The organism is Marinobacterium arenosum (assembly GCF_019795155.1).
Taxonomy (GTDB): Bacteria; Pseudomonadota; Gammaproteobacteria; order Pseudomonadales; family Balneatricaceae; genus Marinobacterium_C; species Marinobacterium_C arenosum.
In genome coordinates, this window is sequence record NZ_JAILYN010000017.1 from 1 (window position 1) to 88947 (window position 88947).

At 60.0% G+C, this 88947-nt stretch carries 97 protein-coding genes, 5 tRNA genes and 1 other RNA gene; 19 read left to right on the forward strand and 84 right to left on the reverse strand.

The features are described from left to right. From K6T12_RS09465 to hypF, 3 genes are all read right to left on the reverse strand, one after another. Positions 1-369, reverse strand: a 369-nt coding sequence (locus K6T12_RS09465; protein WP_222221805.1) for a transposase, incomplete at its 3' end; no start/stop codon positions are given. A gap of 479 nt (positions 370-848) precedes the next feature. Then, entirely contained in the window at positions 849-1832 is a 984-nt protein-coding gene (locus K6T12_RS09470; protein WP_222221807.1) for an MBL fold metallo-hydrolase, read from the reverse strand. Between the two features lie 67 nt (positions 1833-1899). Beyond that, positions 1900-4245, reverse strand: coding sequence for a carbamoyltransferase HypF (gene hypF, locus K6T12_RS09475; protein WP_222221813.1), 2346 nt, complete (start codon positions 4243-4245; stop codon positions 1900-1902). A 72-nt stretch (positions 4246-4317) separates the two neighbouring features. Between hypF and K6T12_RS09480 the strand changes: the two genes are divergently transcribed. Next, positions 4318-4671 carry a hypothetical protein gene (locus tag K6T12_RS09480; protein ID WP_222221815.1) on the forward strand — a complete coding sequence of 118 codons (354 nt, stop codon included), beginning with the start codon at positions 4318-4320 and terminating at the stop codon, positions 4669-4671. A gap of 12 nt (positions 4672-4683) precedes the next feature. Here the strand turns inward: K6T12_RS09480 and K6T12_RS09485 are convergent, their stop codons facing one another. Continuing rightward, complete coding sequence (locus K6T12_RS09485; RefSeq protein ID WP_222221817.1) at positions 4684-6237, reverse strand: sensor domain-containing diguanylate cyclase; 1554 nt, start codon at positions 6235-6237, stop codon at positions 4684-4686. Between the two features lie 407 nt (positions 6238-6644). Here K6T12_RS09485 and pncA point away from each other — a divergent pair, with 407 nt between their 5' ends. Next, entirely contained in the window at positions 6645-7250 is a 606-nt protein-coding gene (pncA, locus tag K6T12_RS09490; protein ID WP_222221820.1) for a bifunctional nicotinamidase/pyrazinamidase, read from the forward strand. Next, positions 7237-8583, forward strand: coding sequence for a nicotinate phosphoribosyltransferase (locus K6T12_RS09495; RefSeq protein WP_222221822.1), 1347 nt, complete (start codon positions 7237-7239; stop codon positions 8581-8583). Before pncA ends, K6T12_RS09495 begins: the two co-directional genes overlap by 14 nt. A 97-nt stretch (positions 8584-8680) precedes the next feature. Here the strand turns inward: K6T12_RS09495 and K6T12_RS09500 are convergent, their stop codons facing one another. The 7 genes from K6T12_RS09500 to moaA form a co-directional block, all read right to left on the reverse strand. Further along, on the reverse strand, positions 8681-9418 hold the full coding sequence (locus tag K6T12_RS09500) for a lysophospholipid acyltransferase family protein (RefSeq protein ID WP_222221824.1): 738 nt from the start codon (positions 9416-9418) through the stop codon (positions 8681-8683). 2 nt (positions 9419-9420) lie between these two features. Continuing rightward, on the reverse strand, positions 9421-9675 hold the full coding sequence (gene moaD, locus K6T12_RS09505) for a molybdopterin converting factor subunit 1 (protein WP_222221826.1): 255 nt from the start codon (positions 9673-9675) through the stop codon (positions 9421-9423). After that, positions 9675-10157 carry a cyclic pyranopterin monophosphate synthase MoaC gene (moaC, locus tag K6T12_RS09510; RefSeq protein WP_222221828.1) on the reverse strand — a complete coding sequence of 161 codons (483 nt, stop codon included), beginning with the start codon at positions 10155-10157 and terminating at the stop codon, positions 9675-9677. Before moaC ends, moaD begins: the two co-directional genes overlap by 1 nt. Further along, positions 10154-11266, reverse strand: coding sequence for a 1-acyl-sn-glycerol-3-phosphate acyltransferase (locus tag K6T12_RS09515; RefSeq protein ID WP_222221830.1), 1113 nt, complete (start codon positions 11264-11266; stop codon positions 10154-10156). The genes moaC and K6T12_RS09515 overlap by 4 nt, the downstream gene beginning before the upstream one ends. A gap of 72 nt (positions 11267-11338) precedes the next feature. Further along, the gene (locus K6T12_RS09520; protein WP_222221832.1) at positions 11339-12556 is read right to left on the reverse strand and encodes a molybdopterin molybdotransferase MoeA; all 1218 of its coding nucleotides are present in this window, start codon (positions 12554-12556) and stop codon (positions 11339-11341) included. 1 nt (position 12557) lies between these two features. After that, positions 12558-13094 carry a molybdenum cofactor biosynthesis protein B gene (gene moaB, locus K6T12_RS09525; protein WP_222221834.1) on the reverse strand — a complete coding sequence of 179 codons (537 nt, stop codon included), beginning with the start codon at positions 13092-13094 and terminating at the stop codon, positions 12558-12560. 57 nt (positions 13095-13151) lie between these two features. Beyond that, entirely contained in the window at positions 13152-14159 is a 1008-nt protein-coding gene (gene moaA, locus K6T12_RS09530) for a GTP 3',8-cyclase MoaA (protein ID WP_222221836.1), read from the reverse strand. A 155-nt stretch (positions 14160-14314) separates the two neighbouring features. Between moaA and K6T12_RS09535 the strand changes: the two genes are divergently transcribed. Next, complete coding sequence (locus K6T12_RS09535; RefSeq protein ID WP_222221838.1) at positions 14315-14701, forward strand: SirB2 family protein; 387 nt, start codon at positions 14315-14317, stop codon at positions 14699-14701. A gap of 36 nt (positions 14702-14737) precedes the next feature. Here the strand turns inward: K6T12_RS09535 and rfbD are convergent, their stop codons facing one another. Further along, the gene (rfbD, locus tag K6T12_RS09540; protein ID WP_222221840.1) at positions 14738-15655 is read right to left on the reverse strand and encodes a dTDP-4-dehydrorhamnose reductase; all 918 of its coding nucleotides are present in this window, start codon (positions 15653-15655) and stop codon (positions 14738-14740) included. 3 nt (positions 15656-15658) lie between these two features. Continuing rightward, positions 15659-16210 (reverse strand): single-stranded DNA-binding protein, encoded by a 552-nt coding sequence (ssb, locus tag K6T12_RS09545; RefSeq protein ID WP_222221842.1) that lies wholly within the window; start codon positions 16208-16210, stop codon positions 15659-15661. A gap of 187 nt (positions 16211-16397) precedes the next feature. Between ssb and uvrA the strand changes: the two genes are divergently transcribed. Beyond that, positions 16398-19220, forward strand: a complete 2823-nt coding sequence (uvrA, locus tag K6T12_RS09550; RefSeq protein WP_222221844.1) for an excinuclease ABC subunit UvrA — start codon at positions 16398-16400, stop codon at positions 19218-19220. A 277-nt stretch (positions 19221-19497) separates the two neighbouring features. Here uvrA and rplQ read toward each other — a convergent pair whose 3' ends face one another. The 53 genes from rplQ to K6T12_RS09815 form a co-directional block, all read right to left on the reverse strand. After that, complete coding sequence (rplQ, locus tag K6T12_RS09555) at positions 19498-19890, reverse strand: 50S ribosomal protein L17 (protein ID WP_222221846.1); 393 nt, start codon at positions 19888-19890, stop codon at positions 19498-19500. Positions 19891-19926: 36 nt separating this feature from the next. Further along, complete coding sequence (locus tag K6T12_RS09560; protein WP_222221848.1) at positions 19927-20931, reverse strand: DNA-directed RNA polymerase subunit alpha; 1005 nt, start codon at positions 20929-20931, stop codon at positions 19927-19929. 27 nt (positions 20932-20958) lie between these two features. After that, the gene (gene rpsD, locus K6T12_RS09565; protein WP_222221850.1) at positions 20959-21579 is read right to left on the reverse strand and encodes a 30S ribosomal protein S4; all 621 of its coding nucleotides are present in this window, start codon (positions 21577-21579) and stop codon (positions 20959-20961) included. 15 nt (positions 21580-21594) lie between these two features. Beyond that, positions 21595-21984 carry a 30S ribosomal protein S11 gene (rpsK, locus tag K6T12_RS09570; RefSeq protein ID WP_222221853.1) on the reverse strand — a complete coding sequence of 130 codons (390 nt, stop codon included), beginning with the start codon at positions 21982-21984 and terminating at the stop codon, positions 21595-21597. Between the two features lie 26 nt (positions 21985-22010). Beyond that, positions 22011-22367, reverse strand: coding sequence for a 30S ribosomal protein S13 (rpsM, locus tag K6T12_RS09575; RefSeq protein ID WP_222221855.1), 357 nt, complete (start codon positions 22365-22367; stop codon positions 22011-22013). 137 nt (positions 22368-22504) lie between these two features. Further along, entirely contained in the window at positions 22505-22621 is a 117-nt protein-coding gene (gene rpmJ / locus K6T12_RS09580) for a 50S ribosomal protein L36 (RefSeq protein WP_007021200.1), read from the reverse strand. A gap of 17 nt (positions 22622-22638) precedes the next feature. After that, the gene (secY, locus tag K6T12_RS09585; protein ID WP_222221857.1) at positions 22639-23967 is read right to left on the reverse strand and encodes a preprotein translocase subunit SecY; all 1329 of its coding nucleotides are present in this window, start codon (positions 23965-23967) and stop codon (positions 22639-22641) included. After that, positions 23968-24402 carry a 50S ribosomal protein L15 gene (gene rplO, locus K6T12_RS09590; RefSeq protein ID WP_222221859.1) on the reverse strand — a complete coding sequence of 145 codons (435 nt, stop codon included), beginning with the start codon at positions 24400-24402 and terminating at the stop codon, positions 23968-23970. 13 nt (positions 24403-24415) lie between these two features. Then, positions 24416-24598, reverse strand: coding sequence for a 50S ribosomal protein L30 (gene rpmD, locus K6T12_RS09595; RefSeq protein ID WP_222221861.1), 183 nt, complete (start codon positions 24596-24598; stop codon positions 24416-24418). A gap of 6 nt (positions 24599-24604) precedes the next feature. Continuing rightward, positions 24605-25105 carry a 30S ribosomal protein S5 gene (rpsE, locus tag K6T12_RS09600; RefSeq protein WP_222221863.1) on the reverse strand — a complete coding sequence of 167 codons (501 nt, stop codon included), beginning with the start codon at positions 25103-25105 and terminating at the stop codon, positions 24605-24607. Between the two features lie 11 nt (positions 25106-25116). Beyond that, complete coding sequence (gene rplR, locus K6T12_RS09605) at positions 25117-25467, reverse strand: 50S ribosomal protein L18 (protein WP_222221865.1); 351 nt, start codon at positions 25465-25467, stop codon at positions 25117-25119. 9 nt (positions 25468-25476) lie between these two features. Continuing rightward, positions 25477-26010 carry a 50S ribosomal protein L6 gene (gene rplF, locus K6T12_RS09610; RefSeq protein ID WP_222221867.1) on the reverse strand — a complete coding sequence of 178 codons (534 nt, stop codon included), beginning with the start codon at positions 26008-26010 and terminating at the stop codon, positions 25477-25479. Between the two features lie 11 nt (positions 26011-26021). Beyond that, entirely contained in the window at positions 26022-26414 is a 393-nt protein-coding gene (gene rpsH / locus K6T12_RS09615; RefSeq protein ID WP_222221869.1) for a 30S ribosomal protein S8, read from the reverse strand. Between the two features lie 84 nt (positions 26415-26498). After that, entirely contained in the window at positions 26499-26804 is a 306-nt protein-coding gene (gene rpsN, locus K6T12_RS09620) for a 30S ribosomal protein S14 (protein ID WP_222221871.1), read from the reverse strand. 14 nt (positions 26805-26818) lie between these two features. Continuing rightward, positions 26819-27358 carry a 50S ribosomal protein L5 gene (gene rplE, locus K6T12_RS09625; RefSeq protein WP_222221873.1) on the reverse strand — a complete coding sequence of 180 codons (540 nt, stop codon included), beginning with the start codon at positions 27356-27358 and terminating at the stop codon, positions 26819-26821. 14 nt (positions 27359-27372) lie between these two features. After that, positions 27373-27690 (reverse strand): 50S ribosomal protein L24, encoded by a 318-nt coding sequence (gene rplX, locus K6T12_RS09630; RefSeq protein WP_222221875.1) that lies wholly within the window; start codon positions 27688-27690, stop codon positions 27373-27375. Positions 27691-27789: 99 nt separating this feature from the next. Beyond that, complete coding sequence (gene rplN, locus K6T12_RS09635; RefSeq protein WP_222221877.1) at positions 27790-28158, reverse strand: 50S ribosomal protein L14; 369 nt, start codon at positions 28156-28158, stop codon at positions 27790-27792. 75 nt (positions 28159-28233) lie between these two features. Further along, positions 28234-28497, reverse strand: a complete 264-nt coding sequence (gene rpsQ / locus K6T12_RS09640) for a 30S ribosomal protein S17 (protein ID WP_222221879.1) — start codon at positions 28495-28497, stop codon at positions 28234-28236. A gap of 2 nt (positions 28498-28499) precedes the next feature. Continuing rightward, positions 28500-28691 carry a 50S ribosomal protein L29 gene (rpmC, locus tag K6T12_RS09645; RefSeq protein WP_222221881.1) on the reverse strand — a complete coding sequence of 64 codons (192 nt, stop codon included), beginning with the start codon at positions 28689-28691 and terminating at the stop codon, positions 28500-28502. Further along, on the reverse strand, positions 28691-29104 hold the full coding sequence (rplP, locus tag K6T12_RS09650; RefSeq protein WP_222221883.1) for a 50S ribosomal protein L16: 414 nt from the start codon (positions 29102-29104) through the stop codon (positions 28691-28693). The genes rpmC and rplP overlap by 1 nt, the downstream gene beginning before the upstream one ends. 11 nt (positions 29105-29115) lie before the next feature. Then, entirely contained in the window at positions 29116-29799 is a 684-nt protein-coding gene (gene rpsC / locus K6T12_RS09655) for a 30S ribosomal protein S3 (RefSeq protein WP_222221885.1), read from the reverse strand. A gap of 23 nt (positions 29800-29822) precedes the next feature. Then, positions 29823-30155 carry a 50S ribosomal protein L22 gene (gene rplV, locus K6T12_RS09660; RefSeq protein ID WP_449288530.1) on the reverse strand — a complete coding sequence of 111 codons (333 nt, stop codon included), beginning with the start codon at positions 30153-30155 and terminating at the stop codon, positions 29823-29825. An 8-nt stretch (positions 30156-30163) separates the two neighbouring features. Further along, positions 30164-30442, reverse strand: coding sequence for a 30S ribosomal protein S19 (gene rpsS / locus K6T12_RS09665; RefSeq protein ID WP_222221887.1), 279 nt, complete (start codon positions 30440-30442; stop codon positions 30164-30166). A gap of 19 nt (positions 30443-30461) precedes the next feature. Continuing rightward, the gene (gene rplB / locus K6T12_RS09670) at positions 30462-31289 is read right to left on the reverse strand and encodes a 50S ribosomal protein L2 (RefSeq protein ID WP_222221889.1); all 828 of its coding nucleotides are present in this window, start codon (positions 31287-31289) and stop codon (positions 30462-30464) included. 14 nt (positions 31290-31303) lie between these two features. Next, positions 31304-31600: a 50S ribosomal protein L23 gene (gene rplW / locus K6T12_RS09675; RefSeq protein WP_222221891.1), complete on the reverse strand. Its 297-nt coding sequence runs from the start codon at positions 31598-31600 to the stop codon at positions 31304-31306. Further along, positions 31597-32202: a 50S ribosomal protein L4 gene (gene rplD, locus K6T12_RS09680; RefSeq protein WP_222221893.1), complete on the reverse strand. Its 606-nt coding sequence runs from the start codon at positions 32200-32202 to the stop codon at positions 31597-31599. Before rplD ends, rplW begins: the two co-directional genes overlap by 4 nt. Before the next feature lie 11 nt (positions 32203-32213). Beyond that, the gene (gene rplC, locus K6T12_RS09685; protein WP_222221895.1) at positions 32214-32852 is read right to left on the reverse strand and encodes a 50S ribosomal protein L3; all 639 of its coding nucleotides are present in this window, start codon (positions 32850-32852) and stop codon (positions 32214-32216) included. Between the two features lie 111 nt (positions 32853-32963). Further along, complete coding sequence (gene rpsJ, locus K6T12_RS09690; protein WP_209287949.1) at positions 32964-33275, reverse strand: 30S ribosomal protein S10; 312 nt, start codon at positions 33273-33275, stop codon at positions 32964-32966. Between the two features lie 172 nt (positions 33276-33447). Then, positions 33448-34671 carry an elongation factor Tu gene (gene tuf, locus K6T12_RS09695; RefSeq protein ID WP_222221897.1) on the reverse strand — a complete coding sequence of 408 codons (1224 nt, stop codon included), beginning with the start codon at positions 34669-34671 and terminating at the stop codon, positions 33448-33450. 30 nt (positions 34672-34701) lie between these two features. After that, complete coding sequence (gene fusA / locus K6T12_RS09700) at positions 34702-36795, reverse strand: elongation factor G (protein ID WP_222221899.1); 2094 nt, start codon at positions 36793-36795, stop codon at positions 34702-34704. Between the two features lie 18 nt (positions 36796-36813). Beyond that, positions 36814-37284 carry a 30S ribosomal protein S7 gene (gene rpsG / locus K6T12_RS09705; RefSeq protein ID WP_222221901.1) on the reverse strand — a complete coding sequence of 157 codons (471 nt, stop codon included), beginning with the start codon at positions 37282-37284 and terminating at the stop codon, positions 36814-36816. A gap of 150 nt (positions 37285-37434) precedes the next feature. After that, positions 37435-37809, reverse strand: a complete 375-nt coding sequence (gene rpsL / locus K6T12_RS09710; protein WP_222221903.1) for a 30S ribosomal protein S12 — start codon at positions 37807-37809, stop codon at positions 37435-37437. A gap of 120 nt (positions 37810-37929) precedes the next feature. After that, the gene (gene rpoC, locus K6T12_RS09715; RefSeq protein WP_222221905.1) at positions 37930-42153 is read right to left on the reverse strand and encodes a DNA-directed RNA polymerase subunit beta'; all 4224 of its coding nucleotides are present in this window, start codon (positions 42151-42153) and stop codon (positions 37930-37932) included. Between the two features lie 68 nt (positions 42154-42221). Beyond that, complete coding sequence (rpoB, locus tag K6T12_RS09720) at positions 42222-46322, reverse strand: DNA-directed RNA polymerase subunit beta (protein WP_222221907.1); 4101 nt, start codon at positions 46320-46322, stop codon at positions 42222-42224. Between the two features lie 175 nt (positions 46323-46497). Continuing rightward, complete coding sequence (gene rplL, locus K6T12_RS09725) at positions 46498-46869, reverse strand: 50S ribosomal protein L7/L12 (protein ID WP_222221909.1); 372 nt, start codon at positions 46867-46869, stop codon at positions 46498-46500. Between the two features lie 66 nt (positions 46870-46935). Next, complete coding sequence (gene rplJ / locus K6T12_RS09730; RefSeq protein WP_222221911.1) at positions 46936-47430, reverse strand: 50S ribosomal protein L10; 495 nt, start codon at positions 47428-47430, stop codon at positions 46936-46938. Between the two features lie 223 nt (positions 47431-47653). Then, entirely contained in the window at positions 47654-48349 is a 696-nt protein-coding gene (rplA, locus tag K6T12_RS09735; protein ID WP_222221912.1) for a 50S ribosomal protein L1, read from the reverse strand. Continuing rightward, complete coding sequence (rplK, locus tag K6T12_RS09740) at positions 48349-48783, reverse strand: 50S ribosomal protein L11 (protein ID WP_222221914.1); 435 nt, start codon at positions 48781-48783, stop codon at positions 48349-48351. Before rplK ends, rplA begins: the two co-directional genes overlap by 1 nt. 97 nt (positions 48784-48880) lie before the next feature. Further along, positions 48881-49414 (reverse strand): transcription termination/antitermination protein NusG, encoded by a 534-nt coding sequence (gene nusG, locus K6T12_RS09745; RefSeq protein WP_222221916.1) that lies wholly within the window; start codon positions 49412-49414, stop codon positions 48881-48883. 12 nt (positions 49415-49426) lie between these two features. Then, complete coding sequence (secE, locus tag K6T12_RS09750; RefSeq protein WP_222221918.1) at positions 49427-49795, reverse strand: preprotein translocase subunit SecE; 369 nt, start codon at positions 49793-49795, stop codon at positions 49427-49429. Between the two features lie 61 nt (positions 49796-49856). Further along, positions 49857-49932: transfer RNA gene (locus K6T12_RS09755), tRNA-Trp, on the reverse strand. 65 nt (positions 49933-49997) lie between these two features. After that, positions 49998-51221: an elongation factor Tu gene (tuf, locus tag K6T12_RS09760; RefSeq protein ID WP_222221920.1), complete on the reverse strand. Its 1224-nt coding sequence runs from the start codon at positions 51219-51221 to the stop codon at positions 49998-50000. Between the two features lie 96 nt (positions 51222-51317). Next, a tRNA-Thr gene (locus tag K6T12_RS09765) sits at positions 51318-51392 on the reverse strand. Between the two features lie 11 nt (positions 51393-51403). Beyond that, positions 51404-51478: transfer RNA gene (locus tag K6T12_RS09770), tRNA-Gly, on the reverse strand. A gap of 17 nt (positions 51479-51495) precedes the next feature. Next, a tRNA-Tyr gene (locus K6T12_RS09775) sits at positions 51496-51579 on the reverse strand. 23 nt (positions 51580-51602) lie between these two features. Next, positions 51603-51678, reverse strand: a tRNA-Thr gene (locus K6T12_RS09780). Positions 51679-51703: 25 nt separating this feature from the next. Next, the gene (locus K6T12_RS09785) at positions 51704-52396 is read right to left on the reverse strand and encodes a hypothetical protein (RefSeq protein ID WP_222221922.1); all 693 of its coding nucleotides are present in this window, start codon (positions 52394-52396) and stop codon (positions 51704-51706) included. Positions 52397-52399: 3 nt separating this feature from the next. Beyond that, entirely contained in the window at positions 52400-53125 is a 726-nt protein-coding gene (locus tag K6T12_RS09790; protein WP_222221924.1) for a type III pantothenate kinase, read from the reverse strand. Further along, positions 53122-54093 carry a bifunctional biotin--[acetyl-CoA-carboxylase] ligase/biotin operon repressor BirA gene (gene birA / locus K6T12_RS09795; RefSeq protein WP_222221926.1) on the reverse strand — a complete coding sequence of 324 codons (972 nt, stop codon included), beginning with the start codon at positions 54091-54093 and terminating at the stop codon, positions 53122-53124. Before birA ends, K6T12_RS09790 begins: the two co-directional genes overlap by 4 nt. Beyond that, on the reverse strand, positions 54093-54596 hold the full coding sequence (locus tag K6T12_RS09800) for a dihydrofolate reductase (RefSeq protein WP_222221928.1): 504 nt from the start codon (positions 54594-54596) through the stop codon (positions 54093-54095). The genes birA and K6T12_RS09800 overlap by 1 nt, the downstream gene beginning before the upstream one ends. A gap of 13 nt (positions 54597-54609) precedes the next feature. Continuing rightward, positions 54610-55452 carry a thymidylate synthase gene (locus tag K6T12_RS09805; RefSeq protein ID WP_222221930.1) on the reverse strand — a complete coding sequence of 281 codons (843 nt, stop codon included), beginning with the start codon at positions 55450-55452 and terminating at the stop codon, positions 54610-54612. Between the two features lie 31 nt (positions 55453-55483). Continuing rightward, entirely contained in the window at positions 55484-56278 is a 795-nt protein-coding gene (gene lgt / locus K6T12_RS09810; protein WP_222221932.1) for a prolipoprotein diacylglyceryl transferase, read from the reverse strand. Between the two features lie 9 nt (positions 56279-56287). Continuing rightward, on the reverse strand, positions 56288-57088 hold the full coding sequence (locus tag K6T12_RS09815) for a sulfite exporter TauE/SafE family protein (protein ID WP_222221934.1): 801 nt from the start codon (positions 57086-57088) through the stop codon (positions 56288-56290). A 123-nt stretch (positions 57089-57211) separates the two neighbouring features. Between K6T12_RS09815 and K6T12_RS09820 the strand changes: the two genes are divergently transcribed. Next, on the forward strand, positions 57212-57994 hold the full coding sequence (locus tag K6T12_RS09820; protein ID WP_222221935.1) for an NRDE family protein: 783 nt from the start codon (positions 57212-57214) through the stop codon (positions 57992-57994). Here K6T12_RS09820 and ptsP read toward each other — a convergent pair. The 10 genes from ptsP to K6T12_RS09870 form a co-directional block, all read right to left on the reverse strand. Continuing rightward, complete coding sequence (ptsP, locus tag K6T12_RS09825; RefSeq protein WP_222221937.1) at positions 57981-60275, reverse strand: phosphoenolpyruvate--protein phosphotransferase; 2295 nt, start codon at positions 60273-60275, stop codon at positions 57981-57983. The genes K6T12_RS09820 and ptsP overlap by 14 nt on opposite strands. An 18-nt stretch (positions 60276-60293) precedes the next feature. After that, on the reverse strand, positions 60294-60779 hold the full coding sequence (locus K6T12_RS09830) for an RNA pyrophosphohydrolase (RefSeq protein ID WP_222221939.1): 486 nt from the start codon (positions 60777-60779) through the stop codon (positions 60294-60296). A gap of 273 nt (positions 60780-61052) precedes the next feature. Next, a complete protein-coding gene (locus tag K6T12_RS09835; protein WP_222221941.1) occupies positions 61053-61460 on the reverse strand; it encodes a CBS domain-containing protein in 408 nt (135 codons plus the stop codon). A 175-nt stretch (positions 61461-61635) separates the two neighbouring features. Then, positions 61636-62673, reverse strand: a complete 1038-nt coding sequence (locus K6T12_RS09840; protein WP_222221943.1) for an NADP(H)-dependent aldo-keto reductase — start codon at positions 62671-62673, stop codon at positions 61636-61638. A 28-nt stretch (positions 62674-62701) separates the two neighbouring features. After that, positions 62702-63898, reverse strand: a complete 1197-nt coding sequence (locus tag K6T12_RS09845; protein WP_222221945.1) for a class I SAM-dependent rRNA methyltransferase — start codon at positions 63896-63898, stop codon at positions 62702-62704. A 140-nt stretch (positions 63899-64038) separates the two neighbouring features. Beyond that, on the reverse strand, positions 64039-64431 hold the full coding sequence (gene gcvH / locus K6T12_RS09850; protein ID WP_222221947.1) for a glycine cleavage system protein GcvH: 393 nt from the start codon (positions 64429-64431) through the stop codon (positions 64039-64041). A 207-nt stretch (positions 64432-64638) separates the two neighbouring features. After that, the gene (locus K6T12_RS09855) at positions 64639-65904 is read right to left on the reverse strand and encodes an FAD-dependent monooxygenase (RefSeq protein WP_222221949.1); all 1266 of its coding nucleotides are present in this window, start codon (positions 65902-65904) and stop codon (positions 64639-64641) included. Beyond that, entirely contained in the window at positions 65905-67173 is a 1269-nt protein-coding gene (gene ubiH, locus K6T12_RS09860; protein WP_222221951.1) for a 2-octaprenyl-6-methoxyphenyl hydroxylase, read from the reverse strand. It lies immediately after the preceding gene. Further along, on the reverse strand, positions 67173-68501 hold the full coding sequence (gene pepP / locus K6T12_RS09865; RefSeq protein ID WP_222221953.1) for a Xaa-Pro aminopeptidase: 1329 nt from the start codon (positions 68499-68501) through the stop codon (positions 67173-67175). Before pepP ends, ubiH begins: the two co-directional genes overlap by 1 nt. Position 68502: 1 nt before the next feature. Beyond that, a complete protein-coding gene (locus K6T12_RS09870) occupies positions 68503-69099 on the reverse strand; it encodes a UPF0149 family protein (protein WP_222221955.1) in 597 nt (198 codons plus the stop codon). Between the two features lie 147 nt (positions 69100-69246). Here K6T12_RS09870 and K6T12_RS09875 point away from each other — a divergent pair, with 147 nt between their 5' ends. The 4 genes from K6T12_RS09875 to K6T12_RS09890 all read left to right on the forward strand — a co-directional run bounded on the left by K6T12_RS09875 (position 69247) and on the right by K6T12_RS09890 (position 70772). After that, on the forward strand, positions 69247-69456 hold the full coding sequence (locus tag K6T12_RS09875) for a TIGR02449 family protein (RefSeq protein ID WP_222221957.1): 210 nt from the start codon (positions 69247-69249) through the stop codon (positions 69454-69456). Next, entirely contained in the window at positions 69453-69767 is a 315-nt protein-coding gene (locus tag K6T12_RS09880; protein WP_222221959.1) for a cell division protein ZapA, read from the forward strand. Before K6T12_RS09875 ends, K6T12_RS09880 begins: the two co-directional genes overlap by 4 nt. Positions 69768-69903: 136 nt before the next feature. Next, a non-coding RNA gene (gene ssrS / locus K6T12_RS09885) (6S RNA) lies at positions 69904-70082 on the forward strand. 96 nt (positions 70083-70178) lie between these two features. Then, positions 70179-70772, forward strand: coding sequence for a 5-formyltetrahydrofolate cyclo-ligase (locus K6T12_RS09890; protein WP_222221961.1), 594 nt, complete (start codon positions 70179-70181; stop codon positions 70770-70772). Here the strand turns inward: K6T12_RS09890 and K6T12_RS09895 are convergent, their stop codons facing one another. After that, positions 70773-70958 (reverse strand): hypothetical protein, encoded by a 186-nt coding sequence (locus K6T12_RS09895; RefSeq protein WP_222221963.1) that lies wholly within the window; start codon positions 70956-70958, stop codon positions 70773-70775. It abuts the gene before it with no gap. A 295-nt stretch (positions 70959-71253) separates the two neighbouring features. After that, the gene (locus K6T12_RS09900; protein ID WP_222221965.1) at positions 71254-72183 is read right to left on the reverse strand and encodes an AEC family transporter; all 930 of its coding nucleotides are present in this window, start codon (positions 72181-72183) and stop codon (positions 71254-71256) included. Between the two features lie 87 nt (positions 72184-72270). On the opposite strand from K6T12_RS09900, the gene K6T12_RS09905 reads away from it, so the two are divergent. Further along, on the forward strand, positions 72271-72786 hold the full coding sequence (locus K6T12_RS09905; RefSeq protein ID WP_255611651.1) for a glycine cleavage system protein R: 516 nt from the start codon (positions 72271-72273) through the stop codon (positions 72784-72786). 91 nt (positions 72787-72877) lie between these two features. Here the strand turns inward: K6T12_RS09905 and argH are convergent, their stop codons facing one another. After that, entirely contained in the window at positions 72878-74278 is a 1401-nt protein-coding gene (gene argH / locus K6T12_RS09910) for an argininosuccinate lyase (RefSeq protein ID WP_222221967.1), read from the reverse strand. Positions 74279-74441: 163 nt separating this feature from the next. Here argH and hemC point away from each other — a divergent pair, with 163 nt between their 5' ends. The 5 genes from hemC to K6T12_RS09935 all read left to right on the forward strand — a co-directional run bounded on the left by hemC (position 74442) and on the right by K6T12_RS09935 (position 79237). Continuing rightward, positions 74442-75386 carry a hydroxymethylbilane synthase gene (hemC, locus tag K6T12_RS09915; protein WP_222221969.1) on the forward strand — a complete coding sequence of 315 codons (945 nt, stop codon included), beginning with the start codon at positions 74442-74444 and terminating at the stop codon, positions 75384-75386. Then, on the forward strand, positions 75379-76167 hold the full coding sequence (locus tag K6T12_RS09920; RefSeq protein ID WP_222221971.1) for a uroporphyrinogen-III synthase: 789 nt from the start codon (positions 75379-75381) through the stop codon (positions 76165-76167). Before hemC ends, K6T12_RS09920 begins: the two co-directional genes overlap by 8 nt. Continuing rightward, entirely contained in the window at positions 76164-77420 is a 1257-nt protein-coding gene (locus tag K6T12_RS09925) for a uroporphyrinogen-III C-methyltransferase (RefSeq protein ID WP_222221973.1), read from the forward strand. The genes K6T12_RS09920 and K6T12_RS09925 overlap by 4 nt, the downstream gene beginning before the upstream one ends. Before the next feature lies 1 nt (position 77421). Continuing rightward, positions 77422-78666 (forward strand): heme biosynthesis HemY N-terminal domain-containing protein, encoded by a 1245-nt coding sequence (locus K6T12_RS09930; protein WP_222221975.1) that lies wholly within the window; start codon positions 77422-77424, stop codon positions 78664-78666. Positions 78667-79039: 373 nt separating this feature from the next. Beyond that, a complete protein-coding gene (locus K6T12_RS09935) occupies positions 79040-79237 on the forward strand; it encodes a hypothetical protein (protein ID WP_222221977.1) in 198 nt (65 codons plus the stop codon). Between the two features lie 143 nt (positions 79238-79380). Here K6T12_RS09935 and K6T12_RS09940 read toward each other — a convergent pair whose 3' ends face one another. Next, entirely contained in the window at positions 79381-80280 is a 900-nt protein-coding gene (locus K6T12_RS09940; RefSeq protein ID WP_222221979.1) for a LysR family transcriptional regulator, read from the reverse strand. A gap of 130 nt (positions 80281-80410) precedes the next feature. Here K6T12_RS09940 and K6T12_RS09945 point away from each other — a divergent pair, with 130 nt between their 5' ends. Both K6T12_RS09945 and nfsB read left to right on the forward strand, forming a co-directional pair. Next, complete coding sequence (locus K6T12_RS09945; protein ID WP_222221981.1) at positions 80411-81517, forward strand: alkene reductase; 1107 nt, start codon at positions 80411-80413, stop codon at positions 81515-81517. A gap of 45 nt (positions 81518-81562) precedes the next feature. After that, on the forward strand, positions 81563-82216 hold the full coding sequence (gene nfsB / locus K6T12_RS09950; protein WP_222221983.1) for an oxygen-insensitive NAD(P)H nitroreductase: 654 nt from the start codon (positions 81563-81565) through the stop codon (positions 82214-82216). Between the two features lie 146 nt (positions 82217-82362). Here the strand turns inward: nfsB and K6T12_RS09955 are convergent, their stop codons facing one another. From K6T12_RS09955 to trxA, 4 genes are all read right to left on the reverse strand, one after another. Next, on the reverse strand, positions 82363-83388 hold the full coding sequence (locus K6T12_RS09955; RefSeq protein ID WP_222221985.1) for a 2Fe-2S iron-sulfur cluster-binding protein: 1026 nt from the start codon (positions 83386-83388) through the stop codon (positions 82363-82365). After that, positions 83381-84862 carry a 4-hydroxy-3-polyprenylbenzoate decarboxylase gene (gene ubiD, locus K6T12_RS09960; RefSeq protein WP_222221987.1) on the reverse strand — a complete coding sequence of 494 codons (1482 nt, stop codon included), beginning with the start codon at positions 84860-84862 and terminating at the stop codon, positions 83381-83383. Before ubiD ends, K6T12_RS09955 begins: the two co-directional genes overlap by 8 nt. 139 nt (positions 84863-85001) lie before the next feature. After that, on the reverse strand, positions 85002-86261 hold the full coding sequence (gene rho / locus K6T12_RS09965) for a transcription termination factor Rho (protein ID WP_222221989.1): 1260 nt from the start codon (positions 86259-86261) through the stop codon (positions 85002-85004). A 225-nt stretch (positions 86262-86486) separates the two neighbouring features. Next, the gene (gene trxA / locus K6T12_RS09970; protein ID WP_222221991.1) at positions 86487-86813 is read right to left on the reverse strand and encodes a thioredoxin TrxA; all 327 of its coding nucleotides are present in this window, start codon (positions 86811-86813) and stop codon (positions 86487-86489) included. A gap of 284 nt (positions 86814-87097) precedes the next feature. Between trxA and ppx the strand changes: the two genes are divergently transcribed. After that, a complete protein-coding gene (gene ppx / locus K6T12_RS09975; protein ID WP_222221993.1) occupies positions 87098-88612 on the forward strand; it encodes an exopolyphosphatase in 1515 nt (504 codons plus the stop codon). Positions 88613-88947: the final 335 nt, after the last annotated feature.

The following is an 88947-nucleotide window of genomic DNA, read 5'->3' on the forward strand; positions in this document are numbered from 1 at the left end:
CATGATGTGCTCACGAATGCTCTGATAGCTGTTGCCGAGCGCGAACAGGGAGAGGATCTTGCCCTCCATCTCATCAGTCAACCGGGTCTGATACTTCTTGACCGTCTGGGGTTCGAACGAGCCGTTGCGGTCTCTCGGTGTCTCCAGCTCAAATTCGCCGGACGCCGTTTTGACGGTCTTTTTGGAGGTGCCGTTCTTGCGGTTGGTCGAGGCGTCATTGGTCAGATGCTCGTCCAGCTCCGCGCCCAGTGCCGCTTCGGTGATCTGTTTGATCAGCGGTGTGAGCAAGCCATCCTTGCCATTGAGACTCTGACCGGCCTGAAGTGCTTTGGCAAACGCCTGGATATCGATTTCGTACTTATCAGCCATGATGTGTCGCTCCCTTTTTCAGTCAAGTGTAGGAAACGACACAGAACTCTGAACACTACCGGCGCCTGACAGTACGTTATTCCGGCTTATTTTTATTGTTCCAGACGTACATTCGGGATTGTCAGTATCACTATACGACCAGCTTCTTAAACCTCATTGTTATTTTTATTCGAGGCACTGGTAAGCTCTTTGATCCACAGCCTGTTGTTATTTTTATTACTGGCCGAGTCGACAGAGCTGTCTTTTGTTGTTGTTCGCTTTATATAAAGCAGACCGCGTGCCAGAAATCATAACCCATTGTTTTAAAAGAATTTTAAAGTTACAACCTCCGACAAGCACCGCAACTGCGCACCGAAATGCAACAGACTGTTACCCAGTTGCACAGTTCCGGGCCCCACATTTGGGTAGTTAGGTAACACCTACCCAAAGTTACCTTCCGGCCAAGTGTTACCTGCCAGAGCCCGGCAGCCACTCACCGATCAATCCGGCCAACGCAGGTTTTCGCGCAGCAGCTGGCCATCCGGCGTCAGCCGAAAACGGTCGAAATCCCTCGCCAACCAGAGATCACCCCGGTAGCAAGCTCTCGCCTCCAGACTGACCTCGTCGATCGAGCGGTCGTTCGCCTTGACCAAGGCGAATTGATAGCGCGGGCTGAAGTGGGTCAGGATCAGGTGCGCCAGGCCAACCTGCTCGGCAAACTCCGCCACCCGTCGGGCACTGCTGTGCTGCGGCCCGTCACCGATCTGTTGCAGCACCTCGTCGGTGTAGGTGGCTTCATGCACCAGCAGTTCGGCAGCGGCACAGGCCTCGGCCAGCAGTTCCGGCCGATCATTATCACCGCCGATCACCACCGACTGTGGCATGCGGGCCGGTACGGTAAAGTCGGTACTACGCAGCTGTCGGCCATCGGCCAGCCGGACATCCCTGCCTTGCTGGAGTTCGCCGTAGTGCGGGCCGGATTCGACGCCCTCGGCCTGCAGCTTATCCACCAGCAGCCGATTGCCGATATCCGCCTCGAGGAAACGGTAAGCCCAGCTCGGCACCCGGTGACTGAGCGGATGAGCGCTGATTTCGAAGCCGGCCAGCTTAAGGCTGTCCAGCCCGGCCACATCGATAAACTGCAGTGGATAGTCGATACGCAGCGCGGTAAAACGGATCACTGCCTGCAGGTAATCCCAGACCGCCGCCGGCCCCACCAGCGTCAGCGGCGCAGTACGGCCGTTCAGCTGGCAGGAGGCCAGCAACCCCGGCAGGCCGTAACAGTGGTCACCATGAATATGGGTAATCAGCACCCCCGCCAGCTTCTGCGGCGACAGCGGGGTATACAGCAACTGGTGCTGGGTCGCCTCGCCACAATCCACCAGCAACCAGGCGCGACCACGTTCCGACTGCACGGCAGTGGCGCTGACATTACGGCTGCGGCTCGGCGCTCCCGATGAGGTACCCAGAAAGGTGATATACATGGCGTTGTCTTTTTCAGTAATTAACTTTTGACGGTAATTTATTAACAGTCGCTCGCCGAGCGAGCTGCTACGGCAGAGCCAGGGCTTCTCTTGCAGGAGGGGCATCGCCAAGCAACCACGCCGCCGCTACCAGTGCCTGGCCAAAGGCCAGCCCGCCATCATTGGCCGGCACCTTGGCGTGAGCAAGCACTTGCATGCCCATCCCCTGCAAGCCGGTCTCCAGCCCCTGCAGCAGCTGTTGGTTCTGGAAGACACCGCCGGTCAGCACCACGGTACTGAATGGATGCTGGGCAGCCAAGCGGTCCACCAGCGCCAGCAGAGCATCACTGAAGCCGCGATGGAACGCCCGCGCGATCTCCGCCGGCGCTCGCCCCGCCTTTTGGTCATCGAACAGCACCCGCCACATTGGCGCGGGGTCAAGCAGCCAACGCCCCTCTCCCTGCTCAAGCCCAAACGGATAAGCCGCCACCTCATCGCCACAACGCCGGCTCAACGCTTCCAGCTCGATCGCCGCCTGTCCCTCGTAGCTGATCCGCTCGAAGCTACAAGCCAGCGCCGCCGCCACGGCATCAAACAGCCGCCCCGCCGAGCTGGACAAGGGCGCATTCAACCCCTTGTCCAGCATCGCCCGCAGGGTTGGCAAGGGCTTACCTGCAAAGCCGGGCCAGAGTTGCTGCAGCAGCCGCTCATCGAGTTCCGGCAATGACCGCAGCAAGTGAGCGAACAGGTTGCGCCAGGGCTCCCGGATCGCCTGCCCACCACCGGGTAAGGCCACCGGCGCCAGCGAGCCCAGACGCCGGAAATCACGATACTCGGCCAGCAGCAGCTCACCGCCCCAGAGGCTACCGTCCTCGCCGTAGCCGGTACCGTCCAGGCAGAGCGCCAACACCGGCGCCCCCGCCAGCGGATAGCCGTGTTCACCCAGGCAAGCAGCCAGATGAGCATGGTGGTGCTGTACCTGCAGCCTGCCGATCCCCTGCACCTCCTGGCAGTTCGCGGCGTATTTGCTGGACAGGTATTCCGGGTGCAGATCGCTGACCAACCACTGCGGCCGGTGCTGGTACAGCTGCCGGTACAGGCCGATGGTATGCTCGTACTCGGCGTAGGTGCGGGCGTCCTCCAGATCACCCAGGTGCTGAGAGAGGACCGCCTGACCGCGCTGCAGCAGGCAGAGGGTGCTCTTCAGTTCGCCGCCCAGTGCCAGCAGCTCCGGCGCCTGTTCAAAGCCGGCCGGCAGCGGCAACGGCTGCGGTGCATAGCCGCGCGCCCGGCGTAACAACCGCAGGCTGTCCACCTCCTGGCGCACCACCGAATCGTCGACCCGATTGACGATCGCCCGGTCGTGCAGCAGCAGGATATCGGCGATACCGGCCAGCTGCTGGCGGGCTTCGTCGTTGCTGATCGCCGGCGGCTGGCCACTGCGGTTGCCGCTGGTCATCACCAGTGGCGAGTCGAAGGATTCCAGCAGCAGGTGGTGCAACGGGGTATTCGGCAGCATCAGACCAAGCTGGTACTGCCCCGGCGCTACATTCGGCGACAGGGTCAGCTCATTGTCCTGCCGATCCAGCAGCACAATCGGCGCCGCCGAACCGGCAAGCACCTTGTCCGCCGCCGGACTGCGGCGAGCATAACGGCCCTGCACCTCAAGATCGCGTACCATCAGGGCAAACGGCTTGGCCGGCCGCTGCTTGCGCCGGCGTAGCTCTCGAACGGCGGCATCGTTGGTCGCATCGCAGGCCAGGTGGAAACCGCCCAGCCCTTTCAGCGCCAAAACCTTGCCGGCCCGCAGCTGCCCGGCCAGCCAGTGAAACAGCTCACCAGACGGCGCAAGCCGATTGCCGGCGCCATCCTCCAACCAGCACTGCGGGCCGCACTGCGGGCAGGCGTTGGGCTGGGCATGGAAGCGGCGATCGGCGGGATCGTCGTACTCGGCCTGGCAGCGGTCGCACTGCTTGAATGCCTTCATGCTGGTATGAACGCGGTCATAGGGGATCGCTTCGATGATCGACAGCCGCGGCCCGCAATGAGTGCAGTTGATGAACGGATAGCGGTAGCGGCGGTCGCCAGCGTCAAACAGCTCGGCCAGGCAGGCCGGACAGCTGGCCGCATCGGGCACACAACCGGTGGCAACTTCGCCCTGTTCACTGGCCACAATGGAAAAATCTGCCGGTACCGGCGCCTCGAACGGCGTGCTGGTGACCGCCTCTATATGCGCCAGCGGCGGGCAATCCGCTTGCAGCCGCTCGGTAAACCGGTCCAGCTGGCGCTCGTTGCACCAGAGCTCGATCAGCACGCCGGCGCTGTCGTTGCGCACCCGGCCGTGAAGGCCCACCTCGTTCGCCAGCCGCCAGACAAACGGCCGGAAGCCGACCCCCTGTACCAATCCCTTTACCCGAATCCGATATGCGCCCAAGCCGTTGCCCCGCTATCTGTTACTTAGCGCATGTTACACTCAATGAAAGTAGGAAAAAGTGGCGATTCGCCGATGCAGATAATTCTAGAGACACTGGCCGCCCTGCAAGTCCAGGTGCGCCGTTGGCTGGAAGACCCGGAGCGGGTACCCTCGCAGCAGGAGATCGAAGCCCTGCGGCAAGTTATCCATTCGCTGCTGCATTATCCGCTGGCGATCGAAACACCGGACAATCTGGTACGGGTGGCATTGATCGACTACGAACAACAGGGCGAATTGGCGAATTGCTCGCCGGAGGTACTCGCCAAGCTGGGTTCGCTGCGCGACCGGCTGCAGGCGTTCGATCGCGAGCTGGTGCGTTTTGCTGAGAATATCGAGCAGCTGCAAAAAGCGATAAAGCAGGCACAGGACCGAAATGAGCTGAACTGAACGACGCCAATCTCAAGCCTCAGCCGTTTCGTCCACTGCCGGCTCGGCGGTAGGACCGTAAAACTCGAAACCGCCCCGTTCGCCACGCTTGACTCTATACATCGCCTGGTCGGCTTTACTCAGCAGCTGTTCGGCGCTATCTCCCGGGCTGTACAGCGTGATGCCGACACTGATCGACGGCGTCAATGTCAGGCTTTCATTGACCTGGAAACTCTCCGACACCACATCCAGCAGACGCTCGGCGATCCCCTCCGCCCGGTCCTGCCGTTCCACCCCCGGTAGCAGGACCGTGAACTCATCGCCGGCCAGTCGACAAACCTGCAGCCCGGCTCGAGTCAGGCATTGTTGCATCCGTGAGGCGACCTTGCTCAGGTAGAGATCGCCCACCCGGTGACCATACTCGTCATTAACGCCTTTCAGGCGATCGACATCGATAAAGAACACCGCGAAACCACGCTGGCGCCGCTGCGCCAGCTCAATGGTTTCCTCCAGCAACTGGTCGAAGTACATCCGGTTGGGCAAGCCGGTCAGCGAATCGCGGTAGGCCAACGTCTTGATCCGTTCAGACGCCTGCTGGAATCGGCTCAACATCCGGTGGTACTCGTCATGCAACAGCTTCCACTCCGCCTTGAAGCGGAAGCCAGCCGCCTGGCCGGGATGATCCGGTTCAGCCCGCTGCATCACATCATCCACCAGCGCCTGCAGTGGGCGCGCCACATAACGGAACAGCAGCAACAGCAGCACCAGCAGAAATCCAGCGGTTACCAGCAGCAGACCGATCAGACTGAAGCCAATCACCTCCTTGCCCTTGGCGGTGATATCCCGCGGTGTAACGATCTGCACCCGCAGTGCCGGCTCACCATCCAGCCCGGTCAGCGTCTTGGCAGTTACCCGCCGGGTATCATCCTGGTAGCTCCCGCCCTCAGTCTCCGCCAATGGCAATATGCTGATATCGGCCTGTTGCCGCGCGGCCAGCCGGGCGATATAGGCTGGATCGACATGAAGCCCCATCACCATCCAGCCGGCCACATCGACCGGGTTGTTGTGATCGACCACCGGTCCGCTACCGATCAACGCCGCGCCCCGTTCGGTGCGCACCAGGCCGGTTGAATAGACCGGCTGTGCGAGTTGCTGCCAGTGGTTGCCGCCGGCGGATGGCTGGCTGAAAAACGGATCGTTGGCGACCGGCTGGCCAGATTCGGGCTCGACCGTCAGCCCCCAGACCAGCTGTCCCTGGCGGTCATAGATGAACATGAAATCGATATCGATATCGGTGAGCGCCTCTGCCGGCTGCAGGCCCAGATTGTCGACGATGAAACTGTCATTGCGACCTTGCAGATAGCGATAGGTATGATCCCACTCAGCCCAGTCGGTAATGAAATTCCTCAGCCGCCGCTGTTCGACGTTAAACGCCGCCTCGACACGGGCTTCATTCTGCCGCGCATGGTTCAGCTCAAGCTGCTCGAAACCGGGATAGACATAGCTGATCAACACCCAGCCGCTACCGGCCAACCAGGCCAGTGCCAGGCAGACGAGCAAGATCATTATCTTGCGAATCAGCTGCATCGTTGTTGCTGTCTCCTGCTGAAAAAGCGCGCTTCGTCCATGGCCAATTTATCGGCTGCTCCAAACAGCTTGCCGTTTATCTTAAGCCCGCGTTCGCACGACACTGTGACCTACGGCAAGCAAACTGTCCTTAGGTGACGCCCCGGAAAACACCTTTCATAACAGCACCGACACGCTATCCAGGCATACTAAAAAAAGCAACGCTCGGCGTAACGCTGACATCATCACGCGTTGCCGACAACCCGTCAAATCAAACACTCAAAAAGTCATGTCGACCGTTGAACAGGGCAACCAGAGGAGCCGCTGCCATTTTCCGTTGCTGACTCGCCGGTGATATCGACAGCCTCCCAAACCGATGAACTACGCTTTAATTGATGCCCACAGAGATCCCTTCCCGGGAGGCAACAATGCGCGAACAAACAGCGCTGACACCGACTGAAGGCGATGCCCTGATACTGGTCGACCTGCAACGGGATTTTCTGCCTGGCGGCAGCCTGGCGGTAGCGGAGGGCGACCGGGTGATTCCGGTGCTGAACCACTATATCGAACGGTTTCAGGCCCATGACCTGCCGATATTCGCCACCCGTGACTGGCACCCGGCCAATCACTGTTCGTTCCAGGCCCAGGGCGGCCCCTGGCCACCCCACTGCATCCAGCACAGCGAAGGCGCCAGTTGGGCACCGGGGCTGGCACTGCCGGCGGCTGCCAGGATCATCTCCAAGGCCGATAGCCCGGCACAGGACGCCTACTCGGGCTTCCAGCAGACCGACCTGGCCCACCAGCTGCGTCAACGCGGCTGCAAACGACTGCTGATCGGCGGTCTGGCCACCGACTACTGCGTACTCAATACGGTGCTGGATGCGCTAAAGGAGGGCTTCGAGGTGCTGCTGTTAACCGATGGGATCCGCGCGGTGAATGTCCAACCGGACGATGGCGCCAGGGCGATCGAACGGATGCAGACAGCCGGCGCCCGACCGATCGAGCTGACGGACCTGAACAATGCAACCCCATGAGAGCCCGCAGCTGACCGATCTCTATCAGCTGACCATGTTGCAGAGCTATCTCGACCAGGGGATGGATAGGCCGGCGGTGTTCGAGTTCTTCGTCCGTTCGCTGCCGGCCCGGCGCAACTTCCTGGTCAGCGCCGGCCTGGAGCAGTTGCTCGATTTCCTGGCCCAGGCCCGCTTCAGCGACGCGGAGTTGGACTACCTGGCCGGCTGCGGTTACTTCCAGCGCAACCTGATCGACTACCTGGCCCGCTTCCGCTTCAGCGGCGAGGTGTACGCCATCGCCGAAGGCAGCCTATTCTTCGGCAACGAACCGCTATTGCGGGTCTGCGCTCCGCTACCTGAGGCACAACTGATCGAAACCCGGCTGATCAACCTGCTGCAGCTACCCACCCTGGTGGCCACCAAGGCCGCCCGCTGCCGACTGGCCGCCGGGCCTGACAAGCTGCTGGTCGATTTCGGCCTGCGCCGAGCCCACGGCGCCGAAGCCGGCCTGCTGGCGGCCCGCGCCTGCTACATCGGCGGTTTCGACGGCAGCTCCAACGTACTGGCCGGCCAGCAGTACGGCCTACCGATCATGGGCACCATGGCGCACTCCTACATCCAGGCGCATGAACAGGAAGCGGACGCCTTCCGCCACTTCGTCAGCAGCCAACCGGGCAACCTGGTGCTGCTGATCGACACCTACGATACGGCTCGCGGCGCCGCGCGGGCGGCGGCGCTGGCCGACGAACTGCAACCGCGCGGCCTGAAGGTCAAGGCGGTGCGGATCGACAGCGGCGAGCTTGACCAGGAAGCGATGCGGGTACGCGAGATATTGGACAAAGCCGGTCACCCGGAGATCGGCATCTTTGCCAGCAGCAGCATCGACGAGTACCTGATCGAGCAACTCAGCGAACAAGGGGCGCCGATCGACGGTTACGGCATCGGCACCAGCCTGACCACCTCCGAAGACGCCCCCTTCCTGAACTGCGCCTACAAGCTGCAGGAGTATGCCGGCATTCCGCGGCGCAAGCGCTCCAGCGGCAAGGCGACCTGGCCGGGCGTCAAGCAGCTGTACCGTCACTACCGGGCGGACGGCAAGCTGGATTATGACCGGCTCTGTTGCGCCGAAGAGACAGACGACAGCGGCCAGCCGCTGCTGCAGCCGGTGATGCGGGATGGCCGGCGATTGACGCCGGCGGAACCGCTCAGCGCCATCCGCCGGCGGGTCGGCCAGCAGTTGGCCAGCCTGCCCGTTGAGTTGCGCCAACTGAGCGAGCCGGCCAGTTTCAGATTGGAGATATCGGAGCAGCTACAGCAGCTGGCCCGGCAGACGGACCAGCGCTATGCCGGTTAAGTGGCAGGGGGCGAGGAACGTTCGGAAATCCAGCAGCCCAAACAACGTTCTCTACAGATGACAGCTATCAGCTAATAGCTAATAGCTATTAGCTAAATCAAGCGTGATTGAATGCCTTCATTTCGGCCAACATCCACTCGATCGACTGATCATGCACTTCGTCGACGGTACGGCCGTTGGTGTCGATCCGCGGTCCCACCTTGACGGTAACGGTGCCGGGATATTTGACGAAGCTCTTGCCGGGCCAGAACTCGCCGGCGTTATGCACGATCGGCACCACCGGTACATCGCCGGCCACCGCCAGCATTGCTCCGCCCTTGTTGAAGCGACCCAGCTCGCCGACCGGCACCCGGGTGCCCTGCGGGAAGATCAGCACCGGAATTTTATCGGCCAGCCGCTCCTTGCCCTGCTGCAGCAGCTGTTTCAGCGCGCCACGACGCTTGCTACGGTCCAGCGCGATCGGCTTCAGCAGGCCAAGCGCCCAACCGAAGAACGGAATCTTCAACAGCTCCCGCTTCAACACCGTGCACTGCGGCCGCACCAGGGTCTGGAAGAACAGCGTTTCCCATTCGCTCTGATGGTTGGCGATCACCACGTAGGCGCCCGATTCTGGCAAGTGCTCGCGCCCCTGCACCTCCACCTTGACGCCGCAGCAGAGCCGCAGCCAGAAAATATAGAAGTAGTTGATGCTGGTGATCAGCCTGAAACGGGCCCGGAACGGCAGCAGTGGTGCCACCAGCAGGCAGAGCCCCGAGTACAGGATGGTAACCAGGTAGAAGCCGATATAATAAAACGTTGCGCGCGCATAGTGCAGCGCGTTGGCCTTGGCCGCCATGCTCAGCCCCCTGTCACCGGTGGGAAGAAGGCAACCTCGTCACTCTCCCCGAGCGGCTGCTGCGGATCGACCATCTCCTGGTTGACGGCCACCAGCAGGTTCGGTGCCTGCAGCACCTCGGCCCAGCGCGGGCCGCGCTCAGCCACCAGGTGCTCGATCAGCTGGCCGACTGTGGTCACGCCAGCCGGCAGTGGCAACTGCTCGCTGTCCAGCCCCAGCTGTTCGCGGATGCGGGCAAAATAGACCAATGTCAGCATCAGTTGTCCTCCGCTTGCCAGTGACCGCTCTTGCCGCCTTTCTTCTCCAGCAGCTTCACCTCACCGATCACCATCCCCTTATCGACCGCCTTGCACATATCGTAGATGGTCAGCGCTGCCACCGAAGCCGCCGTCAGCGCCTCCATCTCGACACCGGTTTGACCGGCCAGCTTGCAGGTCGCCTCGATCACCACCCGGTGGTTGGCCTCATCCGGGGTCAGCTCGACACTGACCTTGCTGAGCATCAGCGGGTGGCAGAGCGGGATCAGGTCGCTGGTCCGCTTGGCGGCCTGGATGCCGGCGATACGGGCCACCGCCAGCACATCGCCCTTCTTGTGGCCGCCTTCGCAGATCAGTCGCAGGGTTTCCGGCAACATCCGCACCTCGGCACGGGCGGTCGCCTGGCGGGTGGTCACCGCCTTGTCGGACACATCGACCATCGCGGCATGACCGTTGGCGTCCAGGTGGGTCAGTCGGCTCATAGGGATTCCTGTTTATGTTTGTTGATCACCGGGTTGGCGTACATCTGACGCAGGATATCCCGGGCACCATCGGCCACCTGCGCCAGCCGCGCCTCGAAGCCGGCCCGCTGCTGGGCATCGAACTCGCCGTTTTCGCCGGCTGCCAGGTAGTTGGACGGGTGCAGATAGTAGTTGTCGATGATCTGGCGATCGATCTCCTCGGCCAGCGCCTCCGGCGACTCGAACTCGCCGCGGATCGGCGTACCGTAGGCGACATGCACATGGCCCTTGTCACCGACGATCCCCTTGACGATGCTGTCGATATCCTCGTACTGGGCCTTCTCGTAGCGGCCCTCGCTGGCCATCGCCGCCAGCTCCTTGGCCTTCAGGTAGTCGCAGGGGTCGTACTCGTAGGAGATCGACACCGGCACGATATTGAGCCGCTCGATCGCTTCGCTGAAGCTGCGCTGCTTACGGTGCGCCATGTAGAACATCTTCAGGATCGCCGGATCGGTCTGGTCGTTACCATCCTTCGCCCGGCCCTCGCGCTGGGCGATCCAGACAGAATGGCCCGCCTGAATGCTGTGGTCGATATACTGTGACAGCTGGGTCAACGCCGCCATCATCTCGCGCGGCCCCTTGGCCGATCGCTTGACGATAAAGCTCTTGTTGAGCCGCATCAGGTCGGACACGTAGTCCTTGCTGAGCAGGTTGTCACCGATGGCGATGCGCACCGTGTCCATGCCCATCTGGTAGCGGGTCCAGTTGACGAACGCCGGGTCCATCGCGATATCGCGGTGGTTGGAAACGAACAGGTAGGCCTGGTCGGGGTCCAGCTCGTCAATGCCGGAGCAGCTCAGTTTGCTGGTGGAGCGGGCGATCATCTTCTCCATGTAATCGGCCACCATCTGCTGGAAGTCGCGGATACTGCAGACGTCACCGACCTTGCGCGCCAACGCCATGCGGACCAGCGGACGCAGCAGCCAGCCCAGCCAGCCGGCCGCGCTCGGAAACTGGTACTGGGTAACCGCACTGACGAATTCTTCGTTGTACAGCAGACGATTGAGCACCTCCGTCACTTCGTCGTCACGGTAAGGTCGAATCTCCTGGAACGGGTCCTGCTGGCTCATTGCTGCCCTTAACACTTATTTTTGGAAGCGCGTATTTTACAGCGTTGCGCGGCTAATTTCAGCGAACGCGGATCAAACCAGCAGTTCGGAGAACGGAATGAACTCAACCGGCTCACCCTCGACCAGCTGGCTGTTGGCCGGTATCACCGCCAGGCCATTGGCCCAGGCGGCCGACGACAGCATACCGGAACTCTGGTTGCCGTGCGGCTGGACCACCCCATCCTCCAGCCGGGCACGCAGGTACTCCTGGCGGACGATCGGCTTGCTGCGGCTGAAACCAGCCTGTGCCGTCATTCGCAACGGCGGCTCCGGCGCGGCCCCCTGCTGCTTCAGCAGGCAGGGGCGGGTGAACAGCCAGAAGGTGATCAGCGCCGAGGCCGGATTGCCCGGCAGGCCGAAGAACGGCACCCCGCACACCTGGCCGTAGGCCAGCGGCTTGCCCGGCTTGATGGCGATGCGCCACAACTCCAGTGCGCCCAGCCGCTCTACCGCCGCCTTGACGTGATCCTCCTCACCGACCGAAACGCCGCCGGTACTGATAATCAGGTCGGCCTGTTCGGCCGCCTGGCGCAACGCCTGTTCGGTGGCGTCGGCGGTGTCGGCGACCCGGCCCAGATCGACCAGCTGCATGCCCAGCCCGGCCAGCAGTCCGGCCAGCAGGTAGCGGTTGGAGTTGTAGATCTGGCCCGCCGCCAGCGGCTGGCCCGGCTCGACCAGCTCATCGCCGGTGGACAACACCGCCACCTTCAATGGCCGGTAGACCGGCACCCCGGCCAGGCCGACCGAGGCCAGCACACCGAGATCGGCCGGCTGCAGCCGGCGACCGGCGGCCAGCACCGGCCGACCCTGGCGCAGGTCCTGACCGCGCGGGCGGATATTTTGCTGCGCACGCACGCCGGCCGGCAGCCAGACGGCGTTCCCATCGCGGCGCACCTGTTCCTGCATCACCACCGCATCGGCGCCGGGCGGAATCTCGGCGCCGGTGAAGATCCGTGCCGCCGTACCCGGCTGCAGCGGCTGCGGGGCGCAACCGGCGGCAATCCGCTGGCTGACCGGCAAACGGCTCTCGGACGCGTCGCTCAGGTCGGCGCAGCGGACCGCGTAACCATCCATCGCACTGTTATCGGCCGGCGGCACGTCGACCGCCGCCAGCGGCGCCTCGGCCAACACCCGGCCGGCGGCCTGCAACAGCGGTACCGTTTCGACCGTCGCGCTGACCGGGGTGGCCGCCAGCAGTCGCTCAAGTGCCTGATCAACCGGCATCAGGCCGGGTTGGCTACAGGGATCCATCTCAGCCCTCCTGGTTGCCGGCATGGCGTTGCAGTATCTCGACGAAGTTGCAGGGCCGATGGCGGGCATCCAGCTGCTCGGCCAGAATCTTGTCCCAACCGGTGCGGCAGGCGCCGGTCGAACCCGGCAGGCAGAAGATCAGGGTGCCGTTGGCCAGGCCGCCGAGCGCCCGTGACTGGATGGTCGAGGAGCCGATCTCCCGGTAGGAGATCTGCCGGAACAGCTCGCCGAAACCCTCGATCTGCTTGTCGAACAGCGGCGCCATCGCTTCCGGCGTGGAATCACGCTGGTAGAAGCCGGTGCCGCCGGTGCTGATGATCACCTGCACCTGCGGATCGGCGATCCAGGCGGAGACCACCGCCCGCATCTGATAGACATCGTCCTTGACGATCGTCCGGGTGGCCAGTCGATGACCGGCCTGCTGCAACCGCTCGACCAGCGCATCGCCGGAGGTATCGTTGGCTTCGGTTCGGGTATCGGACACGGTCAGTACCGCGATATTCAGCGGCACCAGTTCAGCGGTGGCGGCATGGGCCATGGGTGACTCCTCTATAAGAAACAGGCTACGGGACGGGACTACAGGGTGACGACCGGCTCAACCGCCGGTCATGTTCATAAAGCGGACGATCTGCGGCTCGTCATCCAGGTCGAACCAGTGCCGTTCCGGCTTGAGGTCCATGGCATCGATGATGGTCTGGCGCAGCCGCTCGCTGTCGCCGGGATGACGGCGCATCACTTCGCGCAGGTCCACCGAGTGTTCATTGCCGAGACAGAGCAGCAGGCGCCCTTCGACGGTGACCCGCACCCGGTTGCAGTCGGCGCAGAAATTATGGCTGTGTGGCGAGATAAAACCGATCCGGCTGTCGCTGTCCGCCATCCGGTAGTAACGGGACGGGCCGGCGGTACGCTCGGTGGTCGGCTGCAGCGGGTAGCGCTGCTCGATCAGCGCCCGCACCTCGTCGCTGGAACAGTAGGCCTCGGCGCGGTCATGCTCGGTAATCGCGCCGAGCGGCATCTCCTCGATGAAGCTGATATCGAGGCCGCGGTCGCGAGCGAAGTCGACCAGGTCCAGCACCTCGTCATCATTACGCCCCTTCAGAACCACCGCGTTGAGCTTGAGGCGCTCGAATCCGGCGTCCAGGGCGGCGTCGATACCGCCGAGCACCTGTTCCAGCCGACCGGTGCGGGTCAGCCGCTTAAAGCGTTCCGGATTCAGGCTGTCCAGGCTGATATTGATGCGGGATACCCCGGCCTCACGCAGCGCCGGCGCCATTTTGGACAGCTGCGAGCCGTTGCTGGTGATCACCAGTTCGCAACCGAGCTGACCGATCTGGCGGATCAGCCAGAGTACATCGCGGCGCACCAGCGGCTCACCGCCGGTCAGGCGGATCTTGCGCACGCCGAGCGACACGAAACTGGCGGCCAGCTGATACAACTCCTCAAGCGTCAGCACCTGCGGCTTGGGCAGGAACTGCATATCTTCACTCATGCAGTAGACACAACGGAAGTCGCAGCGGTCGGTTACCGACAGCCGAACATAATCGACGCGACGGCCGAACTTATCGACCAGCGCATCCTCTTTGGGCGCAACGTTATCAGTCATCGAACTGTATTCGTTAATTCTTATTATTACTGGTTATGAAGATAGTGCTTAGACAATTAAAGCAGGGATGAGAAAACACTCATTAGCTAGAACAGTGGCATAATGTTCCGCTTACGACAAGCCATCCACCGATCCCAGGCCCGAATGAGAACCTGATGAGCTATCTGATACTGAAACACCTGCATGTCGGCTCGGTCATCCTGAGCCTTTCTCTGTTCAGCCTAAGGGGCATCTGGATGCTGTGCGACAGCCAGATGCTGCAGCGACGTTGGGCCAGGGTACTGCCCCATATGATCGACACGGTACTGCTGACCAGCGCACTGCTGCTGGCTTGGCAGGTGCAGCAATTGCCGTTTCGTGATCACTGGTTGACTGCCAAGGTGTGCGGCCTGCTGCTCTATATCGTACTGGGATCGATCGCCCTGAAACGGGGCCGCAGCAAAGGGATCCGCGTAGCGGCACTGCTGGCCGCCTGGGCCAGCGCCGGCTATATCGTCAGTGTTGCACTGACCCGCCAGCCGCTACCCTGGCAGTTTTTTTAACATTATGCGGGCGCTTACGGACTGTTCCGGGTCGGCTCAGTCCGCGTGGTAGATCTTGCGCATTACCGCTGAAAGTTCGTTGCGCCAGGGCCGCTGGCGGATGCCGAAGGTGTTCAGCAGCTTGCGGCACTTCAATACCGACGAGGTTGGTCGCTGCGCCTCGGTCGGATAGTCGGCCGAAGCGACCGCCTCCAGCTCGAGCGTCTGGAAGCGTCCGTCGTACTGGCGCGCTTCGGCGATGATCGCCTCGGTGAAACCGTACAGGGTGGTCACCTCAGCGCCGCTGTAATGATAGGTGCCCCAGGCATCGGCACCATTTTGCAGCTGCTTGATGATCGCCAGCAGCACCCGTGCCGCATCGGCCGCCGAGGTCGGGCAACCGACCCGGTCATTCACCGCCTTCAGGCGGCCACCGCTTTCCGCCGCGTTCTTCAAGGTGCTCAGCACATAGTTGGTGCCCGCCTCGCTGAACAGCCAGCTGCAGCGCAGGATCAGGTGGCGGGGCAGCAACCGGCGCAGATGCTCCTCACCGGCCCATTTGCTGGCACCGTAGACACCCAGCGGAGCCGCCTCGTCGTCTTCGGTATAACCGCTGGCATAGTGACCGTCGAACACGTAATCGGTCGACAGGTGCAGCACCGGGATACCCAGATCGCCGCAGGCCAGCGCCAGCCCCTCCAGCGCATCCCGGTTGACCGCGAAACAGCGCTCCGGCTGCTGCTCGGCCAGGTCGACATCGTTGAATCCGGCCGCATTGATCAGGTAATCCGGCAGGTGCTCGTTCAGCTGCGCCCGTACCGCCTTGGCATTGGTCACGTCCAGTTGCAGGCTGCCCAGCGGAATCAGCTCGAAAAAGCCGTCCTCCTCGGCCAACGCCTGCAATGCGCGTCCCACCTGACCATCCGCACCGGTCACCAGCACCTTTACAGGTTGCGCAAAGACTCCGCTGTCCATCGATTAGAACGGAATATCGTCGTCGAAGTCGTCAAAACCCGGCGCCTGCTGCGGCTGCTGCGGCTGTTGGGGCTGCTGCGGAGGTTGCTGGGGCGCCTGTTGCGGGGCCGGCTGATAGTTCTGCTGCGGCGCCTGCTGCTGGTAGTTCTGCTGCGGAGCTTGCTGGCGCGGCGCCTGCTGCTGGCTGTAGTCCGGCTGGCTATAGCCGCCGCTGTCGCCACGACCGTCCAGCATCTGCATTTCGCTGGCGACGATCTCAGTGGTGTAGCGGTCCTGGCCACTCTGGTCCTGCCACTTGCGGGTACGCAGGGAACCCTCGATATACACCTTGGAGCCCTTGCGCAGGTACTCGCCGGCGATCTCCGCCAGCCGGTTGAAGAACACCACCCGGTGCCACTCGGTCCGTTCCTGCTGCTGGCCGGTGTTACGGTCTTTCCAGTTCTCGCTGGTGGCCAGGGTAACATTGGTTACCGCGCCGCCCGACGGCATGTAGCGCACTTCGGGGTCGCCGCCCAGGTTACCGATAAGAATTACTTTGTTGATACCACGCGCCATTGAAATCTCCAGTATTGAACGCCGTTAAAGGGGCGACTTGGGCCGGGCCTGGCGACCCGGCCGAAACAATTTTCTATTGCCGCAAGGATACCACAGCCGGCCGACCAGATTCACCGCCGCGAACGGTCATAGAGCTGTCGGAGCGAACTCTTTATAATGCCTGTTTTTTGCCCAGCCAGGAGAGCGGATGGATAAGATTCTGGTGCGCGGTGCTCGCACCCACAACCTGAAGGATGTGGACCTCGATATTCCGCGCGATAAGCTGATCGTGATCACCGGCCTGTCCGGGTCCGGCAAGTCCTCGCTGGCCTTCGATACCCTTTATGCCGAAGGCCAGCGCCGCTACGTCGAATCGCTGTCGACCTACGCACGCCAGTTCCTGTCGATGATGGAGAAGCCGGACGTCGACCATATCGAGGGCCTTTCGCCGGCGATCTCCATCGAGCAGAAATCCACGTCCCACAACCCCCGCTCCACGGTCGGCACCATCACCGAGATCTACGACTACCTGCGCCTGCTGTTCGCCCGCGCCGGCGAACCACGCTGCCCGGATCACGACCTGCCGCTGGCGGCCCAGACCATCAGCCAGATGGTCGACCAGGTACTGGCACTGCCGGAGGGCAGCAAACTGATGCTGCTGGCGCCGGTGGTACAGGGCCGCAAGGGCGAACACCTGCACACCCTGCATGAACTGAAGGGACAGGGCTTCGTGCGCGCCCGGATCAACGGCATCCTGGTCGACCTGGACAGCGCTCCGGAGCTGGACAAGAACAAGAAGCACGATATCGAGGTGGTGGTCGACCGTTTCAAGGTGCGCAGCGACCTGCAGACCCGGCTGGCCGAATCGTTCGAGACCGCCATCAACCTGACCGACGGCATCGCCAAGGTGGCCTGGATGGAGGGCGATGATGACGACCTGGTGTTCTCCGCCCGTTTCGCCTGCCCGACCTGCGGCCACAGCATCCAGGAGCTGGAACCCCGGCTGTTCTCGTTCAACAACCCGCACGGTGCCTGCCCCAGCTGTGACGGCCTGGGCGTGCGCCAGTACTTCGACCCGCACAAGGTGGTGCACGACAGCAGTCTGACCCTGTCCGAAGGTGCTATCCGCGGCTGGGACCGCCGCAGCCTGTACTACTATCAGCAGCTGAAGGCGGTCGCGGAGCATTACGGCTTCGATATGGATACCCCGTTCCGCGAACTCGACAGCCGCCATCAGAAGGTGGTTCTGCAGGGCTCCGGCAAGGAGGCGGTGCCGTTCCGCTATCTTAACGACCGTGGCGACATCATCAGCAAGCAGCACCCATTCGAGGGGGTACTGAACAACCTGGAGCGCCGCTACCGCGAGACCGAGTCCGACATGGTGCGCGAGGACCTGGCCAAGTACCTGAACATGCAGCCCTGTCCCTCCTGTGACGGTAGCCGGCTGCGTCGCGACGCCCGCCACGTATTCATCCTTGATAATACGCTGCCGGAGATCGTCAGGTTGCCGATCGGCGACTGCCTGGGCTACTTCGACCGCCTGGAACTGGCTGGCAAGCAGGCCGAAATCGCCGACAAGATCCTCAAGGAGATCCGCCAGCGGCTGACCTTCCTGGTCAACGTCGGCCTCGACTACCTGTCGTTGGACCGCAACGCCGACACCCTGTCCGGCGGCGAAGCCCAGCGGATCCGGCTGGCCAGCCAGATCGGCGCCGGCCTGGTTGGGGTAATGTATATCCTCGACGAACCCTCGATCGGCCTGCACCAGCGCGACAACGAGCGCTTGCTGCGCACCCTGGAGCACCTGCGCGACCTAGGTAATACGGTGATCGTGGTGGAACACGACGAAGACGCGATCCGGCTGGCCGACCACGTGATCGACATTGGGCCCGGCGCCGGCGTACACGGCGGCCAGGTGATCGCCCAGGGCTCACCGCAGCAGGTGATGAATACGCGCGACTCGCTGACCGGCCAATACCTGTCCGGCGAGCGCTGCATCGAGGTGCCGACCGCACGCACCCCGGCCGACCCGGCCAAAACGCTGCGGCTGCTTGGCGCCAACGGCAACAACCTGCAGAACGTCGACCTGGAGATCCCGGTCGGCCTGCTGACCTGCATCACCGGGGTATCCGGCTCCGGCAAGTCGACGCTGATCAACAACACCCTCTACCCGGTGGCCGGTACCGAGCTGAACCACGCCACCACGCTGGACCCGGCACCACACCGCAAGATCGAGGGGCTGGACAACTTCGACAAGGTGATCGATATCGACCAGAGCCCGATCGGCCGTACGCCACGCTCCAACCCCGCCACCTACACCGGCATCTTCACGCCGATCCGCGAGCTGTTCGCCGGTACCCAGGAAGCCCGCTCGCGCGGCTACAAGCCGGGCCGCTTCAGCTTTAACGTCAAGGGCGGCCGCTGTGAGGCCTGCCAGGGCGACGGGGTGATCAAGGTGGAGATGCACTTCCTGCCGGATATCTACGTACCCTGCGACGTCTGCAAGGGCAAGCGTTACAACCGGGAAACCCTGGAGGTGAAGTACAAGGGCAAGAGCATCGACGAGGTACTGGAGATGACCGTCGAGGAGGGACGGGTATTCTTCGATGCCATCCCGGCCCTGGCGCGTCGCTTGCAGACATTGATCGACGTCGGCCTGTCCTATATCCGCCTCGGCCAGGCCGCCACCACCCTGTCGGGCGGCGAGGCCCAGCGGGTCAAATTGGCCAAGGAGCTGTCCAAGCGGGATACCGGCAAGACACTCTATATCCTCGACGAACCGACCACCGGCCTGCATTTCTACGATATCCAGCAGCTGCTCAACGTGCTGTACCGGTTACGCGACCACGGCAACACCATCGTGGTGATCGAGCACAACCTGGACGTAATCAAAACTGCCGACTGGATCGTCGACCTGGGCCCGGAAGGCGGCGTCAATGGCGGCCAGATCATCGCCACCGGCACCCCGGAGCAGATTGTCGAACAACCGCAATCGCATACCGGCCGCTTCCTGAAGCCGATGCTGGGCTAAGCTGCAAGCTGCAAGCTGCAAGCTGCAAGCTGCAAGCTGCAAGCTGCAAGCTGCAAGCTGCAAGTCAGCATTATAGAAAAACCGCTGAACCTTCCGGCCAGCGGTTTTTTCGTGCCTGTGTTTCACCCAGTTCGACAGACAGCAGGCGAGCAGCCGGTTAAAAACTGACACCGATCGCGGCACTTAGCCGGCAATGCGGCCAGAGGACTGTCTGGCGCATTAAACAGGCACAAAAAAACCCGGCCGAGGCCGGGTTTTCTAGAAGCACGACTGAAGATTAATCTTCAGCAGATTCTTCCGCTGCAGCGGCAACCGGACGGTCAACCAGCTCAACGTAAGCCATCGGTGCGTTGTCACCAGCGCGGAAACCGCACTTCATGATACGTACGTAGCCACCCGGACGGTTCGCGTAACGCGGGCCCAGTTCGTTGAACAGTTTACCAACCGCAGTCTTGCTGCGAGTGCGAGCAAATGCCAGACGGCGGTTTGCTACAGAGTCTTCTTTAGCCAGAGTGATCAGCGGCTCAGCGTAGCTACGCAGCTCTTTCGCTTTCGGCAGAGTGGTTTTAATCAGCTCATGCTCGAACAGTGAAACGGCCATGTTTTTGAACATCGCTTTGCGGTGCGCGCTGGTGCGGCTAAACTTGCGACCAGATTTACGATGACGCATGTCTAAATCCTTACCAAACTAGTGTTAAATCGCTGCTCAGGAGGCAACTTTATCGTCGTTTTTGAGGCTAGCCGGCGGCCAGTTCTCAAGACGCATGCCCAAAGACAGGCCTTTGGAAGCCAGTACGTCTTTGATCTCCGTCAGCGACTTTTTGCCCAAGTTCGGGGTTTTAAGCAGCTCTACCTCGGTGCGCTGAATCAGGTCACCGATGTAATAGATCTGTTCTGCTTTCAAACAGTTGGCAGAACGAACAGTCAGCTCCAAGTCATCCACCGGACGCAACAGGATCGGATCGATTTCCGGTTCCTGCGGCTCGTCTTTCGCCTGATCGGCGCCGTCTTCGAGATCAACGAAGACAACGAGCTGCTGCTGCAGAATTGTAGCAGCACGACGGATGCACTCTTCCGGATCAATGGTGCCGTTGGACTCGATGTCGATAACCAGCTTGTCCAGGTCCGTACGCTGTTCTACACGGGCGCTTTCGACCACGTAGGACACACGACGGACCGGGCTGTAGGTCGCATCGAGCTGCAGGCGACCAATGGCACGTGTCTCGTCTTCGTCGGAGTTACGTACGTCAGCCGGTACGTAGCCACGACCACGAGTCACGCGCAGTTGCATGTTCAGGCGGGCACCTTCGTTCAGGTGAGCAATCACATGCTCCGGATTGGCGATCTCAACGTCCTGGTTCAGCTGAATGTCACCCGCGGTGATCGGGCCAGCTTCACTTTTGCTCAGTGTCAGCGTGACGTCGTCGCTGTTGTGCAAAGCTACGGCCACGCCTTTCAGGTTCAGCAGGATCTCGATGACATCCTCCTGAACCCCTTCAATGGCGCTGTACTCATGCAGCACGCCTTCGATCTCGACTTCCGTGATTGCACAACCCGGCATGGACGAGAGAAGGATGCGACGCAGAGCATTACCAAGCGTGTGGCCGAAGCCGCGCTCGAGCGGCTCAAGTGTCACTTTCGCACGAGTTTTGCTGATCTCCTGAACGTCAATATGACGGGGACTTAGAAACTCGTTAACGGAACGCTGCATAATTTCACCAATTCAAGAGTTCAAGTGTTACTTAGAGTACAGCTCGACAATCAGGTGTTCGTTGATGTCGGCAGACAGGTCGCTGCGCTCAGGAACGGCCTTGAAAGTACCTTCCATTTTGCTGCTGTCGACTTCTACCCACTCAACCGGTGCACGCTGGCCAGCCAGCTCCAGTGCGTTCTTGATCCGCAGCTGGTTCTTGGCTTTCTCGCGTACAGCAACCACATCGCCGGCCTTGACCTGGTAGGACGCAACGTTCACGACCTGGCCATTGACGGTGATCTGGCGGTGAGAGACGATCTGACGTGCTTCGGAACGGGTAGCGCCGAAGCCCATACGATACACCACATTGTCGAGGCGCCCTTCCAGCAGCTGCAGCAGGTTTTCACCGGTTGCGCCGCTGCGGCGAGCCGCCTCTTTGTAATAACCACGGAACTGACGTTCCAATACGCCGTACATACGACGTACTTTCTGTTTCTCGCGCAGCTGCAGACCGTAGTCGGACAGACGACCACGACGAGCACCGTGCATACCCGGCACTGTTTCAGCTTTGCATTTGCTGTCCAGTGCGCGCACGCCACTCTTCAGGAAGAGGTCTGTACCTTCGCGGCGAGACAGCTTGCACTTAGGTCCAAGATAACGAGCCATATTACCGTCTCCAGATTAAACGCGACGTTTCTTCGGCGGACGACAACCGTTGTGCGGGATTGGCGTCACGTCGGTGATGTTTGCGATTTTGTAGCCGCAAGCGTTCAATGCACGAACGGCGGACTCACGACCCGGGCCCGGGCCCTTCACAAACACGTCGAGGTTTTTCAGACCATACTCCTGGGCAGCTACGCCAGCACGCTCGGCAGCAACCTGAGCGGCGAACGGAGTGCTTTTACGGGAACCACGGAAGCCGGAGCCACCTGCAGTAGCCCAAGACAGAGTATTGCCCTGGCGATCGGTAAGAGTGACGATCGTATTGTTAAAAGAGGCGTGGATGTGGGCGAACCCGTCCGCTACCTGCTTTTTAACTTTTTTACGTGTGCGATTACCTGGCTTTGCCATATTTGGAAATTCCTATCGCTTACCACTTACTTACGGATCGGCTTACGCGGGCCTTTACGAGTGCGCGCGTTAGTCTTGCTACGCTGACCGCGAACCGGCAGGCTGCGACGATGACGCAGACCACGGTAGCAACCCAGATCCATAAGACGCTTGATGTTCATTGAGACTTCGCGGCGAAGATCGCCTTCGACAGTCAGCTTAGCAACTTCACCACGAACGCTATCCAGCTGCTCTTCGGACAGTTCACCGATCTTAGTGGTCGGTTCGATGCCACAAGTCTCGCAGAGTTGTTTAGCAGTCGTGCGGCCCACCCCGAAGATATACGTCAGGGAGATAACCGCATGCTTATTGTCAGGAATATTGACGCCAGCTATACGGGCCATTCAACTTACTCCATATAGTGACCTTATCGGCCTGCGATAAGGTCCAAGATCAATTCGTTTCGTTCGCAGAAGGCGCGCAATAATACACCCTGTTCAAAAATAAAGCAAGGTTGCGCGCTTCTGCTTCCCAGCCAGGATTAACCCTGGCGCTGCTTATGACGCGGCTCTACTTTACAGATCACGCGTACACTACCGTTGCGACGAACGATCTTGCAGTTACGGCAGATCTTTTTAACAGATGCACGTACTTTCATGATCTAGTCCTCCAGTGTCAGCGCAGGATGCCTGCACCGCCACCTTTCAGGTTGGATTTCTTCATCAGGGACTCGTACTGATGAGACATCAGGTGCGCCTGCACCTGCGCCATAAAGTCCATTACCACCACCACTACGATCAGCAGCGAGGTGCCGCCGAAGTAGAACGGCACGTTCCAGGCAACCACCAGGAACTGCGGCATCAGCGATACGGCGGTAATGTAGAGTGCGCCGAACAGGGTCAGGCGGCTCAACACCGTATCGATGTAGCGGGCGGATTGTTCACCAGGGCGAATACCCGGGATGAAGGCACCAGATTTTTTCAAGTTATCCGCCACATCCTTCGGATTGAAAACAATCGCGGTGTAGAAGTAGCAGAAGAACACGATGCAAATTGCAAACAGCAGGATATACAGCGGCTGACCCGGACCCAACGCAAGCGCGATGTCCTGCAGCCATTCCATCCCCTCGGTCTGACCGAACCACTGACCGACCGAAGCCGGGAACAGCAGGATGCTGGATGCAAAGATCGGCGGGATAACACCCGCCATGTTTACCTTCAGCGGAAGGTGACTGGACTGCGCCGCGTACACGCGACGGCCCTGCTGACGCTTGGCGTAGTTGATGGTAATGCGGCGCTGGCCGCGCTCCATGAACACTACGAAACCAACGGTCGCTACCGCCAGGGCAGCGATCGCCAGTAGCGCCAGGATGTTCAGGTCACCCTGCCGGGCGGCTTCGAAGGACTGACCGATTGCGCTAGGCAATCCGGCCACGATACCGGCAAAGATCAGAATAGAGATACCGTTGCCAATGCCGCGCTCGGTCACCTGCTCACCCAGCCACATCAGGAACACGGCACCGGCTACCAGGGTGACTACAGCTACGAAGTAGAAGCTGATATCGGCGCTGAACGCCACGCCCTGATTCGCCAGGCCGACTGCCATACCGAACGACTGGATAGTCGCCAGAATCACAGTGCCATAGCGGGTGTATTGGTTGATTTTGCGTCGACCGGCTTCACCCTCCTTCTTGAGCTGCTCCAGCTGCGGGCTAACCACCGTCATCAACTGCATGATGATGGATGCCGAAATGTACGGCATGATGCCCAGTGCCAGAATACTCATGCGCTCCAGTGCACCACCGGAGAACATATTAAAGAGGCTGAGGATGGTCCCCTGGTTCTGTTCAAACAGCGCGGCAAGGCGATCCGGGTTGATACCGGGCACCGGGATATGTGCCCCGATGCGGTACACCACGATCGCCAGCAGAACGAATCTCAGTCGAGCCCAAAGCTCTCCGAGTCCGCTCTGCATGCCTGCCGGTACGGGTCCTTGCTTAGCCATTTACGCCTCGACTTTACCGCCTGCAGCTTCGATTGCAGCCTGTGCGCCCTTGGTCACTTTCAGACCCTTGACGGTCACTGCCTTGTTGATTTCACCGGACAGGATCACACGAGCACGCTTGGCCTCGTTCTTGATGATGTCGGCTTCTTTCAGTGCTGCCAGATCGATGACTTCAGCAGTTACTTTCGCCAGTTCGTTCAGGCGGATCTCCGCCACATAGCGAGCCTGACGAGAGGTGAAGCCGAATTTCGGCAGACGACGCTGCAGCGGCATCTGACCGCCTTCGAAACCAGGCTTCACTTTACCGCCGGAGCGGGATTTCTGACCTTTGTGGCCACGACCACAGGTTTTGCCCAAGCCGGAACCGATGCCGCGACCAACGCGTTTCGGTGCGTGCTTGGCGCCCTCAGCCGGGCTCAGAGTGTTCAGACGCATGTGATGAACTCCCTTACTCGCCTTCTACACGAACCATGTAGTTGACTTTGTTGATCATGCCGCGTACTGCCGGGGTATCTTCCACTTCTACGGTGTGGTTGATACGACGCAGGCCGAGACCTTTAACGCACAGCTTGTGCTTCGGCAGGATGCCGATTGTGCTGCGCACCAGCGTTACCTGAATCTTGTTAGCCATCGTCTATTACCCCAGAATCTCTTCTACGGACTTACCACGCTTGGCCGCTACGTCTTCCGGTGCGTTCATGGACGCCAGACCTTTGATGGTCGCGCGTACCACGTTTACCGGGTTGGTAGAGCCGTAGCATTTCGCCAGTACGTTGTGTACACCGGCCAGTTCCAGTACCGCACGCATCGCGCCACCGGCGATGACACCGGTACCCTGGGATGCCGGCTGCATGTAGACCTTGGAGGCACCGTGACGGGCCTTAACCGGGTACTGCAGGGTGTCACCGTTCAGGTCAACTGTGACCATGTTGCGACGCGCCTGCTCCATTGCCTTCTGGATAGCGACCGGTACTTCGCGCGCTTTACCGCGACCGAAGCCTACACGGCCGTTTCCGTCACCTACTACAGTCAGGGCGGTAAAACCGAAGATACGACCACCTTTAACCACTTTGGCGACACGGTTAACCTGAACCAGCTTCTCCTGGAGATCACCGTCTTTCTGTTCGTGATTTGCCATCTTCGACCCCTTTAGAATTGCAGACCGCCTTCACGGGCGGCATCTGCCAGCGCCTTGACACGGCCATGGTATTTGAAACCAGAGCGGTCGAAAGCGACCTCAGTAACACCTGCTTCTTTAGCACGTTCAGCAACCAGTGCACCCACTTTCTGTGCCGCTTCAACGTTGCCGGTCGCGCCTTCACGCAGAGCCTTTTCAACAGTGGAAGCAGACGCCAGAATGTTGCTGCCGTCAGCAGAGATTACCTGTGCGTAGATATGACGCGGTGTGCGGTTGACGCACAGACGCGCTACACCCAGCTCACGCATTTTCAAGCGAGAGCGGCGTGCGCGACGAATACGAGATTGTTTCTTAGCGTTCATGACCCTGCCTTACTTTTTCTTCGCTTCTTTACGGCGAACATATTCATCAGCGTAGCGAACACCCTTACCCTTGTACGGCTCAGGCGGACGGAACGCGCGCACTTCTGCAGCGACCTGACCCACACGCTGTTTGTCAGCACCTTTGATGACAACGGTGGTCTGGTTCGGGCACTCTGCAGTTACGCCTTCAGGCAGTTCGTAGTCGATCGGGTGTGAGAAACCCAGTGTCAGGTTCAGCACGTTACCCTTGGCCGCGGCACGGTAACCAACACCCTGCAGCTGCAGAGTCTTTTCGAAACCTGCGTCTACGCCAACAACCATGTTGTTCACCAGGGAACGAACGGTACCGGACATCGCCAGCGCCAGCTTGGAGCCATCGCGCGGTGCGAAAGTCAGACCGCCTTCACCCTGCTGAACTTCAACTGCCGGGTGTACGTCCAGGTTCAACTGGCCGTTCTTGCCTTTAACAGCAATGGCCTGACCATCGATCTTCAGTTCTACGCCTGCCGGTACAACTACGGGTTTTTTAGCAACTCGAGACATTGTTCAACCCCTTAGAATACCGTGCAGATCACTTCACCACCGACACCCGCAGCACGTGCAGCGCGGTCGGTCATGACGCCCTTGTTGGTAGAGACAATCGCAACGCCCAGACCGCCAGCGATCTTCGGCAGGTCAGCAGCAGCTTTATAGATGCGCAGACCCGGGCGGCTAACACGCTTGATCTCTTCAATAACCGGCTTGCCTTCGAAGTATTTCAGCTCTACGGTCAGGACCGGCTTAGCTTCGCCTTCTACGTTGTAGTCAGCGATATAACCTTCGTTTTTCAGAACGTCGGCTACAGAAACCTTCATTTTGGAAGACGGCATGGATACGGCCTGCTTTTCTGCCATGTGGCCGTTGCGGATACGGGTGAACATATCCGCCAGTGTATCTTGCATACTCATGCGTATTTACTTCCTCTCATGTGCAGCACGGTGCGGTAGCAATAATCTGCCCAGACCACCGTGCTTACCGATTGACCCGCCGGATTACCAGCTGGCCTTCTTCAGACCCGGCACATCGCCGCGCATTGCCGCTTCACGCAGTTTGTTACGGCAGATGCCGAACTTGCGGTAAACAGCGTGCGGACGACCGGTCAGCTGGCAGCGACGCTGCTGACGTACCGGGTTAGCATCACGCGGCAGTTTCTGCAGCGCGATCTGTGCTTCCCAACGCTCATCTTCAGAGACGTTCGGGTTCTTGACGATAGCTTTCAGCTGAGCACGTTTCTCAGCGTACTTAGCTACGGTCTTTGCACGCTTAGTTTCGCGTGCCTTCATTGATTCCTTAGCCATGATTCACCTCGTAATCACTTGCGGAACGGGAACTGCAGGGCAGCCAGCAGGGCACGACCTTCTTCGTTGGTCTGCGCTGTAGTGGTAATGGTGATATCCATACCGCGCAGTTTATCGACCTTGTCGTAGTCGATTTCCGGGAAGATGATCTGCTCTTTGACACCCATGCTGTAGTTACCACGGCCGTCGAAGGATTTCGGGTTCAGGCCACGGAAGTCGCGGATGCGCGGGATGGAGATGTCTACCAGACGATCCAGGAATTCCCACATACGCTCGCCGCGCAGGGTTACTTTACAACCGATCGGCCAGCCTTCACGGACTTTAAAGCCTGCGATGGACTTGCGAGCCAGGGTAACGACCGGCTTCTGACCTGCGATAGCAGTCATATCGGCAACGGCGTTATCCAGCAGTTTCTTGTCGCCCAGAGCTTCGCCAACACCCATGTTCAGGGTCACTTTGGTCACGCGCGGCACTGCCATCACGTTCGGGCTCTGCAGCTCTTCTTTCAGCTGCTGCTTAACGGTTTCTTTGTAAAGCGCTTTCAATCGAGACATGACACCAACTCCTATTAACCGTTAATGGTTTCGCCGGTGGACTTGAAAAAGCGCACTTTGGTACCGTCTTCAAGGATCTTGAAGCCTACACGGTCGCCTTTACCAGTCTGGGCGTTGAAGATAGCCACGTTGGAAGTCGCGATAGCCGCCTCCTTCTCAACGATGCCACCGGCCTTACCCAGCATCGGGTTCGGCTTGGTGTGCTTCTTCACCATGTTGATGCCAGAAACGATCAGGCGATCGTTCTCCAGGACACGCAGCACTTTGCCGCGCTTACCTTTGTCTTTACCTGCGATTACGACTACTTCGTCGTCGCGTCGAATTTTGCGCATTGTTAACCTCTTTCCTACTACCTGCTCATGCTCAAAAACGCCAACACCTTACGGCGTTGGCGTTTTTCCATGGACCAAAGCTACTCGGAGCTCAAGTCTTTACAGCACTTCAGGCGCCAGGGAAATGATCTTCATGAACTTCTCAGAGCGAAGCTCACGCGTTACTGGGCCGAAGATACGAGTCCCGATGGGCGCCTCGTTCTGGTTCAGCAGAACCGCTGAGTTAGTATCAAAGCGGATCAGCGAACCGTCCGGGCGACGCACACCTTTACGGGTACGCACAACGACAGCTTTAAGAACCTGACCTTTCTTAACCTTGCCACGCGGGATCGCTTCTTTGACAGTGACCTTGATCACGTCGCCAACACTCGCGTAACGGCGGTGAGAACCACCCAGGACCTTAATACACTGCACTCGCTTGGCGCCGCTGTTGTCAGCGACATCAAGCATCGTTTCAGTTTGAATCATGGTCTACTCCACAAACTATAACTTGACCGGCCGCCGCGCGACCGGAATAGCTAACAGGAGCAAAGGCGCAATATATTACACCTTCGCCGCACGCTCTTCAATACGAACCAGCGCCCAAGATTTGCTCTTGGACTGCGGACGGGTTTCCGCGATAGTCACGGTATCACCCATCTGGCATTCGTTCTTCTCGTCGTGAGCATGCAGTTTGGTGGAGCGTTTCATGAACTTACCGTAAACCGGGTGCTTCTCTTTACGCTCTACCAGTACCGTGATGGTTTTATCCATCTTGTCGCTGACTACGCGACCGGTAACAGTCCGAGTACGTTTTTCTGCGCTCATACTTAGTTACCTGCCTTTTCGTTGAGTACAGTCTTCACACGAGCAATGTCGCGACGAACCTGGCTGAGCAGATGGTTCTGAGCCAACTGGCCGGTTGTCTTCTGCATGCGCAGGTTGAATTGCTCCTTCAGAAGACCCAGCAGTTCCTGCTTGAGCTCGTCAACGGACTTTTCACGCAGTTCGTTGGCTTTCATCACATCACCGTCCGCTTAACAATGGTTGTAGAAACAGGCAGCTTGGCCGCAGCCAGGTTGAATGCCTCTGCAGCCAGCTCTTCCGGCACACCGCTCATTTCGAACAGTACTTTACCCGGCTGAATCTGAGCCACCCAGTACTCAACGTTACCCTTACCTTTACCCTGACGCACTTCAAGCGGCTTGCTGGTGATCGGCTTGTCCGGGAAGATCCGGATCCAGATCTTACCACCACGTTTGACGTGACGAGTCATGGTACGACGAGCAGCCTCGATCTGACGGGCAGTGATCCGACCGCGACCGGTCGCTTTCAGACCAAACTCGCCGAAGCTCACTTTGCTACCACGCTGTGCCAGACCGCGGTTGCGGCCTTTCATCATCTTGCGGTATTTGAGACGTTTCGGTTGCAGCATTGACCTTTACCTCACTTCCCTTTCTTCTTGGGCGCGTTTTTCTTGTCGGCACGAACCTGCTCGATGCCGCCCAGAATCTCGCCCTTGAAGATCCAGACTTTCACGCCGATAACACCGTAAGTGGTGTGCGCTTCATAGGTCGCGTAATCGATGTCCGCACGCAGCGTGTGCAGCGGTACACGACCTTCACGGTACCATTCAGTCCGCGCGATCTCGGCACCGCCGAGACGACCGCTAAGCTGAATCTTGATACCTTTAGCGCCCAGACGCATAGCGTTCTGTACTGCGCGCTTCATCGCACGACGGAACATCACACGACGTTCCAGCTGGCTCGCTACACCCTGAGCAACCAGTTTGGAATCCAGTTCCGGCTTACGTACTTCTTCGATGTTGATGTGAACCGGCACGCCCATCATGTTGGAGACGGCAGTACGCAGTTTCTCTACATCTTCACCTTTCTTACCGATCACGATGCCCGGACGAGCGGTGTGAATGGTAATTTTTGCATTCTGCGCCGGACGCTCGATCTCGATGCGGCTTACAGATGCGTTTTTCAGCTGCTCCTCCAGGTATTCGCGAACCTGCAGGTCGTTCAGCAACTTAGTCGCGTATTCGCCCTTGTCGGCATACCACACGGAAGTGTGGTCTTTAACGACACCCAGACGAATACCGTTCGGATGAACTTTCTGACCCATGTCGAATCTCCTAGCGTCAGCGCTTAGTCAGCCACCTTAACGGTGATATGGGAGTTGCGCTTCAAAATACGGTCAGCGCGACCCTTTGCACGCGGTTTGATGCGCTTCATCGTCATACCTTCGTCTACGAAGATTTCAGAGACGCGCAGATCGTCGATGTCGGCACCTTCGTTGTGCTCTGCGTTCGCAATCGCAGACTCCAGTACCTTCTTAACGATCGCCGCACTTTTTTTCGGGCTGAACGCCAGGATTGTCAGGGCTTCGCTGACTGCCTTACCACGGATCTGGTTCGCTACCAGGCGCGCTTTCTGGGCGGAAATGCGAGCGCCTTTCAGCTTAGCGGCTACTTCCATCATTTACCCCCTTACTTCTTCTTGGCCTTTTTATCGGCAGCGTGACCGCGGTAAGTGCGCGTTGCAGCGAACTCACCCAGTTTGTGACCAACCATGTCTTCGGAGATGAACACCGGCACATGTTGGCGACCGTTGTGGACCGCAATCGTCAGACCGACAAAGTTCGGAAAGACAGTAGAACGACGAGACCAGGTTTTGATCGGACGACGTTCGTTATTTTCGATTGCAGCCTCTACCTTTTTCAGCAGGTGAAGGTCGATAAAAGGACCTTTCTTCAGTGAACGTGGCACAGCCGTATCCTCAAATTAATTACTTGGCAGAACGACGACGTACGATCAGCTTATCGGTACGCTTGTTCTTACGGGTCTTATGACCTTTGGTCGGTACACCCCAAGGCGTCACAGGGTGACGACCACCGGAGGTACGACCTTCACCACCACCGTGCGGGTGATCTACCGGGTTCATTGCAACACCACGAACGGTCGGACGCACACCGCGCCAACGTGTCGCACCAGCTTTACCCAGCTGACGCAGACTATGTTCGCTGTTTGAAACTTCACCCAGAGTCGCACGACACTCAACCAGCACCTTACGCATCTCACCAGAGCGCAGGCGCAGAGTGGCATAGGCACCCTCACGAGCAACCAACTGAGCGGATGTACCAGCAGAACGTGCCAGCTGCGCGCCTTTACCCGGCTTCAGCTCGACACAGTGCACTACTGAACCCACCGGAATGTTACGCAACGGCAGGCAGTTACCCGGTTTGATATCAGCATCCTGGCCGGATACTACTTTAGCGCCGGCTACCACGCCTTTCGGCGCGACGATGTAACGACGCTCACCGTCTGCATATTTCAGCAGAGCGATGTGTGCAGAACGGTTCGGATCGTATTCCAGACGCTCAACAACGGCCGGAATGCCGTCCTTGTTGCGACGGAAGTCGATCACACGGTACTGCTGCTTGTGACCACCACCGACGTGACGGGTGGTGATACGACCGTAGTTGTTACGACCGCCGGACTTGCTTTTCTTCTCAACCAGCGCAGCAAAAGGCTTACCCTTGTGCAGCTCAGAGTTGGAAACTTTTACTACGTGGCGACGTCCCGCAGAGGTCGGCTTAGTTTTAGTCACTGCCATGGTTTAACCCTCTATTACTCACCACCGAGGAAATCGATCTCAGAGCCTTCCGCCAGGCGCACGTATGCTTTACGTACGTCGTTACGTTTGCCCAGACCACGCATGGTGCGTTTGGTCTTGCCTTTAACGTTGACGATGTTGACGCCTGTTACTTTAACGTCGAACAGCTCTTCTACCGCCTGTTTGATTTCCGGCTTGGTAGCGTCTTTCGATACGCGGAATACGACCTGTTGAGAATCTTCAGCTACGATGGTCGCTTTCTCAGAGATGTGCGGCCCCATCAGGATCTGATAGATACGTCCCGGATTCATGCCAGCACCTCCTCAATCTTTTTCAGCGCCGGCACGGTTACCAGCACCTTCTCGAAACCGACCAGGCTGACCGGATCGATACCGGCGACATCGCGAACGTCCACGTGCGGTACGTTGCGAGCGGCCAGGTACAGATTCCACTCAACGTCTTCAGTCACCAGCAGCACATTGTCCAGCTTCAGCTCATCCAGCTTAGCGACAAACTGCTTGGTCTTCGGCGCTTCCAGCGCAAACTCTTCAACCACCACCAGGCGATCCTGACGAACCAGCTCAGAGAAGATGCAACGCAGCGCAGCGCGGTACATTTTCTTGTTTACTTTCTGAGCGTGGTCACGCGGCTGAGCAGCGAAGGTAACGCCGCCACTGCGCCACAGCGGAGAGCGGATAGTACCCGCACGCGCGCGGCCAGTGCCTTTCTGGCGCCACGGTTTAGCACCGCCACCGGACACTTCAGAACGCGTCTTCTGTGCCTTGGTACCCTGACGACTACCCGCCAGGTAAGCAGTGACAACCTGGTGCACCAGGCTTTCGTTGTACTCTTTGCCAAAAGCCAGGTCAGAAACTTCCACGGAGCCGTTAGCTCCTGTCAGATTCAAGTTCATTGCGTACCCCCTTAGGCGCCAGCTTTAACAGCCGGTTTAACGATTACGTCACCACCCGGAGCACCCGGCACGGCACCTTTGATCAACAGCAGGTTGCGTTCAGCGTCTACGCGAACGACTTCCAGGGTCTGAACGGTAACCCGCTCGGCACCCATGTGACCTGCCATCTTCTTGCCTTTAAAGACACGACCAGGGGTCTGACACTGACCAATTGAACCCGGAGCACGGTGAGACAGAGAGTTACCGTGAGTCGCGTCCTGAGTGCGGAAGTTCCAGCGCTTAACGCCGCCCTGGAAACCCTTACCCTTGGACTGACCGGTAACATCTACTTTCTGACCTGCTTCGAAGCGCGCAACTGTCAGCTCATCACCAACGTTGACTTCTTCGCCACCCGACAGGCGGAACTCCCACAAACCGCGACCGGCTTCTACGCCAGCTTTTGCGAAGTGACCTGCTTCCGGCTTGGAAAGACGATTTGCTTTCTTACCACCGGTAGTCACCTGCACTGCTGCGTAGCCATCGGCTTCCTCAGTACGCACCTGAGTAACACGGTTCGGCTCCACTTCGATGACGGTGACTGGCACGGATACGCCGTCTTCAGTGAAGACGCGAGTCATACCCGCTTTACGTCCGATAAGACCTACAGACATTTTTCTACCTCTTGCCAGTTGTGTACGGGGCTGTCACCCGCTATGGCTACCCTTTCCAGAGCATTCCACAAATAGCGCTTCATTAATTAGATAAATCTGCGCAGTGCTTTATTAGCCGAGGCTGATCTGCACTTCTACACCCGCTGCCAGATCCAGCTTCATCAGAGCGTCGACAGTTTTTTCTGTCGGCTCGACGATATCCAGCACGCGCTTATGGGTACGGATTTCATACTGGTCACGTGCATCTTTGTTCACGTGCGGAGAAATCAGTACGGTATAGCGCTCTTTGCGAGTCGGAAGTGGGATCGGACCACGCACCTGAGCACCAGTCCGCTTAGCAGTCTCTACGATCTCCTGCGCGGAAGAGTCGATCAGGCGATGATCAAACGCCTTCAGACGAATACGAATTTTCTGATTCTGCATTTCGATCACACAATTCCATCAGTTTTTAAACGGCAATAGCCGACCACCCCTTTTATAGAGGGGACGCAAATTCTACTGTCGCCGGCCATTTGCGTCAACTGTTTAATTAACGAACAAAAAAGGCCCTCCCGAGGGAGAGCCTTTCTTCGCCTTAGCGGCAAACCATCAAGGATTACTCGATGATTTTGGATACCACGCCGGCACCTACGGTACGACCACCTTCACGGATGGCGAAGCGCAGACCTTCTTCCATCGCGATCGGGTTGATCAGGGTAACGTCCATCTGGATGTTGTCACCCGGCATTACCATCTCAACACCTTCCGGCAACTCACAGGCGCCAGTGATGTCAGTGGTACGGAAGTAGAACTGCGGACGGTAGCCTTTGAAGAACGGGGTGTGACGACCACCTTCTTCCTTGGACAGTACGTAGACTTCGCCTTCGAAACGAGTGTGCGGAGTGATGGTACCCGGCTTCGCCAGGACCTGACCACGCTCAACTTCGTCACGCTTGGTACCACGCAGCAGCGCACCGATGTTCTCGCCTGCACGACCTTCGTCCAGCAGCTTGCGGAACATTTCGACACCAGTACAGGTAGTCTTGGTGGTTTCCTTGATACCAACGATTTCGATCTCGTCGCCCACGTTGACGATACCACGCTCTACACGACCGGTTACTACAGTACCACGGCCGGAGATGGAGAATACGTCCTCGATCGGCATCAGGAACGGCTGATCGATCGCACGCTCCGGTTCCGGGATGTAAGTATCCAGCGCTTCTACCAGCTTCTTAACAGCGGTAGTGCCCAGCTCGTTGTCGTCTTCGCCGTTCAGCGCCATCAGCGCGGAACCGGCGATAACCGGAGTGTCGTCGCCCGGGAAGTCGTAAGTGTCCAGCAGCTCACGGATCTCCATTTCGACCAGTTCCAGCATCTCTGCGTACTCGTCGGAATCAACGCCGCCACAGTCTTCTGCCAGCAGGTCAGCCTTGTTCAGGAATACCACGATGTACGGTACGCCTACCTGACGGGACAGCAGGATGTGCTCACGAGTCTGCGGCATCGGGCCGTCAGTCGCGCCACACACCAGGATCGCGCCGTCCATCTGCGCAGCACCGGTGATCATGTTCTTCACGTAGTCGGCGTGCCCCGGGCAGTCGACGTGCGCGTAGTGACGGATGTTGGAGTCGTACTCAACGTGGGAAGTCGCGATGGTGATACCACGCTCACGCTCTTCCGGTGCGTTGTCGATCTGGTCGAATGCACGCATTTCACCGCCGAATACTTCCGCGCACACGCGAGTCAGAGCAGCAGTCAGGGTTGTTTTGCCGTGGTCAACGTGGCCGATAGTACCAACGTTAACGTGCGGCTTGGAGCGTTCAAATTGTTCTTTAGCCACGGTTAATACCTCTTAAAGGAATATCCAATATTAGTTCTGGTTGATAACTGCTTCAGCGATGTTCTGCGGTGCTTCAGCGTAGTCGAAGAACTCCATGGAGTACGTCGCACGACCCTGAGTAGCGGAACGCAGGTCGGTTGCATAACCGAACATCTCACCCAGCGGTACCTGAGCGTTGATGACCTTGCCGGAGGAACTGTCTTCCATGCCCTGGACCAGACCACGACGACGGTTCAGGTCGCCCATCACGTCACCCATGTACTCTTCCGGAGTCACCACTTCCACCTTCATCATCGGCTCCAGCAGGCACGGACTCGCTTCCTGAGCGTACTTCTTCAGCGCCTGAGAGGCAGCGATCTTAAACGCCATCTCGTTGGAGTCAACTTCGTGGAAAGAGCCGTCATACAGACGAGCTTTCAGACCGATCAGCGGATAGCCGGCGATAACACCGTTCTGCATCTGCTCGGTAATACCTTTCTCGATCGCCGGGATGTATTCCTTCGGAATGACACCACCCACGATCTCGTTGATGAATTCCAGACCTTCCTCGTCGGACGGGCTGAATTCAATCACGACGTGACCGTACTGACCGCGACCACCGGACTGACGGGCGAACTTGTGGTTCGCTTCAACAGACTTACGGATCTTCTCACGGTATGCCACCTGCGGCTTACCGATGTTCGCTTCCACCTTGAACTCGCGACGCATACGATCAACGATGATGTCCAGGTGCAGCTCACCCATACCGGAGATGATGGTCTGACCGGATTCCTGGTCGGTCTCGACGCGGAAAGACGGGTCTTCCTGAGCCAGCTTGCCCAGTGCGATACCCATCTTCTCCTGGTCAGCCTTGGACTTCGGCTCAACCGCAACGGAGATTACCGGCTCCGGGAACTCCATACGTTCCAGGACGATCTTGTTGTCGATGTCACACAGGGTGTCACCGGTGGACACGTCTTTCAGGCCGATCATCGCAGCGATATCGCCCGCGCGAACTTCCTTGATCTCTTCACGGCTGTTGGAGTGCATCTGCACCATACGGCCGATACGCTCTTTCTTCTGCTTGACAGAGTTGTAGACGCTGTCGCCAGAGTTCAGAACGCCGGAGTAGACACGTACGAACGTCAGGGTACCCACGAACGGATCGGTCGCGATCTTGAACGCCAGCGCAGCGAACGGTGCGTCGTCGTCGGCATCACGGGTTGCAACGGTTTCTGCCGCGTCGTCCAGCGTACCTTCGATCGCCTTAACGTCTTTCGGAGACGGCATGTACTCGATAACCGCGTCCAGCACCGCCTGAACACCCTTGTTCTTGAATGCGGAACCCGCCTGCATCAGCACGATGTCGTTAGCCAGGGTGCGAGCGCGCAGACCAGCCTTGATCTCGTCTTCGCTCAGCTCGCCATCTTCCAGGTACTTCTCCATCAGCTCTTCGGTCGCTTCGGCAGCCGCTTCGACCATCTGCTCGCGCAGTTCGTCAGCCTTGTCCTGGAGATCAGCCGGGATATCTTCCAGCTCATAGGTCATACCCTGGTCGGCTTCGTTCCACATGATAGCCTTCATGCGGATCAGGTCGACAACGCCCTTGAATTCATCTTCCGCACCGATCGGGAAGTTGATCGGCACAGCGTTGGCACCCAGGCGATCCTTCAGCTGGTCAACGACCATGAAGAAGTCGGCACCGGCACGGTCCATCTTGTTGACGAACACCATGCGCGGAACTTCGTACTTGTTAGCCTGACGCCAAACGGTTTCGGTCTGCGGCTGTACACCGGAGGAGGCACACAGAACCACGACGGCACCGTCCAGTACACGCAGGGAACGCTCTACCTCGATGGTAAAGTCAACGTGTCCCGGAGTATCGATGATGTTGACGCGGTGGTCGTCGAACTGCTGGTTCATACCCTTCCAGAAACAGGTAGTGGCAGCAGAAGTGATAGTGATACCACGCTCCTGCTCCTGCTCCATCCAGTCCATCGTTGCCGCACCGTCGTGTACCTCACCGATTTTGTGAGACAGACCGGTGTAGAACAGAATACGCTCGGTAGTGGTGGTCTTACCGGCGTCTACGTGCGCACAGATACCGATGTTACGGTAGCGTGCGATAGGAGTTTTACGAGCCACAACTCAATCCTCTGAAGGTTAGAAGCGGTAGTGAGCGAACGCTTTGTTCGCCTCAGCCATGCGGTGAACGTCTTCACGTTTCTTAACAGCCGCACCACGACCTTCGGCAGCATCTGAGATTTCACCAGCCAAACGCAGCGCCATGGATTTCTCACCACGCTTACGAGCGGAGTCAACCAGCCAACGCATAGCCAGAGCTGTACGGCGGGACGGGCGAACTTCAACAGGCACCTGATAGGTAGCACCACCGACACGGCGAGACTTTACCTCTACCATCGGCTGAACGGTTTCCAGTGCTTTCTCGAACTGTTCCAGCGGATCCGCAGCACCGCGCTCCTGCAGCTTGTCCAGGGCACCATAAACGATACGCTCAGCGACGGATTTCTTGCCGCTGATCATGACGTGGTTGATGAATTTTGCCAGTACTGTGTTACCGAATTTGGGATCCGGCAGGATTTCGCGCTTCGCAGCGACGCGTCTTCTAGGCATTGATAAGCCCTCTAATCAAAAAAAGGTCTTCAGGTTCATCAGGCATCTGCACACCTGACCTTACTCTTACCGTGTCCGGTCTAGCCGGGTAGCACTTGGAACCGTGTTCTATGCGGATCTGACTACAGCAGCCTCGCCGATGGACGACGATTAAGACTTCGGACGTTTAGTACCGTACTTGGAACGACCCTGCTTACGATCGTTCACGCCGGAGCAGTCCAGGGAGCCACGCACGGTGTGGTAACGCACACCCGGCAGGTCCTTAACACGACCGCCGCGGATCAGCACCACGGAGTGCTCCTGCAGGTTGTGGCCTTCACCACCGATGTAGGAGGTCACTTCGTAACCGTTGGTCAGACGAACACGGCACACTTTACGCAGTGCGGAGTTCGGTTTCTTCGGGGTAGTGGTGTATACACGGGTGCATACGCCACGACGCTGCGGACACGCCTGCAGCGCAGGTACGTCACCCTTTTCAGCTTTACGCTTACGCGGGCTGCGTACCAACTGGTTGATAGTTGCCATTAAGCAAACTCCAAGTTTGTTTTATGAGCACCGAAAAAGACCGGATCAGAGACCCGGCCACGATATAAGGGCCGAGATTCTAATCAATCCCGGCCGATCTCGTCAAACTCTGAGTAAAATTTACTCAGAATCCGGCATCGAGGCATTCAGCGCTTCGGTCAGCGCCTGCTGAACCTCTTCCGCCGAAACCGTTACCGTGCCGGTCTGCTGATCACGCTTGCGCTTGCGCTCTTTGTGATATGCCAGACCGGTACCGGCCGGGATCAGTCGACCCACGACCACGTTCTCTTTCAGACCACGCAGGTAGTCTTTCTTGCCGGTAACCGCACCTTCGGTCAGTACGCGGGTAGTCTCCTGGAAGGAGGCCGCGGAGATGAAGGACTCGGTTGCCAGCGACGCCTTGGTAATACCCAGCAGCACGCGCTCATATTTGGCCGGAATCTTGCCTTCCGCCTCGAGACGCGCATTCTGCTCGACGACCGCGCTGTATTCCACCTGGTCACCCGGGATGAAGTCGCTGTCGCCGGCCTGCAGGATCTCGACTTTCCGCAGCATCTGGCGAACGATCACCTCGATGTGCTTGTCGTTGATGCCTACACCCTGCAGACGGTAGACGTCCTGGATCTCGGAAGTGATGTACTTGGCCAGTTCGCCGACACCCAGTACCCGCAGAATATCGTGCGGGTTGGACGGACCGTCGGAAACCACTTCGCCCTTCTCTACCTGCTCGCCTTCGAACACGTTCAGGTTACGCCACTTCTGGATCATCAGTTCGTACGGATCGCCGCCGTCGGTCGGGGTGATCACCAGGCGTTTCTTGCCCTTGGTTTCCTTACCGAAGCTGATAGTACCGGAGATTTCCGCCAGGATTGCGGACTCCTTCGGCTTACGCGCTTCGAACAGGTCCGCCACTCGCGGCAGACCACCGGTGATATCCTTGTTGACCGCGCCTTCCTGCGGGATACGCGCCAGTACGTCACCGCCAGCCACGTCAGCGCCGTCGGCCAGGTTGATGATCGCCTTGGCCGGCAACAGGTACTGCACCGGCGTTTCGGTGCCCGGCTGCATGACATCGTTGCCAGCCGCATCGACCAGCTTGATCATCGGACGGATATCCTTACCCGCCTGCGGACGATCCTTGGCATCCAGGATCTCGATGGTCGCCAGGCCGGTCAGCTCATCGGTCTGGCGCTTAACGGTGATACCGTCTTCCATGCCGACGAAGATCACCTTGCCGCCCACCTCGGTGATGATCGGGTGGGTGTGCGGGTCCCAGTTGGCAACGATATCGCCAGCATTGACCTGAGCACCATCCTTGACCTTGATAACGGAGCCGTACGGCAGCTTGTAGCGCTCGCGCTCACGACCGTGCTCGTCACTGACACCCAGCTCACCGGAACGCGAGGTGGCGACGATGTTGCCATCCGGACGTTCAACGAACTTCAGGTTGTGCAGACGGATCTCGCCGCCGTTCTTAACCTGGATGCTGTCGACCGCTGCCGCTCGGGATGCCGCACCACCGATGTGGAAGGTACGCATGGTCAGCTGAGTACCCGGCTCACCGATTGACTGTGCCGCGATTACGCCGACTGCCTCGCCCGGGTTGACCAGGTGACCGCGACCCAGGTCGCGGCCATAGCAGCTGGAGCAGATGCCGTAGCTGGTTTCACAGCTGATCGCACTGCGCACCACGATTTCGTCGATACCGGAGTACTTGTCATCGTTCTCCAGACGGTGGATCCAGGCCTCGTCCATCAGCGTGCCGGCTTCGATCAACAGATCGCCGCTTGCCGCATCCAGCACATCACGGGCAACCACACGACCCAGTACGCGTTGACCCAGGCCTACCACCACGTCGCCGCCTTCGATCAGCGGCTGCATCACCAGACCTTCGTCGGTGCCACAGTCGTGTTCGGTGATCACCAGGTCCTGCGCCACGTCGACCAGACGACGGGTCAGGTAACCGGAGTTTGCCGTCTTCAGTGCGGTATCGGCCAGACCTTTACGGGCACCGTGGGTAGAGATGAAGTACTGCAGTACGTTCAGACCTTCACGGAAGTTCGCTACGATCGGCGTCTCGATGATAGAGCCGTCCGGCTTCGCCATCAGGCCTCGCATACCGGCCAGCTGACGGATCTGGGCGGCGCTACCACGCGCGCCGGAGTCGGCCATCATGTACACGGAGTTGAAGGATTCCTGCTCGACCTCGTTGCCTTCACGGTCGATAACCGGCTCGGTCTTCAGGTTTTCCATCATCTTCTTGGCCAGCAATTCGTTGGCACGCGACCAGATATCGATAACCTTGTTGTACTTCTCGCCCTGGGTTACCAGGCCGTCAGCGAACTGACGCTCGATCTCTTTAACCTCGACTTCCGCTTCGCCGACGATATTGACTTTCTCGTCAGGGATTACGAAGTCGTTGACGCCGATGGAGGAGCCGGACAGGGTCGCCTGACGGAAGCCCATGTACATCAGCTGGTCGGCGAAGATAACGGTGTCCTTCAGACCGCAGCGGCGGTAAGCCTCATTCAGCAGGTGCGAGATCGACTTCTTCTTCATCGACTGGTTGACCAGCGCGAACGGCAGACCGGCCGGTACGATGGCGAACAGCATCGCACGACCTGCAGTGGTCTCTTTAATCTCGGTACGGGTCACCGAGCTGCCGTCGATATCGTTGATGGTCTCGGTGATCCGTACCTTGATACGCGCCTGCAGGGACACCTGACCGGCACCGTTGGCACGCTGGACCTCAGCGATATCGGCGAACACCATGCCTTCGCCCTTGGCGTTCACGCGTTCACGGGTCATGTAGTACAGACCCAGTACCACGTCCTGCGACGGTACGATGATCGGTTCACCGTTGGCCGGCGACAGGATGTTGTTGGTCGACATCATCAGCGCGCGGGCTTCGAGCTGCGCCTCGATCGTCAGCGGTACGTGTACCGCCATCTGGTCGCCGTCGAAGTCGGCGTTATAGGCCGCACAGACCAGCGGGTGCAGCTGGATCGCCTTACCTTCGATCAGTACCGGCTCGAACGCCTGGATACCCAGACGGTGCAGGGTCGGCGCACGGTTCAGCAGCACCGGATGTTCGCGGATCACTTCATCCAGGATATCCCAGACCAGCGGCTCTTCGCGCTCGACCATCTTCTTGGCAGCTTTGATGGTGGTGGCGTGACCACGCAGCTCCAGCTTGGAGAAGATGAACGGCTTGAACAGTTCCAGCGCCATCTTCTTCGGCAGACCACACTGATGCAGGCGCAGGTACGGACCGACCACGATCACCGAACGGCCGGAGTAGTCGACTCGCTTACCCAGCAGGTTCTGACGGAAACGACCCTGCTTACCCTTGATCATGTCGGCCAGCGACTTCAGCGGGCGCTTGTTGGAACCGGTGATGGCACGACCGCGACGGCCGTTATCCAACAACGCATCGACGGACTCCTGCAGCATGCGCTTCTCGTTGCGCACGATGATGTCCGGTGCGTTCAGGTCCAGCAGTCGCTTCAGACGGTTGTTACGGTTGATCACCCGACGGTACAGATCGTTCAGGTCGGAAGTCGCGAAGCGACCACCGTCCAGCGGTACCAGCGGACGCAGATCCGGCGGCAGTACCGGCAGCACCTTCAGGATCATCCACTCCGGGTTGTTGCCGGATTTCTGGAACGCCTCGACCAGCTTCAGACGCTTGGACATCTTCTTCAGCTTGGTTTCGGAGTTGGTCTGCGGCATCTCTTCGCGCAGAGTCCGGATCTCCTCTTCCAGGTCGATGGAGGTCAGCAGCTCCTGTACCGCTTCGGCACCCATGCGGGCGTCGAACTCGTCACCGAACTCTTCCAGCGCTTCGAAGTACTGCTCGTCGTTCAGCATCTGGCCGCGTTCCAGGGTCGTCATACCCGGATCGATCACCACGAAGGATTCGAAGTACAGCACCCGCTCAATGTCGCGCAGCGTCATATCCAGCATCAAACCGATACGGGACGGCAGCGACTTCAGGAACCAGATGTGGGCAACCGGGCTGGCCAGTTCGATGTGACCCATGCGCTCACGACGCACTTTGGCCAGAGTGACCTCGACGCCACACTTCTCACAGATGACGCCACGGTGCTTCATACGCTTGTACTTGCCGCACAAGCACTCGTAGTCCTTCACCGGGCCGAAGATTTTGGCACAGAACAGGCCTTCGCGTTCCGGCTTGAAGGTACGGTAGTTGATGGTTTCCGGCTTTTTAACCTCACCATAGGACCAGGAGCGGATCATCTCCGGTGATGCCAGACCGATTCGAATGGAATCGAATTCGTCGGTCTGCCCCTGGGACTTCAACAGATTCAGCAGATCTTTCATTGTCGATAGCTCCTCGCGGAGTTCAGGGCCGACGCTGGGCGCCGGCCGTAAATGCCACTAATGCCTTGTTATTCGCCGTCCAGTTCAATATCGATACCCAGTGAACGGATCTCTTTCACCAGTACGTTGAACGACTCAGGCATACCCGGTTCCATGCGGTGGTCGCCGTCCACGATGTTCTTATACATCTTGGTACGGCCAGTCACGTCATCGGACTTAACGGTGAGCATCTCTTGCAGAGTATAGGATGCGCCGTAGGCTTCCAGCGCCCAGACCTCCATCTCACCGAAGCGCTGACCACCGAACTGCGCCTTACCACCCAGCGGCTGCTGGGTAACCAGGCTGTACGAACCGGTAGAACGGGCATGCATTTTGTCGTCTACCAGGTGGTTCAGTTTCAGCATGTACATGTAACCGACAGTTACCTGGCGATCGAATTTCTCGCCGGTGCGGCCGTCAAAGAGCGTGGACTGACCGCTGTCATTAAGACCAGCCAGACGCAGCAGTTCCTTGATCTCAGCCTCTTTGGCGCCATCGAAGGCCGGTGTCGCGATCGGCACACCGCCGCGCAGGTTGCCAGCCAGCTCAAGCAGCTCGTCGTCGCTCAGGCCGTCCAGATCTTCCTGGCGACCGGCTTTTTGCCCGCCCAGTTCGCTGTTGTAGATCTTGCCGAGGAACTCGCGCACCTCTTTGACGGTTTCCTGACGCTGGCGCTCGATCTGCAGCATCTCGTCGATCTTGCGGCCCAGCCCACTACACGCCATCCCCAGGTGGGTCTCAAGGATCTGACCGACGTTCATACGGGACGGTACACCCAGCGGGTTCAGCACCACGTCGACCGGCTCGCCGTTCTCATCGTACGGCATATCCTCGACCGGCATGATCACCGAGATAACACCCTTGTTACCGTGACGGCCCGCCATCTTGTCACCCGGCTGGATGCGACGTTTGGTGGCAACGTAGACCTTGACGATCTTCAGCACGCCCGGTGCCAGGTCGTCGCCGGTCTGCAGCTTGCGCTTCTTATCTTCGAACTTCTTGTCCAGCTCGACCTTGCGCTCTTCCAGCTGTGCCTTGGCCAGCTCCAGCTGCTCGGCAACCGCCTCGTCAGCAACGCGGATCTTGAACCAGTCGTCCTTCTTCAGGCCGGCCAGGAAGGCTTCGGTGATCTCGTCGCCTTTCTTCAGACCGGCACCGCCTTCAGCGTTCAAGCCGACCAACGCCTTGGCCAGACGCTCGTAGGTGTCCAGCTCGACGATACGCAGCTCTTCGTTCAGGTCCTTACGGATCTTAGCCAGCTCGGCGTTCTCGATATCGATCGCCCGCTGGTCCTTCTGGACGCCATCACGGGTAAAGATCTGTACGTCGATAACCTTACCGATAGTACCGGTCTTAACGCGCAGCGAGGTGTCCTTAACATCGGACGCTTTCTCACCGAAGATCGCCCGCAGCAGCTTCTCTTCCGGCGTCAGCTGGGTTTCGCCTTTCGGCGTTACCTTGCCGACCAGGATGTCGCCCGGGCCCACTTCGGCACCGATGTGCACGATACCGGCCTCATCCAGCTTGGCCAGCGCAGACTCACCGACGTTCGGGATATCGGCAGTAATCTCTTCCGGCCCAAGCTTGGTGTCACGCGCCACACAGGTCAGTTCCTGAATGTGGATCGTGGTGAAACGGTCTTCCTGCACCACCCGTTCAGAGATCAGGATGGAGTCCTCGAAGTTGTAACCGTTCCACGGCATGAACGCGATGCGCATGTTCTGGCCCAACGCCAGCTCACCCATGTCGACGGACGGACCGTCTGCCATGATGTCACCGCGGGTCACCACATCTCCCGGGTTGACGATCGAGCGCTGGTTGATGCAGGTGTTCTGGTTGGAACGCACGTATTTGGTCAGGTTGTAGATATCCACACCCGCCTCGCCGGCAACCAGCTCGTCGTCGTTGACGCGCACCACGATACGCGCCGCATCGACGGACTCGATCACACCACCGCGATTGGCCACCACGCAGACGCCGGAGTCACGCGCCACGTTGCGCTCCATACCGGTACCAACCAGCGGTTTGTCGGCACGCAGGGTCGGCACTGCCTGACGCTGCATGTTGGAACCCATCAATGCACGGTTGGCGTCATCGTGTTCCAGGAACGGGATCAGCGACGCTGCCACGGAAACCACCTGGCGTGGAGACACGTCCATGTACTGGACCTTCTCCGGCGGCATCACGGTGAATTCGTTCAGGTGACGCACGTTGACCAGTTCGTCGGTCAGACGCAGCTCGGCATCCATGGTGGCGGACGCCTGCGCGATCACGTATTTGTTCTCTTCGATCGCCGACAGGTATTCGATCTCGTCGGTCACCTGGCAGTCGACAACCTTACGGTACGGCGTTTCCAGGAAGCCGAAGTCATTGGTACGCGCGAACACCGCCAGCGAGTTGATCAGACCGATGTTCGGACCTTCAGGGGTCTCGATCGGGCAGACACGACCATAGTGGGTCGGGTGTACGTCTCGCACCTCGAAGCCGGCACGCTCACGGGTCAGACCGCCCGGGCCCAGCGCGGAGACACGGCGCTTGTGGGTGATCTCGGACAGCGGGTTGTTCTGGTCCATGAACTGGGACAGCTGGCTGGAACCGAAGAACTCCTTGATGGCGGCCGCGACCGGCTTGGCGTTGATCAGGTCCTGCGGCATCAGGTTGTCGGATTCCGCCATGCTCAGACGCTCGCGCACCGCGCGCTCGACACGTACCAGGCCGACACGGAACTGGTTCTCGGCCATCTCGCCGACGGAACGGATACGACGGTTACCCAGGTGGTCGATATCGTCGACGGTGCCTTTACCGTTACGGATGTCGATCAGGGTCTTCATGACATCCAGGATGTCATCTTTATCCAGCACGCCGGAACCGGTCTCGTCGGCACGGCCCAGGCGACGGTTGAACTTCATGCGACCAACCGCGGACAGGTCGTAACGCTCGTCGGAGAAGAACAGGTTCTCGAACAGCGCTTCGGCGGACTCCTTGGTCGGCGGCTCGCCCGGACGCATCATGCGGTAGATCTCGACCAGCGCTTCCAGCTGGTTGCTGGTCGGGTCGATGCGCAGGGTGTCGGAGATGAACGGACCGCAATCCAGATCGTTGGTGTACAACGTCTCGATCTGGTTGATACCGGCAGTCTGCAGCCGCTCAACCAGATCTTCGGTGATCTCGGTGTTACAGTTGCACAGCAGTTCACCGGTAGTCGGATCGATGATGTCCTTGGCGATCGGCTTGCCGCAGATGTACTCCATCGGCACATCCAGCTCGGTCATGCCGGCTTTTGCCATCTGACGGATGTGGCGCGGTGTGATACGACGGCCCGCTTCCACGATAACATTGCCTTCCGGATCCTTGATCTCGAACGACATGGTCTCGCCGCGCAGGCGATCCGGCACCAATTCCATGCGGATGTTGTCGCCATCCAGCGTCCAATTGGTGTTGTCGAAGAAAGTCTCGAGGATCTCTTCTGCCGCATAGCCCAGGGCACGCAGCAGAATGGTCGCCGGCAGCTTGCGGCGACGGTCGATACGAACGAACAGGCTGTCCTTCGGATCGAATTCAAAATCAAGCCAGGAACCACGGTACGGGATCACCCGGGCGGAATACAGCAGCTTGCCGGACGAGTGGGTCTTACCCTTGTCGTGGTCGAAGAATACACCCGGAGAACGGTGCAGCTGAGACACGATAACACGCTCGGTACCGTTCACCACGAAGGTACCGTTTTCGGTCATCAGCGGCATTTCGCCCATGTAGACTTCCTGCTCCTTGATGTCCTTGACCGCCTTATTGCTCGATTCGCGGTCATAGATCACCAGGCGCACTTTCACACGCAGCGGCGCTGCATAGGTTACGCCGCGCAGCTGACATTCCTTGACGTCAAATACGGGTTCACCGAGGCGATAGCCAACGTATTCCAGCGATGCATTGCCAGAATACGAAACAATCGGGAAAACAGAGTTAAAAGCGGCGTGGAGGCCTTCGTCCTTGCGCCCAGCATCGCTGTTACCTGTCTGCAGAAATCTGCGATAAGAATCCAGCTGAATCGCCAGCAGATAAGGTACATCCATCACTTCCGGCAGTTTGCCGAAATCTTTACGGATGCGTTTCTTTTCAGTATATGAATAAGCCATCAGTGTTCCCCAGCATGCGCACCTAGATTGTGAAGCTGTCCAGAAGGGGGACTTCCGGGAGTACAGACCGTCATTTATTTACTATCTATAAATAACGGAAAAAGGCCGGTGGCAATTTGCCACCAGCCATTAGAGCTAGAACAGCGCTAGTCTGTTCTGTAATGCATCAACGCGATTACTTGAGCTCAACAGTTGCGCCAGCTTCTTCCAGAGCTTTCTTCAGCTCTTCAGCTTCTTCCTTGCTTGCGCCTTCTTTAACAGTCGCCGGAGCGCCGTCTACCATTGCCTTGGCTTCTTTCAGGCCCAGGCCGGTAGCGCCACGTACTGCTTTGATGACGTTTACTTTCTTGTCGCCAGCAGCGGTCAGAACAACGTCGAACTCGGTCTGTTCTTCAGCAGCAGCAGCTTCGCCGCCAGCTGCACCAGCTACAACCGCAGCAGCAGCAGTAACGCCAAACTTCTCTTCCATTGCTTCGATCAGAGCAACGACGTCCTTAACGGACATTTCAGCAATTGCGTTGAGGATATCTTCGTGAGTCAGAGACATGATTTAATTCCTGAATAAAAACTTGAGCTTACGCTCATTAAAGCTTCAACAAAGCGTTGCGCTGAATTACGCAGCCGCCTCTTCTTTCTGGTCGCGAATAGCCGCAATAGTACGGCACAGCTTGCCAGCTGCTGCTTCTTTCATGACGCTCATCAGCTTAGCGATAGCTTCGTCGTATGTCGGCAGGCTTGCCAGCATCGCGATATCTACCACTTCGCCTTCGAAGGCTGCAGCTTTCAGCTCGAACTTATCGTTACCTTTCGCGAAGTCTTTCAGGATGCGAGCGCCAGCGCCCGGGTGTTCCTGGGAGAATGCGATGATAGTCGGGCCGACGAATGCGTCGTTCAGGCACTCAAAATCAGTACCCTGAATCGCACGACGCGCCAGTGTGTTGCGCACAACTTTCAGCCACACACCGTTTTCACGCGCCTGCTTACGCAGTGCAGTCATATCGCCAACGGCTACGCCACGGGAATCCGCGACAACCGCCGACAAGGCGTCTTTAGCAGCGTCCTGGACTTCAGCGACGATCGCTTTTTTGTCTTCGAGTCCTAATGCCACGTTATACTCCTGGAGTTAGTCTTTCGACTGATTACCAACCGCTCCGCAGTACGGAGCTTGAGCACGGTGGTTCGATTCATTAATGAATCTCACCGTCTGCGCAGGCTGGTCTTGCCCATTAAGATGCGTCACCACCGAGGTGATAACGCATCACCTGCGGTCTTTGACGGCCTTCGTCTCTGTCTAACAGGTCACGAAGACCCTCAAAAAACCTTTATGTCGATCAGAAGTCCAGAGACGCCTGATCAACAGCCAGCCCCGGCCCCATAGTGGAGGACAGAGTGACTTTCTTCACATACACGCCTTTCGCAGAAGCCGGCTTCAGCTTCTTCAGGTCGGCCAGCAGCGCTTCGATGTTCTGCTTGATAGCAGCCGCATCAAAGTCAACCTTACCAACACCAGCGTGGATGATGCCGTTCTTGTCAGTACGGAAACGTACCTGACCGGCTTTAGCATTCTTGACTGCGGTTTCAACATCCGCAGTTACAGTGCCAACCTTCGGGTTCGGCATCAGGCCACGCGGACCCAGCACCTGACCCAGCTGACCGACAACGCGCATCGCATCCGGAGTTGCGATAACCACGCCGAAGTCCAGGTCGCCACCTTTGATCTGCTCAGCCAGATCTTCGAAACCTACCACGTCAGCACCCGCCGCTTTCGCTTTCTCGGCATTTTCGCCCTGAGCGAACACAGCGACGCGAACGTCGTTACCAGTACCGTTCGGCAGCACAGTGGAACCACGCACAACCTGATCGGATTTACGCGGGTCGACACCCAGGTTCACTGCAACTTCAACAGTCTCTTTGAACTTGACTGCAGACAGGTCGGACAGCAGGGAAACCGCCGCTTCAACCGGGTAGAGCTTGCCAGCTTCAACTTTCTCGTTGATCGCCTTCTGGCGCTTAGTCAGCTTAGCCATTACTCTTCGCCCTCCACTACCAGACCCATGCTACGAGCGGAGCCCGCGATGGTGCGAACCGCAGCATCCATATCCGCAGCGGTCAGGTCAGCCATTTTAGTTGTCGCAATCTCTTCCAGCTGAGCACGGGTAACAGTACCCACCTTCTCAGTGTTCGGACGGCTGGAGCCGCTCTTCAGACCCGCCGCCTTCTTCAGCAGAACAGCTGCCGGCGGAGTCTTGGTGACGAAGGTAAAGCTGCGGTCGCTGTATACAGTGATCACAACCGGGATCGGCATGCCGTTTTCCATGGACTGTGTAGCCGCGTTGAACGCCTTACAGAACTCCATGATGTTTACGCCGTGCTGACCCAGCGCCGGACCTACCGGCGGAGACGGGTTCGCCTGACCAGCGGCAACCTGCAGCTTGATATAAGCTTCGATTTTCTTAGCCATTGATTACTCCTATGGGTAATAACGCCTTGCGGCTCCCCGTTACACACAACAAAACCCCAGCTCCAAAAAGGAGCTGAGGCAGTGAATCCGATTCAACTCAGGCTTTTTCGACCTGAGTAAACTCCAGCTCAACCGGCGTCGAACGACCGAAGATCAACACCGCAACCTGCAGGCGGTTCTTCTCGTAGTTGACCTCTTCGACCACACCATTGAAATCGGCGAATGGGCCATCGATAACACGCACCATCTCGCCCGGCTCGAAGACAGTCTTCGGACGCGGCTTATCCACACCACTTTCGACGCGCTGCAGAATCTCATTAGCCTCTTTCTCGGTGATCGGCGCCGGCTTGCCAGCAGTACCACCAATGAAGCCCAGCACGTTGTTAGTGCTGTTGACGAGATGCCAGGTCTCGTCGTTCATTTCCATATTGACCAGCACATAGCCCGGATAAAACTTACGCTCGGACTTGCGCTTTTTGCCATCCCTGATTTCAACAACCTCTTCGGTCGGCACCAGGATATCCCCGAACAGGTCTTCCATACCCGCCCGCTTGACACCCTCTTCAAGCAAATTCTTTACGCGCTTCTCGTAACCGGAATACGCATGTACCACATACCACTGCTTAGCCATGCCCTTCACTCCTTAACCGATTACACCGGAAACCAGCCAGCTCAATAGCGAGTCCAGCCCCCAAAGCAGCAAACCGATCACCAACACCGCCACCACAACGATCGCCGTTGTCTGCAGTGTTTCCTGGCGAGTCGGCCAGACCACCTTGCGAATCTCCGCCTTCGACTCTTTAAACAGAGCGAAGAACGACTTCCCCTTTTCCGTTTGCAGCGCCAGAAAGCCCGCCACCAGCGCCAACACCAGCAACGCCACCACGCGATAAAACAGGGACTGCTCCGCATAGATGGAGTTACCGACCACACCGGCCGCGACCAACAAAACAACAATAGCCCACTTCAGGGCATCGAATCTGGAACCTTCGGAAGTCACTTTAGAATTCACGCCCGGAGCCTCGATTATATGAAAGCATGCGCTTTTTCGTGACACCAATCTCGAGAGAGATTGGCAGGCCAGGAGGGAATCGAACCCCCAACCTGCGGTTTTGGAGACCGCTGCTCTGCCAATTGAGCTACTGGCCTACTGCGTAATAGGGAGGCACATTATATGCACCTCCCCGATGCTTGGCAACACCTAACTATCAAATTTATTTGATAATTTTGGATACCACGCCGGCACCTACGGTACGACCACCTTCACGGATGGCGAAGCGCAGACCTTCTTCCATCGCGATCGGGTTGATCAGGGTAACAGACATCTGAATGTTGTCACCCGGCATTACCATCTCAACACCTTCCGGCAACTCACAGGCGCCAGTGATGTCAGTGGTACGGAAGTAGAACTGCGGGCGGTAGCCTTTGAAGAACGGAGTGTGACGACCACCTTCTTCCTTGGACAGCACGTAGACTTCGCCTTCGAACTCGGTGTGCGGAGTGATGGTACCCGGCTTCGCCAGGACCTGACCACGCTCAACTTCGTCACGCTTGGTACCACGCAGCAGCGCACCGATGTTCTCGCCTGCACGACCTTCGTCCAGCAGCTTGCGGAACATTTCGACACCAGTACAGGTAGTCTTGGTGGTTTCCTTGATACCAACGATCTCGATCTCGTCGCCCACGTTGACGATACCGCGCTCTACACGACCGGTTACTACAGTACCACGGCCGGAGATGGAGAATACGTCCTCGATCGGCATCAGGAACGGCTGATCGATCGCACGCTCCGGTTCCGGGATGTAAGTATCCAGCGCTTCTACCAGCTTCTTAACAGCGGTAGTGCCCAGTTCGTTGTCGTCTTCGCCGTTCAGCGCCATCAGCGCGGAACCGGCGATAACCGGAGTGTCGTCGCCCGGGAAGTCGTAAGTGTCCAGCAGCTCACGGATCTCCATTTCGACCAGCTCCAGCATCTCTGCGTACTCGTCGGAATCAACGCCGCCACAGTCTTCTGCCAGCAGGTCAGCCTTGTTCAGGAATACCACGATGTACGGTACGCCTACCTGACGGGACAGCAGGATGTGCTCACGAGTCTGCGGCATCGGGCCGTCAGTCGCGCCACATACCAGGATCGCGCCGTCCATCTGCGCAGCACCGGTGATCATGTTCTTCACGTAGTCGGCGTGCCCCGGGCAGTCGACGTGCGCGTAGTGACGGATGTTGGAGTCGTACTCAACGTGGGAAGTCGCGATGGTGATACCACGCTCACGCTCTTCCGGTGCGTTGTCGATCTGGTCGAATGCACGCATTTCACCGCCGAATACTTCCGCGCACACGCGAGTCAGGGCAGCAGTCAGGGTTGTTTTACCGTGGTCAACGTGGCCGATAGTACCAACGTTAACGTGCGGCTTGGAGCGTTCAAATTGTTCTTTTGCCATCAGAATTATTCCAGATTAGCCAACATTAACCAAACGGCGGCAAACGCCAGATAGAACAAAGGGTAGATATATTGCTATATCTACCCTCTGCGAAAATGGAGCTCATGGGCGGATTTGAACCGCCGACCTCACCCTTACCAAGGGTGTGCTCTACCCCTGAGCTACATGAGCATAACAACTAGTGGAGCGGGTAGCGGGAATCGAACCCGCCTCTTCAGCTTGGAAGGCTGAGGTAATAGCCACTATACCATACCCGCCGAAGCTCCTAGCTGAGTGGTGGTGAGGGGTGGATTCGAACCACCGAAGCTCGCGCGTCAGATTTACAGTCTGATCCCTTTGGCCACTCGGGAACCTCACCAGCCAATTTACTTCGAGCCGAAATGGTGCCGGCACCAAGAGTCGAACTCGGGACCTACTGATTACAAGTCAGTTGCTCTACCAACTGAGCTATACCGGCGTTCCGTCTCGAAGTGGGGCGTATATTAATGATCACCCCGGGGGAGTGCAACCCCCTTACACAACTTTTTTTCAATTTTTAGTTCTGGGTACGCTTTCCGCACTATCGCATTGATCTTGCTGGACATTTCTTGATCAAAAGGACCGTCTATCTGGACCAGATAGGTCCAATCCAGCTGCTGAACCGGGCTGATCGCGGGCTGCAGATCCGGCGCCAGCTTGGCCGCCAGGCCGGCAACGAAATCCGCAGCCTGCCGCTCCGAGGCGTAACGTGCCAGTACAAACTGCAAGCGCCCCTGCACCATTCGACTCTCCGGCACTACACCGGCGGCATCCAGCTGGCGCAGCAAGGCCACCCGGGCGGCATCGCCATCCGGCGCCGGCAAGCCGACCTGGTAGCCGACCACCCGTTCATCTGACTGCTGATTGATACGGGCGCGATACCCCCGCACGGAAAAGAACTCCACGATCCGCTCGGCAGTCAGGGTATTGTCGATCACACCGATCATAAAGCAGGGCAACTCCGGCCGTTCACCGTCGACCGCAGCCCCCTCCCCCACCACCGACCGCAGGGCCGCAGGCGGTTGTTCGCTGACCAGCGCCAGCGGCAAACCCTCCGCCGCCGATTCTCGACCGCGGTCGGGCACCACCGACTGCTGGGCGTACCAGAACAGCAGAATGGCATTGGCCAGCATCAGAAACAGGAACAACCAGCGCATCCACTAGCCCTCCAGCGCCCACACCAGGCCGTCCATCACCAGCTCCGGTCGATAGCAACCACAGCCGGCCAAGCGATGAAACAGTTCACCGTCGCCGCCGGTTATATAAAGTGGCACCGGTTGCGGTCGCGATTCGAGATCCGCCAGAATCTTTTCCTGCAGCGCCTGAAACATCAGGTTGATGCCATGCTCCACAGCTGCCGACGTGTGGGTGCCCGGTCTGGTATCGAACTGCTCCAGCGACTGATCCACCAGAATACGGGCGGTGTTCGACAGCAGGCTTTCCTTTAGTAGCCGTAGGCCGGGCATGATATAGCCCCCCTGGTGAACACCATCCGCGGCCACATAGTCAACGGTGATCGCGCTGCCGCAATCGACCACGCAGCAGGCCCCGCCGGCATCATTGAACGCGGCCAGCATCGCCAGCCAGCGGTCCACCCCCATACGCGCCGGGTCCTGATAGCTGTTGCGTACGCCGCCGGCCGCTGCAGCGGTACGGGCGAATTGCGGCACCAGCTGCCAACGCTGCCGACAATACCGCTCCAGCAGCGCATCCACCTCGGCACCGGCCACCGAACCGATCCGCACCCGGCAGACCCGATCCGGCCATTGCTCCGGCATCCCCTGCGCCAACTGGCCACTGTAGCAGCGGCCCCGCTCGACGACGTGGTCCGCCGCCAGCAACCGCCACTTCAGAAAGGTGTTACCGACATCGATCTCCAGAATCATGCTTGCCTCAGCGAAATCTCACCGCCATGGAACAGTTGTTCGCCATCCGCCATCCGCAGCCGCAACGCACCGGATTCATCGACCCCCAGGCAGACACCCTCCACTTCGCGCGGCCCCAGCAGCAGTTTGACCGGTGCATCCTGATAGGCATTAACCGCCTGCCAGGCATCCCGGAACGGGGCGAAGCCCTCCACCGCGAAACGCTCCAGTTTCGGCACCAGCGAGTTGAGCACCGCCGCCAGCAGCTGGTTGCGGGAAACCGGACCGCCATTCAGCCCGGCCAGATCGATCCAGGGCTGGTCGATCGCCTCAGCGGCCGCCAGCGGCATCTGCACGTTGATACCGACGCCGATCACCACCTGGCAATCCCCCTGCGGATCACCACTCATCTCCAGCAGGATACCGGCCAGCTTGCGTTGCCGGCAGAGCAGATCGTTGGGCCACTTCAACAGCAACGGCTCCGGCAACTGCGGCTGCAATGACTCGACCAGCGCCAGCCCGACCAGCAGGCTGAGCCCCTCCAGTGCCTGGGCACCGGTCTGGAAACGCCACACCAGCGAAAAGTAGAGATTGGCGCCGAACGGGCTGGCCCATTGGCGACCACGGCGACCGCGACCGGCGGTCTGCCGCTCGGCCAGGAACAACACCCCATGACTGTCGCCCTGCTGACTTGCCTGCAGCGCCGCCTGATTGGTGGAGGCCAGGGTCATCTCCAGTTCGATCCGTTGCAGTCTAGCCGCCACCGCAGCATCCAACGCCTGACCGATCCGCTCGCTATCGAGCAGCTCGATACCACCTGGCAGCCGATAACCGCGCCCCTTGACGCTGTAGATCTCAAGCCCCAGCGCTTCCAGTTTGCGGATCTGCTTCCAGATCGCACTGCGACTGACCCCCAGCAGTTCCCCCAACTCCTGGCCGGAATGGAACTTGCCGTCCGCCAGGATCTCAAGAAGTGCCTGTTCGCCCATCACACCCGGTCCAGCACGATAAAACTGTAGTCGTAAGGATTGCCGTCATCGGCCGCAAAGTCCTGCCGAGCGATCTCGCGCCAGTCGGCCGTGTCGAGCGCCGGGAACCAGGCATCGCCGTTCACCTCGGCATGCACCTGGGTCAGGTAGAGACGCCCGGTCTGCGGCAGCGCCTGGCGGTAGATCTCCGCGCCGCCGATCACCATCGCTTCGTCATGCCCTTCGATCAGGCAGATGCTTTCGGCCAGTTCGGCCGCCTCTGCCAGACTGTGCACCACCCGGATACCCGGGTGCTGATACCCCTGATCGCGGGTGATCACGATATTGGTGCGTCCCGGCAGCGACCGCTTGATCGACTCGAAGGTCTTGCGCCCCATGATGATCGGCTTGCCCATGGTGACCTGCTTGAAGTACTTCAAGTCCTCCGGCAGATGCCAGGGCAGCTTGTTGTCGATGCCGATCACCCGGTTCTGCGCCTGGGCGACGATAATAGCCAGCTTCATGCTCGGCCCTCCTTTATACCGATACCGCAGCGCGGATCGGCGGATAGGGATCGTAGTCGAGGATCTCGAAATCCTCGAACCGGTAGTCGAACAGGCTCTCCGGCTTACGCTTGATCTGCAGCTTCGGCAGCGCCCGCGGCGTACGACCGAGCTGCTCGTCGACGATCGCCGGATCGTTCAGGTGATCCATATAGAGATGCACATCGCCAAAGGTGTGCACGAACTCCCCCACCTGCAGATCGCACTGCTGGGCGATCATATGGGTCAGCAGCGCATAGGAGGCGATATTGAACGGCACCCCCAGCACGTAGTCGGCACTGCGCTGGTAGAGCTGACAACTCAGCTTGTTGTCGGCCACATAAAACTGGAACAGGGTATGACAGGGCGGTAACGCCGCCTTGCCGTTACGCACGTTGTCCTGCGGGCTCAGTGACTCGTCCGGCAGGTCGGCCGGGTTCCAGCCGCTGACGATCAGCCGGCGCGAATTGGGGTTGCGACGGATCTGCGCCATCAATTCGGCGATCTGGTCCACCGTCGAACCGTCCGGGCAGGCCCAGGAGCGCCACTGCTTGCCGTAAATCGGCCCCAGCTCGCCATCCTCCAGCGCCCACTCGTCCCAGATCCGGACACCGCGCTCCTTGAGCCAGTCGTTGTTGGTATTGCCATCCAGGAACCAGAGCAGTTCGTAGATGATCGACTTCAGGTGCACTTTCTTGGTAGTCAGCAGCGGGAAGCCCTCTGCCAGATCGAACCGCAGCTGGCGGCCGAACACCGAGCGGGTCCCGGTACCGGTTCGATCACCTTTATCGGTACCGTTTTCTTTAATATCCCGCATCAGCTCAAGGTACTGTTGCATTACTCTCTCCAGCGGCCGCAGCCGCATCTCTTCAAGCCACCCGGCGCGCGTCGCGGCGATAAGCCCACCACAACATCAAACCACCGAGCAGCACCATCGGCAGCGACAACAGCTGCCCTTTCGTTAACCAGCCAAAGGCAATAAAACCAATATGGGCGTCCGGCTCGCGCACCAGCTCCACCAACGAGCGGAACAAGCCATATAGCAGCAGGAACAGGCCGGAAACCGCCGCCCGCGGCCGCGGCTTGCTCGAATACCACCACAGCAACGCGAACATCAGCACACCTTCCAGCGCAAATTCGTACAGCTGCGAGGGGTGGCGCGGCAGTGCATCAGGCGCGCGCGGGAAGATCACCCCCCAGGGCAGGTCGGTTGACCGACCCCAGAGTTCGCCGCCGATAAAGTTGCCCAACCGTCCGGCGCCCAGCCCGATCGGCACCAGCGGCGCGGCGAAATCACCCATCTCCAGGAAGCTCTTGTTGTATTTGCGGCCGAACAGCAGCAACACCAGCAACACCCCCAGCAGACCGCCGTGGAAGGACATCCCCCCCTCCCAGACCGCGAACAGCCAGAGCGGATCCTCCAGAAACTGGTCAAAGTTGTAGAACAGCACGTAACCGAAACGCCCGCCCAACACCGCACCCAACGCGCCCCAGAACACCAGGTCGGAGATCATATCGGCGGTCCAGCCTGAGCCCGGCTGCGCGGCACGCCTGTTGCCCAGCCACCAGGCGGCCGCGAAGCCAATCAGGTACATCAGGCCATACCAATGCACCTGCAACGGGCCCAACGAAATCGCTATCGGGTCGATATCATGAATCCACACGCCGTTTTCTCACATCAGATTGGTTATCAGGAAGCGGCAACCGACCAGCAGCAGGAACACCGCGAAAATCCGCTTCAGGGTCGGCCCCGGCAGCGAGTGGGCCAGCCGGGCGCCGAACTTGGCGCAGAACGAACTGCTCAGCACGATACCGAAGAAGGCCGGCAGGTAGACATAGCCCAGACTCCAATCGGCAACCAGCGGATCGCCCCAGCCACGCCAGACATTGGTCAGCGCACCGACCAGCGCGATCGGCAGGCCGCAGGCCGCCGAGGTCGCCACCGCCTGCTGCATCGACACCCGCCGCCAGCTCAGATAGGGCACCGTCAGGGTGCCGCCGCCGATACCGAAAATCGCCGACAGACCACCGATCAGACCACCCGCGCCGACCAGCCCCGCTGCCGACGCAACCCGCTCGCCGGCCTTCGGCGTCAGGCTAAAGGCCATCTGGGCCGCCACGCAAAGCACAAACAGCCCGAACAACACCTGCAACCAGTGACCCGGCAGCATCACCGCCAGCTGCACACCGACGAAGGCGCCCAGCACGATACCGGCGGTCAATGGCCTGAACAGTTGCCAGCGCACGGCTCCAGTCCGGTTATGGGCCCGTACCGAAGCCAGCGAGGTCACCACGATGGTCGCCAGCGAGGTCGCGACCGCGGCATGGGTCAGCACCTCCGGTGCCATCCCCTGCAACTCGAAACTGAACACCAGTACCGGCACGATCAGCAGGCCACCGCCGATACCGAACAGCCCGGCCACCACGCCAGCCACCGCGCCCAGCAACAGATACAACAACAGGGTGGTCAACATCCTTCTAGCGCTCCTTTTCCCGGGTTACCTGGTGTTCATCCTGTGGGCGCTAGTGTACCGAATAACCCGGCCGACAGGCCACTTGGCGCTTGCAGACAAGGCTGAATATGAGACACTGCAGCCATGTGCCTGATCGCTTTTTCCTACCGCCAGCATCCGGATTTCCCGCTGATACTGATTGCCAACCGGGACGAATTCTATGCTCGCCCCAGCCTTCCGCTCGGCTTCTGGTCGGAGCACGACCATATTCTCGGCGGTCGCGACCTGGAACAGGACGGCAGCTGGCTGGCGCTGAACCGCGACGGCAAGCTCGCGGCGGTCACCAACCACCGTGACGGCCGCAACCGGCCAACCGACAAGCGCTCGCGCGGCCATCTGATTCGCGACTACCTGGTTGGCGAACAGAGCGCCGCGGAATTTGCCCTGGCACTGCAGCGGCAGGGCCATCACTATGGCGGCTTCAACCTGTTATTGGGCGACTGCGACGACTTGTATTATCTGTCCAACCGGGGCGGCGGTTACCGGCGACTGAAGCCCGGCCTGTACGGCCTCAGCAACGCCCACCTGGACACCCCCTGGCCGAAACTGACGGCGCTGAAAAAGCGGCTGCACAACTACCTGGCAACGGATTCGGAACCCCATTGCGAGCAGCTGTTGCCACTGCTCTGGCACCCACAGCAGGCAAACGACAACCAGCTGCCCGATACCGGCATCAGTCACGAGTGGGAGAAACTGCTGTCATCCTGCTTTATCCAGTCGGAACACTACGGCACCCGCGCCAGCACGGCACTGATTCAGCATCGCGATGGCCGGGTGTGGATTGCGGAACAGAACTTCTCGGCGGACGGACAGCGGGAACGACTGAACTTTCAACTGGCGCCGCAAGCGGCGCTCAGTGTCGATTAAAGGTCTCGCCCGGCATCTGCGGGCGGGACAGCTGGGCCAGACCCAGCCGTTTCAGCTCATCCTGCAGCAGCTGACAGATCTTGTCGGCATCGTCCATCTGCTTGACCCGATCGTAGAGCGCCTGGGCCTGCTTGAGGCTGACCCCGCGGATAGCGGATTTGATGCGCGGCAGGTTGGTGGCATTCATCGACAGCACGTCGTAGCCCATCGCCATCAGCAGCAACGCCCCGGCCGGCTCGGCCGCCAGCTCGCCGCAGATCGACACCTGAACATTCTTCTCCTTGCGTGCTTCGCGGGCGATATAGTCCAGCGCCCGCAGTACCGCCGGATGGTAGGGCACGTACAGGTCGGCCACCCGCGGGTTGTTGCGGTCCACCGCCAGCAGGTACTGGGTCAGGTCGTTGGAACCGACCGAGATGAAATCCACCCGACGGGCAAAACGGCGCACCTGGTACACCGCGGCGGGCACCTCGACCATCACCCCCACCGGCGGCCGGTCGACCACATGGCCCTCATCGCGCAGTTCGACTACCGCGCGGTCGATCTGGTGCAACGCCTCCTCCACCTCGCGTACGCTGGTCACCATCGGCAGCATGATACGCAGGTTGTTGAGCCCTTCGGCCGCCCGCAGCATCGCCCTTACCTGCACCAGGAAAATCTCCGGATGATCCAGGGTAATCCGGATACCGCGCCAGCCAAGAAACGGGTTCTCCTCCTCGATCGGGAAATAGGGCAGCGCCTTGTCACCGCCGATATCGAGGGTACGCATGGTGACCGGCCGCGGGTGGAATGCCTCCAGCTGACGCCGGTAGGTCTGCATCTGTTCCTGCTCACTGGGGAAGAAGTCCCGGATCATGAACGGGATCTCGGTCCGGTACAGACCAATTCCCTCGGCGCCGCGCTCCAACGAACGTACCACGTCGGCCACCAGGCCGGTGTTGACCCACAGCGGCATCCGATACCCGTCGGTGGTGGTCGCCGGAAGATCTTTCAAGGTGGCCAGCTCGGCCGCCACCTCCTGCTCGCCGCGCAGGATCTCCTGGTAGGCATCACCCAACTCTTCGGACGGATTCAGATAGAACCGACCGGCATAACCGTCCAGAATCGCCTGGCAGCCATCGATCTTGGTGTAGGGCAGATCGACCACCCCCATCACCGTCGGAATCCCCATTGAACGGGCCAGGATGGCGGCATGGCTGTTACCGGAACCATGCACCGACACCAGCCCCATCAATTTGTCGGTCGGCACCTCACCCAACATGGCCGGCGACAGTTCGTCGGCCACCAGGATGGTATTCTCGTGGAATTGCAGCGAGGTCGGACTGGCTTCCTGCAGGTACGCCAGAATGCGCCGGCCCAGATCGCGAATATCGCTGGCACGCTCGCGCAGGTAGGGGTCCTCCATCGCCGAGAACTGGCGCACATGATCCAGGATCACATCACGCAACGCCGCCTGGGCCCAGACCCCCTGGCGAATTCGACTGCTGATCTCACCGGCCAGCGCGTTATCGTCCAGCATCCGCAGATAGACGTCGAACAGTGCCTGCTCTTCCGAGCGCAGGTGCTTCGACAGGCTGCGGCCGACCACCTTGATATCACGCTGCACGGCGCTCAGCGCCTGGTGAAACTTGTCCAGCTCCTCATCGATATCCTGGGCGTCCCGGTCCGGCACCGCATTCAGGTCGGCGGCGGGAGCGACCACCACCACCCGGCCGATCGCCACACCCGGCGCGCCGGAGACACCGATGAAGCGCCGATCGCGCTCCTCGCTGCCGGCCTGGGCGCCACGGATCACCGAACCGGTGGCCTCGGCATGGGCGATCACCCCGGCCAACTGCGCCGACAGGGTGACCAGGAACGCCTCTTCGCTCTCATCGAAGCGACGCACCTCCTTCTGCTGAACCACCAACACCCCGAGCACATCGCGGTGGTGGATGATCGGCACCCCCAGGAAGGCGTGAAAACGCTCCTCGCCGGTGGCTTTCAGGTAGATAAAGGAGGGGTGGGTGGAGGCGTCTTCCAGGTTGATCGGCTCGGCACGTTCACCGACCAGGCCGACGATCCCTTCCGACGGCGACAGACTGACGTTGCCGATCGCCTCCTTGTTGAGCCCTTTCGAGGCCATCAGCACATAGCGCTGCTGACTGGCGTCAAACAGGTATACCGAGCAGACCTGGGTACGCATCGCCCGCTGGATTCGTCGCACGATCAGATCCAGCACCGCCTGCAAGTCAGGCGCGGTACTGACTTCCTGAACGATTTTGCGCAATACATCCAGCATTGGCGAACGACCTCCTGATTAGTTACAGCTCAGACCTGAAAGTTTAGGCGACAACTCCCTCATCGCCTTACGATAAACTTCCCGCTTGAAGGAGACCACCTGGCCCAGCGGATACCAGTAACTGACCCAGCGCCAGTCGTCAAACTCCGGCGAGTCGGTCTGGTCGATCGCCACGGCACCGTCGTGGCTTAGCATCCGCAGCAGGAACCACTTCTGCTTCTGCCCCACGCACAGCGGCTGGGAGTTACGCCGGATCATACGCTTGGGGAGGCGGTAGCGGAGCCAGCCTCGGGTCACCGCGATAATCTCGACATCCGTCGGTGTCAGCCCGATCTCCTCTTTCAGTTCACGGAACATCGCCTGCTGCGGTGTTTCATTCGGGTGAATGCCACCCTGCGGGAACTGCCATGCATCCTGCCCGATGCGTCTTGCCCAGAGTACCTGACCCAGCGAGTTCGCAATAATGATACCGACATTCGGTCGGAACCCATCCGAATCGATCACGTCTACTTTTCCTAAATTCTTTTCGACCTATTGTTCCACACTTCTTTTCAGTTCAGCAAATGCCGTACCAGTTAACATAATCAACCGGCAGGTGCACCGCGCCGGGCGCTCAGCAGGCTGCGCAAAGCGAAGCTACCGGCTGTTTCGGCAGCGGCGAAAACAGGTCGCAGGAAAGCGCGTCAGTGGACGCACTGACGTAGACGGTTGGAGATCATCCGGTCGACTGAACACTGGCACAAAGCGTTCAGTTGCCGGCACTACCCCGCGCGCGACTCAGGCCACCGTTTTACTGGCCCGAAAGGCGTCGTTCAGGGCGCGCATCACATGGCTGCGGGTAACCAGACCGACCAGCCGTCCCTGCACCACCACCGGATAGACTTTCGGCTTCTGGTCTCGCATCTGCATCGCCAGGTCGACGATACTCTGATGCGGCGTCACCAACAGCGGCGGCGCATGCATGATATCGCGCACCAGGGTACGGATATCGCTATGGTAGCTGCCGTTCAGCAGCAGCGGCATGCAATCGTGTTCCGACAGGAACCCCACCACATGGTTGTCGTCATCCACCACCGGCAAACCGATAAAGCCGGAGCTGAGGATAATATCCACTGCCTCCGGCAGGCTCATCTCGGCATGCAGCGGCCGGTTGACCGGATACATCACTTCACCGACCTGGTACATCAGCAGGTCCTCCCCGTTGTTACCCTTAAAGTGTGGTCAACAACGGCCAGAAGCACTAGCAAAGGATTCGGAGCGCGGTGATGAGCAATCACGCTGCCGGTATAACACCGGCAGCGATCATCGAGAGCAGCCATAACGAGACTTTATCCCGACCCAATCGCAGGCCGGGTCATCGTCAGGGGCAGGGGTTGGGGAAGCGGTTATGGATCGCTTCGATCGCCGCCAGCAGCTCCGCACCGAGCCTCAGCTCGACCGACGCCAGGTTCGACTCCAGCTGCGCCAGCGAGGTGGCGCCGATAATGTTGCTGGCCAGGAACGGCCGGCTATTGACATACGCCAGCGCCATCTGGGCCGGATCCAGGCCATGCTCGCGTGCCAGCTGTACATAGGATTCGGTGGCTCGTACGCCCTGCTCGGTCAGGTAGCGCTGGTAGTGCGGAAACAGAGCTAGCCGGGAACCGGCGGGTAGAGCACCGTCCAGATATTTGCCGCTCAGGGTACCAAAACCCAGTGGCGAATAGGCCAGTAGATCGACCTGTTCGCGCTGCATGATCTCGGCCAGCGCGATCTCGCAGGTACGGTTCAGCAGGCTGTACGGATTCTGCAAAGACACCACCCGTGGCAGATCGAACTGTTCAGCATACTTCAGGAAGCTCATCAGCCCCCAGGGCGTCTCATTGGACAAACCGATATAGCGAATCTTGCCGGCGTCGACCTGCTCCTTCAGTACTTCCAGCGTCTGCTGGATCGGAGTACCGTCCTTTTCCGGCTGGTGCCGGTAGCCGAGCTGGCCGAAGAAATTGCTGGCCCGGTCCGGCCAGTGCAACTGGTACAGATCGATATAGTCGGTCTGCAGCCGCCGCAGGCTGCCATCCAACGCCTCGCTGATATTGCGCCGGTCGAAATGGATATCGGGCCGCAGGTAGCTGACCATCTCGCCGGGACCGCTGGCCTTGGTGGCGATCACCAGCCGGTCGCGGTTGCCGCGTGCGCGCAGCCAGTTGCCGATATATTGCTCGGTGCGGCCCTGCAGCTCGGCGCCAGTTGGCACCGGGTACATCTCGGCAGCATCGATAAAGTTGACCCCGGCGGCGATGGCGCAGTCCAGCTGCTGATGGGCTTGCGCCTCGCTATTCTGGTTGCCGAAGGTCATGGTGCCCAGGCAGATCAGACTGACATCCAGTGCGCTGCTGCCCAGCGTTCGCTTTTCCATCTCACGGACTCCTAGCAGATCCGGCGATTTATCCCGCCGGCAGGATACGAGCGAAATAGGCCTTCAGGTAATCGGTTTCCGGGATCGCCGGATGGATCGGGTGGTCCGCCCCCTGGTAGCCGACATGGAAGATCTGCGCGCTGCGGTCCAGCTCACGGCTGTTGGAGCGGATCATGTCCACCAGCCGGTCGCGCTGGTAATGCATCGAGCAGGAAGCCGACACCAGCACCCCGCCCTTCTTCAGCAACCGCATCGCCAGGTTGTTGATCCGGGCGTAGGCGCGCTCGCCATTGCGCAGATCCTTTTTCTTCTGGATGAAGGCCGGAGGATCGACCACCACCAGATCGAACCGCTCACGCTCGGCCACCAGCGCCTTGCAGGCCTCGAAGGCATCGCCGTGCAAGCCGGTGAAACGCGCTTCGGCGTTGTTGATACGGGCGTTCTCGCGCGCCACCTCCAGCGCGAAGTGGGAGGCATCGACGCAGACCACCTCCTCGGCACCGGCCGCCAGCGCCTGCACGCCCCAGCCCCCGACATAGCTGAACAGGTCCAGCACCCGCTTGCCCTGTACCAGCTGCTGCACCTTGGCGCGGCTTTCTCGGTGGTCGTAGAACCAGCCGGTTTTCTGACCGCGCTGCAACGGTGCCAGCAGCTCGGTGTTGTTCTCGCTCAGCGGGCACAACTCCGGCAGCTCACCCTGCACCACTTCGGTGTAGGTCTCCAGCCCCTCCATCGCCCGCATCTTGCCATCGTTGCGCAGCAGGATCGCCTTCGGATTGAACACCTTGTTCAGCGCCTCGACGATCTCGTCCAGCACCGCCTCCATACCGGCGGTGCTGACCTGTACCACGAAGATATCGTAGAAACGGTCGATCACCAGCCCCGGCAGACCGTCACTCTCACCGTAGACCAGCCGGTAGCAGGATTCGGGGTACAGCATCTCACGCAACGAATGCGCCACTTTCAGGCGGTGGACGATCAGCGAGCGGTTCAGCGGGGTCTGCACATCACGGCTGACCAAACGACCACAGATCAGGCTGTTGGGGTTCATATAGGCGATCCCCAGCGGCTTGCCGCGTTCGTTGACCACCACCACCTGCTCGCCAATCTCGAACTGCTTGAGCGGCGTGGCTTGGGTGTCGACTTCGTTACTGTAGATCCACAGGTGGCCGCCGCGCAGGCGTTTGTCGGCGTTGGCTTTGAGGCGCAATGTTTGCAAAGACATGGGACTGTAGCTTTACCAGGCGTTAGCAGGCGGTTGAACGGCACGGCGAATGCCCGTGCTTTTCAGCAACCTGTCAGAAACGGAATGTCCCGGCCGGGGCCGGGACAGGATGTAGCACTCGACGGCTGAAACGGCCGCAATCAGGCTTCGGATTCGCAGAGTTCGGCGTAGCCGTCGGCACCGAGCAGATCGTCCAGCTCGGCAACGTCGCTCAGCTTCAGCTTGAAGAACCAGCCATCGTTATAGGGATCGCTGTTGACGGTTTCCGGAGATTCTTCCAGCAGTTCGTTGACTGCCAGCACGGTACCGCTCAGCGGTGCGTAGATATCGGAGGCCGCTTTGACCGACTCCACCACCCCGGCGTCGTCGCCGGCACCCAGCTCGGCGCCTACTTCCGGCAGCTCGATGAACACCACATCGCCCAGCAGCTCCTGCGCGTGGTCGGTGATACCCACGGTAACCACCCCCTCGCCCTCTTCGCGAATCCACTCGTGGCTGGCTACATATTTCAAATCAGACGGAATATCGCTCATAGTTCCTTCCCACACCCTGTTCTTGTTCAAGAGAGCGGCCGCTCTCCGTTACTGACCATGTTCGGCTGGCCGATCATTGGTGCATCACCAGTATAGCCAGTCGCGGCGACAATCCAGCCTTTCTTTCGGGCGCCGCCTCGAAGGGCAGCCAATGTATCTATATTCCGATGACAGTTCAATGCCGGCTCATGAGCCGAACCCTACCCCTCAGGATCGCACCGGCCTGCGTGCCAACTGCGGCAGATCGCCGGACAGCCCCATCGCCTGCTGCACGATATGACTCTTGACCGGCCCCAGCCGGTCGATCAGCGACATGCCGAAATTGCGTGCCAGCCTCAGCCCCGGCTGACGACTGTTGAACAGCCGCTTGAAGCCCTCCATTGCCGCCGCCATCTGCAGGTTGGCACTCTGCCGGCGACGCTGAAACCGCTTCAGCACCGCTTCGCTGCCGAACGCTTCGCCGCGCGCCTGGGCGTCAAGCAACGTCTGCGCCAGTTCAGCGGCATCCAGCAGCCCGAGGTTGACCCCCTGGCCGGCCAACGGGTGAATGGTATGGGCGGCATCGCCGATCACCGCAAAACCGTCCTGCACATAGTGTTGGGCATGACGCTGACGTAGCGGGAAGACAAAGCGCGGATCGCTGCCGGTAATCTTGCCCAGACGCTGTTCGAACGCCTCGCCCAACGCAATACAGAATGCCGCATCGTCCAACGCCGTCAGCGCCTTGGCGTGGGCCGGCGAGGTCGACCAGACGATCGAGCAGCTGTGCGGATCGTCCAGCGGCAACAACGCCAGCGGGCCATCGTCGGTGAAACGCTGCCAGGCGGTGGCCAGGTGCGGCTGTTCGGTGGTGACGGTGGTGACGATGGCGTGATGGCCATAATCCCACTCCCACATCGGCAGCCCGGCCAGCTGGCGGGTGCGCGACAAGGCGCCGTCGCAGGCAATGACCAACTTGGCGCGCAGCTGCCGTTGATCGGACAGGGTCACCCACCGCCCCCCATCGACCAGCGGCGGCGACAGCTCGGTCACCTGAACGCCGCTGTCCAGCTGCAGGTTGGCGTGGCCGGCCAACTGGCGCAGCAGCGCCGCCACGGTAACCCGGTTTTCGACGATGTGCCCCAGCGCAGGCTCGTGCAGGTCGCGGCTGGAGAAATGGATATGGCCGGTGCCTTCACCATCCCAGACGTCCATATCGGTGTATGGGCTGACCCGGTCGGCTACCATCTGCGGCCAGGCGCCGACATGGCTCAGCAGCTGTTGGGAGGCACAGGTCAGCGCGCTGACCCGCGGGTCGTAGCCCTGCTGTTGCTGCTCAGCCAGCTGGGCAGCAATGCGATCGGGATCGACCTCGCGCGCTTCCAGGATACGGATATTCAAGCCACTGGGCGCCAGCGCCAGCGCGGCGGCCAGGCCGACCATACCGGCACCGACCACCAGGATATCGACGGTTTCGGCAGTCTGCGGATTCATCTATTTCAACTCCGGTTTCAGCGCCGCTTTCAGCTCCGGCGCCGGCTGATCCAGCCCCATCGCACTGCGGGCGAACAGGGTCTTGGCCGGCGGGCAGATATCCAGCAACTGCAGGCCGAGGTTGCGACCGGCCGCCAGCAGCGGATTACGGTTGGTAAACAGTTTCATGGTGTAGTCGCTGAAGCCGATGGTGCGCTGCTGATCCGCCAATCGCCCCTGGTGATACTGCTGCAGCATCGCCAGGTCGCCGAGCGGGACGCCCTGCTTGCGGGCCTTGATCAGCTGCTCGGCCAGCGCCACCACGGCGCGGAGCGCCAGGTTGTAGCCCTGACCGGCAATCGGGTGCAGCGCATGAGCGGCGTTACCCAGCACCACCAGGTTGCTGCGCACCTGCTCCTCGGCCAGCATCAACTTCAACGGGTAGCTGTGCCGCTCGCCCACCTTGATGAAGCGACCGGCGCGATAGCCGAACCGGTCGTGCAGCCGTTCGATGAACGCCTCATCGTCCAGCGCCATGATCTCGTCGACCCTGTCATCCGGCACCGTCCAGACCAGCCCGCAACGGTGCAACCCAGCCTGGTCGTCCAGCGGCAGCAGCGCCATCGGCCCGCTGTCGGTGAAGCGCTCGTAAGCGACCCCGCCGTGCGGCTTATCCGGGCTCACATTGGCAATCACCGCGTGCTGGCCGTAGCCGTCGCTGCGGTAACCGATCCCCAGCTGCTCGCGCAGCGACGAACGGCCGCCGTCGGCCATCACCACCAGTTCGGCGCTCAACCGGTGCTGCTCGCCGTCGCGACTCAGCAGCAGCGACATCCGATCGGCCTCCGGATTGAGGCCGATCACCTCGGCCGGCGAGATAAAGTCGATCCGGCCGGCATCCGGCTGCTGCAACCGGTCCAGCAGCACCCGGCCCAACCAGTGGTTCTCCACCACGTAGCCCAACGCCGGCACCCGCTCCTGCTCGGCATGCAGGCGGGCGACGCCGAACCGGCCGCGGTCGGAGACATGGATATGTTCGATCGGCGTCAGATGCTCGGCCAGTTTCTGCCAGACCCCCATCAGCTCATAGCTGGAACGACTGCCGTAGGCCAGTGCCGTCGCGCGGGAGTCGTAGCTGGGGTTATAGCTCAGGCCGGACTCCGGCAACGGGTGACTTTCGACCACCGCGATATTCAGCGCCAGCGCTTCGCTGGCCGGCAGCAACGCGCAGGCCAGGCTGGCACCGACCATTCCGCCGCCGATAATCAGGATGTCATAGTGCTGTTTCATTACTGTTGTGCCTGCGCCATCAGCGCTTCAATCTCCGCCACCGTCTTCGGCACGCCGTCGGTCAACAGCTCGCAGCCATCATCGGTGATCAGCACATTGTCCTCGATACGGATGCCGATGCCGCGCCAGCGCGCATCGACCCGCGTATTGTCCGGTGCGATATAAAGACCGGGTTCGACCGTCATCACCATGCCCGGCTGCAGCGGCCGCCATTCGCCGTCGACCTTGTAGTCACCGACATCGTGCACATCCAGCCCCAGCCAGTGGCCGATACGGTGCATATAGAAGTCGCGATAGGCACCGCTGTCGATCAATTCGTCACGCTCGCCGGTCAGGATACCCAGCTCGATCAGCCCGTCGGTCAGCACCTCGACCGAACGCTCATGCACCCGGTCCCAGAGCACGCCCGGCCGGCACAGTTCGATACAGGCCTGTTGGGCCTTCAGGACCAGCTCGTAGAGCGCTTTCTGCTCGTCGGAGAAACGACCGTTGACCGGGAAGGTTCGGGTGATATCGGCGGCATAGTAGTCCAACTCGATACCGGCATCGATCAATACCAGGTCACCGTCATTGAGCGGCTGATCATTATTGGTGTAGTGCAGCACGCAGCCATTGGCGCCGCCACCGACGATCGACGGATAGGCGCTCTGCCGACAGCCATGCATCGCGAAGTGGTGGCTGATCACCGCTTCCAGCTGGTATTCAAAGACACCCGGCCGACAGGCCTGCATCGCCTTGACGTGGGCCTCGGCCGAGAGCTCGCCGGCCTTGCGCATCACCGCCTGCTCCTCGGGCGCCTTGAACAACCGCATCTCGTTGAGCTGCGGATCGACCAGCACCAGCTCGCTGGGCGGGCGGATACCCTGACGTGCCTGCAGCCGCATCGCGTTGAGCCAATCATGCACCCGGTTATCCAGATCCTGATCGTGGCCCAAGCGGTAATACAGCCGGCTGCGGCCATCCAGCAGCAGCGGCATCTGCTCGTCAACCTGGTCGATCGGCCAGGCATCGTCGGCGCCGTAACGGCTGCGACAGCCTTCCGGGCCGGTGCGGTAACCGTGCCAGATCTCCATCTCCGGATCGCGATCCTGGCAGAACAGCACATACTCCCCCCCTTCGCGGCCCGGCAACAGCAGCAACAGGGCATCCGGCTCGTCGAAACCGGTCAGGTAGTAGAAATTGCTGTCCTGGCGGAACGGGTACTCGACATCATGGTTGCGGGTCTGCAGCTGCGCCGACGACAACAGCAGGGCGCTACCGGCCGGCAACTGGGCCAACAGCCGGGCTCGACGCCCGGCAAACACTTCCGCTTCAATCCGCTGACTCATATCAGTGCACCGTCGGTTCAGGCTTGGCGTCGTCATCGGAGCGATCGCCGTTGCACTCGGTAAAGACCATCAGGCAGCCCATACGGACATACTCCTGCACCTCCATCAGATCGGCCTCGTTTTCGTCGGTTTCCTCGACATCCAGCGCAATCTGGGCGATCTGGCCCAGGTCGTTGAGGGTTTCGCGGGTTTCCGCCGACAGGCTGGCGTCGCTGTGCTGGCCATGCAGGCCGAATCCGCTCAGGAACCCGGTGCACCAGTTCGCCAGCATCTGCACCCGCTGGGCCAATTCGACCTCATCGTCCGGCAGCAACAGCTGGAAACTGAAATCCGTCGCCTGCAACTGGGCCAGGCTGGCCTGGTACAGCGCCAGCAGGCCTACTTTACTGCTTTCCTGGCTGAGCGAGTTGACATCCATCAGGTCACAGGCGATCCGCAGCAGCGCATCGGGCTCCATCCGGGCACCGGCAGCCAGGTGGCCGCAGAACAGACCATGCAGTTCGGACGGCGACACCACGAAGACACCCTCCTGCACCAGCAGGTTGGCGATCAGGTCAAAATCGGGTAAATCAATCGGGCTAATATGTTCAGAGGCCATGACGTACAGTAACTATAAGAGGGTTTGCCCTGTATCCTAGCATTTAGCGCCGTTGCAAATAAGGCCAGGGCCGGGCCACAAGCGGGCGCGATTGACCGCGCTTCGGGCGCTGATTATAGTCGCTGTCACATGCAACAGGGGTACATCATGACGGAGCACTATTTCGACGCACTGGAACAGCAGATCGAGCGACTGCTCGCCCGCTGCCAACAACTGGAGCAGGACAATCAGCACCTGCGGGCCAGCGAAGCCCAGCTGCGCGAAGAACGCGCCCGTCTGTTGCAGATCAACGACCAGACCCGCCACAAGGTGGAAGCGATGATCCAACGCCTCAAGTCACTGGAGCAGCATTCATGAGCGGCCGCGATGCCCGTACCGTCAGCGTCACACTGCTGGGCAAGGAGTATATGATCGCCTGTCCGGAAGGCTCCGAGGCTGAGCTCAAGCAGGCGGCCGACTACCTCAATGGCAAGATGGCCGAGATCCGCGGCGCCGGCAAAACCGTCGGCCTGGAGCGGATCGCCATCCTCGCCGCCCTGAACATCAGCCACGAACTGGTACAGCAGCAGGCACGCAGCGAGCAGCAGAACCGGGTTCAGCAGCAGCTACAGAGACTGAACGCCCGCCTGGACGCCTCCCTGAAACCCGGCGACCCGGATCAACACTGACACCTCCTCCGGCGAGGTGAATTATTTTCACCTTGCCTTCAATCGCTTAAAAAACAACCAGCTACAAAGTAGCCCTAGCAGATGCAGGCAGAATTTCAAGACCTGACATCGGTCCGCCAAGCGGTATAATGGCGCTGACTCCCTGGGGTGTTCGACAGTTGGTTAGTCCCTCGAGCCGATAAACTTTTTGCCGGGGGTGACCCGATAGTACGGTGCGCATGTCCGCTTGACGGAAAGCCTTAAGTGCTTCAGTTGCCCCCACCTTGAACCTTAGGGTTCAGGGCCAATACCGACACCGGCACTTCCGGGGAGTCCCCTTTCACTGCTACCATGCCGGTAGTGCCGGCGACCCCGTCCGGGCACCAGACTTTCTCTGATAGTTAAGCCTCCATCACGGATCAGGAGCTGACATTGGACGCCCGACAGCAACTACGTCGTCAGATGCGCGCCGCGCGCCGCGCCCTTACCCCACAACAGCAGAAACAGGCTGCCCAACGGTTGCTCGGTAACCTCTGCTCGCTGTCCTATTTCATCCGCGCCCAACATATTGCGCTCTACCTGCCCTCCGACGGCGAGATAGACCCGCGCCCCCTGTTGGAACGCTGCTGGGCGATGGGTAAGCAAACTTATCTGCCAATCCTGCACCCGGTGCGACATAACCGGCTCTGGTTCGCCCCCTATGACGCCGACACCATAATGACCCGCAACTGCTACGGCATCGAGGAACCGGATCTGGTGAAAGCGCCGCGCCGGCCGGCTTGGGCACTGGACCTGGTACTGCTGCCACTGGTGGCATTCGACGCTGACGGCGGCCGCATGGGCATGGGTGGAGGTTATTACGACCGCACGTTCGCCTATACCCGCCGCACGCAACATATGCGGGGGCCGACCCTGCTGGGCCTGGCGCATGAGCTACAAAAAGTGGACAGTTTGCCGGTCGCCAGCTGGGATATCCCGCTGACTGGCATCGTGACTGATCAACAGCACTACCTGGCGGCAGTCTGATCAGCTTTTATTGAGTACCTGTTCGACCAGGCTGGCGAATTGAAAGTCCGCATGGGTGACACCGGTCATCACTGAACCGATGACAAACACCAGAACCAGGACAACGACAAGATCAGGGCCTTTTTTCATTACTTTGCTCGCAGATACTGCAGTTAAGCGGCGAACTCCTTCGGCCGCTTTAATCAAACGTCCGTTAGTTTTTCAAAACGGTAAAATATTGCAAGCTTTTTCACACAGATTTCATAGTGATTTCGGCAAGTTAGCGAACAAATTTAACATCTTCTGCAAAATAACTTAAAAACACCGCTGAAAATCGACGATTTTCCGGATCGAAATGAGAAACCTGCACAGCGTAAGCCCCTTATGTTCTCTGCAGGCTCCAGAACAGCCAGATGTACGGAAGGCGGCACAGCGGAATGAGCAGGCCTGTCCAGCCCACCTGACAAAGCAGGTGGCCGTTAGAGACCGCCCCTGATGATTTTCAAACAACCGGCAGCCAGCTTCCCAACCACTGCATTGCCAACGGCAGGGTCAGCATCGACAGCAACGTCTGGGCGGTGATGATCGCCGCCATCAACGGCGCATCTCCGCCCATCTGGCGCGCCAGGATATAAGCACTGGGCGCGGTCGGCAATGCGGCAAACAACAGCAACAGCCGCCCTTCCAGCGGTGCCAGTGACAACATCTTGGCCAACAGCAGCGCCAACAGCGGCATCAGCAGCAGCTTAAACAGACTGGCCAACAGCACCCGGCTGCGAGCCTGGTGCAACGCCCGCACGCTCAAACCTGCGCCTACCGCCAACAAGCCCAGCGGCAGCGCCATCCGGCTGAGCAACTCCATCACCGACGCCAACGGCGCCGGCAGCCCGAGCCCGGCCAGATTCAGGCCGATGCCCAGCAGACAGGCGATAATCAGCGGATTACGTACCAAGGCGCCCAGGATAGCGCGCCAGCCGGGGCGTTGCGGCCCGACCAGGCTGAACAGCAGCACGCAGAACAGATTCAGCATTGGGATCATCAGGGCGATGATCACCGCCGCGATCGCCAGGCCGGCATCGCCAAACAGCGCGGTGGTCGCCGCCAGACCGACATAGGTATTGAAGCGGATCGCGCCCTGAAACAGCGAGCTGAACGCGGCGCCATCCAGCGCCGGCCAAAAACGCAGCGCCAGGCAGAGCAGCGCTCCGCCGCAAACCAGCGCCACCGTCGCCAAACCCACCCCCGCCCAATGGACAGCGGCAAGGTCGGCCAGCGCCAGCTTATACACCAGCAGTGTCGGAAAGAGCACAAAGTAAGTGCCCCGTTCCACCGCCGGCCAGAGGTCGGCGGACGGAAAACGCCAGCGCCGGGCCAGATACCCCAGCAGCACCAGCGCAAATACCGGCCAAAGGGCGCTGACTATTGCCAACATGGTGATATAGTCAATTGAGATGACAACGAACCGGCCGAAGGGGACAGCGGCCGATTTAATGCGCATGTAAAACAGGAGCTTAACATCATGACTTCTCTGGTATTGACCGTGATCGGCCCGGATAAACCCGGACTGGTAGAACTGCTGTCGCAGACCGTCGCCCAGCATGACGGCAACTGGCTGCAGTCCGGCATGTCCCGCCTGGCCGGTAAATTCGCGGGTATTTTGACCGTTCAGGTGCCTGCCGAGCAATCCGCGGCACTGATTGACGCACTGAGCGCACTGGAAAGCCAGGGCCTGAAAGTGATCGCCGAACAGGGCGAAGAGCCCGAAGCGGCAGCCAACCAACAGGCGTTGACGCTGGAGCTGATTGGCCACGACAAGCCGGGCATCGTACGTGAAATCTCCCAACTGCTGGCCCAGCGCCATATCAATGTCGAACGACTGGCAACCGAACTGGTGTCCGGCTCGATGTCGGCTGAAGAACTGTTCAAGGCCCAGGCCGACCTGCAGGCGCCGACCGATGCCGACCTCGACGAGCTTCAGGAAGCCCTGGAGGCGATCGCCAGCGACCTGATGGTGGATATCAGTTTTAAGCGGTGAGCGTCCAGCGGCAGGAAACGCCGAGCGAGCCTGAATAAAAAAACCGCGCTGCAAAGCGCGGTTTTTTTTGCCTAGCCGACAGCTCGAAAAATCATTCGGTGCCGCGGGCGTCCAGCTTGGCCTGACCGCGCTTGACCGCTGCGCGCACCTGGTTCGGTGCGGTGCCGCCGATATGGTCACGAGCTGCCACCGAGCCCTCCAGGGTCAGCACTTCGAACACATCCCGCTCGATCACATTGGAGAACTGGGCCAATTCATCCAGGCTCATCTCGCCCAGATCCTTGGATTGCTCGATACCGTAGGCCACGGACTTGCCGACGATTTCGTGGGCATCACGGAAAGCTACGCCCTTACGCACCAGGTAATCGGCCAGGTCCGTAGCGGTGGCGAAACCGCGCAGTGCCGCCTCCCGCATATTGCCCTTGTTGGACTCCAGCGCCGGCACCATGTCGGCGAAGGCGCGCAGGCACCCCTTGACGGTGTCGATGGTGTCGAACAGCGGCTCCTTGTCCTCCTGGTTGTCCTTGTTGTACGCCAGCGGCTGGGACTTCATCAGCGTCAGCAGGCTGACCAGATGACCGTAGACCCGGCCGGACTTGCCGCGTACCAGTTCCGGCACATCCGGGTTCTTCTTCTGCGGCATGATCGACGAACCGGTGCAGAAGCGGTCCGGCAGGTTGATGAAATCGAACTGCGCCGAGGTCCAGAGCACCAGCTCCTCGGACATCCGGGTCATGTGCATCAGCAGCAGGCTGGCGGCGGAACAGAATTCGATCGCGAAGTCGCGATCGGACACCGCGTCCAGCGAGTTCTCGGCCGGCGCGTTGAAGCCCAGCAGTTGGCAGGTCAGCTCGCGCTGGATCGGATAGGTGGTACCGGCCAGCGCCGCGGCGCCCAGCGGCATCACGTTGACCCGCTCGCGGCAGTCGACGAAGCGACCGTAGTCGCGGCTCAGCATCTCGAACCAGGCCATCAGGTGGTGGCCGAAAGTGACCGGCTGGGCGGTCTGCAGGTGGGTGAAGCCCGGCATGATGGTGTCGGCTTCGCGCTCGGCGATCTGCAGCAAACCCTGCTGCAGGCGGCTGATCTCGGCCAGCACCAGGTCGATCTCGTCGCGCAGGTAGAGGCGGATATCGGTGGCCACCTGGTCGTTGCGGGAGCGGCCGGTGTGCAGCTTCTTACCGGTGATACCGATCTTCTTGGTCAGCGCCGCCTCGATGTTCATGTGCACATCTTCCAGAGCCACCGACCATTCGAATTCGCCCCGCTCGATCTCGATACGGATCTCTTCCAGACCGCGCAGAATATCGTCCCGCTCCTGCTCGGTCAGCACGCCGGCGGCGGCCAGCATCTTGGCGTGGGCAATCGAGCCACGGATATCCTGCAGGTACATCCGCTGGTCGAACTCAACGGAGGCGGTGAACCGGGCTACAAAAGCGTCGGTCGGTTCATTGAAACGACCGCCCCACTGCTGGTTGGTTTTATCGCTCATGGAAGAATCCTCTACTGACACAACGAAGTGCTGTGCTCGGTCAACAAATTGCGCCACAGTATAACATGATGGACCGGCGAACTTTTAAGGCCGGCCGAGCAATCTGCTACAATCTGGCCATTTCGTTTTTCCCGCCCAAGTGCGGTAGCTACAGGATCATGCGATGAGCACCAAGACCATCCGAATCGCCACCCGGAAAAGCCTACTGGCCCTCTGGCAGGCGGAATATGTCAAAGCGGAGCTGGAGAAGCATCACCCCGGGCTGGAAGTCCAGCTGGTACCGATGACCTCACGGGGCGACAAGATCCTCGACACCCCGCTGGCCAAGGTCGGCGGCAAGGGGCTGTTCGTCAAGGAGCTGGAGACCGCGCTGCTGGAAGGCGAGGCGGATATCGCCGTGCACTCGATGAAAGATGTGCCGATGGAGTTCCCGGCCGGGCTGGGGCTGGCGGTGATCTGTCCGCGCGAAAAGCCGACCGACGCCTTCGTCTCCAACACCTACCAGCGGCTGGCCGACCTGCCGGCTGGCGCGGTAGTCGGCACCTCCTCGCTGCGCCGCGAAGCCCAGTTGCGCGAAAAGCGCCCCGACCTGCAGATCAAATGGCTGCGCGGCAACGTGCAGACCCGGCTGAAAAAGCTGGATGACGGCGAATATGACGCCATTATCCTGGCCACCGCCGGCCTGGTGCGACTGGAGCTGGCCGAGCGGATCTGCGAAGAGTTGGCGCCCGAATTCAGCCTGCCGGCCGGCGGCCAGGGCGCGGTCGGCATCGAATGCCGCAGCGACGACGCCGATGTGATCGCCCTGCTGCAACCGCTGCACCACCAGCCGACCGCCTGGCGGGTTCAGGCCGAACGCGCCATGAACCGCCGCCTGGAAGGCGGCTGCCAGGTGCCGATCGCCTGCTACGCCACCCTGAACGACGACCACAGCGAACTGCGCCTGCGCGGCCTGGTGGCCCGGCCGGACGGCTCGCTGGTGTTGCGCGACGAGATCAGCGGCAAGCCGCAGGACGGCGAGCGGCTCGGTATCGAGCTGGCCGAACGCCTGCTGGCCGTCGGTGCCGGCGAAATCCTCAAAGCGGTCTACGATCAGGCCGATGACTAATCCGCTGCACGGCCAACGGATCCTGGTCACCCGCCCCGCCCACCAGGCGCAGGGGCAGGCCGAGCGGCTGCGCGCATTGGGCGCCGATCCGGTACTGTTGCCGTGCCTGGAGATCCAGCCGGTCGACGAGGGTACGCCCGAATACCTGCGGGCCAAATGCTGCGTGCTCGATCTCGACCTCTATCACAGCGTGATATTTGTCAGTGCCAATGCCGCCCGGCTCGGCGCAGAATGGATCGACCAGTACTGGCCGCAACTGCCGTTGCGGATCAACTGGCTGGCGATCGGACAACGCACCGCCGAAACCCTGGCCGACCATGGCATTACAGCCTTTCACAGCACGGCGGGTTACGATTCGGAAGCCCTGCTGGAATCCAACCTGCTGCACGATGTCAGCGGCGAGAAGATTTTGATCATGCGGGGCGCCGACGGCCGCGAGAAACTGGCCGTGACCCTGCGTGAACGTGGCGCCCGGGTCGACTATGCCGATCTGTACCGGCGCCGCTGCCCGCGTTACAGCGACAGCGAACTGCAACAGGCACTGCTACCTACCCCCGACGCGGTATTGGCCACCAGCGGCGAGGGACTGGACAATCTATCCTCGCTGGCGGCACAGTGGCTGCAGCCGTTGCAGTCGGCCCAGCTGGTGGTGCCCAGCCAGCGTATTGCCCTAAAGGCAGAACAACTCGGTTGGCGGCAGGTGCGGGTTGCACAGGGCCCGGACGACCGCGCAATGATTCAGGCACTCGCCCCTGATTTGGACTTGGACAGCGACTCATGAAGAAAAAAGACGATAACAACAGCTCCGCCGACAACCAGGAAATTCAACAGGCGCCACAGGCCCCGGCCGCCGACGCCAGCCCGGATAGTGAGCAAAGCGGTGATTCGAAAGCACCGGAAACCGCTGAGCAAACGACCGAACAAGCGACCGAACAAAATTCTTCAGCCGCCACGGCCACTGCGGAAAGCGCCGCACCGGTCGCCGCCAAACCGACCGCAGGCTGGCCCGGCAAACTGGCGTTGGTGCTGTCACTGGCCGCGCTGGGCGCTTCCGGCTACCTGTATTGGCTGAACCTGCAGCAGAGCCAGCAGAACGCGCTGCTGCGCGCCGAGATCAACGGTAAGGTGGAAACCACCATCAGCGGCGCCCGCAGCGACCTGAACCAGAATATCTCCAACATGAACAGCCAGCTGGGCGCACTCAAAGCCCGCGCCGATTCCGATCAGCGCCATATCGATGAGCTGCAGCAGCGGCTGACCAGCGCCATCCAGCAGGTCACCGCCACTCAGCACAACAATCGCAAGGACTGGCTGCTGGCTGAAGTGGAGTACCTGCTGCGGCTGGCCAACCAGCGGATCCTGATGGAAAACACCCCGTCCGGCGCACTGCAGCTGCTGAAATCGGCCGACAAGATCCTGGCCGAGACCGACGACGTGACCATCTATGATGTCCGCAAGGCATTGGCCGCCGACATCGCCGCACTGGAAGCGGTACCGTCGATCGATACCGAGGGGCTGTTCCTGAAGCTGGACGCCATGAACCACCAGGTCGACGCCCTGCGTGTCACCCCGGTCAACGACCAGCACCAGCTGCCCGAGATGCTCGAGCAGATCAACCCGGAAACGGTCGAAGCCTCCTGGGCCAGCGGCCTGAAAGAGGCCTGGGCCAGCGCGATGGATAAACTCGGCAAACTGGTGGTGATCCAGCACCGTGATGAGCCGGTCGAGCCGCTGCTATCGCCGGACCAGACCTACTACCTGCAGCAAAACCTGCACCTGATGCTGGAGCAGGCCCAACTGGCCCTGCTACAGCGTAAGCAACCGGCCTACGACAGTGCCCTGAACAAGGCCGAGCAGTGGATCAGCACCTACTTCGAAGCGGACGACGGCACCACCCAGGCACTGCTGCGCGGCGTGCGCGAACTCAAGCCGGTCCAGGTTGCACCGGAACTGCCGGATATCAGCGGCTCGCTGGGCAGCCTGAAAGAGTATCTGCAGCGGATGACCGAGCTGAAGCAGAAGGGAGCCGCCTGATATGAAAAAACTGTTTGCACTGCTGATACTGGTACTGTTCGTCGGCGCCTGGCTGGGCCAGAAGATGGTGCAGGATTCCGGCTACGTGCTGATCGCCTACGATCAGACCACCGTCGAGACCAGCTTGTGGATGCTGTTGCTGATCGTACTGGCCGGCTTCCTGCTGCTGCACTGGCTGCTCAACCTGGCGTTCAACACCCGCCTGCCGACCGGCAAACTGCGCGGCTGGCGTGAGCAGCGCCGCCAGCGTATCGCCCGGCACAAAACCCTGCAGGGGCTGTTGGCACTGTCCGCCGGCGACTGGCAGAAAGCGCAGCGCCAGCTCGGCTCCGCCGCCGAACGCTCCGACCTGGCATTGGTCAACTACCTGGCCGCCGCCCGCGCCGCTCATGAGCAGGGCGACGACCAGGCCGCCGACGAGCTGCTGCAGAAAGCCCGCCAGAGCACGCCCAACGCCGATCTCGCGGTCGGCATCACCCAGGCCCAGATCCAACTGGCCCGCGGCCAGCTGGAGCCCTGCCTGGCGATGCTGCTGCAGTTGCGTCGGCTGGCGCCGCGCAACACCTACGTGATGAAGCTGCTGAAGGATGTCTACATCCAGCTGAAGGACTGGCAATCACTGTCCAGCCTGCTGCCGGACCTGCGCAAGCAGCAGGTACTGCGCAATGATGCGATGCTGGAGCTGACCCGCACCTGCCACCTGAACCGACTGGAGAGCAGCCTCGGCAACGTCGCCGTCGAAACGCCGGACGAGCAACGGCTGGCTCTGCTGAACCAAGCCTGGCAGTCGATGCCGACCGACATGACCCGCGATCTGCAACTGGTCGAGCGTTACTGCGAGATGCTGATCGAACTGGGTGCCGACGACCAGGCGGAGCAGACCCTGAAAAACCTGATCAAGCGGGAGTGGGACGAGGGGTTGGTGACGCTGTACGGACGGATCAACAGCAGCAACGCCCACAAGCAGTTGGATCAGGCACGCAGCTGGCTGAAAGGGCACCCGCAAAGCCCGGCCCTGCTGTTGACCTTGGGTCGGCTGTCGCTGCGTAACCAGCATTGGGGCAAGGCGCTGGACTTTTTCCGCCAGAGCCTGGAGCTGGAGCCGAACCGCGAAACTCTGGCCGAGTTGATCCGCCTGCTGCGCAGTATGGGCAATAGCGAAGACGCCGAAGCCACCCTGCAACAACATCTGCAACTGCTATCCGACAAGCTGCCGGCACTGCCGATGCCCGGCGGCCAGAGCTGATAAAGCTGATAGTGTCGAACAAGGCGCCAAGCGGCGCCTTTTTTATGGTTCACCGCGGCTTAGCGGGAACCATCGACAGCAAGTGCTCAGCGCAGCCTATACAGATTAATCGTACACAGCCTGATCAGGATGCCCCCACCAGGGTTGACGAATCCGGGGAGTTGATACCGCGACCCGGCCGAAGCGCAACGTCGCATTGCGAAAAACCATAAAGAAACCGTAAAAAACCACCAATTTCGGGGAACTCAGCCAATCCCGTCGCTTATTCCCGAACGGTATAGCCCGCTAGCCCAGTTTTCAGTTCTGTTTCATTGCAACCATCTAGATTCGCTAATGAGGAAGGGAATCAACAGAGAACCCGAGGTGAGGATCAATGAAAACTGCAGCCATAACTCTTGTTCTGGGGCTGGCATTGGCTTTTACCGGCGCCCCGAGCAGCCAACAGCCAACCTACAACACGCCAGCACTGCACTGGCTGGCCATGAACGCCATGGACGCCCAGACCACGGACAAGCGCCATGGGGATGACTACCGGCACAACTGGGAGGCAGACTGGAACGATGCTCATTGAGCCTTCATTGTGCACCTACAGCGACCAGAATGAACCAAGATCGGGCCGCGCGCAGCCGCGGCCCTTTGGTTTCGCCATTTGCAAGATTACAGCTATCCGCAGAGATGAAGGTTATTCGCTCCCCATCGCCCTGCCGACCTGAGCTAACGTAACAGAGCCTCACATTGCGCCGCCAGAAATTCCCGCAACGCCTGCACCGCCGGGTTCAACTGGCGCCGGTCGGGACAGATCAGGTTGAGCGGCGCCGCCTCCCCCTGCCAGTCGGTGCAAAGCCGCACCAGCCGGCCGCTACGCAGATCCTCAACCACATCCAGCAACGATTTGTAGGCGATCCCGCGTCCCGCCAGCGCCCAACGCCGCACCGCATCGCCGTCATCGGCAAGCCGGTCGCCGTTCACAATCACCGACAGCTGCCGCTCGCCGTCGCTGAAGCGCCAGCGGTCATGGGTCTGCTCGCCCAGCATAAAGCAGAGACAGTTGTGGTCGGCCAACTGTGCCGGCGATGTTGGCGTCCCGGCCCGCGCTAGATAGGCCGGCGCGGCGCAGAGCACCCGATGATTGGCTGGCGCCAACGGCAATGCGATAAAACTGGAATCGGCGGGCGCCCCGTAACGCAATGCGATATCCACCGGCTGACGATAGATATCGGCGATACGGTCAGACAACTGCAGCCGCACACGCACCTCCGGGTATTGCGCCTGAAACCGGTCCAGCCAGGGCAACAGCAGGTTGCGGCCGAAATCGGACGGCACCGAGACCTGCAACACCCCTCTGACCAGCGCCCGGCCGGTCTGCACCGCTTCCTTGCCATCGGCCAGCAACTGCAACGCCTGGCGGCAGTGACGCAGGAACAACTCGCCCTCGTGGGTCAGCCGCAGGCTGCGGGTGGAACGCACCACCAGCGGCGTATCCAGTTCGGCCTCCAACCGTTTCAGAGCCGCACTGGCTGCAGCCGGGGTCAGATCCAGCAGCCGCGCTGCAGCTGACAGGCTGCCGGTTTCAGCGGTGTGGACAAACAGTTCCAGATCTTTAATGAAGCGCATCTTCAAATGATTTTTGAAATTAATTTCTAATTCAACTGGTTTTTCAAAGTATTCGCTACAAATAACATCAGTTCACCCGCTATCGACGAGGCAGCCCCCTCAAAATCCACTGCCACCAGGAGTACCACTGATGCACAGCCCCCACCTACTGAGCCCATTCATGCTTGGCCAGCTAGCGCTCAACAACCGGATGGTGATGGCGCCCATGACCCGCTGCCGCACCAACCAGCCGGGCGATATCGCCAATGCGATGATGGCGGAATATTATGCCCAGCGCGCGGGTGCCGGCCTGCTTATCAGCGAAGCGAGCCAGATCTCCCGGCAGGGACAGGGCTACAGCCTGACGCCGGGGATTTACAGCGACGCCCAAGTCGGCGGTTGGCGATTGGTTACCGAAGCGGTGCATGCTGCCGGCGGCAAAATCTTCCTGCAACTCTGGCATGTCGGCCGGATGTCACACAGCAGCTTCCACGGTGGCCAGCGGCCGGTTGCCCCCTCGGCACTGAATCCCAACGCCCAGGTGTGGGTGACGGATGCCAACGGCCATGGCCGAATGCTGGATTGCCCAACGCCACGGGCGCTGACGATCGATGAGATCGGCGCCATCGTCGACGATTTCCGCCAGGCTGCCGCCAATGCGATCCGGGCCGGTTTCGACGGCGTGGAGATTCACGCCGCCAACGGCTACCTGATCGACCAGTTCCTGCGCACCACCTCGAACCAACGCAGCGATGCCTACGGCGGCAGCCTCGACAACCGCTTACGGCTATTGGAAGAGGTGACCGAAGCGGTGGCGGCGGAGGTTGGCGGCCAACGCACCGGCGTACGGCTGGCGCCCTATATCACCGCCCGCGGCATGAACTGCCCTCAAATCATCGGCACTATCCTGGAGGCCGCCAGCCGTCTCGAGCAGCGCGAGATCGCCTACCTGCACCTGGCCGAGGCGGACTGGGACGACGCTCCCGAAATACCGCGGAAATTCCGTCAGGCATTGCGGCAGCGTTTCAGTGGCGCGCTGATCGTGGCCGGCGGTTACGACCGCCAGCGGGCCGAGACGATCATTGCCGACGGCCTGGCCGACCTGGTGGCCTTTGGCCGGCCATTCATTGCCAACCCGGACCTGCCGAGCCGCTTCGCCAACGACTGGCCACTGGCAGCATTCGATCCCGACAGCCTGTTCGGCGGCAGCCGACAGGGCTACAGCAGCTATCCGACCTTCAGCCAGCAACCAGGCTGAGCCTATTTTGAGCCTATTTAACGACCTCATCCGGAGAGACCCTTGATGAACCTCAGTGCACTCGTACAGCGTCGCTACACCACCAAGCGCTTCGACCCGCAGCGCCGAATTGCCGAACCGGTGATCGAGCAGGTCCGTCATCTGTTGCGCTTCAGCCCGTCATCCACCAACTCCCAGCCCTGGCACTTCGTCGTTGCCGGCAGCGCGGAGGGCAAACAGACGGTTGCCAAAGCGACCAGTGACAGCTACGCCTTCAACCAGGCCAAGGTACTGGACGCCTCCCATGTGGTGGTGTTCTGCGCCCGCACCTCGATCGATGATGATCACCTGCAGACGCTGTTGACCCAGGAGCAGCAGGACGGCCGTTTTGCCAACGACGATGCCCGCCAGGGCCAGCACAACGGCCGCACCTATTTCGTCAATCTGCACCGTTTGGAACTGAAAGATGCCCAGCACTGGATGGAGAAACAGGTTTACCTGGCACTGGGCACGCTGCTGCTGGGTGCGGCGGCATTGGAGGTCGACGCCTGCCCGATCGAAGGGTTCGACCGGTCGATCCTCGACAGGGAGCTGGGATTAGGAGAACGCAGCCTGACCAGTGTCGCACTGGTCGCGTTGGGCTACCGTCACCCGGATGACTTCAATGCCCAACTGCCCAAATCCCGGCTGCCGGAAGAACAGGTGATCAGCCTGCTCTAACCAACGGCCTGAAGCGGAAAGCGGCAAGCGGTCCGTAATGCCCAGTCTGCAGCCGGTGCGGAAGCGGTCGCACGCGGAGCGCGCTGCTGCATGAACGCAAAAAAACGGCAGCTCAAGGGCTGCCGTTTTTTCTGGTAGAAGATGGATTACTTGGGGCGTGGTGCGTAGGCGAACACATCGGACTTCATCTGCTCCTGTTTCAAGCCCTTGGCCTCCAGCGCATCCAGCAGCGCGTAGACCATGCCCGGCGAACCGGAGGCGATCACCTCGACATCATCGAAATCGCTGAAATCCTCCAGGATCGCTTCGGTGATCAGGCCGGTACGGCCGGCCCAGTCCGGACTGCCGTCCGGCTCGGACACCACATGGTGCATCATCACATGGGTATGCTCTCGCGCCCACTGCTCCGGCAGTTTGTCGAGATAGAAATCATCGGCACTGCGTACCGCCCAGTAGATATGGATCGGATTGCTGTGCTGGTTGGCCAGCAGGTGCTCGACGATGCTTTTCACCTGGGCGAAGCCGGTGCTGGCTGCCGCCAGGATCAGCCGGGTATCGGCCGCCACCTCGGTAGCTTTCAGGTAGCAGTCGCCCTTGGGCAGTTCGATCTGCACACTGGGCTGGTTCAGCAGGTGCTCGACGATCGCGGTGGACATCGCGCTGTCCGGGATATGACGGATATGCAGCTCCAGTTCGCGGCCCATCTCCGGCGCGCTGCCGATCGAGAAGGAGGCCTGCTTGCCATCCGGCAACACAATATCCAGATACTGGCCGGCGTAGAACTCGGTCGCCAGGCTGCCGGTGGCCGGCAGGTGCAGCCGCACCCGGTAGACATCATGGTTCAGTTTTTCGATCGCGCTAATATCACAGGTCAGTTTTTTCACAGCCAGAACTCCGGGCATTCTCAGTCCCTCTATTTCCACCCGCAGGTCGCTCAACGCAGTCGCCGTACAGGCCAGCACATCGGCTGTCGGCCCCTGCAGCGTCGCTGCGGGATAACGCTGCACGACTTCACCCTCAAGCAGCGTTATTTGACAGATTTCACAGACCCCGTTGCGACAGCTGCGGCGCATCCGGTAACCGTTGCGCTCCAGCCCGTCCAGCAGGGTCTCACCGGCACCGAGCCGCAGGCTGCGGCCGGTGCCTTCGAGGATCAGCGTCCTCTCAATCATTCAGTATGCCCAGCTCATCCCACAGCTGGTCGACGCGCGTCTTGACCGCCTCGTCCATCTTGATCGGCTCGCCCCACTCGCGGTCGGTCTCGCCGGGCCACTTGTTGGTGGCATCCATCCCCATCTTGGAGCCCAGCCCCGATACCGGCGAAGCGAAATCCAGGTAGTCGATCGGCGTATTGTCGATCATCACCGTATCCCGGCTCGGGTCCATCCGGGTGGTGATCGCCCAGATCACGTCGTTCCAGTCGCGGGCATTGACGTCGTCGTCGCAGACGATAACGAACTTGGTGTACATGAACTGGCGCAGGAACGACCAGACCCCGAGCATGATCCGCTTGGCATGACCGGGATACTGCTTCTTCATGGTCACCACCGCCATCCGGTAGGAGCAACCCTCCGGCGGCAGGTAGAAATCGACGATCTCCGGGAACTGCTTCTGCAGGATCGGCACGAACACCTCGTTCAGCGCCACGCCGAGGATCGCCGGCTCATCCGGCGGCCGGCCGGTATAGGTGCTGTGGTAAATCGGCCGGCTGCGGTGAGTAATCCGCTCGACGGTAAATACCGGGAAGCGGTCAACCTCATTGTAGTAGCCGGTGTGGTCGCCGAACGGCCCCTCGTCCGCCATCTCCTCGGGATCGATATAGCCTTCGAGGATGAACTCGGCACTGGCCGGCACCTGCAGATCGCTACCGAGACAGTTGACCACTTCGGTCTTGCCGCCGCGCAGCAGGCCGGCGAAGGCGTATTCCGACAGGGTATCCGGCACCGGCGTTACCGCGCCGAGGATGGTGGCCGGATCGGCGCCGAGCGCCACCGCCACCGGGAAGGGCTCGCCGGGATGCTGCTCCTTCCACTCGCGGAAATCGAGAGCACCACCACGGTGCGCCAGCCAGCGCATGATCAGCTTGTTGCGGCCGATCAGCTGCTGGCGATAGATACCCAGGTTCTGACGCGGCTTGTTCGGCCCGCGGGTCACCACCAACGGCCAGGTCACCAGCGGACCGGCATCGCCCGGCCAGCAGGTCTGGATCGGCAGCTTGCTCAGATCCACCGCCTCGCCTTCGATGACATGCTCCTGGCAGGGTGCCGACTTGACCACCTTGGGCCCCATGTTCAGCACCTGCTTGAACACCGGCAGCTTCTGCCAGGCATCCTTCATCCCTTTGGGCGGTTCCGGCTCTTTCAGCTGGGCCAGTACCTTGCCGACCTCGCGCAGTGCCTCGACGCTCTCCTCGCCCATCCCCAGCGCCACCCGCTCCGGCGTGCCGAACAGGTTGCCCAGCACCGGGTAGTCATAGCCCTTGGGGTTTTCGAACAGCAGCGCCGGGCCGCCGGCGCGCAGGGTACGGTCGCAGATCTCGGTCATCTCGAGGACCGGATCGATCTCCTGCTTGATCCGTTTCAGCTCGCCGCGCGCTTCCAGCATCTGGATAAAGTCGCGCAGGTCTTTGTATTTGGGTGTCGACATCGATAACTAGCCCTAAGCTCCTAGCCGTAAGCTTCAAGCGACGAGAGAACCACAAGACGGCAAAAAATCGCTTTCAGCGGCGGGTTTCCGGCATAAAAAAGGGCAAGCTGATGCTCACCCTTGTTCAGGCGAAAAACGCTTACTTGCGTTTCATCGACAGGAAGAACTCTTCGTTGGTCTTGAAGTCCTTCAGCTTGTCGATCACGAACTCGGTCGCGGCACTGTCTTCCATCGGGTCGAGCAGCTTGCGCAGAATCCACATACGCTGCAGCTCTTCTTCGGTGGTCAGCAGGTCTTCGCGGCGAGTACCGGAGCGACGGATGTTGATCGCCGGGAATACCCGCTTCTCGGCCACCTTGCGGTCCAGGTGAACCTCGGAGTTACCGGTACCCTTGAACTCCTCGAAGATAACCTCGTCCATCTTGGAGCCGGTATCGACCAGCGCGGTGGCGATGATGGTCAGACTGCCGCCCTCCTCGATGTTACGGGCCGCACCGAAGAAACGCTTCGGACGCTCCAGCGCGTGGGCGTCGACACCACCGGTCAATACCTTGCCGGAAGACGGGATTACGGTGTTGTAGGCACGTGCCAGACGGGTGATGGAGTCCAGCAGGATCACCACGTCCTTCTTGTGTTCGGTCAGGCGCTTGGCTTTCTCCAGCACCATCTCGGCAACCTGGACGTGGCGTGACGGCGGCTCGTCGAAGGTGGAAGCCACCACTTCGCCGCGCACGGTACGCTGCATCTCGGTCACCTCCTCCGGGCGCTCGTCGATCAGCAGTACGATCAGGTAGGTTTCCGGGTTGTTACGGGTGATGCTGTTGGCGATGTTCTGCAGCATCAGCGTCTTACCGGCCTTCGGCGGCGACACGATCAGCGCGCGCTGGCCTTTACCCATCGGGCAAACCAGGTCGATTACCCGGGCGGTCAGATCTTCGGTACTGCCGTTACCGATCTCCATCCGCAGCCGGTTCTGAGCGAACAGCGGCGTCAGGTTCTCGAACAGTATCTTGTTCTTGGCGTTTTCCGGCTTGTCGTAGTTGATCTCGTTGACTTTCAACAGCGCGAAATAACGCTCGCCCTCTTTCGGCGGACGAATCTTACCGGAAATGGTGTCACCGGTACGCAGGTTGAAACGCCGGATCTGGCTGGGTGACACGTAGATATCGTCAGGGCCCGCCAGGTATGAAGAACCGGCAGAGCGCAGGAAGCCGAAACCGTCCTGCAGGATCTCCAGCACCCCGTCACCATAGATGTCTTCACCACTTTTTGCGTGGCGTTTCAGAATTGCGAAGATAACGTCCTGTTTGCGTGAACGCGCCAGGTTGTCCATTCCCATGTCTTTGGCAATTTCCAAAAGCTCGGGAACGCTCTTTTGTTTTAATTCGGTAAGATTCATATTCGGATCGGGCGTCCGCCCAGGGATAATTATTGGATGGAAGTTCGGGAGATTTCAGGAATTGAATTCGAACGGGAAAAGGCAGCACTGAGGCCTGCGCCTGGAAGGCTACCTGAGACTTCAATCACTATAATCGGTAGTGCCACAGGTGTCTATTAAAAAGCCAAGAATTTAAAGGAAGAAATGCATCAGCCAGCATGCCGTCGGCATTCCTTCCTGGCGTCCTCACAGATTAGCTTCGATGAAAGCGGTCAGCTGCGATTTGGACAGGGCACCCACTTTGGTGGCCTCAACGTTGCCGCCCTTGAACAGCATCAGCGTCGGAATGCCGCGGATACCGAATTTCGGCGGAGTTTCGTTGTTTTCGTCGATGTTCAATTTGCAGACTTTCAGCTGGCCGGCATATTCCTTGGCAATTTCATCCAGGACCGGTGCGATCATCTTGCAGGGGCCACACCACTCGGCCCAGTAGTCCACCAGAACCGCGCCTTCCGCTTTCAGCACATCTTCCTCGAAGCTGGCGTCGGTCACATTTACGATGTTTTCGCTCATGGGATTCTCTCTCCAAGCACTGGGTGCTATTCACTCAGACGGGCGATAATAACACTGTAGAGGAATTTTGTGTAAGCAAGTTCCGTCTCGACTGCGTGGCGCGGCCAGATCTGGTAACCTTTGAGCCCGTATTCCATGGGGTTATACCGTCGATAGACAACCGCATGGCTGGACGCAAAAGCACCGCGACCTCCACCGTTCGCAATTTTGCAACAGTCGACGGTTAATCTGGACCGTCAGGCAGAGTTCCCGGCCCAGGTCGGGCAGTACGAGGACACCAACAGATGCAAAATGCGGAACAGCCCGCAGTCGCTCCCGGCCAGTTGCTGGCGGCGATCGATCTTGGCTCCAACAGTTTTCACATGGTCGTGGCGCGGCTTGAACAGGGCGAACTGAAGCCGGTTGAAGTGATGTCCGAGAAAGTCCAACTGGCCGCCGGCCTGAATGCCGACAAGATGCTCGACGAGGACGCCCAGCAGCGGGCCTTCGACTGCCTGTCACGATTTGCCCAGCGGATCCAGGACCTGCCCCGCGACGCAGTTCGCATCACCGGCACCAATGCGTTGCGCGAAGCGCGCAACAGCCAGGAGATCTGCGAGCAGGTCGAGCGGATCCTCGGCGTGTCACTGGAGATCATCTCCGGCCGCGAGGAAGCCCGCCTGATCTTTCTCGGCGTCTCCCACAGCCAACCGGACAATCATGGCCGCCGCCTGGTGGTCGATATCGGTGGCGGCAGCACCGAATGCATTATCGGCGAGCGCTTCGAGGCGCTGGAACTTGAAAGCCTGCATATCGGCTGCGTCAGCTACACCCAGCAGTTCTTCGCCGACGGCAAGATCAGCAAATCCCGTTTCAAGGCCGCCGAAACCGCCGCGATGCAGGAACTGCAGAGTATTCGCGGACGCTATAAACAGTTGGGCTGGACCAGCAATGTCGGCTCATCCGGCACCGTCAAGGCGATCAACAACGCCTGTACTGCACTGGGCCTGAGTAATGACATGATCACGGCCCAGGCCCTGCAGGCGCTGCGCGACAAGATCCTGCAATACGACCATACCGATGAGATCGATATCGATACGATCAAGCCGGAACGGTGCGCCGTGCTGCCGGCCGGCATCGCCATTCTGAGCGCCATCTTCCAGACCCTGGATATCGACCAGATGAGCTTCTCCGACGGCGCCCTGCGCGAAGGCCTGCTGTATGAGATGGCCGGCCGACTGCGCCACGAGGATGTTCGCGAACGCACCATCAGCGCGCTGATGCAGCGCTATCATGTCGATATCGCCCAGGCCAACCGGGTCGAGACCACCGCCCTGCTGGCGCTGGCCCAGGCCAAGAAGGACTGGCAACTGGAGCACGAGAGCTATCACGACATGCTCAGCTGGGCGGCCCGCACCCACGAGATCGGCCTGACCATCTCCAACTCGCAGTACCACAAGCACAGCGCTTACCTGCTGGCCCACTCCGACCTGCCCGGGTTCACCAACCTGGATCAACTGCTGCTCGGCACCCTGGCACGCGGCCATCGGCGCAAGTTCCCGAAGGAGGAGTTCAAGCAGCTGCCCAAACGGCTACAGGAACCCTACCGCCAACTCTGTATCCTGCTGCGTCTGGCGGTGATCCTGCACCGTAATCGCAGCATCAACCGGCCACCCGCCTTTTCGATCGAAGCCGAGGAACGCCAACTGACCCTGCGTTTCCCGGATGGCTGGCTGGAGAACCACCCGCTGACGCTGGCCGACATGGAGGTCGAGCAGCAGCTATTGGCCAATATCGATTACCAGCTGCAGGTGAGCTGAGGGTTGCTTTCGCAGCCCTGCCTGAACAGGCTCAGTGGATGAGCGAAACAACTTGCGAATAGCGGGTCAACCAAGCCCCAAGGCGAAGATAGGAACACGCCAACAGATGCCGGGTTTCACAAGCTCAGCCCAACCTACGTTCTACACCGAACAAGCCACGGCAAACCCTCAACTGCCCACTCAACAGCACATAACAAAAAAACCCCGCAATTGCGTAATGCCAGTCAGTTAAGCCAACTGACTGGCATTTTCTTGTTTCTTCGCTGCTTGTTAGGAAATTTCTACGTTAGCCATAAGCTTGCCGCTGGCACCCCTGTCTACGCCGACTCTGAGCG

What these genes read in the sequence shown, in the direction of transcription:
- tuf (WP_222221920.1), bottom strand. Translation starts at nt 51,221, where the DNA reads ATGGCAAAAGAACAATTTGAACGCTCCAAGCCGCACGTTAACGTTGGT.
- ubiH (WP_222221951.1), bottom strand. Translation starts at nt 67,173, where the DNA reads ATGAAACAGCACTATGACATCCTGATTATCGGCGGCGGAATGGTCGGT.
- rpsL (WP_222221903.1), bottom strand. Translation starts at nt 37,809, where the DNA reads ATGGCAACTATCAACCAGTTGGTACGCAGCCCGCGTAAGCGTAAAGCT.
- rplL (WP_222221909.1), bottom strand. Translation starts at nt 46,869, where the DNA reads ATGTCTCTGACTCACGAAGATATCCTCAACGCAATTGCTGAAATGTCC.
- rplP (WP_222221883.1), bottom strand. Translation starts at nt 29,104, where the DNA reads ATGCTGCAACCGAAACGTCTCAAATACCGCAAGATGATGAAAGGCCGC.
- rpsK (WP_222221853.1), bottom strand. Translation starts at nt 21,984, where the DNA reads ATGGCAAAGCCAGGTAATCGCACACGTAAAAAAGTTAAAAAGCAGGTA.
- ssb (WP_222221842.1), bottom strand. Translation starts at nt 16,210, where the DNA reads ATGGCGCGTGGTATCAACAAAGTAATTCTTATCGGTAACCTGGGCGGC.
- rpsC (WP_222221885.1), bottom strand. Translation starts at nt 29,799, where the DNA reads ATGGGTCAGAAAGTTCATCCGAACGGTATTCGTCTGGGTGTCGTTAAA.
- uvrA (WP_222221844.1), top strand. Translation starts at nt 16,398, where the DNA reads ATGGATAAGATTCTGGTGCGCGGTGCTCGCACCCACAACCTGAAGGAT.
- K6T12_RS09845 (WP_222221945.1), bottom strand. Translation starts at nt 63,898, where the DNA reads ATGTCTTTGCAAACATTGCGCCTCAAAGCCAACGCCGACAAACGCCTG.
- rplE (WP_222221873.1), bottom strand. Translation starts at nt 27,358, where the DNA reads ATGTCTCGATTGAAAGCGCTTTACAAAGAAACCGTTAAGCAGCAGCTG.
- K6T12_RS09925 (WP_222221973.1), top strand. Translation starts at nt 76,164, where the DNA reads ATGAAGAAAAAAGACGATAACAACAGCTCCGCCGACAACCAGGAAATT.
- K6T12_RS09940 (WP_222221979.1), bottom strand. Translation starts at nt 80,280, where the DNA reads ATGCGCTTCATTAAAGATCTGGAACTGTTTGTCCACACCGCTGAAACC.
- hemC (WP_222221969.1), top strand. Translation starts at nt 74,442, where the DNA reads ATGAGCACCAAGACCATCCGAATCGCCACCCGGAAAAGCCTACTGGCC.
- ppx (WP_222221993.1), top strand. Translation starts at nt 87,098, where the DNA reads ATGCAAAATGCGGAACAGCCCGCAGTCGCTCCCGGCCAGTTGCTGGCG.
- rpmD (WP_222221861.1), bottom strand. Translation starts at nt 24,598, where the DNA reads ATGGCTAACAAGATTCAGGTAACGCTGGTGCGCAGCACAATCGGCATC.
- pncA (WP_222221820.1), top strand. Translation starts at nt 6,645, where the DNA reads ATGCGCGAACAAACAGCGCTGACACCGACTGAAGGCGATGCCCTGATA.
- K6T12_RS09835 (WP_222221941.1), bottom strand. Translation starts at nt 61,460, where the DNA reads ATGTACCAGGTCGGTGAAGTGATGTATCCGGTCAACCGGCCGCTGCAT.
- rpsN (WP_222221871.1), bottom strand. Translation starts at nt 26,804, where the DNA reads ATGGCTAAGGAATCAATGAAGGCACGCGAAACTAAGCGTGCAAAGACC.
- rplR (WP_222221865.1), bottom strand. Translation starts at nt 25,467, where the DNA reads ATGAACGCTAAGAAACAATCTCGTATTCGTCGCGCACGCCGCTCTCGC.
- rpoB (WP_222221907.1), bottom strand. Translation starts at nt 46,322, where the DNA reads ATGGCTTATTCATATACTGAAAAGAAACGCATCCGTAAAGATTTCGGC.
- moaD (WP_222221826.1), bottom strand. Translation starts at nt 9,675, where the DNA reads ATGCTGACATTGGTCTATTTTGCCCGCATCCGCGAACAGCTGGGGCTG.
- K6T12_RS09520 (WP_222221832.1), bottom strand. Translation starts at nt 12,556, where the DNA reads ATGGATCCCTGTAGCCAACCCGGCCTGATGCCGGTTGATCAGGCACTT.
- K6T12_RS09840 (WP_222221943.1), bottom strand. Translation starts at nt 62,673, where the DNA reads ATGGAAAAGCGAACGCTGGGCAGCAGCGCACTGGATGTCAGTCTGATC.
- K6T12_RS09900 (WP_222221965.1), bottom strand. Translation starts at nt 72,183, where the DNA reads ATGTTGGCAATAGTCAGCGCCCTTTGGCCGGTATTTGCGCTGGTGCTG.
- rpsE (WP_222221863.1), bottom strand. Translation starts at nt 25,105, where the DNA reads ATGGCAAATCACGAACAGAAAGACGGTGATCTCCAGGAGAAGCTGGTT.
- rplK (WP_222221914.1), bottom strand. Translation starts at nt 48,783, where the DNA reads ATGGCTAAGAAAATCGAAGCTTATATCAAGCTGCAGGTTGCCGCTGGT.
- secY (WP_222221857.1), bottom strand. Translation starts at nt 23,967, where the DNA reads ATGGCTAAGCAAGGACCCGTACCGGCAGGCATGCAGAGCGGACTCGGA.
- rplO (WP_222221859.1), bottom strand. Translation starts at nt 24,402, where the DNA reads ATGCGTCTGAACACTCTGAGCCCGGCTGAGGGCGCCAAGCACGCACCG.
- rpsG (WP_222221901.1), bottom strand. Translation starts at nt 37,284, where the DNA reads ATGCCTAGAAGACGCGTCGCTGCGAAGCGCGAAATCCTGCCGGATCCC.
- K6T12_RS09470 (WP_222221807.1), bottom strand. Translation starts at nt 1,832, where the DNA reads ATGTATATCACCTTTCTGGGTACCTCATCGGGAGCGCCGAGCCGCAGC.
- ptsP (WP_222221937.1), bottom strand. Translation starts at nt 60,275, where the DNA reads ATGCTGGATGTATTGCGCAAAATCGTTCAGGAAGTCAGTACCGCGCCT.
- gcvH (WP_222221947.1), bottom strand. Translation starts at nt 64,431, where the DNA reads ATGAGCGATATTCCGTCTGATTTGAAATATGTAGCCAGCCACGAGTGG.
- rplX (WP_222221875.1), bottom strand. Translation starts at nt 27,690, where the DNA reads ATGCGCAAAATTCGACGCGACGACGAAGTAGTCGTAATCGCAGGTAAA.
- rpmJ (WP_007021200.1), bottom strand. Translation starts at nt 22,621, where the DNA reads ATGAAAGTACGTGCATCTGTTAAAAAGATCTGCCGTAACTGCAAGATC.
- K6T12_RS09855 (WP_222221949.1), bottom strand. Translation starts at nt 65,904, where the DNA reads ATGAATCCGCAGACTGCCGAAACCGTCGATATCCTGGTGGTCGGTGCC.
- rpsH (WP_222221869.1), bottom strand. Translation starts at nt 26,414, where the DNA reads ATGAGTATGCAAGATACACTGGCGGATATGTTCACCCGTATCCGCAAC.
- K6T12_RS09495 (WP_222221822.1), top strand. Translation starts at nt 7,237, where the DNA reads ATGCAACCCCATGAGAGCCCGCAGCTGACCGATCTCTATCAGCTGACC.
- ubiD (WP_222221987.1), bottom strand. Translation starts at nt 84,862, where the DNA reads ATGTCGACACCCAAATACAAAGACCTGCGCGACTTTATCCAGATGCTG.
- moaB (WP_222221834.1), bottom strand. Translation starts at nt 13,094, where the DNA reads ATGGCCCATGCCGCCACCGCTGAACTGGTGCCGCTGAATATCGCGGTA.
- rpsJ (WP_209287949.1), bottom strand. Translation starts at nt 33,275, where the DNA reads ATGCAGAATCAGAAAATTCGTATTCGTCTGAAGGCGTTTGATCATCGC.
- rpsQ (WP_222221879.1), bottom strand. Translation starts at nt 28,497, where the DNA reads ATGAGCGCAGAAAAACGTACTCGGACTGTTACCGGTCGCGTAGTCAGC.
- rplB (WP_222221889.1), bottom strand. Translation starts at nt 31,289, where the DNA reads ATGGCAGTGACTAAAACTAAGCCGACCTCTGCGGGACGTCGCCACGTA.
- K6T12_RS09870 (WP_222221955.1), bottom strand. Translation starts at nt 69,099, where the DNA reads ATGGCCTCTGAACATATTAGCCCGATTGATTTACCCGATTTTGACCTG.
- K6T12_RS09920 (WP_222221971.1), top strand. Translation starts at nt 75,379, where the DNA reads ATGACTAATCCGCTGCACGGCCAACGGATCCTGGTCACCCGCCCCGCC.
- rplA (WP_222221912.1), bottom strand. Translation starts at nt 48,349, where the DNA reads ATGGCTAAGCTGACTAAGCGCCAGAAGGCGATCAACGAGAAAGTTGAA.
- K6T12_RS09535 (WP_222221838.1), top strand. Translation starts at nt 14,315, where the DNA reads ATGAGCTATCTGATACTGAAACACCTGCATGTCGGCTCGGTCATCCTG.
- moaA (WP_222221836.1), bottom strand. Translation starts at nt 14,159, where the DNA reads ATGACTGATAACGTTGCGCCCAAAGAGGATGCGCTGGTCGATAAGTTC.
- pepP (WP_222221953.1), bottom strand. Translation starts at nt 68,501, where the DNA reads ATGAGTCAGCGGATTGAAGCGGAAGTGTTTGCCGGGCGTCGAGCCCGG.
- K6T12_RS09930 (WP_222221975.1), top strand. Translation starts at nt 77,422, where the DNA reads ATGAAAAAACTGTTTGCACTGCTGATACTGGTACTGTTCGTCGGCGCC.
- rplC (WP_222221895.1), bottom strand. Translation starts at nt 32,852, where the DNA reads ATGTCTGTAGGTCTTATCGGACGTAAAGCGGGTATGACTCGCGTCTTC.
- rplV (WP_449288530.1), bottom strand. Translation starts at nt 30,155, where the DNA reads ATGATGGAAGTAGCCGCTAAGCTGAAAGGCGCTCGCATTTCCGCCCAG.
- birA (WP_222221926.1), bottom strand. Translation starts at nt 54,093, where the DNA reads ATGGGCGAACAGGCACTTCTTGAGATCCTGGCGGACGGCAAGTTCCAT.
- rho (WP_222221989.1), bottom strand. Translation starts at nt 86,261, where the DNA reads ATGAATCTTACCGAATTAAAACAAAAGAGCGTTCCCGAGCTTTTGGAA.
- rpsD (WP_222221850.1), bottom strand. Translation starts at nt 21,579, where the DNA reads ATGGCTCGTTATCTTGGACCTAAGTGCAAGCTGTCTCGCCGCGAAGGT.
- trxA (WP_222221991.1), bottom strand. Translation starts at nt 86,813, where the DNA reads ATGAGCGAAAACATCGTAAATGTGACCGACGCCAGCTTCGAGGAAGAT.
- K6T12_RS09485 (WP_222221817.1), bottom strand. Translation starts at nt 6,237, where the DNA reads ATGCAGCTGATTCGCAAGATAATGATCTTGCTCGTCTGCCTGGCACTG.
- K6T12_RS09935 (WP_222221977.1), top strand. Translation starts at nt 79,040, where the DNA reads ATGAAAACTGCAGCCATAACTCTTGTTCTGGGGCTGGCATTGGCTTTT.
- rpmC (WP_222221881.1), bottom strand. Translation starts at nt 28,691, where the DNA reads ATGAAAGCCAACGAACTGCGTGAAAAGTCCGTTGACGAGCTCAAGCAG.
- K6T12_RS09500 (WP_222221824.1), bottom strand. Translation starts at nt 9,418, where the DNA reads ATGGCGGCCAAGGCCAACGCGCTGCACTATGCGCGCGCAACGTTTTAT.
- argH (WP_222221967.1), bottom strand. Translation starts at nt 74,278, where the DNA reads ATGAGCGATAAAACCAACCAGCAGTGGGGCGGTCGTTTCAATGAACCG.
- rplQ (WP_222221846.1), bottom strand. Translation starts at nt 19,890, where the DNA reads ATGCGTCATCGTAAATCTGGTCGCAAGTTTAGCCGCACCAGCGCGCAC.
- K6T12_RS09560 (WP_222221848.1), bottom strand. Translation starts at nt 20,931, where the DNA reads ATGCAGCGTTCCGTTAACGAGTTTCTAAGTCCCCGTCATATTGACGTT.
- K6T12_RS09820 (WP_222221935.1), top strand. Translation starts at nt 57,212, where the DNA reads ATGTGCCTGATCGCTTTTTCCTACCGCCAGCATCCGGATTTCCCGCTG.
- K6T12_RS09790 (WP_222221924.1), bottom strand. Translation starts at nt 53,125, where the DNA reads ATGATTCTGGAGATCGATGTCGGTAACACCTTTCTGAAGTGGCGGTTG.
- K6T12_RS09905 (WP_255611651.1), top strand. Translation starts at nt 72,271, where the DNA reads ATGACTTCTCTGGTATTGACCGTGATCGGCCCGGATAAACCCGGACTG.
- rfbD (WP_222221840.1), bottom strand. Translation starts at nt 15,655, where the DNA reads ATGGACAGCGGAGTCTTTGCGCAACCTGTAAAGGTGCTGGTGACCGGT.
- K6T12_RS09515 (WP_222221830.1), bottom strand. Translation starts at nt 11,266, where the DNA reads ATGAGCCAGCAGGACCCGTTCCAGGAGATTCGACCTTACCGTGACGAC.
- nusG (WP_222221916.1), bottom strand. Translation starts at nt 49,414, where the DNA reads ATGGCTAAGCAGTGGTATGTGGTACATGCGTATTCCGGTTACGAGAAG.
- K6T12_RS09945 (WP_222221981.1), top strand. Translation starts at nt 80,411, where the DNA reads ATGCACAGCCCCCACCTACTGAGCCCATTCATGCTTGGCCAGCTAGCG.
- rplN (WP_222221877.1), bottom strand. Translation starts at nt 28,158, where the DNA reads ATGATTCAAACTGAAACGATGCTTGATGTCGCTGACAACAGCGGCGCC.
- rplW (WP_222221891.1), bottom strand. Translation starts at nt 31,600, where the DNA reads ATGAATCCGGGACGTATCTATCAGATCCTGATGGGGCCGCACATCTCT.
- rplF (WP_222221867.1), bottom strand. Translation starts at nt 26,010, where the DNA reads ATGTCTCGAGTTGCTAAAAAACCCGTAGTTGTACCGGCAGGCGTAGAA.
- K6T12_RS09880 (WP_222221959.1), top strand. Translation starts at nt 69,453, where the DNA reads ATGAGCGGCCGCGATGCCCGTACCGTCAGCGTCACACTGCTGGGCAAG.
- moaC (WP_222221828.1), bottom strand. Translation starts at nt 10,157, where the DNA reads ATGAGCCGACTGACCCACCTGGACGCCAACGGTCATGCCGCGATGGTC.
- K6T12_RS09955 (WP_222221985.1), bottom strand. Translation starts at nt 83,388, where the DNA reads ATGATTGAGAGGACGCTGATCCTCGAAGGCACCGGCCGCAGCCTGCGG.
- rplD (WP_222221893.1), bottom strand. Translation starts at nt 32,202, where the DNA reads ATGAACTTGAATCTGACAGGAGCTAACGGCTCCGTGGAAGTTTCTGAC.
- nfsB (WP_222221983.1), top strand. Translation starts at nt 81,563, where the DNA reads ATGAACCTCAGTGCACTCGTACAGCGTCGCTACACCACCAAGCGCTTC.
- K6T12_RS09785 (WP_222221922.1), bottom strand. Translation starts at nt 52,396, where the DNA reads ATGCGCTGGTTGTTCCTGTTTCTGATGCTGGCCAATGCCATTCTGCTG.
- K6T12_RS09875 (WP_222221957.1), top strand. Translation starts at nt 69,247, where the DNA reads ATGACGGAGCACTATTTCGACGCACTGGAACAGCAGATCGAGCGACTG.
- rpoC (WP_222221905.1), bottom strand. Translation starts at nt 42,153, where the DNA reads ATGAAAGATCTGCTGAATCTGTTGAAGTCCCAGGGGCAGACCGACGAA.
- rpsM (WP_222221855.1), bottom strand. Translation starts at nt 22,367, where the DNA reads ATGGCCCGTATAGCTGGCGTCAATATTCCTGACAATAAGCATGCGGTT.
- K6T12_RS09800 (WP_222221928.1), bottom strand. Translation starts at nt 54,596, where the DNA reads ATGAAGCTGGCTATTATCGTCGCCCAGGCGCAGAACCGGGTGATCGGC.
- K6T12_RS09480 (WP_222221815.1), top strand. Translation starts at nt 4,318, where the DNA reads ATGCAGATAATTCTAGAGACACTGGCCGCCCTGCAAGTCCAGGTGCGC.
- K6T12_RS09805 (WP_222221930.1), bottom strand. Translation starts at nt 55,452, where the DNA reads ATGCAACAGTACCTTGAGCTGATGCGGGATATTAAAGAAAACGGTACC.
- K6T12_RS09815 (WP_222221934.1), bottom strand. Translation starts at nt 57,088, where the DNA reads ATGTTGACCACCCTGTTGTTGTATCTGTTGCTGGGCGCGGTGGCTGGC.